The sequence below is a fragment of the Pelomonas parva genome (assembly GCF_043555835.1).
GTDB lineage: Bacteria > Pseudomonadota > Gammaproteobacteria > Burkholderiales > Burkholderiaceae_C > Pelomonas > Pelomonas parva.
On record NZ_JBIGHV010000010.1, the window covers coordinates 115343 to 230685 of the forward strand.

The following is a 115343-nucleotide window of genomic DNA, read 5'->3' on the forward strand; positions in this document are numbered from 1 at the left end:
GGTGGACGCCGCACTGTCAGGCCGCAGCCCCCAGGTCAACGACACCAAGACTTACCACAACGGCGTCAAGGTCGTGCCGTCCTACCTGCTCAAACCGGTAGCCGTGGACGCCAGCAACGTGAAGGCGGTGCTGGTGGACAGCGGCTACTACAAGGAAAGTCAGCTGAAGTGAAAACCGAACACCACCACAGAGACGCGGAGGCACAGAGGAAAGCACAGAGAAGCACTGTCTTCCTCTGTGACTCGGTGCCTCTGTGGTTGCCTTTCAGCATCGGCCGGCGGAGCAACTGAAGTGGAGCAAGTCCCCGTCCAACCAGGCGCGCTGCTGGAGATGCGCGCGATCTGCAAGAAGTTCCATGAGGTGGTGGCGCTGCGCCACGTCGACCTGCTGGTGCGGCGCAACGAGATCCATGCCGTCGTCGGCGAAAACGGCGCCGGCAAGTCGACGCTGATGAAAGTGCTCTCGGGTGTCTACCCGCACCCGGAGTACACGGGCGACATCTGGTTCGACGGCGAGGTCCGGCGCTTTGAAGGCATCCGCCAGAGCGAGCAGCTGGGCATCGTCATCATTCACCAGGAGCTGGCGCTCATCCCCCAGCTGTCGATTGCCGAGAACCTCTTCCTCGGCCACGAGCAGGCAAAGCGCGGCGTCATCGACTGGCGCCGCACGCACGAGCGGGCCGTCGAGCTGCTGCGCCAGGTGGGCCTGGACGAATCACCCAGCACGCTGATCGACGACATCGGTGTCGGCAAGCAGCAGCTCGTGGAGATCGCCAAGGCGCTGGCCAAGGACGTCAAGCTGCTCATCCTCGATGAGCCGACGGCCAGCCTCAACGAGGACGACAGCAAGGCGCTGCTGGAACTGCTCAAGCGCCTGCGCGCCAGCGGTGTGGCCTGCGTGCTGATCTCGCACAAGCTCAACGAGATCGCCGAGGTGGCCGACGCCGTCACGGTGCTGCGCGACGGCTCCAGCATCGAGACGATGGACTGCCGCGACGCACCGCCCTCGGAAGCGGCAATCGTCCGCGCCATGGTGGGCCGCGAGATGAAGGACCGCTATCCGCCGCGCTCATCCAAGCCGGGCGAGGTGCTGTTCGAGCTGAAGGACTGGTGGGTGGAGCATCCGCTGCATGTCGGGCGCGAGGCCGTCAAGGGCGTGAACCTGAACGTGCGGCGTGGCGAGATCGTCGGCATCGCCGGGCTGATGGGCGCCGGGCGCACGGAGCTGGCGATGAGCGTGTTCGGCCGCTCCTGGGGCCGGCGCATTCGCGGCTCGGCCTGGATGGCGGGTCGCGAGGTCGACGTCTCTACCGTGCGCCGGGCAGTGAAGGCCGGCCTGGCCTATGTGACTGAGGACCGCAAGGCCCTGGGCCTGGTGCTGCACGACAGCATCGCGCGCAACACCAGCCTGTGTCGCCTGGACGGCATCTCCAGCCGGGGCGTCATCGACGACGTGCGCGAGTCCGAGGTGGCCAACGACTTCCGCCAGCGCCTGGGCACGCGCTGCGCGAGCGTCGAGCAGAAGGTGGGCGAGCTGTCAGGCGGCAACCAGCAGAAGGTGGTGCTGTCCAAATGGCTTTTTACCGAGCCTGACCTGCTGATCCTTGACGAGCCCACCCGGGGCATCGACGTCGGCGCCAAGTTCGAGATCTACAGCCTGATCGCGAACCTGGCTGCCGAGGGCCGGGCGATCCTGATGATCTCGTCGGAGCTGCCCGAGCTGCTGGGCATGTGCGACCGCCTCTACCTCATGAACGAGGGCGCTTTCGTCGGCGAGATGCCGGCGGCCGGCGCCACTCAGGAAACAGTCATGCACGCCCTGCTGGGCACCCATTGAGACAAACCGCGATGCTCCCCTCTTCCCTGCGCACCTTCCTGTCCTCGCATCTGCGGGACTACGGCATGTTGCTGACTCTCGTGGCCATCATGGCCTTCTTCCAGGTGTGGACTGACGGCACCTTGCTGCAGCCACTCAACCTGACCAACCTGTTCCTGCAGAACAGCTACATCGTCGTCATGGCGCTGGGCATGCTGCTGGTCATCGTCGCCGGGCACATCGACTTGTCGGTCGGCTCCGTCTGCGGCTTCATCGGCGCGCTGGCGGCGGTGCTGATGGTCGAGATGGGGTGGCCGGTCCTGCCCTCGCTGCTGCTGTGCCTAGTGGCCGGCGCCATCATCGGCGGCGCGCAGGGCTGGTTCGTCGCCTATCTCAAGATCCCCTCCTTCATCGTCACGCTGGCCGGCATGCTGGTGTTCAAGGGCCTGGCCCTGGCGCTGCTCGGCGGCCAGTCCGTCGGCCCCTTTCCCGACAGCTTCCAGATCCTCAGCAGCGGCTTCCTGCCGGATCTGCCGGAAGGCGATGAACGCCATCTGACCTCGATGGTCCTCGGCTTCGGTCTGGTCGCTCTGCTGGCCGTGAAGGAAGTCGCCGGTCGCCGCAAGGCTGCCGAACTCGGTGCCGCCGCCGAACCGGTACTGCTCTTCGGCCTGAGGGTGCTGGCGCAGACGGCCGCGCTGGGCGCGCTGGTCTGGCTGCTGGCGTCCTACAAGGGCCTGCCCAATGTGCTGCTGCTGATGACGCTGCTGGTGGGCATCTATGCCTTCATCACCCAGCGCACGACGCTGGGCCGGCGCGTCTATGCGCTGGGTGGCAATGAGCGCGCGGCACGGCTGTCGGGCGTGCCCACCGAGCGGCTGACGCTGCTGTGCTTCATCAACATGGGCGTGCTGGCCGCGCTGGCGGGCCTGGTCTTCGCGGCACGCCTGAACACCGCCACACCCAAGGCGGGCCTGGGCTTCGAGCTGGACGTCATCGCCGCCTGCTTCATCGGTGGCGCGTCCGCCTCGGGCGGCATCGGCAAGGTGATGGGCGCGGTCATCGGCGCCTTCATCATGGGCGTGATGAACAACGGCATGTCCATCATGGGAATCGGCATCGAGTGGCAGCAGGTCATCAAGGGCCTGGTGCTGCTGGCGGCGGTCGTGTTCGACGTCTACAACCGCCGCAAGGGCTGACCCTTCGCCCCCGTGCTGATGCGCGACCGACACCTTGCCTGGCTTCGCCTGGCGCTGGCCATCGCGCTGCCGACTTGGGTGCACGCCAGCCCGGCCGAGCCGCCCACCCTGCGCATCGTGGCACCGACCAACCAGTCCATGCCCATGCTCAGGATGGCGCGGGACCTCCCCGTCGAGGGCCTGCTCAAGGATCTGGGCGAACTGCTGGCCCAGCGCCTTGGGCTCAGGCCGGTCTTCGTGGCGCTGCCCAGCAAGCGCGCGGGTCCTGCGGTGGCATCGGGGAGCGCCGATCTGCTGTGCTACGTCAAGCCGGAATGGCTTGACGGCAAGGTGCTCTGGACGCAGTTCTTTCTGCCTGGCGCGGGCGTGATCGCCGCAGGCCCTGCGGCCCAGGCGGTGTCGCGGCTCAGCGACTTGCGCGACCAGGCGCTCGGCACCGTGCTGGGCTACCGCTACCCAGTGTTGGACCAGGCTTTCGGCCAGCCGGTCCGCCGCCAGGATGCCGTCGATGCGCAGACCAACCTGCACCGCCTCTCCCTGGGCAGGGTGCAACATGCCGTCACGGACCGCGCCACGCTGGCCTATTACATGAAGGCCCATCCCCAGTCAGGGCTGCGCGAAGTGATGGAAGTCGAACGCCAACAACTGGGCTGCGCACTGTCACCGCAACGGGCCGACCTGTTGCGACCGCTTGACCAGACCATCGTCCGCATGCAGGCCGACGGCAGCCTCGACACTCTCTTGAACCGCTACCGCTGAACGGCTGCCGTTTCCCGCGCCTGCGCTGGATTGGATCGACCGCCATCCCCGGGTATTCCTCCGGCCTTACCAGCAACTCCGTATGGCAAAGTGGTATTACCAAAACTTTGACGGCATCAACGAGTTTCTTCCCCGTGATGAGCCCCTTCCCTGCCGAGTCCGTCATCGCACCCCTGCTGAGCATGGAAGGTGTCTGCAAGCGCTTCGACAACGTCGTGGCGCTGTCGGGCGTGGCGCTGGACGTCCAGCGCGGCGAGGTGCATGCCGTCTGCGGCGAGAACGGTGCCGGCAAGTCGACGCTGATGAAAATCCTCAGCGGTGTCTACGTCCCCGACGAGGGCGAGATCCGCTTCGACGGCCAGCCTGTGCGCATCACCGGGCTGCAGCAGGCCCAGGACCTGGGCATCGTCATGATCCACCAGGAGCTGAACCTGGTGCCGCACCTGACGGTGGCCGAGAACATCTGGCTGGGCCGCGAGCCCCGGCGCGGCTGGTTCGTCGACCGCACTCGGCAACGCGACGGCGCACGCGCCTGCCTGCAGCGGCTGGGCGTGGACATCGACCCCGACACGCAGGTCTCGGCCCTGTCCATCGCGCAGCAGCAGATGGTGGAGATCGCCAAGGCCTTGTCCATGGACGCGCGGCTGCTGATCATGGACGAGCCGACCTCCTCGCTCGGCGAGGCCGACGCGGCGCGGCTGCTCGCGGTCGTCAACGAGCTCAAGCGCGCCGGCGTCGGCATCGTCTACATCTCGCACCGGCTCGATGAGCTGGCCCACATCGTCGACCGCGTGACCATCCTGCGCGACGGCCAGTACATCGCCACCCGCCGCTGGGGCGAGACCTCCATCGACGAGATCGTCAGCCTGATGGTGGGCCGCGAGCTGACCCAGCAGTTCCCGCCGGCCTCGCGCCAGCCCGTCAGCGAAGTGCTGCTGCGCGTGCGCGGGCTGCGGCGCGAGGGCGTGTTCGGCCCGCTGGACTTCGAGCTTCGGCGCGGCGAGATCCTCGGCTTCGCCGGCCTGGTCGGCGCCGGCCGAACGGAGGTGGCGCGGGCCATCTTCGGTGCCGATGCGGTCGACGGCGGCGAGATGGAACTGGCCGGCCAGGCGCTCACCATCCACTCGCCGCGCGATGCCATTGCCGCCGGCATCGCCTATGTCTCCGAAGACCGCAAGGCCCACGGCCTGGCGGTGAAGATGAGCGTGGCCCACAACATCACGCTGCCCAACCTGGGCGCGCTGGCCAGCGGCCTCGGCTTCATCGACGCCGCGCGCGAACGTGAGACGGCGAATCACTTCATTGACCAGCTCGGCATCCGCACGCCGTCGCCCGAGCAGGTCGCCCGGCTGCTGTCCGGTGGCAACCAGCAGAAGGTCGTCATCGCCAAATGGCTGTTCCGCCAGGCGCGCGTCATCCTCTTCGACGAACCGACGCGCGGCATCGATGTCGGTGCCAAGTACGCCATCTACGCTCTGATGGACCAGCTCGCCGCCCAGGGCATTGGCGTCGTGCTGATCAGCTCCGACCTGCCCGAAGTGCTCGGCATGAGCGACCGCGTCGCCGTGTTCCGCCAGGGCCAGTTGGCCACGGTGCTGGATGCGCGCCACTGCACCCAGCAGCAAGTCATGCACCACGCCTCCGTCGGCCCAACCGAATCTCCCAGGCCGTCAACGGCGGCCCTTGAACCCGCGCTATGAACGACCGCCAGAAAGACCTGATCCAGAAGTTCGCTGCGCTCGCCGGCCTGCTCATCCTCGTGCTCGTGTTCTCGCTGACGAGCAACGCCTTCTTCACGGTCGGCAATGCGATGACGGTGTCGCTGCAGGTCACCACCATCGTCTACCTCGGCATCGGCGCCACGCTGGTCATCCTGACTGGCGGCATCGACCTGTCGGTGGGCTCGGTGCTGGCCTTGTCGGGCGTCGTTGCCGGCATGCTGGTCAAGGCCGGCATGCCGGTCGCGCCGGCCATGGCCCTGGGCGTGGTGGTGGGCGGCCTGTGCGGCGCCATCAACGGCTGGTGCGTGACGCGGCTGCGCCTGCCGCCCTTCATCGCCACGCTGGGCATGATGCTGGTGGCCCGCGGCGTGGCGCTGCAGCTGACCGATGCACGCGCCATCTCCGGCCTGGGCGAGGCCTTCGGCGTGCTGGGCAACGGCGCGCTGTGGCGCATCGAGGAAATCGACGAACAGGGCTTCCCCAACGTCATCTTCCCCGGCATTCCCTATCCCGTGCTGCTGATGATCGTGCTGGCCATCGCCGCCGCCATCCTGCTGCGCCGCACGACGCTGGGCCGGCACCTGCATGCGGTGGGCTCCAACGGCGAGGCGGCGCGGCTGTCGGGCGTCAACGTGAACGGCGTCGCCATGTTTGCCTACGTGGCCTCGGGCGCGCTGGCAGGCTTGGCGGGCTGCGTGCTGATGTCACGCCTCGTCACCGCCCAACCCAATGAGGGCGTCATGTATGAGCTGGACGCCATTGCCGCAGCCGTCATCGGCGGCACCTCGCTGTTGGGCGGCGTGGGCACCATCTCCGGCACCGTCATCGGCGCCTTCGTCATCGGCATCCTGCGCAACGGGCTGAACATGAACGGCGTCTCGTCCTTCACGCAGCAAATCATCATCGGCCTGGTCATCCTCGTCACCGTCTGGATCGACCAGCTCCGCAACCGGCGCTAGACCGGTTCCCTCACAACAGGAGACATTGAATGCCCCATCCCTTGCGCAATGCGCTGCTCAGCGCCTGCCTGGCCGTCATCGGCTCGGCCAGCCAGGCCGGCGAGATCGCCGTCATCGTCAAGACGACCAACTCGACCTTCTGGCAGAACGTCAACAAGGGCGCCACCGCCGGCATGAAGGAGGTCAACGGCCACACGATGACCTTCTCCGGCCCGGCCAGCGAATCGGCCATCGCCGACCAGGTCAACCTGGTCGAGAACGCCGTCAACCGCCGCGTCGCCGGCATCGTGCTCGCGCCTTCCGACCCTGATGCCCTCGTGCCCGCGATCAAGAAGGCCTGGGAGGCACGCATCCCCGTCGTGCTCATCGACTCCCAGGTGTCGGACGCCGGCAAGGCCTACTACCAGTCCTTTCTGACCACCGACAACCAGGCTGCGGGCGAACGCTGTGCCAAGGAGCTGATCGCCAAGGTCGGCACCACGGGCAAGGTGGCCGTCATGTCCTACGTGGCGGGCGCGGGCTCCGAGGTCGGCCGCGTGGGCGCTTTCACCAGCTATCTGAAGGCCCACTCCAAGCTGGAGATCGTCGGCCCCTTCTATTCGCAGTCGCAGATGGCCACGGCGATGAACCAGGCCACCGACGTGCTGGCCGCCCACCGCGACCTCAAGGCCATCTTCGGCGCCAACGAGCCCACCGCCGTCGGCATGGGCCGCGCGCTGGTGCAGAGCGGCCGCGCGGGCAAGGTGGTGGCCATCGGCTTCGACGGCAACCAGGACCTGCAGCAATTCGTCAAGGACGGCACGCTGGCCGGCATTGCCGTGCAGGGCTCCTTCCAGATGGGCCAACTGAGCGTGAAGACCATCCACGACGTGCTGCAGAAGAAGGCAGTCCCCAAGTTCCGCGACACCGGCGTCGTCTGGGTGGACAAGGCCAACCTGCAGTCGGCCGAGGCCAAGGCCGTTCTCTACTGATGCCGCGCAACAGCCGACCTGTCGCCACAACCGGGCTGCAGCTGACGACGCTGGGCCTGGGTGCGGCCGCGTTGGCCGGCCTCTACGACGCCGTCGACGAGGCCACGGCCGCCGCAACGCTGCAGGCGGCCTGGGATGCCGGCCTGCGCTACATCGACACCGCGCCCTTCTACGGCTACACCCTCAGCGAGCGCCGCGTCGGCGCCTTCCTGGCCGGCCGGCCGCGCGACGGCTTCGTGCTGTCCACCAAGGTCGGCCGCCTCATGCTGCCCGACGAGCAGGCCAGGCCCGGCAGCGACGGCTGGGCAGCCCCCCTGCCCTACCGGCCAGTCTACGACTACAGCTACGGTGGCGTGCGGCGCTCCTTCGACGACAGCCTCAAGCGCCTGGGCCTGTCCCGCATCGACATGCTGCTGGTGCACGACATCGGCCGCCTGACCCATGGCGCGCGCCACGAACTGCACTGGCGCGCGCTGACCGAGGATGGCGGCTTCCGGGCTCTGGAGGACTTGCGCAGCGAGGGCGTCGTGCGGGCCATCGGCCTGGGCGTCAACGAATGGGAAGTGGCGCAGCAAGCCCTGGCCGTGGCGCCGCTGGACTGCGTGCTGCTGGCCGGCCGCTACACGCTGCTGGAGCAAGGCAGCCTGGGCTTCCTGGACCAATGCGCGGCAGCCGGCGTCAGCGTCGTCATCGGCGGCCCGTTCAACTCCGGCCTGCTGGCCGGCCAAGCCAAGTACGACTACGGCAACGTGCCACCCGAGGTCGGGCAACGCGCCCAGACGCTGGAGGCCGCCTGCGCCGAGTTCGAAGTGCCGCTGCAGGCCGCCGCGCTGCAGTTCCCGCTTGCCCACCCCGCCGTCGCGAGCGTGCTGGCCGGCATGCGTTCGCCCGGGCAGGTGGCAGCCAACGCCGCCTGGATGGCCAGTGCCCTCCCGCGCGAACTCTGGCTGGCGCTGCGTGAGCGCGGCCTCATCCAGGCCGCCGCGCCGCTGCCCGGGGACGCCGCAAAGGAAGACTCATGATCGTCGACGCGCATCAGCATTTCTGGCGCCTGCAGGACCGGCTCGGCGAGTGGCCGCCCGCCGAGCTGGCCGCCATCCACCGCGACTTTGGCCCGCAAGACCTGGCACCTCATCTCGAAGCGGCCGGCGTCGACGCCACCGTGCTCGTGCAGTCCCTGCCCAGCCTGGCCGACACGCACTGGATGCTGTCGGTGGCCGACGCCACGCCCTGGGTGCGCGGTGTCGTCGGCTGGGTGGACTTCAAGGCGGCGGACGCGCCCGAGCAGATCGCCGAGCTGGCCCGCCATCCTTTGCTGAAGGGCCTGCGGCCCATGCTGCAGGGCATGCCCGACGACGACTGGATCGCCGACCCGGCTTGCGACCCCGCCGCCGAGGCGATGCAACGCCATGGCCTGGTTTTCGACGCGCTCGTGCTGCCGCGCCAACTGCCTGGGCTGCGCCGCTTCGCACAGCGGCATCCGGGCTTGAGCCTCGTCATCGACCATGCCGCCAAACCCTTCATTGCCCGCAGCGAGATCGAGCCCTGGCGCAGCGACATGGCCGCGCTGGCCGCCTTACCGCAAGTCCATTGCAAGCTGTCCGGCCTGCTGACCGAAGCCGGCCAGCAACGCGAAGCCGCCGACCTGCAGCCCTACACCCAGGCGCTCTGGGACCTCTTCGGCCCGCGTCGCCTGCTCTGGGGCAGCGACTGGCCCGTGCTGCGCCTGGCCGCCGACTACGCCGACTGGTGGGAGGTTGCCCACCGGCTGGCCCGCCGCCTCAAACCCGCACCCCACCTGGACGACCTGCGTGCGCTCTTCGGGGGCAACGCCATTCGTCTTTACCGCCTCGAATCATGCTGACCGTCACCTGCGAATCCCCGGGCCACCTCGTCGCCCAGCAACGCCCGCGCCCCGAGCGCGGCCACGGCGAGGTGCTGCTGCGCGTCAGGCGCGTGGGTGTCTGCGGCACCGACCTGCACATCTTCACCGGCCACCAGCCCTATCTCGCCTACCCGCGCGTCATGGGGCATGAGCTGTCGGGCGTCGTGGAGGAGGCCGAAACAGACAGCGGCCTGGTGCCCGGCGACCCGGTCTATGTGATGCCTTATCTGTCCTGCGGCCACTGCATCGCCTGCCGCCAGGGCAAGACCAACTGCTGCGTGCGCATTCAGGTGCTGGGCGTGCACCGCGACGGCGCCTTCGCCGAGTTCATCAGCGTGCCGCAGCGCTTTGTCGGCAAGGCCGACGGCATCACGCTGGACCAGGCCGCCATGCTGGAGTTCCTCGCCATCGGCGCCCACGCGGTGCGCCGCGCAGACGTGACGGCCGGGCAGCGTGTGCTGGTCGTGGGTGCCGGTCCCATCGGCATGGGCGCGATGATCTTCGCGCGCCTGCGCGGCGCCGTCGTCACGGCCATCGACGGCCGCCAGGACCGCCTCGGTTTCGCGCTCAAGCACCTGGGCGTGGCTGCCGCTGTGCCGGTGGGTGATGGTGACGAGGCGGAGTTGTCGCGCCTCACCGACGGCGAGTTCTTCGACGTGGTGTTCGACGCCACCGGCAATGCCAAGGCCATGGAGCGGGGCTTTCGCTTCATCGCCCACGGTGGCCGCTACGTGCTGGTGTCCATCGTGCAAGGCGACATCCGCTTCTCTGACCCCGAGTTCCACAAGCGCGAGGCCACGCTGCTGAGCAGCCGCAACGCGACAACCGAGGACTTCGAGACCGTCATGAAGGCGATACGCGAGGGCCTGGTGCCCAGCGCCGCACTCGCCACGCACCGTATGACTCTGGCCGAGGTTCCTGCGGGCTTTGCGCGCCTGCTGGACCCGACCGAAGGCGTCATCAAGGCGATCATCGAATGCTGACGGCAGCTGGCCACCCCATCCTCCAGTTCGGCACCAGCCGCTTCCTGCAGGCCCATGTCGATCTCTTCGTCAGCGAGGCCACCGAACGCGGCGAGGCGCTGGGCGGTATCACGGTGGTGCAGAGCACCGGCAACCCGGCCAGCACGCTGCGCACGCAGGCGCTGGCGCGCGCCGAGGGCTTCGACGTGATCGTGCGTGGGCTGGTGGACGGGTGGGCTGTTGAGACGCGCAAGACCTGCCACTCGGTGCGCGAGGCCTTGCACGCCGCCACCGACTGGCCCGCCGTGCGCGAGCGCGTGCGCGGGCCGGTGCAGGTCATCGTTTCCAACACCGGCGACAGCGGCTGGGTGATCTCGCCTGGCGACGGCCCGGCGCTGCTGGCCGAGACCGCCGTCGCGCCGGCCTCCTTCCCGGCCAAGCTGCTGGTGCTGCTGCACGACCGCTGGCAGGCGCAGCCCGAGGCCGAGCTGACGCTGCTTCCCTGCGAGCTGGTGTCGCGCAATGGCGAGACGCTGCGCAATCTCGTCGTAGCCCTGGCGCATGAGTGGCGCTGCGCCACGGTCTTCATTGACTGGCTGCAGGCCCGGCCGGTGTGGGCCAACTCGCTGGTCGACCGTATCGTCTCCGAAGCGCTGGAGCCGGTTGGCGCCGTGGCCGAGCCCTATGCGCTGTGGGCCATCGAGGCGCAGCCGCGCCTGCAACTGCCCTGCCGGCACCCGGCCATCGCGCTCACCGACGACCTCGCGCGCCACGAGCGGCTCAAGCTGTTGCTGCTCAACCTCGGCCACACGCTGCTGGCCGAATGGTGGATGGCAGGCGCGCGGCCCGCCGACATGACGGTGCTGCAAGCCATGCAAGACCCGGCCCTGCGCGGGCCGCTGGAGGCGGCCTGGCAGCAGGAGGTGCTGCCGGTGTTCGACGTGCTGGGCCAGGGCGATGAAGCGCGCGCCTACCTCGTCGGCCTGCGCGACCGGCTGCTCAACCCCTTCCTGGCCCACCGCCTGGCCGACATCGCCCAGAACCACGACATGAAGAAGGCGCGGCGCCTGATGCCGGTCGTCGACCTGGCACAGCAGCACGCGCCGGGCCTGCAGCAGCCCCACCTGAGCGCCGCGCTGGCGACCTGATGAACAAGGAACAAGCAATGCAACGCATGGGCATGGTGATCGGCATCGCGCCGGAGCACGTCGCCGAGTACAAGCGCCTGCACGCGGCCGTGTGGCCGGCGGTGCTGGCGCGCCTGGCGGCCTCCAACATCCGCAACTACAGCATCTTCCTGCGCGAGCCGGAGAACCTGCTTTTCGGGGTTTGGGACTACCACGGCAGCGACTACGACGCCGACATGGCCGCCATCGCCGCCGACCCGGAAACGCAGCGCTGGTGGACCTTCTGCAGCCCCTGCCAGCGCCCGCTGGACAGCCGCGCTGCGGGCGAGCACTGGGCCATGATGGAGTGCGTCTTCCATGTGGATTGAAGTGACATTCAAAGGCAACCACAGAGGCACAGAGCCACAGAGGAAATCCATCAGGGCAGCTTCTCTGTGTCTCTGTGCCTCTGTGGTTGCGTTTCTGCATTCGTTTCATCCGCCGCGGGTGGTGCCGCCCACCATGGACGACTGAAGATGCTGCAACCTCTGATTCAGCTCCACCCACGCGACAACGTCGCCGTGGCTCGCGTGGCGCTGGCCGCCGACGGCGATGTTCAACAGGCTGACGGCGCGCTGCTGCGGATGCGCGCCGCTATTGCCGCCGGTCACAAGGTCGCGCTGCGGTCGATCGCGGCCGGCGATGTCGTGCTGAAGTACGGCCAGCCCATCGGCGTCGCCAACCAAGCCATCGCAGCGGGCGAGCACGTGCATGTGCACAACCTCGAGATGAGCACCACCCTGCCGACGCAGGCCGTTGATGCTGCGACTTCGGCAGCGAGCGGGCCGCAGGAAGCCGCCCGCTTCGAGGGCTATGTCCGCGCCGACGGCCGTGTCGGCACGCGCAACTACATCGGCGTGCTGTCGTCGGTGAACTGCTCGGCCACTGTTTGCAAGGCCATCGCCCGCGCGTTCGAGGCGCCCGGCATGCTGCCGGGCGTGGACGGCGTGGTCGCCATCACCCACGGCAGTGGCTGCGGCATGAGCGACGGCGAGGGCCTGACGCTGCTGCGCCGCACGCTGCGCGGCTATGCGCTGCATCCCAACTTCGCCGCCGTGCTGGTCATCGGCCTGGGCTGCGAGGTCAACCAGGTCGGCGCGCTGCTGGACGGGCTGGACGGCGGCGCGCGCGTGCGCAGCCTCAGCATCCAGGGCGAAGGCGGCACGCGCGAGGCCATCGCGCAGGGCCAGGCGCTGGTGCGCGAGCTGGCCGCCGAGGCCGGCCAGGCGCGGCGCAGCGCGGTGCCGGCATCCAGGCTGGTCGTGGGCCTGCAATGCGGCGGCTCGGACGGCTATTCCGGCATCAGCGCCAACCCGGCGCTGGGCGCGGCGGTGGACCTGCTGGTGAGCCATGGCGGCACGGCCATCCTGTCGGAGACGCCGGAGATCTATGGCGCCGAGCACCTGCTGACCGCCCGCGCCGCCACGCCCGAAGTGGCCGAGCGGCTGCTGGCCCGGCTGCGCTGGTGGGAGACCTATGCCGCCCGCAACGGCGCCGAGCTGGACAACAACCCCTCGCCCGGCAACAAGGCGGGCGGCATCACCACCATCCTGGAAAAGTCGCTGGGCGCCGTCGCCAAGGGCGGCAGCAGCACGCTGACCGACGTTGTCGAGTACGCCCAGCCCGTGCGCGGCCCCGGCCTGGTCTTCATGGACACACCGGGCTACGACCCGGTCTCGGCCACCGGCCAGGTGGCGGGCGGCGCCAACCTGATCTGCTTTACGACGGGGCGCGGCTCGACCTATGGCTGCAAGCCCACGCCGTCGCTGAAGCTGGCCACCAACACGCGGCTGTTCGAGCGCATGGCGCTGGACATGGACTTCAACGCCGGCGGCATCGTCGACGGCACGCAGACCGTGGCCGAGGCCGGCGCGGCGCTGTTCCGGCTGATGCTGGAGACCGCCTCGGGCCGGCCCACGCTCAGCGAGCAGCATGGCCTGGGCGACAACGAGTTCGTGCCCTGGCAGCTGGGCGCCGTGATGTAGGGGCCGCCGGTGCCGGCGATCAAACGCTCACAGCGCCGCCGTCACCATGTCCGCCGGCTCGCCGAGCCAGCGGCCATGCGAGGCCAGCAGGTGGGTGCACATCGCTGCGGCCGCAGCCTGCGGGTTGCGTGCCGCCAGTGCCTGCAGGATGGCTTCGTGCTCACCCACCGCCGTCTCCCAGGTGCGCGTCGATTCGACGCGCCCACTCATGCGCGACGAGATCAAGCTGTGACGGTCGTCGAACAGCGTTCCCACCATGCCGGTGAGCACCGAATTGCCGCCCATATCGGCAATGCTCATATGAAAGCGCCGGTCCGCCTCGACCGGCTTGCGGCCATGGGCATGGTCGTCACGCATGGCTTCCAGGGCCTCCTCGATGCGCCGCAGCCCCTCCTTGGTGACGCGCGCCGCCGCCAGCGTGATGACCGCGCTTTCCAGCACGACACGCGCCTGCATCATCTCGGCCGGGCTTTCGCCGAGGGCACGTGTGGCCCCATCGCCCTGATCCGGTACGGCGCAGGCGTAGACGCCCGAGCCACCGCGGATCTCGACGCGGCCTTCGATCTCCAGCGCGATGAGCGCCTCGCGCAGCGAGGGCCTGGACACGCCAAGCTGCAACGCCAAATCGCGCTCCGCTGGAAGCCTTGCCCCAGGTGCGATGCCCTCCGCTGCGATCAATGCGCGCACCCGATCGGCAACCAGTTGATATTGACGGCGTGCGTCGCCGTTGCGGTGTGAAGTGGCCATGTCTCCCTGCGTGCCAAATTGGACTGACCAAATGCTAGCGCTCCCAGCGCCAAAGTTTTCATACGCTCGCGAAAACCCTGAGGAATCGTCGCGAACTTGAGCGCGAGCGGTTTGACCGACTGGCCGCATCCGGCACAGGGATCAGCAATGTCGCGGCGCTACACCAGTCCGCCTCGTGCACTCCCGGAAAGGGCACTGGGGTATTTACCGGTAAGACCAAAATGACTTTGTGGCAAATTGGCATGACCAACTAAAGTCATACTTTTCATCGGTCCGCCATCAGCACACGGACGCCAACGAGGCTCCTCAGAGAGCCCATGGAGACAACGTGAAACCACCCTGGACAAGCACGATTTCGCTGGCTGCGGCCGGCTGCCGCTGCCGGGCGCCAAGGCGCCGCAATTCCTGACTCCTGCCACTCTTGCATCGCGCCCCGCCGGGCGCCCATGAACTCCCATGTCGAAGAAAACCTCTGGCCGCCTCCTCCCCCGCCTCCCGCTCGGGCTGGCGGCGCTGTCCCTCCTGGTCTCCTCCCTCGCAGCTGCCACCGAGCTGCCCCGCCTCGTCGAGCGTGACGGCCGCCATGCGCTCATCGTCGATGGCGCGCCCTTCACCATGCTCGGCGCCCAGGTTCACAACTCCAGCAGCTACCCCGAGGCGCTGAAGAAGGTCTGGCCCGCCGTGGCCGACATCAACGCCAACACGGTCGAGGTGCCGGTGGCCTGGGAGCAGGTCGAGCCGGTCGAGGGCCGCTTCGACTTCTCCTTCGTCGACACCCTGCTCAAGCAGGCACGAGAGCGCAAGGTGCGCGTGGTGCTGCTGTGGTTCGGCACCTGGAAGAACACCAGCCCGCAGTACACGCCTGCCTGGGTCAAGTTCAACAACCAGCGCTTCCCGCGCATGGTCGAGCCGGACGGCAAGAACAGCTACTGCCTGTCGCCGCTGGGCGAGGAGACTCTCAAGGCCGACAAGCGTGCCTTCGTCGCGCTGATGACGCACCTGAAGAAGGTCGACGAGAAAGACCGCACTGTGCTGATGGTGCAGGTGGAGAACGAGGTCGGCACCTTCGGCCTGGTGCGCGACTTCGGCAAGCGGGCGCAGGCGCTGTTCGAGCAGGACGTGCCGCCCGCCGTGCTGGCGCGCAAGAAATCGCCGGTGCCGGGCGCGGCCACCGGCAACTGGCGCGCCGTCTATGGCGACTACGCCGACGAGTACTTCCACGCCTGGGCCAAGGCCCGCTACATCGGCGAGATCGCCAAGGCCGGCCGGGCCGTCTACGACCTGCCGATGTACGTCAACAACGCGCTGCGCGACCCGCTGGAGCAGCCGCCCAAGCCCTGGAACAAGAACTTCGCCAGTGGCGGGCCGACCTACGACGTCATCGACATCTACAAGGCCGCGGCGCCGGCCATCGACATCGTCGCGCCCGACATCTACAACGCCGAGTCGGCCAAGCTCGATGCCAACCTGGACAAGTTCAAGCGCACCGACAACGCCTTGTTCGTGCCCGAGATCGGCACGACCGAGCTGTATGCGCGCTACCTGTACCCCATCCTCGGCCGCGGGGCCATCGGCGTCGCGCCGTTCGGTGTCGACTACTTCGACTACGCCAACCATCCGCTGGGCGCCAAGACCAACGACAAGGCCACGCTGGAACCCTTCGCCAGGATCTATGCCGCCTTCAAGCCCATGCTGCGCCAGTGGGCGCAATGGGCCTTCGACGGCCGCACCTATGGCGTGGCCGAGCCCGACGACCATGCCGACCAGCATGTGACGATGAAAGGCTGGAAGGCCCACGTCACCTTCGGCCAATGGCAGTTCGGCGAGCGTGAATGGCCCAGCAACCAGAAGGAGAAGCCGGCGCATGCCGACAAGCTCGTCGGCGGCGTGTCCATCGCGCAGATCGGCGACGACGAGTTCCTGCTCGTGGGCCAGCAGGCGCGCGTGCGCATCGACGACATCGAGGGCAGCGGCCGCGCGCTCATCGACTACGTCGAGGAGGGCCGTTATGACGCCAACGGCAAATGGGTCATGGTGCGCCGCTGGAACGGCGACCAGGTCGACTGGGGCCTGAACTTCGTCGCCAACCCGCGCGTCATCAAGGTCAAGATGGGGCGCTACAAGTGAGCGCTGTCCGCAAGACCGTCCTTGCCGCGCTGCTGACGACGTCGGTCTTCAGCGCCCAGGCTCAAGCCGCGCCGGACATCACCATCCTGCCCGCACCGGCAAGCGCCTGGCGCACCGTCGTCGGCCACTGGGAGACGCAGGCCGAGCTGAGCGGCGACAGCGTCGTCCTGCCCGCGCCCACCGCCGAGTACGCCCGCGCCAGCACGCTGGGCGCCAGCACGCTCAGCAGCGGCGGCAAACGCGAGGCCGTGCGGCTGGACTGGAAGAACCTCTGGTCGGCCACGCTGCGCTTCGAGTCGCGCCAGCCGCTGGACCTGCGGCCCTACCTGGGCGGCACGCTGGAGTTCGACCTCGACGTGGCCGACCTGGGTCAGGGTGGCGTGCGGGCCAAGGTCGCCTGCGGCGATGGCTGCGAGCGCAGCGTCAACCTCATCGCGCCAGCACGCGCCGCCGCCGGCAAGGGCTGGCAGCGCGTCGCCCTGCCGCTGAGCTGCTTCGCGCGCGAGGGCGCGGACTTTTCCAAGGTCAGCCTGCCCTTTGCGCTGGACAGCACCGGCAGCGGCCGGGTCAGCGTGGCCAATGTGCGCATCACGCGAGAGGCCAGGCCAGGTCTTGCCTGCCCGGACTACCGCACGGAGTCGGTCACGCCGGCCATGCTGGACGAGTCCTGGGCGGTCGACTGGTGGCTACCCCGCCACAAGGAGAAGCTTGAGGAGAAGCGCAAGCTCATCGACGCCGGCACGCCGCCGCAGATCGTCTTCATCGGCGACTCCATCACCCAGGGCTGGGAGAAGGAAGGCCGCGAGGTCTGGCAGCGCCACTACGCCAAGCTCAACGGCCTGGCGCTGGGCTTCGGCGGCGACCGCACGGAGAACGTGCTGTGGCGGCTGCAGCAGGGCGAGATCGACGGCATTGCGCCCAATGTCGCCGTGCTGATGATAGGCACCAACAACAGCGGCCACCGCGGCGAGAACCCGGCCACCACGGCGGCCGGCATCAAGCGCCTGGTCGACGAGATCCGGCAACGGCTGCCGCAGACGAAGCTGCTGCTGCTGGCCATCTTCCCGCGCGGCGAGAAGCCCGACGACGGCCTGCGCGCCCTCAACGAGCGCGTCAACACGCTGATCGCCGGCTTTGCCGATGGCAAGCACGTGCACTTCCTGAACATCAACGCCGCGCTGCTGAACGCCGACGGCACGCTGGGCAAGGACGTCATGCCCGACCTGCTCCACCCCAACGACAAGGGCTACGGCCTCTGGCAGCGCGCGATGGCGCCGACGCTGGACAAGCTGCTGGCGGCACCCTGATGACTGATTTCAATCCCACCCGCCGCGGCTTCGTCGCCGGCACCACGCTGGCCAGCGCCCTCGCCGCGCTGCCGGCCTTCGCCCGCAGTGGCTCGGCCCAGCTGGCCGACGATTCGCTCACGCTCTGGTACGACAAGGCCGCCGGCCCGTGGATCGAGGCGCTGCCGCTGGGCAGCGGCCGCCTGGGCACCATGGTGTTCGGCCGCCCGGTCCAGGAACGGCTGCAGTTCAACATCGACACGCTCTACGGCGGCGGCCCCTACATCCAGGACAACCCGAGGTTTCGCGAGGCCCTGCCCAAGGTGCGCGCCCTGATCAACGAGGAGCGCTGGAAGGAGGCCAACGAGCTGGTTGCCGACTCACTGATGGGCAAGCCCATCAAGCAGATGCCCTTCAGCGGCGCCGGTGACCTGCTGCTGGACTTCCCCGGCGTGAAGGCCGCGGCGCGCTACCGGCGCAGCCTGGACCTGGACAGCGCCATCGCCACCACGAGCTTCATCGACGGCAGTGGCCGCCACCGGCGCGAGGCCTTCTGCAGCGTGCCGGACCAGGTGACGGTGATCCGCCTGGAGATCGAAGGCGACGGCACGATCGACCTCGACCTCGGCTACCGCCACCCCGACTACCAGCCCTATGGCGGCTTCGGCGACACCAAGTACGACCAGCACGGTGTCGTCTTCGTCGGCGCGCCCTGGCACCACCGCGAATCGCTGTTTGCCGAGAAGCGCCCGTCGACGCTAACGGTCCGCACGGACGGCAGCGACGCGCTGCTGATCGAGGGCCGCAACGTGCAGGCCTTCGGCATCCCCGGCCAGCTGCGCTATGCGCTGCGGGTGCAGGCCGTGGGCGACGGCAAGATCGAGGCCGTCGGCGACACGCTGCGCGTGCGCGGTGCGCGCCGGCTGACGCTGGTGGTGGCCGGCGAGACAAGCTATGTGAACTGGCAGGACACCCGCGGCGACCCCGTGGCCGCCGTGCGCCAGCGCACCGCCGCTGCCGCGCGCAAGCCTTTTGGCAAGCTGCGCGACGACCACCTGAAGGCCCACCGCGCCTTGTTCCGCCGCCTGCACATCGACCTCGGCGGCCACGCGGCCAACGCGCGCCCCACGCACGCCCGCATCGCCGGTGTGCCGCGCGAGCCCGACGCGGCACTGGCCGCGATGTACGTGCAGTACGCGCGCTACCTGCTGCTGTCGTCGTCGCGGCCGGGCAGCCAGCCGGCCAACCTGCAGGGGGTGTGGAACGAGGTGCTGCACCCGCCGTGGGAAGGCAAGTACACGATCAACATCAACACCGAGATGAACTACTGGCCCGCCGGGCCGGCCAACCTGGACGAGTGCGTCGAGCCGCTGCTGAAGATGGTGGAGGACCTCGCCGTCACCGGCGCCCGCACCGCGCGCAACAGCTACGGCGCGCGCGGCTGGGTGGCCCACCACAACACCGACCTGTGGCGCGCCACCGCGCCGCTGGACGGCCCGCTGTGGGGCATGTGGCCCACCGGCGGCGCGTGGCTGTGCACGACGCTGTGGCAGCACTACCAGTACAACCCCAACCCGGCCCGGCTGCGCCGGCTGCTGCCGCTGTTCAAGGGCGCGGCGCTCTTTTTCCTCGACACGCTGGTCGAAGACCCCAAGGGCCGTGGTCTCGTCACGTCGCCGTCGTCGTCACCGGAGAACAACCACCATACCGACATTTCGCTTTGCGCCGGGCCGGCCATGGACAGTCAGATCCTGCGCGACCTGTTCGACGCGGTCATCGCGGCGCAGGCCCAGCTTGGCGAGGACGACCCGGCATTCACCGCTGCCGTCCGCAAGGCGCGAGCCCGCCTGCCGGCCGACCGCATCGGCGAGCAGGGCCAGTTCCAGGAGTGGCTGGAGGACTGGGATGCGTCGGCAACCGACCAGACCCACCGCCACGTCTCCCATCTCTACGCCGTCTACCCGAGCGAGCAGGTCAACGTGCGCGACACCCCCGCGCTGGCCCAGGCCGCCCGTGTGACGCTGGACCGGCGCGGTGACGAGAGCACCGGCTGGGCCACCGCCTGGCGGCTGGCGCTGTGGACGCGGCTGGGCGACGGCGAGCGGGCTTACAAGATCCTGCAAGGCCTGCTGGGCCCGGCGCGCACCTACCCCAACATGTTCGACGCCCACCCGCCCTTCCAGATCGACGGCAACTTCGGCGGTGCCGCCGCCATCCTGGAGATGATCGTGCAGTCCTGGGGCGGCGAGGTACACCTGCTGGCCGCCCTGCCCAAGGCCTGGCCCGAGGGCCGGGTACACGGCGTGAAGGCCCACGGCGGTGTCGAGCTGGATGTCGACTGGAAGGCCGGCCGCCTGCGCCTCGTGCGCCTGCGCGGCCCGGCAAAGGCCAGCGTCGCGCTGCGCTACCTCGGCCAACGCGTCACGACGAAGCTGGACGAACTGGGCCACGCCCGGCTGGACGCCAGCGACTTTCCCGCGCGGCCATGAACACCTCCCTGGTCGGGCGCGCGGCGGATACCCGCGCCGAGCCAGCCCCACCGCCGCGCTTCGGCATCGGCGTGGAGGGCCAGCGGCGCGCCGACCTGGGCGATGGCAGCTTCCGCAACCCCGTCGTGGGCGGCGACCACCCCGACCCGACGGTCCTGAAGGACGGCGCCGACTACTACCTGACGTTCTCATCGCTGCAGTCCTGCCCCGGCGCGGTGATCTGGCATTCGCGCGACCTCGTGAACTGGGCGCCCATCGCCGCCGCGCTGACGCAGCCGCTCGGCACGGTGCGGGCACCGCACCTGGTCAAGCACCAGGGCCGCTACTTCATTTACCTCTGCGCGCAGCGGGGCGGTCGCCTGGCGATCCACGTCAGCCACGCCGACAACATGCGGGGCCCCTGGAGCGACCCCGTCGACCTGGGCCTGGACGGCTGCACGGACCCGGCCCATGCGGTCGACGAGGACGGCAGCCGCCACCTGTTCGTCAGCGGCGGGCGGCGCATCGCGTTGACTGACGACGGCCTGGCCACCCGGGGCGCACTCGTGCGGGCCCATGCCGAAGCGCCCAGGCTGCTGCGCCGGGGCGAGTTCTTCTACAGCCTTGGCGCCACGGCCAGCGGCGACGGCCCGCCCGGCAGCCACGTGGTGAAGGTGGCGCGCTCGCCGTCGCTGTCGGGCCCCTGGGAGGCCTGCCCCTTCAAGCTGATGGATCGCACGAACGGCGCCGCCGACGCCTGGTGGACCAGCGGCCATGCCAACCTGGTGGAAGGCCCGGCGGGCGACTGGTGGCTGGTCTGCCATGGCCACGAGAACGGCGGTCGCCTGGGCCGGCAGACGTTGCTGCAGCCCGTGGAATGGACGCGCGACGGCTGGTGCCGCGTCAAGGGCGACCAGCTCGACAGGCCGCAGCGCAAGCCGCGCCGGGGAGCGGCCAGCCCCGCCGGCCCGGCGCTCTCCGACGACTTCAGCAGCGGCCGCCTCGGCCTGCAATGGAGCTTCTTCGACGCCGCCCCGGGAGAGCTGCTGCGCGTCCGCCATGACGGTGCCGGCCTGCTGCTGGCGGCCAAGGGCAGGAGCCTGGCCGACTGCTCGCCGCTGACCTGCGTGCTGGGCGACCGCAGCTACGTGGCCGAACTGGAGTTCGAGCTGATCGGCGCGGCGCAGGGCGGGCTGGCGCTGTTCCACGACGCGCGCGGCTTCGTCGGCGTGGGCATAGGCGACGGCTGCATGCACACCTACAGCTACGGCCAGGAGCACCGCTGGATGCAGCAGCCGGTGCCCGGCCGGCACCACCGCCTGCGGGTGACCAACCACCGGCACCTCGTCAGCTTCGAACACGCCATCGGCGACGGCCCCTGGGTGCCCAGCCCCTGGCTGAAAGACGTCTCGGCCCTGCACCAGACCGTGCAGGACAGTTTTGCCAGCCTGCGCCTGGCCCTGTTTGCCGCCGGGGAGGGCGAGGTGCGCCTGCGCCGCTTCATCTACCTGGGCCCTGGACGCGACACCTGATTGCACGCCAACCCCGGAACGCGACGGAGACATTCGCGCCGGGCAATCCTTCAAGAGAAAGGTCAACCATGAAGCACCTGTTACCCACGGCCATGCGGTGCCTGCTGTCGGCGCTGCCGACACCAGCTGCGGCCCAGAGCTGCGGCAGCGCCAGCGTCTGCCTCAGCGCCAGCTCGTCTGCCCATTTCGCTGGAAGCAAGCCATGACGCAAAGAGTCTCCCGCCGCTCGCTGCTGCAAGCCACGGCAGCCACGATGGGCGCCGCCGGCCTGTCCACCGTCCAAGCCGCACCCGCCCCCTTCAAGCCGACCTGGGATTCCCTCGCCGACGGCTACAACACACCCGAGTGGTTCCGCGATGCCAAGTTCGGCATCTGGGCGCACTGGGGCGCGCAATGCGTGCCCGAGATGGGCGACTGGTATGGCCGGCGCATGTACATCCAGGGCAACTGGCAGTACGACCACCACGTCAAGCACTACGGCCATCCGACCAAGTTCGGCTTCATGGAGATCCAGAACCTCTGGAAGGCCGAGAACTGGAACCCGGACGCGCTGCTGGACCTGTACGTGAAGGCGGGCGCCAAGTACTTCGTCGCGATGGCCAACCACCACGACAACCTGGACGCCTACAACTCCAAGTACCACGCCTGGAACACGATGCGTGTCGGCCCCAAGCGCGACCTCATCGGCGGCTGGGAGAAGGCCACCCGCGCGCGCGGCCTGCGCTTCGGCGTCAGCAACCACGGCGCGCACGCCTGGCACTGGTTCCAGTCGGCCTACGGCTACGACCCCGAAGGCCCGCACGCCGGCCAGCGCTACGACGCCTACCGCCTCACCAAGGCCGACGGCAAGGGCAAGTGGTGGGAAGGCCTGGACCCGCAGGATCTCTACACGGGCCGCAACATCGTCATGCCCGACGGCTTCAAGACCATTCGCAGCGTCGAAGCCTGGCACGACCACAACACCTACTACTGGGACGAGAAGCCGCCGTTGCAGAACCCGGCCTTCACGCGCTCCTGGTTCCTGCGCTGCCGCGACCTCATCGACAGCTACAAGCCCGATCTGGTCTACATGGACAACCACGGCCTGCCGCTGGGCCAGGCGGGGCTGGACATCGCCGCCCACTACTACAACGCCAGCATGGCCTGGAACGGCGGCAAGCTGGAGGCGGTGCTCAACGCCAAGGTGCTGCCATCCGAATGGCGCAGCGGCGTCGTCGAGGACGTGGAGCGCGGCTTTCGCGATGGCATCGAGCCCCTGCCCTGGCAGACCGACACCTGCCTGGGCGACTGGCACTACGCCCGCTCGCTGTTCGACAACCACCGGTACAAGCCCGCCAGCACCGTCATCCACCGGCTGTGCGACATCGTCTCCAAGAACGGCAACCTGCTGCTGTCGGTGCCGATGCGCGGCGACGGCACCATCGATGCCGACGAGCAGAAGATCCTCGGCGAGATCGCCACGTGGATGGCGCGCAACGGCGAGGCCATCTACGGCACGCGCCCCTGGCGCATTTTTGGCGAGGGCCCGACGAAGGTGGGCACGGGCATGTTCAGCGAGAACAGCTCCAAGCCGCTGACGGCCGAGGACATCCGCTTCACGACCAAGGGCGGCGCCCTCTATGCCATCGCACTGGGCTGGCCCAAGGACGGCGTGCTGCGCATCCAGACGCTGGCGCAGGACTCGCACGTGGTGCCCGGCACTATCGACCGCATCGAGGCCGTGGGCTCCAGCGACAGCCTGCCCTTCAAGCGCACCCGCCGCGGCCTGGAGGTCAGGCTGCCCGAGGGCCTGGCCGGCTCGCCGGCCGTGGCGCTGAAAATCCGGGGAAGCGGACTGGTATGAACACCCGCCGTGACTTTCTCGCCAGCGCGGGCGTGGCGCCGCTGCTGGCCGCCATGGCACCCGGCGCGCAGGCCGGCGAATCGGCCGGCCGTTCCACCGGAGCGGGGGCCTTTCCACTGTCCAGCGTGCGCCTGCTGCCCGGGCCATTCGAGGCAGCTCGGGTGCTCGGCGCGACCTATCTGCTCTCGCTCAACGCCGACCGGCTGCTGCATGGCTTTCGTACCAATGCGGGGCTGGCACCGAAGGCACCGCGTTACGGCGGCTGGGAATCGCAAGAGCTTTGCCCGGGCCACACGCTGGGCCACTATTTGAGTGCCTGCTCGCTGATGTCGGCGTCCACCGGCCGAGAGGACTTCCGCCAGCGCGTGAACCACGTCGTCGACGAACTGCACAACTGCCAGCAGGCAGCCCGCAGCGGCCTCGTGTGCGCCTTCCCCGACGGCGACGCGCAGTTGCAAAACGCCCTGGCCGGTCGGCCGGTGACCGGTGTGCCCTGGTACACCATGCACAAGATCATGGCTGGCTTGCACGATGCGCATGTGCACGCCGCCCATCCCCAGGCACTGCCCGTGTTGGCGCGCCTGGCGGACTGGATGGTGGACGTGACAGAACGCCTTGACGAGCAGCAATTCCAGAAGATGCTGGACCTGGAGCACGGCGGCATGAACGAGGTGCTAGCCAACCTGCATGCACTGACGGCCGATGCGCGCTACCTTCGCCTGGCCCAGCGCTTCAACCATCGCGCCCTGCTCGACCCGTTGGCCGAGGGACGCGACACGCTGGACGGGCTGCATTCGAATACGCAGATTCCCAAGGTGATCGGCTTCGCCCGCCTGGCACAGACCACCGGCGACGAGCGTCTGGTCCGGGCCGCGCGCTACTTCTGGGGCTCGGTGGTCGAGAAGCGTTCGTTCGCTACCGGCGGCAACGGAGACGGCGAACACTTCTTTCCCGTCGAAGAAACGCGCAAGCACGTGTCGTCGGGCCGGACCATGGAGACCTGCTGCACCTACAACATGCTGCGGCTGACTCGCTCGCTGTTCGGCGCCGCGCCCTCTGCCGCCTACGCCGACTACCACGAGCTCGCCCTGTTCAACGGCATCCTCGCCTCGCAGGACCCTGACAGCGGGATGTCCACGTACTTCCAGCCCGCCGGCCCCAGCCGCCCGAAGCTTTACGGTTCGCCCGAGCGAGCGTTCTGGTGCTGCACCGGCACCGGCATGGAAAGCTTCGCCAAGCTGGGCGACTCGATCTATTTCCACGACGCGCAGGCGCTGTACGTCAACCTGTTCGTCTCCTCCTCGCTGGACTGGCGCGAGCAGCAGGTCCGCCTGCGCCAGACCACCGCGTTCCCCGACGAAGCCCGCACGCGACTGTCGGTGCACCCGGCGCGACCGACGCGTCTGGCCTTGCGCCTGCGCCATCCGGGCTGGTGCCCGCGGCTCACCGTGCGGCTCAACGGCCGCCCGCTGCTGGATAGCACCGACCCCGGCCGCTACGTCGAGATCGACCGCCTCTGGCGCGACGGCGATGTGCTCGACGTGGACCTGCCGATGCCGCTGCGCATGCAACCGCTGCCCAGGGCCCCGGACGTCGCGGCGGTCATCGTCGGCCCTATCGTGCTCGCGGCCCGGCTGGGTGCGCAAGGCATAGCGCCCGGCGACGACGTCGGCCCGGACAACGGGTTCTGGGGCCACCGGCTGGAGTCGAAGGCTCCCCTGCCTCGCCTCGCGCTGCATGGCCGTGCGCTGGAAGAGGTCGTGCGGCCTGTCGGTGCGCCACTGTCGTTCCGCGCTCGCAGCGCTGCCGGCCAGGAGATCTCACTCGCCCCGTTCCACCGCATCGCGCACGAGCGCTACAGCCTGTACTGGCAGGTGGCCTGAGCATGAAGACCCGGTACCGTCTCTCGATCTTCTCGGCATGCGCGCTGTGGGGGGCGCTGGCGGCCAGCACCGCGCATGGCGCCGACATCGTCATCGCTTCACCCGATGGCCGCAGCTCGCTGCGCATCGCCCAGGACGGTGCCAGCTTCTCCGTCACCCGCCGGGGCGAGACCGTCATCGCCGCCTCGCCACTGGGGCTGGACCTGGACGGCGCGCCCGCGCTGCGTGCACTGAAGCTGGCGTCGCGCCAGGACGAGGCGGTCGACCGCACCTTGCCCCTCATCGCCACCAAGGCCGCCAGCGCACGCGACCACTACCGCGGCGCGACGCTCGCCTTCGACGCACAGCACGGTGGCCGGCGCCTGTTCATCGACGTGCGCGCCTACGACGACGGCGTGGCCTTCCGCTACCGCCTGGACGGCAGCGCGCCCGTGCGGCTGAAGGGAGAACACACGGCCTTCGTGCCGGCCGGCGACCCGGCCTGCCTGGTCTCGCCCGTCAAGGGCTCGCACGAGGCGAGCTTCGAGCGCCTGCGCGTCTCGCAGCTGAGCGCCGATGCCGCCTACGACGTGCCGGTGGTCTGCGCCACGCCGTCGGGCCGCACGCACTACGCCATCACGCAGGCCCACCTGCAGGGCTACACCGGCGCGTCGCTGTGGCGCGAAGGTGCGGCGCTCAAGCTGCGCCTGTCCGGCGTGCCCGGCCGCGCTGGCCCGGCCTTCGTGTCGGCGGGCGGGCTGTCGACCGCCTGGCGCGTGGTCATGATGGCCGACCGTGCCGGTGAGCTGATCGAGTCCCACCTGGTGGGCAACCTGAACCCCGCACCGGCAGGCGATTTCAGCTGGGTCAAGCCGGGCAAGTCGGCCTGGGACTGGTGGACCGCGCCGCCCAACGCCGGCATGAAGCCGGACATGGCCGCCTACAAGCGCTTCATCGACTTCGCCGCCGAGGCCGGCCTGCCCTACTACCTCATCGACGCCGGCTGGGCCTGGGGCTCGGGCCCCGAGTGCTGGGTGGCGCTGCCGGGCACCGACATCACGCGCGCCGCCGACGGCATCGACATGCCCGAGCTGGTGCGCTACGCCGCCGCCAAGGGCGTGGGCCTGATGCTGTGGGCGCACTGGCAACTGCTGGCGCCGCGCATGGACGAGGTGCTGGACACCTATGCGCGCTGGGGCATCAAGGGCGTCAAGGTCGACTTCATGGACCGTGACGACCAGGACATCGTCGCCTTCTATCACCGCGTGGCGGCTGCCACGGCCCAGCGCAAGCTGCTGCTCAACCTGCACGGCGCCTACGTGCCCGCCGGCCTGCAGCGGACCTTCCCCAACTTCATCACCCAGGAAGGCGTGCTCGGCGCCGAGTGGAGCAAGATGAACCGCGAGGTCACACCGCGCCACAACCTGATGCTGCCCTACACGCGCATGCTGACCGGCCCGATGGACTACACGCCCGGCGGCTTTCGCAACGCCACGCCCGCGACCTTCGAGGTGCGGGCCGAGATGGCGCAGACCCAGCACACGCGCGGCCAGGCGCTGGCCCAGTACGTCGTCTACGACAGCCCGCTGCAGATGGTCTCCGACGACCCCGCCGCCTACCGTGGCGAACCGGGCTTCGACTTCATCCAGCGCGTGCCCACGGCCTGGGACGAGACGCGCTTCATCAGCGGCGAGCCGGGGCGCGACATCGTGCTGGCCCGCCGCCATGGCAAGGCCTGGTATGTCGGCGCGATGACCGCCGACGACGCCCGCACGGCGCGCGTGCCGCTGCGCTTCCTAGCCGCCAGCCGCTGGCGCGCCACGATCTGGCAGGACGGCGACACGCCGCGCGAGTTGCGCCGCCGCGCGCTCACCGTGAGCCGCAGCGACGTGTTGACGCTGCCGTTGGCGGCCGCAGGCGGCGCCGCCGTGATCCTGGAACCCTTGCATTGAAGACGCCTGCGTCATCACCACCGTTCATCGAAGAAACCATGAAGACCATCTTTTCAAGGCTTGTGCTACCCGTCGCGCTGGCCGCCGCGTTCGCTGCGGGCGCCACCGACATGCGCGAGCTGACCAGCCTGCAGCTGTCCCAACAGATGTCACCCGGCCTGAACCTCGGCAACACGCTGGAGGCCTTGCCCAGCGAGACCGCCTGGGGCAACCCGCCCACCCACCAGGCGGTGATGGACGCCTTCAAGGCGGCCGGCTTCAAGACCGTGCGCATCCCCGTGGCCTGGAACCAGTACGCCGACGCCGATGGCAACATCAGCCCGGCCTGGATGGCCCGGGTCACGCAAGTGGTGGACTACGCGCGCAAGGCCGGCCTGGTCGTCATCATCAACACCCACTGGGACGGCGGCTGGGCCGACCACCCGACCTACGCCAAGCAGGCCGAGGTGAACGCCAAGCTGGCCAAGTTCTGGACCCAGATCGCCAGGCACTTCCAGGGCCATGACGAGCACCTGCTGTTCGCCGGCACGAACGAGGTCCACATCAAGGGCGAATACGGCAAGGCCACGGCAGAGAACTGCGCGGTGCAGAACAGCTTCAACCAGACCTTCGTCAACGCCGTGCGCGCCACCGGCGGCAACAACGCGAAGCGCCACCTCGTCGTGCAGTCGTACAACACCAATCACGAGGAAGCGCTGACCTGCAACGCCAAGCTGCCGGCCGACACCGTGGCCGACCGGCTGATGGTGGAGGTGCACTACTACGACCCCTTCCCCTTCACGCTGGACCATGACAGCAAGTTCTGGCAGTGGGGCAAGAACGCGACCGACCCCGCCGCCACCGCGGGCTGGGGCAACGAGGACCATGTCGATGCCGCCTTCCGCAAGCTCAAGGCCGCCTTCGTCGACAAGGGCGTGCCGGTGTTGCTGGGCGAGTACGGCGCCGGCATGAAGCGCAAGTACCCGGGCATGGACCGCTACCGCAAGGACTGGAACGAGTACGTCACCGGCTCGGCCGTGCGCCACGGCATGGTGCCGGTCTACTGGGACACCGGCGGCCTGTTCGACCGCGTGACCGGTGCCCGCAAGGACGCCGCCATCGACCTCATCGTCAACGCCGCCAACAAGCCATGAACAAGCGCTCCTCCTTCTTCACCTGGCTGCTCGCGCTGATGCTGTGCGCCGGCTCTGCCGCCGCCAACGACGGCCCGCGCCAGCGCACCCGCATAGACGACGGCTGGCGCTTTGCGCTGGGCCATGCGCATGACCCGGCCCAGGACTTCAATCACAGCACGCGCGCCTTCTTCTTCGCCAAGGCCGGCTTTGGCGACGGCCCTGCGGGGGCCGACTTCGACGACCGCACCTGGCGCCGCCTGGACCTGCCGCATGACTGGGCGGTGGAGCTGCCGTTCTCCGCGCGCGGCAGTTCGGCGCATGGCTCCAAGGCCATCGGCCGGGCCTTCCCCGAGAACAGCGTCGGCTGGTACCGGCGCGAACTCAGCATCCCCGCAGCCGCGCAAGGCAAGCGCATCGCGCTGGAGTTCGACGGCGTCTTCCGCGACAGCGTGGTATGGGTCAACGGCCACTACCTGCACCGCGAGGCCAGCGGCTATTCGAGTTTTCGCGTCGACATCAGCGACTACCTGAATTACGGCGGCCGCAACGTCGTCGCCGTGCGCGTGGACGCCACCACCCAGGAGGGCTGGTGGTATGAGGGCGCCGGCATCTACCGCCATGTCTGGCTGACGCAGACCGAGCCGCTGCGCGTGGGCCACTGGGGCACGTTCGTGCGCGCCACGGTCAAGGGCAACGCCGCCGATGTGGCCGTCGACACGACGGTGCGCAACGACGGCAAGGCCGCCGCCTCCTTCACGTTGGAGCACGAACTGCGCGACCCCGCCGGCCGCGTCGTCGCGCGCGCCAGCGTGCCGGCCAGGCGCGTGGGCGTGGACGCCAGCACCGACGTGGCGGCCACGCTGCGCGTCACGGCGCCGCAGCTGTGGTCGCTGGAAACACCTCAGCTCTACAAGCTCACCACCCACGTGAAGAGCGCCGGCCGTGTCGTCGACAGCTACGACACGCCCTTCGGCATCCGCACCATCCGCTTTGACGCCAACGCCGGCTTCTTCCTCAACGGCCGCCACATCAAGCTGCACGGCGTCAACAACCACCAGGACCATGCCGGCATCGGCGTGGCCCTGCCCGACGCCATGCACGAGGCGCGGATGAAGATGCTCAAGGGCATGGGCGTGAACGCCATCCGCTCGGCCCATCACCCGGCCACGCCCGAGCTGCTGGACGCCTGCGACCGCCTGGGCATCCTCGTCATCGACGAGCACCGCATGATGGGCACCGCGCCGCAGATCCGCGACGAAATGGAGCGCCTGGTGCGCCGCGGCCGCAACCACCCGTCCATCATTCTGTGGTCGGTCGGCAACGAGGAATGGGCCATCGAGAACAGCGCCGTCGGCACGCGTCTGGCGCGTGAGATGCAGGCGATCGTCAAGCGCATGGACCCGACGCGGCCGGTCACGCTGGCCGCGTCCAGCTCTGGCGGCCCAGAAGGCACGGCGGTCGGCTCCGACGTGCTGGGCTTCAACTACAAGGCCCAGCACAACATCGACGCGATGCACAAGCGCTTCCCCGAGCGCGCCTCCGTCGTCACCGAGGAAGGCCTGACCTACGCCACGCGCGGCATCTACGCCGACGACCCGGCGCGCGTGCACATCGCCGCCTATGACAAGCGCTCCGGCGGCGCGTCGACCGCGTCCATCGAGGAGGCCTGGCGCTACAACGCCGAGCGGCCCTTCATCGCCGGCATGTTCGTCTGGACCGGCTTCGACTACCGCGGCGAGACCACGCCCTTCGGCTGGCCCGCCATTTCCTCGCAATTCGGCATGATGGACACGACCGGCCTGCTGAAAGACAGCGGCCACTACCTGCGGACGGCCTGGACCACCGAGCCCACCGTGCATGTGCTGCCACACTGGAACTGGCCCGGCCGCGAAGGCCAGCCCATCGACGTGCGCGTCTACGCCAACACCGACGAGGTGGAGTTGCTGCTGAACGGCACGTCGCTGGGCCGCAAGCCGCTGGCGCGCTACGCCCATCTGCAATGGAGCGTGCCCTATGCGCCGGGCAGCCTGGTGGCGCGCGGCTACCAAGGCGGCAAGCTGGTCGTCACCGAGACCGTGGCCACCACCGGCAATGGCAGCGCCGTGCGGCTGACGGCGGACCGCACACGCATCCACGCCGATGGCGACGATGTGGCGGTGGTGCGGGTCAGCGTGGTCGACCGCGAAGGCCGCGTCGTGCCCACGGCAGGCCAGCGCATCAGCTTCGAGGTCACGGGCCCGGCACGGCTGATCGGCATGGGCAATGGCGACCCAGGCTCGCACGAGGCCGACAAGCCAGCCGACTTCCATCGCTACGCCGCTGTCGGCGGCTGGCGCCAGAAGCCCGTGGCCAGGCAGGAAGACGCGGCGGCGCTGCTGGCCGACACGGGCAGCGCCGGCTGGCGCGACCCCTTCGCCTGGCTGCCCATCGAGAAACAGCCGGCCGACGGCGCCTGGAACGTCGTGCAGGCCAGCTTCGCCCGCCCGGCTGCGACGGCGGGCCGCGCGGCGCTGTTCGTCGGCGACATCACGCCCGGCCAGCAAGTCATCCTGAACGGCAAGGCCCTGACGCCGCGCCGCGAAGACGGCATGGGCGTCATCGACCTGGACCCCACCCAGCTGAACGACATCAACGCGGTCACCCTCGTCTTCGCCACCCCGGCCGACGGCACGCGCAAGCTGTTCCACGGCGCCCAGGGCGGCCGGCGCTGGCTGACGCTGCGCACGACCACGGCTGCCGGACCCTGGCAGCGCAGCGTGTTCAACGGCCATGCGCAAGTCATCCTGCAATCCACCGGCAGCCCGGGCCGCGTCACGCTGCGCGCCAGCAGCGATGGGCTGGACCTGGGCAGCCTGAGCCTGGACACCTTCTAAGAGCCCCATGAGCGGCTGACGACAAACACGATGAGACAAGCGATGAAGATACGAACCACAGCCGTCGCGCTGCTGAGCCTGGGCGCGGCCTTCCTGGCACATGCCGCCATCACCGGCGGCAGCGCGCTGACGCTGCTGGCCACGCTGGCCGCACTGGTCACGGCCGAGCCTAAACAAGGCCCCGGCCTGGGCAACCTGAGCTACACCGAGGCCGAGCTGTTCAACCCGGTCTCGGTGATCAAGACCGAGACCGCCGCTGGCGCGGGCGACGGCGACATCCCCTTCCGCTACCCCGGCCGCCAGGAGTACGGCACCAACGTCGCCCTGATGCTCAACGGCTACCTCGTCGTCATGTTCGCGCCAGACAGCGGCCAGTCCACCGGCGGCTTCCTTGTCTACGACGTCTCCAACCCGCGCAGCCTGCGGCTGGTCAAGAAGATCTACGAACCCCAGGGGCGCACCGCGCAGTTCCGCGAACCGCACGCCATCGGCGCGGCGACGATCAACGGTCGGCAGTATCTCGTCGTGCCCAGCACCAAGGGCATCGAGTTCTGGGACTTCAGCGACGTCAACGACATCCGCCAGGTAGCCAAGCTCGCGCTGCCGACGGTCGACGGCGGCGACTACTCCAGGGTCACCTGGCAGCTGTGGTGGCAGGCGCCCTATGTCTACGTCGCGTCGGCCGACGACGGCATGTACATCGTCGACGCGCGCGACCCGGCCAACCCGGTGCTGGCCAACCGTGGCGGCGGCCGGCCCAACCCCGTGCCCACCGGCGAGCTGGGCGGCTTTCGCGTCGGGCCCATCTTCACGATGGGCAACCACCTCGTGCTGAGTTCGATGGACACCTGGTCGGGGCTGGCCAGCCTGGACATCTCCGACCCACTGAACCCGCGCCTGCTGGACAGCGTCGGCAACCTGCCCTTCTATTACGCGACCTGCTTCGACGGCCGCTACGTCTACGGCTCGGCCCGTGGCCGTGGCCCTGACGGGCGCATGTTCTCCTTCGACCTGGACGACCCGGCCCGCTTCGTGCCCAAGGACAGCCGGCTGCTGATGGACGAGCAGCTCTATTGCAATTCGCAGGACCAGTTCGTCTTCCAGGGCGCGCAGGTGATGTTGCACAAGGTCGACGTCAGCGACCCTCTCAACCACCGGCACGTCGCCAAGGCCGGCCTCTTCCCCGAAGGTTCGGACGAAGCCCGCCACTCCGACCACGGCCAGGTCACCCCGATGGGCAACCTGGTCTACGTCGGCAACGACCACGGCAAGCGCAGCGGCTTCATCGTGCACGACCGCAACCCCGACACGACGCCACCGAAGGTGCGACAGGTCTCGCCACGGCCCGGGGCGGTCAAGCAGGCGACGACGTCGCGCATCGGCATCGCGCTGACCGACAACATCCTGCCGGAGAGCCTCCACGCCGCCAGCTTCATCGTCCGTCCGCGCGGCGGTGCCGCACTCGCCGGCACTTACAGCGCGCAGCTGGGCATCATCAACTTCTCGCCGGCGCAAGACCTGGCACCCAACACGACCTACGAAGTGCTGCTGCCGGCCGGCGGTCTGAAGGACTATGCAGGCAACGCCATCGCCACGGCCTTCAGCGCGCAGTTCACGACCGGCAATGGCAGCCAGCGCGCCGCCGCCGACACGGCGGCCACCACCGGCCTGGCCCACCACTGGCCGCTGGTGCGCGGCCTGCAGGACATCGTCGCCGGCAACGATGGCCAGACGACGCCCAGCGACAGCTTCCGAGACGGTGGCCTGAACTTCGCCGGCCGCAGCGCCGGTGTCATGCTGGCCAAGGCCGACATTGCCAACCTGGCCGGCGGCACCGCCACGCTCAGCTTCCACATGAAGTCCACCCAGCGCGGCCACGCCCGCGCCGCGCAGGCGCCCGGCATCTTCGGCCACGGCCCGACGGGCGTGCTGTGGGGCTGGATCGACGCGCAAGGCCGGCTGCGGCTGTCCGTCGGCGAGCCCTCTTCCACCAACCCGGGCCTGGCCTCGGCGCGCGCGGTCAACGACGGCCGCTGGCACGCCGTGGTGCTGACACGCGACGCGACCAGCGGCGCGCTGTCGCTGCGCGTGGACGGTGTGAAGCGCAGCGGCAAGGGCCTGGCCGGGCCGCTGAGCCCGCCCGCCCAGCCGACCATGCTGGGCCAGCTCCAGGGCAGCGCGGACTTCTTCCGCGGCCGGCTGGCGGACGTGCGCGTCTACAATCGCGTGCTGGGCGACGACGAGGCCGCCACGCTGGACCGCCAGGCCGCCGTGCGCGTTGCCGGCGCCGTCGGCAGCGAGACGCTCGTGGTCGGCAGCCGGGCGAACTTCAACCCCGGCGTGCTGGCGCGCAGCGGCGCCCAGTACCGCTGGAACTTCGGCGACGGCTCCCCGCGCACCGCGTTCTCGCGCAAGCTGGCGGCGTCGCACACCTTCACGGTCGCCGGCCACTACAACGTGGTGTTGACGGTACGCACGGCCGACGGCGCGGAGCAGACCCACGCGCTGCACCGCACCGCCATCAACCCGCGCACCGCCAAGGCGCCCGCGCAAACCAGCAACATCGTCGGCAACGCCACGCAGGTGTTCAGCGTCAACCCGGACAGCGGCACGGTCACGGCGATTGCTGCAGACACGCTGGCCAAGGCCTGGGAAGCGCGCGTCGGCGAGGAGCCGCGCACGCTGGCCATCGCCCCCGACGGGCGCGTGTGGGTCACCGTGCAGGGCGAGGACAAGCTCGTGGCGCTGAACGCACAGGACGGCAGCCTGTCCGCAAGCGTGCAGCTGCCCTACGGCAGCGCGCCGCATGGCATCGTCTTCACGCCGGACCAGCGCATGGGCCTGGTCACGCTGGAGGGCAGCACCACGCTGATGAGCTTCGACCCGGCCAACGGTGCAGCGCGTGCCTCCCTGAAGCTAACCGGCGACGTGCGCGGCATCGCCGTCAGCGCGAATTCATCCGAGGCTCTGGTGACGCGCTTCCGCTCGCGCATGGACGGTGGCGTGGTGTACCGCGTCGGCCTGGACAAGAAGCTGGCCCTGTACCAGACGGTCGGCTTGCGCGTCGACACTGCGACCATCGACGCCGAGAACCGCGCGCGCGGCGTGCCGAACTATCTGCACCAGGTCGTCATCTCGCCGGACGGCCTGCGTGCCGCGCTGCCGTCCAAGAAGGACAACATCGTCGGCGGCACCTTCCGCGACGGCCGGCCGCTGGCACACGAGACGACCGTGCGCTCCATCGTGTCGCAGCTCGCGCTGGTGCCCGGCGCCCACGAGGTGTTTGCCGAGCAGTTGGACTTCAACGACCGAGCACCCGCCCGCGCCGCAGCCTATTCGCCCAATGGCGACTACCTGTTCGTCGCGCAGATGGAGGGCAACCGCATCGCCGTCGTCGACGCCTACAACCGCTCGGTGCGCGGCGAGATCGAGACCGACCGCGCGCCGCACGGCCTGTACGTCGACGAGAAGCGCCAGCGCCTGTACGTCAACAACTTCCTGGGCCGCACGGTAGGCGTGTACGACATCGGCCCGGTGCTGTCGGCGGAGTCCTTCTCGGCCCGGCCGCTCGCCACCGTCGCGGCGGTGGCCGTCGAGCCGCTGGCACCGGCCGTGCTGAGCGGCAAGCGGCTGTTCTACAACGCCGCCGACCGGCGCATGAGCCGCGACAACTACATGTCCTGCGCCAGCTGCCACGCCGACGGCGGCGACGACGGCATGGTCTGGGACTTCACGCAGCGCGGCGAGGGCCTGCGCCGCACCATCAGCCTGCAAGGCCGCCAGGGCCTGGGCCTGGGCCGCGTGCACTGGACGGCCAACTTCGACGAGTTGCAAGACTTCGAGAACGACATCCGCGGCGCCTTCGGCGGCACGGGCTTCCTGAGCGACCGCGACTTCTCGGCCACGTCCGACCCGCTCGGCGCGCCCAAGGCCGGGCGCAGCCGCGACCTGGACGACCTCGCGGCCTACTTGTCCTCGCTGTCCAGGCAAGGCCGCAGCCCGGAGCGCCAGGCCGATGGCAGCCTGACCGTGGAGGCGCTGCGCGGCCAGCAGCTGTTCGGCGCCATGCAGTGCGCCACCTGCCATGCCGGCACGACGCGCAAGGACGGGCTGCGCCACGATGTCGGCACCGTGCAGGCGTCGTCGGGCAAGGGCTCCAAGCAGACGCTTGCCGGGGTCGGCTTCCACACGCCGCCGCTGCAGGGGCTGTGGGCCGCGCCGTCCTTCTTCCACAACGGCCAGGCCGCCACGCTGCAGGATGTGTTCGCCTCTGGACACGGCGGCACGCAGGCGCTGTCTGCGGCAGACCGCAGCGCGCTGGCCAGCTTCCTGCGCTCGCTGGATGCGAGCAGCGTGGCCGAAAGAATCCACCGATGAAAGTGAAGGCAGCAGCCAGCATGAGAACTCGCGGTAGATGCCGCCAGCCAAAACCAAGAAGAAGCCAATGAGCCCGACGGCACCCGAGCCTGGCGAACCCGCCGCCAAACCGCAACAGCAGCAGCCATGGCAGCCCCGCCGCAATGGCTACGCGCTGGCGATTGCGGTGGTCATCCACATCCTGCTGCTGGCGGCGGTGCTGTCGTGGCGCTCCAAGGCGCCGCCGCCGCCCAAGCCGCGCATCTCCGAGATCAGCATCGTGGAGGCCAAGCCGCCGCCCAAGCCCCCCAAGCCGCCACCGCTGCTGGCACCGAAGTTGACAGACCCGCCACCGCCGAACGTGCCGCTCGTCCCCGAACTGCCGCCCATCGAGGCACCCAAGGTCGAGCCCGTGCCAAAGGAGGTCCCGCCGCCGGTGCCCCCGCCCGTCGTCGCACCGCCTCCGCCTCCGGTCGCAGCAGCCCCGGCCGCCAGCAGCGCGGTGCCGCCCAAGCTGTTCGAGGAGTGCGCCGATTCGCCGGACCGCCCGATGGTGGCCGAGGTCTACCGCTTGCGCAACGGCACCACGTCAGTCAACGAAATGCGCCGGCGCAAACCCGTCAAGACCGTCTGCCTGGCCCAGCTCGACATCACGCCGCGCGACCACCGCGACGGCTTCCCCGGCCTGGATGTGAACGAATGGTTCGGGCTGGACATCCGCTTCACCGTCAACATGCCGCAGGACATCACGATGGACATCATGCTGCTGTCCGACGACGGCGCCGTCCTCACCATCGATGACGTGGAGGTGATCAACAACGACGGCATCCATGCGGCGAGTCCACTGATGGAAACGGTGAAGCTGGCCAAGGGCCCGCGCAACTTCCGCGTGCGCTACTTTCAGGGACCCGGCTATGGCCTGGCGCTGATGTTGGGTTGGAAGAAGCCGGACGGCAAGGACTACCAGTACATCCCGCGCCGGCTGCTCGGCCGACCGCCGGCCGCGCAATAGACGCGCCGACATCCGGCGATCCCAGGGAGCACAAGAAGATGAAACGAACTCACAGTGATCAGGCCAGCCACCGAACGCGATATGCGCTGACCGCAGCGGCGGTGCTGCTGCTGGCCGGCGGCGCCGCTGCCTGGCTGTATGGCGACAAGCCGGCCGGCAACGCGCCGGTGGCCGTGCCGGCTCCGGCGCCCGTCGAGCCCGCCGTGCCCGCAGCACCGGCCTACGTGGCCAGCGCGGCAGCCGTCGCGTTGCCATCAGCAGCGAGCATGCCCGCGCTGCCCGACCGCCCGAAAATCGCAGCGCTGCCCGAAGTCGAATCGCCGACCGAGTCCCTGCGCAAGGTCCAGTTGGGACTGCATGGCGGGACAGCGGAGGATGCGCTGATCGCGGCCCGGACGCTGCAGCATTGCGCCATGATGTCCAAGGCGCCGGAAGGCCTCTTCGCCGTCCGCGACCAGCCGGACATGGTGCCCGCCAATGTCAGGAAGGCGATCAAGGACATGGGCGGCGAGGAGCGCGTGAGCAACGAGACCATCGCCCGCGCCCAGAGCGACCAGCGGCGCTGCCAGGTCTTCGACGCCGCGACGCTGGCGCGCAGCGGTGAACTGCTGCAGAAGGCCTATGACGGCAAGGCCGCAGGGGCGGCGATGGCCTATCTGCAATCGCTGCAGGCTCATGATGCCAAGGGCGAGGCGGACCCGGCGCTGATCGCCAGGCTGCAGGCCGATGTGCGCCAGACTGCCCAGGCCGGCGATCCCGACACGCTGATGTCGCTTGCCATGGCATCCGGCAATCTGGCGCGCGATCTGGGCATCACGCCGATACAACGCAGCGGCTACCGGAATGCCTACGTGCAGATCCAGGACGAGCGCATTCCGGGCATGGGAACGGCGATGGCAAAGATCATCGATGCGGTTGCACAGATGAACTCGTCGGCGCCACTGACCACCACCCAGCAACGCGAGGCCGATGCGCTCGCGAAGCAGTTGGTCAACGCCTGGCGGAGCGCGCGCAAGAGCTGATCAAACCTGACACCATCACGCCCACGCAAGCTCGCCCCTCAGCCGCTACCAGTGCATCATCCTGCACACAGGCCCACGAACGCAGTGACGCTGGATGGCGGACGGATGCAACGGTTGACGAGACGATGAGCAAGCTCATGCCCTGGTTGCGAGCCCTGGTGTGCGGCGGCCTTCTGCTGCAGGTGTTGCTCGCGCAGGCGCAGCAGCGGGCGTTCAAGTACCTGCGCCATGAGCACGGGCTGGGCAACCTGGCCGTCACCGCCCTGGCGCAGGACCCGGCGGGCGAGCTGTGGATAGGGACCGAGAACGGCCTGTACCGCTTCGACGGCGGGCGCATGCGCCGCTACGGCCCTACGCAGGGGCTGGTCGACGTGCGCGTCACCGCGCTGCATGTGGATGCCTCGGGCCGGCTGTGGGTGGCCGGCGAGGCCATGCTCTTCCATCGTGAGGGCGAGCGCTTCGTGCAGATCCGGCAACGCGACGACGCGATCACGCTGAAGCCCGGGCAGAGCCTGGCCTCCACGGGCGACCGGCTGGTTGCCAACACGCGCGCAGGCCTGTACTGGGTCAGCCGAACCGCCTCGGGCTGGCAGGCCAGCGAGGTGTTCAGCGCCGCCGAACGCCAGCGCCGCCCTGAACTCGCCGATGTCTACAGCGTGCTGGGCGAGCACGGTGGCGCCATCTGGTTCGGATGTGCTCGCATGCTCTGCCGCTTGGGCGCCAGTGGCCTGCGCCAGTACCGGCCAGCCGGGCCAGCGCCGGCCGAGCGTTGGACGACGCTGCTGCGCATGGCCGACGGGCGGCTGTGGCTGCGCAGCCCGACGCAGCTCTGGCGGCTGGATGCCGGCAGCGACGCGCCGGTGCGCGTGCCGATGCCGCCGGGTGTCGGGCTGTCGGCCTCGTGGAACCCGGCGCTTGGTGCAGACAGCCAGGGGCGCATCCTGACCCAGCACGGCACCGGCATCGTGCGCTGGGACGGGCAGCGCATGGCATTCATCGGCACACCCCAGGGGCTGCAGGCCGGCGGTGGTGTCAGCACGCTGCTGCAGACGCGCGACGGCAGCCTGTGGCTGGGCACGGCGGGCGTCGGCCTGGCGCGATGGCTGGGCTACCGCCATGCGCAGAGCTGGGGGCAGGCCGAGGGCCTGCCCGCCGACGACGCCTGGAGCTTCTTGCGTGCCCGCAACGGGCAGATGTATGTCGGCACGACGGTGGGCCTGGGCACCGACCGCTCGGCGCAGTCCTTCAAGACCGCCGCGCCGACGCAGGCACCAGAGGTGGCCTCCAGCCTGGCCGAAGATGGCGAGGGGCAGGTGTGGGTCGGGTCGTTCAACGGCCTGCTCAGCCGCTTCGACCCCGCCAGCGGCCGCCTCAGGCCCGTGGCCCGGCTGCCCCGCATCACGCAACTGCTCGTCGACCGGCAGGGCCAGCTCTGGATCATCACGCACCACGGCATCTACCTGCTGCGCGACCCGACGCGCGATACACGGCCGCAGCGCATCGACGAGGTCCTCTTCGCGCCCAAGACGCTCCCACCCGAAGCGAACGATGCCTGCCTCATGCGCAGCGGCGAGATCTGGATCAGCACCGCCCAGGGCCTGCTGCGCAACGACGCCCACGGGCTGGCGCGGGTGCATGTGCTTGCCGCCGACGGGCAGAAGACGACCCCTGGCGACCTGACGACCATTGCCTGCCGGGACCAGCGCCTGTGGGTCGGCGGGAACTCGGGGCTGTGGCAGGCGCGCACCGAGCCCGGCGCGACAGCGCTGCGCTTCGAGCGGGTGCAGACGCCGCTGCTCCAGGACCGCGCCATCGTCGCCCTGCGCTTTGATCGCCGGGGCTGGCTGTGGGCCGGAACGGACTACGGTGTCGCGGTCACCGACCTGCACCGCTGGCGCGCCATCCGGCAGAACGCCGGCCTGCCCTGGGACGACTGCAACCAGGGCGCGCTCTACGCGGATGCCGACGGCTCCATCTGGGTGGGCACGCCCCGCGGCACGGCCCACTTGCGCGACCTGGACGCCCTCTTCGACAAGCCGGACTTGAACGTCAACGTGCAGGTGGCCGGCACCAGCATCGCGATTCACGAGGGGCACGCGCGCCTGACCCTGCCATGGCACAAGCGTTCCGTGGTGCTGAACCTGGGCAGCGTCGCCTTCGAGCAGCGCGACGCGCTGCGGTTCGAGTACCGCCTGGACGGGCAGGACGACGGCTGGCGCAGCGGCGCGTCAACGGAGGTGGTGTACCCCTCGCTGCAGCCCGGCCGCTACCGTTTCGAGGTGCGCGCCCGCAACCTGGACCAGCAGGCGGAGTCACCGCTGCAGACACTGGCCATCGAGGTGCTGCCGCCGTGGTGGCGAACCGCCTGGTTCTACGGGCTGATCACGACGCTGGGCGCGCTGTCGATGTGGGCGGGCCACCGCTGGCGGCTGCGCCGCCTGCTCGCCAACCAAGCGCGCCTGGAGCGCCTCATCGCGGAGCGCACGCGCGAGATCGAGGCCTCGCATGCGCAGATGCGCGAGCTGGCGCTGAAGGACGGCCTGACAGGCGTGCTCAATCGACGCGCGCTGGACGAGGCGCTGGCCACCGAGGTGGCGCGCGCCGGTCGCGGCCACATCCCGCTGGCGCTCGTCATCGTCGATGCCGACCGCTTCAAGCTCATCAACGACCAGCATGGCCACCCCGCCGGCGATGCGGTGCTGGTGACCATCGCGCAAAGGCTGAAGGCCCCGACGCGGCCCTACGACGCAGTCGGCCGCTACGGTGGCGAGGAGTTCGTGCTGGTGCTGCCCGATCTCGACGTGGCCAGCGAGGCCGGCCACGCGCGCATCGCGTCGTTCCACCAGGCCATCTGCGACAAGCCCGTCACCCTGCCCTCGGGTCAGGTCTTGCCGGTGACCTGCAGCTTCGGTGTCGCCAGCATGGCCGCAGGCCAAGCCGACACGCCAGCGGCACTGATCGACCGCGCCGACGCCGCGCTCTACCGCGCGAAGGAGAACGGCCGCAACAGAATCGAGTACGGCTAAGCCAGCCACTGCAGGCCGAGCTGCTCGCCGATGTGGGTCTGCAGCGCCTCCAGCGACACGGGCTTGGTCAGGAAGACGTTGACACCAGCCTGCAGGCAGGCGGCGCGGTGAGCGCCGGTGGCCGAGGCCGAGATGGCGATCACGGGCACGGCTTTCAGATTGGCATCCTGGCGCAGCCGGCGAGTAGCCTCCACGCCGTCCATCAAGGGCATCACGCTGTCCATCAGGATCAGGTCCGGCCGGCAGCTGCGCGCGGCCGAGAGCAGTTCGCCGCCATCGCCAGCCTGCGCCACGTCGAAGCCGGCGTTGCTGAGGAAATCGCACATCAGTGCGCGGTTTGCAGCCACGTCATCGACCACCAGCACCAGCCGCCGCGGCCCGGCATAGCGCGCCACGCCAGGCGCCTTCTGCGGCGCGGCCTGCGCCGGCTGCACCACCGGCAAGGGCAGCTCCACACGGAAAGAGCTGCCGCGGCCAAACTCGCTGCTCACGTGCACCTGCCCGCCCATGTCGATCACCAGCGCACGCGTGATCGCCAGGCCCAGCCCGGTGCCGCCGCTGCGGCGCTGCACGTCACCCACCTGCTCGAAGGGTTTGAAGATGCGCGCCAGGTCGTCGGGGCGCATGCCGACGCCGGTGTCCTCGACGTCCAGCCGCAGCAGCACTTGCGCCTGGCCTTGCGCCTCGGCGCTGGCGCGCAAGGTGACCGTGCCGGCGTCGGTGAACTTGAAGGCATTGCCCAGCAGGTTGAGCAGCACCTGTCGCAGCCGGCGTTCGTCGGCCAGCGCGGCCTCGGGCAGCCCCGCGCCGGCATCGAAGTCGAAGGCCAGGCGCTTCTCGTCGGCCTTCACCCGCATCAGGTTCACCACCGCCTGCAACAGGCAGGGCAGGTTCACCGGCGCCGGGTTGAGGTCCGTGCGGCCGGCCTCGATGCGCGCCAGGTCGAGGATGTCGTTGATCAGCGCCAGCAGGTGCTGGCCACTCTGCTGGATGGTGTCCAGGCCGCGCGCCTGGCGCGGGCTCAGGCCGCCTTCCAGCGTCAGCAGTTGCGCATAGCCGAGGACGGCGTTCAGCGGCGTGCGCAGCTCGTGGCTCATGCCGGCGATGAACTCGCTCTTCGCGCGGTTGGCCGCCTCGGCGGCATGCCGGGCGGCGCGCTCGGTCTGCAGCATGCCGCGCTCGAGTTCGGTCGTCTCGGCCTGCGTGCGGTGCTGGGCGTCCAGCTTGGCCAGGATGGCCTGCACCTGGCCCTTGAGCGTCTCCTCGCTGAGCGCGAGCGCCCGGGCGATCTCGGCGTAGGCGTCGCCCTGGGCGATGAAGCGCAACACGCCGATCTCCGCCGGCGTGAGGGCCTCGTCCACGACCTGGCCCGCCAGCTCGAACGAGTCTTCCGACGGCAGCGCCAGGCGGCCGCCCTGCACGGCGCGGATGGCGTCGAGCAGCTCCTTGTGCAGCGCGTTCTTCAGCAGGTAGCCACATGCGCCGGCCTGCAACGCGCGCTGCGCCTGGGCATCGCCGGCATAGGTGGTGAGCACGATGATGCGCGCGTCGGGGAACTCAGCGCGGATGGCGCCGATGGCGTCCAGCCCGCTCATGCCGGGCATCTGCAAGTCCATCAGCGTGACGTCCGGGCGGCGGGCGCGGAACTGCTGGATCGCCTCGCGCCCGTTCGCCGCTTCCGCGACCAGGGCCATGTCCGGCTCCACGGCGAGCAGCGTGGCGATGCCCTGCCGCACGATCGGATGGTCGTCGACGCAGAGAACATGGATGCGGGTCAGTTCATCGCTCATTCGCCGGTCTCGCTGGGGGTCAACCTTCGATGGAGGGACCACGGCTTGGTGGGTGACGGTTTACTGTACGCCCGCGACCCCGGAACGCTGAACGCCACTTGCGTGCCTTTGTCCAGACCGCTGATGGTGAGCGTGCCGCCCGCCAGCTCGGCGCGCTCGCGCATGCCGCTCAGGCCGAAGTGACCTTCCTTCTCACCGGCACGCAGCACCTCCGGGGCGATGCCCTTCCCGTCGTCGCGCACGCGCACGGCCAGCTGCCGCGCGTCGTAGCGGATCTCGACGTCGATGCGCGTCGCCTCGGCATGGTGGAAGGCGTTGCGCAGCGCCTCGCCGGCAATGCGGAAGGTCTCGTCGCGCACGATGGGATGCAGGGCCTGCGGCCGGCCCTGCACGTCGACATGGGCCGATGCCGCATGGCCGGTCTCGTTCGCCAGGTCCTCGGCCAGTGCCCGCAAGGCATCCGCGAGGTTGTTCGTCTCCAGGGCCGAGGCGCGCAGGCCTTCCACGGTGTCTCGGCCCTCCGTGATCGCCTCGGCCGCGCGGTCGATGGCGCCGGCAAGGATCTGCTTGGATTCACGCGGCCGGTCGGGCAGCAGGTTGAACGCCGCCTGGAACTGCAGCAGCAGGCCGTGAAAGTGCTGCAGCAGCGTGTCATGCAGGTCGCGGGCGATGCGCGTGCGCTCGGCCACGCGCGCCTCCAGCTTCGCCTCGAACTGGCGCTGCAGCCGCCGGATGCGCATGTGCAGCCAGAGCTGGAAGCCGCTCCAGGCCAGGGCGATCAGCAGCGCCGCGCTGGCCAGGCGGAACCAGGTCGTCTGATGGAAGGCCGGCGCAATGGCAAAGGCCAGCTGCGCGCCCGTCTCGTTCCACACGCCGCTGTTATTGGCCGCCTTGACGTGGAAGCGGTACTCGCCCGGCGGCAGGTTGGTGTAGCTGGCCTGGCGCCGGTTGGTGACCTCCTGCCAGTCGTTGTCGTGCCCGTGCAGCCGGTAGCGAAAGCGCGTGCTCTTGGGGTCGACCAGCGTCAGCGCGGCGAACTCGATGGTGATGTCGCGGGCCAGTGGCGGCAGGCGCAGGCCGTCGGCCACGGCATAGGGCTTCTGGTCGGCGACCAGGGTCTCGATGTGGACCGGTGGCGGCAGCGGGTTGCTTGGCAGGTGGCCAGGGTCGATCACCTGCAGTTCAACGCCCGACACGAACCAGAGCTTGCCGTCCGGCCCCTTGGCCACCGGCGGATTGAAATAGGCCGGCGAGAAGGCCTGGAGCGGCACGCCATCCTCCGCACCCCAGACCTTGGTGACGACCCTCGCGCTGGCGTCGGCGATCCAGGCCGCGAGGTCGTCACGCAGGACCCGCACCAGCCCGCAGGACGCGTATATCCACAGCGAGCCCTCGTCATCCAGCGTCGACCAGTGCACCGTGTTGCAGGGCAGGCCATTGCCGACGTTCATCGTGGCGACGCGGCCGTCCTTGATCCGGCTCAGCCCGCCTGCGTCGGTCGCTGCCCACACCGCCCCCTCGGCATCAAGCCGCAGCCCCCCGACATGGCCCGCGCCCAGCCCCTGCGCGGGCATGTAGGTCGCCTCGACCTTGCCGTCCTTCACGTACAGGACGCCGCCGTCCTGCCAGAAGGACAGCCACACCCCGCCACGGTCGGCGACGATGACCTTGGCCTGTTGCCGACGCCCGAACGCGGCCCACGGGATGCTCTCGACGAAGCGCCCCTTGTGCAGCCGTGCCAGGCCTTCCTTGACGGACAGCCAGAGGTTGCCCGCCTCGTCCCCCGTGATGGAGAACACGTCCTTGCCGGTGACGCCGCGTGGGTCGGGCACGCCGCCGACCGCGACAAAGCGGTCGTTCGCAAAGTAGACGAGGCCACCGCTCGTGCTCACCCAGAGCCGCCCGTCGGTGTCCTGGTACAGCGACTGAACCGCCGCATGCGGCAGGCCTTCGCGTTGTTTGTAGACGGTGACTTTCGCGTCCTTCCACCGGGCCAGCCCATCAGTGGTGGCCACCCAGACGCTGCCGTCCGTGGTCGCCAGCACCGATTTCGTGGCCCCGTTGGGTAGGCCCTGCAACGTTGAGATGGTCGTGACCGGCAGCTTGCGGAAACGGTCGAGGCCCTTCTCGCTGCCGTACCAGATGTTGCCCTCGCGATCCTCGAAAAGACTGCAAGCGATGTTGCCCGAGAGGCCGTCGGCACGGCTGAACGCGTCCGCCTTGCCATCCTTCAGCTGAATGAGCCCCAGCCCTTCGGTGCCTATCCACAGGCCGCCATCACGGGCGCGCAGCAGCTTGTTCGACTTGATGTCGCGGTCTGCGAGCCACTCGTTGGGCTTGGCGGCGCTTCGCATCGGAGAAGGCACCAGCTTGTCACCGGCGATCTGCTTGAGCCCGGCGCTGCGGATGCCCACCAGCAGTTGCCCATCGACGGTCGTGCTCAGGTCGCCCACGCGCCCTCCCTGGGTGTCGAACCGTTGGGGTGGCCCCGGCTTCCACCGCCAGAGGCCGGATTCCGCACCCGCCCACAGCGCCCCGTCGCCATCCTCGGCCAGGCTCCAGACGAAGGAGCCAAAGCCACCATCCTGCGTGGCGCACTCCACGTGCCCCGCCCGAACGGCGCACAGCCGTCCCGGGTTCGCCAGCACGCCAGCCCAGATCGTGCCGTCGCGATCCTCCAGCAGCGAGGTCACGAACCCGCCACCGAACTGCGGATAGCGGGTCAGCTCAACGCCATTCCAGCTGACCAGGCCATCGAAGGTGCCGATCCAGAGCGTGCCGTCGCGGGATACCAGCAGGGCATAGGGGTTGTCGGGCAGCGACTGGCCCGCAGGTGGCCGCCAGGCAACGAAGCGCAGGCCATCGAAGCGGAACATGCCAAATGACCCACCGACCCACAGATAGCCGTCGGGCGTCTGTGCCATGGAGAAGACGAACCCCAGCAAGGCACCGTCCCGGGCGGTCCACGAGGTATGCGCGTACTGGGAAACCTGCAGCGGCGGGTCGAGCGCAAAGGCCGGGCGCAGCGAGGTGAACAGCGCCGCTGCCAGGAGCAGGTCTGGCAACAGCCGTCGTTGGCACTGGCCTAAGAGTTGACGCACCGCAAATCCCTTTGCCGCTTGAGCACGGGGCAGCGTATCGCGAAAAGCCTCGCAACGTCCTGTCCGCTTGCGGCACGCGCTGCGCGGCTGACGTGCAGTGCGACGCTCAGACCGGGCACACCGCGCGGCTTGCAACGCCCGGTCCTCGGTCATTCGCCGATCCGGCCGGACGCGAACTTCCTGAACGGCCGCCACCATCGCGCCGCCGCAGGCCTGCTGTACGCCCGGGATGCAGGCGCGGTTCACATCCGGGCCTCCATGCTCGCCGCTGCCGATGGTCAATTTGCCACCAAGGAGTTCGGCGCGCTCACGCATGCCGCTCAAGCCGAAATGCCCCCGCTTTGCACCGGCGCGCAACACCTCGGGGTCGATGCCCTTGCCGTCGTCGCGAATGCGCACACGCAGTTCCACCGGGTCATAGCGGATCTCGACATGGCCCCGCGTCGCCTCGGCATGGTGGAAGGCGTTGCGCAGCGCCTCGCCGGCGATGCGGAAGGCCTCGTCGCACACGATGGGGTGCAGATGCTGCGGCCGTCCCTGCACTTCGACCTGGGCAGATGCCGCATGGCCGCTCTCATTTGGTAGGCGCGATTGGATTCGAACCAACGCCCCCACCATGTCAACGCGAGGAAATGGGACTTTCTGGGACATCTTAAGACGTTGATTTCATAGAAGAAATTGACTTTCAAGGTCCCGCTTGATCTCCTAAAATTCACCCCAGTTTTTCGTACTTTTTTCGTACTTTTTTCTGAGGCGGGGCGCAGGATGGTCACCCGAATCGATACGGTCGCAGCTCGCGGCAAGTTGAAGACGCGCCGCGAACCCTACTGGCACCGCGTACGCAAGGGATGCTTTGTCGGCTTCCGCAAGATGTCTGCAACCGGCGGCGGATGGATGGCGCGCGCACGCGATGACGGGCCTGCCGACGCCAAGCAGTTTTTCCACCCGCTCGGAGATTTCTCCGATATCGCCGATCACCTTCGCTTCGACGCTGCCACCAAGGCTGCCTTCATCTGGTTCGACCACATCGAGCGCGGTGGACAGGCTGGACCGACAACGGTGCGTGTCGCCTGCTCAAGATACGTCGACCACGTACGCACCCTCAAGGGCGAGAAAGCCGCGAAAGATGCTGAGCAGCGCTTCGACAACTATGTGCTGAACGACAAGAAACTTGCTGAGACCAACCTCGCAAAACTCACGCCTTCGCAAGTTGGCGTCTGGCGAGATTCGCTCATCTCGCGTCCGACAAAGAGTGGTCCCAACCGCGGCCAACGGCGCAGCGACAGCACACTCAATCGAGACCTGACACCGTTCCGCGCCGCGTTGAACCTCGCGTTTGAAGACGGACTGGTGACGACCGACTTTGCTTGGCGCACAAAGCTGAGACCGATCAAAGGCGCTGACAGAAGCCGCGACCTCTACCTTGACCGGGGTCAGCGCCAGTCTTTCCTCACAAAGGCGCCGGTTGATCTCGCAGCCTTCATCCGTGGCATGTGCCAGGTTCCTCTCCGGCCCGGCGCAGTTGCCGCGCTTGATGCAGGAGGTTGGGACCGTCGGTTAAAAGTTTTGAAGCTTGGCAAGGACAAGAGCGGCAGAGACCGTCGCATCAAGATGCCTGACGTCGTTGCAGACCACTTCGACGCCGCCACGAAGGACAAACTTCCGACGGCGCCGATGTTCACCCGTTTCGACGGCAAGCGCTGGGACAAGGATGCATGGAAGTGGCCGATCAAGGAAACAGTGAAGGCCGCTGGGCTACCACCGGGTACAACTGCCTACACGTTCCGCCACAGCGTGATAACTGATCTGGTCGTTGAGGGCCTGGACCTCCTCACCATTGCCCAAATTTCCGGCACCAGCGTTGTCATGATCGAGCGGCACTACGGACATCTCCGGGGAGACGTAGCTTCGGCTGCCCTTGCCCGTGTCGCGGTGTAGACCAGAAAAGTTGCTAACCCTGGCGGCCACCTTCCCCTTGCTGCTGCGCCCGCCATCTCCTCGCCCGGCGGCTGGCGTTGCTGCTCTACCCGTTCGCCGGCCTCGCGTTCAGGCGTTCGTAGGCGCAGTCCGAAGTGTTCGGCCAGCGCCCGACCCGACTGCGGCGTCCAATATCGGCGCGTTGTTGCTGGCGCCCCGCAAGCCATGCTGGTTGTGGCGCCTGGCCTGGATGGTGCCGCTGCTGTGGAGCGCCTTGAGCGGCATGACGCACTGAGTGATGCGGGCGCGTTGAAGTTCTGCGCGCAGGAGTCCGCTTACCCGGACCGCACCGCTACCCTGGCCTCGTTCCGTGCAACGTTTCGGCAACAGCCTGCAGTTCGACAACCTTGTCATCGACGATGCTGTGGCAACCAGGCACATGGCTACACCGCTTCGCTGCGCTCGAAAGTTCAGAGGCTGCTTCTCGGTCTGTCGCGGCCCGTCAGCTTCACAGCTTCGGCCAAGATCTCCAGCAGAGGCGTAGCGAGGATGTGCTGGTCCTGGGGCCGTCGGCGCGAAGCTGCCATCTGCTCAGAAAGCGTTGCTTTGGCACGGTTGAAGTGTCGGGCCACGAACGCAGCGGAACACATGTCCGACTGAACGGCGAGGCCGGCGACAAGCGCTCTCGCTCGTGCGCCCTGCGAGCCCGCAAGCTTCGCCAGGCACTGCCCGTCCCGGAGACCCAGCTTCGAGGCTACCCACCGCTCCAGAAGCTTGATTGCGCCATCGATACCTTCTGCGCCGCCGGCGGCAACGAAGGCCGCAGCAACGCCATCAACCTCTCGCACAAGCGGCGACGCCGCGTTCGCGGACCCGATCGCGAGGGCCAGGCCATGGGTCAGCTCCCACTCGCGAAGCTCAACTGCAGGCGGGCGCCCTCGGATCACCGCGCGCATCGCCATGCGGGCTCCATGCACCGTGTCGCCGAAGGTGCCGGCCAGCGCCTTCGCGTCGAAGTCCTTCGTCCGTTCCAGACCAAGGGACATCCGCAAGGAGGACCTGGTGTAGTAAGTCGGCCTGGCGCAAAGGCCGACTGCGACTGGTCGCCAAGCCAACATCCGCAGCTCGTGTCGCAGGATTTCAGCCGTTGGAACCTCATGGGCGTGATAGCGGCCAACAAACACCGGCCCACGCGTTCGATCGATGTCGCGCACCCATCTGGATACGAGGTTGGCGACCACGCGCGCGATGGTTCCGGGACCGGCGCTGGCAGGAAGGCGACTCAGCACGTGAATCTCAGTCGGCATCAGGAGATAGTGAAGCAGCGCCCGTTCCTGCGGCTCGTGCGCAGCGAACAGACGATCGCGAATCCGGTCCACCATGGACGGGTCCGCCAGCAGGTTCCGCCCTTTGGCGGCCTGCCAGCAGATGTGCCACGTCCTCGGTCCGTCTTCAGCTGAAACAGACGTCTCCATCCTTCTATGACGTTTCAGCTACTCCAAAGACACAGTAGAAACTTCGGACCACCGTCGTAATCGTTCGGTCTCGCGGCAGCGGAGCCACAGAAGCGGACCGTCCGACCGCCGCTCGCGTGCGAGGGCGAAGTAGAGGGTCACCCTGGCACAGGCGGAATGAGGGCCGTGAAGGATGCCGTGAAGCCTGGACACGGGCATGGCCTTTCGCCCTCCAGCGCATTCACAACCGAGTCGGCCAGAAGACACGCGATGCCGCCGAACGTGTCGACCGGCGCACCTCATAGGCCGGCATGCCTCGAGTCAGCACGGATGCAGGAGCGGCAAAGGCCCGTCGATCCCGAACGCTCCAACTCATCGGCAAAAGCCATTGCGCGGCCGACCTGACCCCTCCTATCTTCGGTTCGCCTGCGGCATCCCGCCAAAGGCAATCCTGACCCTCAACCACTGAAGGAGAACGTCATGAACGAAGCACCGCAACTGGAACTGGTCGACCTGGGCGACGCCAAGGAGGAAACCAAGGGCGATCCGCAGAACAACCGCCTGGAAGAGAACTCGGTCATCAAGTTCCGCGAGTGACGCCTGACCGGCGCTGCGGCGTGTAGCACCGGTTGCACGCCGCGCAGGATCACCATGTCCCAGACAGAAACACAGCAGCAGAACCTTCGGCTTGCCGATCATGTGCGCGCGTGTCATGTCGACGGGCAGGTGATCCTGCTTGATCTCAGGCGCGACCGATACATCGGCGTTGGTGGCGCGCTGCTGCCGGCGTTATCCGCCCGAATCGCCGACTGGCCGCTTGGCACGTCAGCGACGGAGAGCGGAACGAGCGGCAGAGAAGTCGACACGTGGATCGACCACATGTGGCAGCAAGGCATGCTCGCCAGCGCCTCGACGGCAACGCCAGCTCGGACCACCATCCTCGAACCGCAACGCAGCCTGGCGGCTATCGATGAGCCGGCGCGACACGGCATTCAATGGCGGCGAGCTGCCAGCATTGCCTATGCGACATTCGCAGTTGGACATTGGCTCAGGCGTCTCCACCTGGCGGAGATCGTCGTTCGGGTCGAACGCCTACGGTCAGCGGAACCATCAAAACCAGAGGACTTCTCGCGAGAGGAACTACAGGGCGCGGCACGCTGGTATCTGCGCACCCGTCCCCTCGTGATGTCGTCCCACGACGAGTGCCTGCGCGATTCGCTGATCATGCTTCGATTCCTGTCAGCAGAAGGCCTCTATCCACGCTGGGTCATCGGCGTTCGAACACGGCCCTTCATAGCCCATTCCTGGGTTCAGGCCGGCTCTCTCGTGCTCAACGACCTCCACGAGACCATTCGGGGCTACACCCCGATCCTCGTCGTTTGACCTCCATGTTCCGGTACATCGCATTCAGCTGGATATCGGCAAGCGAGGCCCAGGCGACCTCCGCCCGACGCGTCGAAGCATCCCTCCAACAGCGTGACGGATGGAGCCGCGTCTTCTCATCCCAGGGACTGCGCGTCTACGCCGCCGGCTGCACGTCCGGCGGGAACGAGGCCCACACGTTCCCATCGCAACGAGGCGTCCTCCTCGGGCGACTGTTCCGCCGAGCCGAGGTGTACGACGGCGGTGACCGCGAATTCAAGATCAGCGACGCCGAGGACGATTGCATCGTCAGGACGGATGGTCGCGCCCTGATCGAGCACTTCTGGGGGCGGTGGATTGCCTTCCTGCCCTCGTGGACAGGCGAGAGTCGCGTCCTTCGTGATCCCACCGGTGCGCTCCCCTGCTACCAGCTACAGCACGACGGCATCACGATTACCTGTTCTTGCCTGGAGGACGTGCTCACCCTGCTCGGAATGCCGGCACCGTCCGTGAACTGGGATGCCGTGATGGCTGCGCTGGTGTTCCGCCAACTCGGTGGCCGCGAGACCGCATTGGCCGGTGTGACGCAGGTGTTGGCAGGTGAGCTCACCCCGTGTGCACCTTCAAGCTCTGCGCCGACGTTGTTCTGGAGCGCTGCCGACATCGCGCGCAAGCCCATGGACCTTGCACCAGAAGTCGCCGCGGCCATGTTGCGCGACACCACGACGCAATGTGTGAGTGCGTGGACGTCGGGCCACGACACGATCTTGCTCAGGCTATCGGGCGGACTCGACTCGGCGATCCTGCTGGGCAGCATGCTCAAGGGGCCATCGACTGCTCGTATTGCCTGCCTCAACTACCACTCGCCAGGCTCGGACAGCGACGAGCGCGAGTACGCACGCATCGCTGCTGCCCACGCCGGCTGCCGGCTCATCGAGCGGCGTCGTGACGACGACTTCCATCTCAGCGAAGTTCTCTATCCCGCGCGCGAACCTGTGCCCAGCAACCATCTCGGGCGATTGGGATCGGACCGCATCGATGCGCAGACCGCAGAGGCTGTTGGAGCACGCGTCATGTTCACGGGTGCTGCCGGCGACCAGTTGTTCCAGGAAATACGCAGCACATGGCCGGCCGCTGACTACCTGCAGCTCCGTGGGGTAGATCGAGGCTTCCCTCAAGCCGTGTTGGACGCCGCGCGTCTAGGACGTGTGTCGTTCTGGCGGGCTCTTCATCTCGCCTTTCGAGATCGACTTGCGAAGCACGATCCGATCTCAGGGGTCGGGCAGTACATCAGCTTGGCATCGCGCGAGATCGTCATGGACACACTTCGTCAGGCGCCGCGCTTCGTTCATCCAGAGCTTCTTGCCGCATCCGACCTTCCGATCGGCAAGCTCTTCCAGCTTCGGAACCTGGTCTGCCCGGTCGAGTACTACAACCCCTATCGACGTGACCCCTCACCCGAGTCCGTACACCCTTTGATCTCCCAGCCGCTTCTGGAACTCTGCCTGAGGTTGCCGACCTATCTGCTGACTCGCGGCGGCCAGGGTCGCGCACTGGCGCGGGAGGCATTCGCTGACCGAATCCCGACGGAGATCGCAAGACGCCGTTCCAAGGGCGGGATTGATGAACATGCGACCGCCGTGCTGCAGCGAAGCCTGCCGTTGGCCAGGGAAGTCCTGCTGGACGGACAGCTGATCCGTCGAGGCCTGCTGGACCGTGAGCGGGTCGAGTCAACGTTGACGGGAAGACCGTCAACAACTGGCGCCTACGTCGCAGAAGTCCATTGCTGCTTTGCGGCCGAAGCGTGGTTGAGCCAGGTGCTCGGCAGCACCGCCGCCGCGAGCGCCTGAACAATCGGTTCGCCGTGCCCACTCGCCAGACGCTTCGCCCCCTGATGCAGCTCCTGGCGAAGGCAATGGACAAACGCCTGCGCCTGTACATCGCCGCTACCGCCGGGTTGGTCATCCTCGGAGGTGTCACGGCCGCCCTCGCGCCTCTCGCGCTGAAGCACCTTGTCGACGCCGCAGCCGGCGGCGCTGCCGTGGGCGCAATCTCCTTGGCGTCTGTCATGGTGCCGGGCGCCATCTACGTTGCTGTCTTGTGCGGGGGTCGGCTCGTTGGCGATGTACGGCCAGTCCTCGTCAACGAGGTCGAGCAGCGCCTGATGAAGGCGCTCCGGCGAAGGTTTGTCGAGCATGTCCTGCGCCTACCTTTGGCCGGCTTACTGCGTCAGCGCAGCGGCGAGCTGCAACACAGTCTCGATCTGGGCATCACCGGAGCCCAACTGCTGCTGACGCATCTCATCAGCACCTGCATACCGGTCGTGGTGGAACTCGCGGTCATGACAATGATCCTTGTCCAACTGGGTCAACCCGCCTTGATCGTCCTGTTTGGCTTCACTGCAGTCAGCTACCTCGCCGTGTTCGCGGTGGGCTCCAGGCGGATCACTCGACACGTCAGCGCAGTGACCGACGCGAGCATCGCCGTACACGGGAAACTCGCCGACAGCTTGACCAACGTAGAGACACTGCGCTGCTTTGGTGCTGAAAGTGCTGCCGAAGAGTCGCTCGCTCGGGCATCCTCCAGGTTGGTCGGCGCCTGGCGGGGCTACCACCGCGTGAGTGCGGGGACAGCGCTCGCCGCGACATTGATTTTCGGCGTTTCGCTCGCCGCCTGCATCACCGTTGCGGCTGAGGGCGTTGTCAGCGGATCGCTGAGCATCGGTGGCCTGGTCCTGAGCAGCGTCTACCTTCTGCAGATGATGCGCCCGCTGGAGATCATCGGCTCCGCCGCCAGAGATCTGGCGCGCGCTTACGGCTTCGTACAGCCCTTGCTGAGTGTGCTGCGTGAGCCGACTGAGCCTGGCCACAACGCTGCAACGACCTCTACCCCCGGATGGCCTCGCTCCGCCCCGTCTATCCGAATCGAAGGATTGACCTTCGGCTATGAGCCGGGGCGCCCCGTGATTCGTGAGCTGGATCTTGAGATCCCCGCCGGCAGTACTACGGCGATCGTGGGGCCCAGTGGCTCCGGCAAGTCGTCATTGATCCGATTGATGCTTCGGCTCTACGCGCCTCAGTCCGGCCGCATCCTGCTGGACGGCTGCCCGATCGAGTCCCTTGGGGTCGCCCACCTGCGGTCGCGAATCGCGCTGGTGCCCCAGGACACCACCCTGCTTCACGCCTCCATTGCGACCAACATCGCGCTTGGCAGGCAAGACACCGGGCACGCCGACATCGCTCGCGCCGCGACAGATGCTCAGCTCGATCAACTGGTGGAGTCGTTGCCGAGCCGGTACGAGACGGTCGTGGGCGAACGCGGGCTCAAGCTGTCAGGCGGTGAGCGCCAGCGTCTCGCGATCGCTCGGGCTCTGTTGCGCCAGTCCGCAATCTTTCTGCTGGATGAGCCCACCTCCATGCTGGACAGCAAGACCGAATCTGCTGTGCTGCAGGCCATTCGAAAAATCGCGGCGAACTCGACTACGCTGATCGTTGCTCACCGCCTGTCGACGGTCATGGATGCCGACGAGATCATCGTCCTGGACCAGGGTCGTATCCACGAGCGGGGGACACACGCTGACCTGCTTGCAACGGGCGGCCTGTACTCTCAGCTCTGGCGGCGCCAGGCTGAGGGGAACGAGGCGAGCCGAGATCAGTAGCCGCCTCCAGGTGGTGACCTCTACAGACTCCCCGCCCGCTGCAGCACTGCTTCAGCCGGCGCTCTTCAATGGGCATCTCGGGCGCTTGTCATCGGCCTGTTTCAGAACGGCCATCTGGTCCCACGCCTGATGCTGCGCCCGCAATGAGGCGTGAGTTTCGGCCGCCAGCAATGGCTCATCGCGCCTTCGCCCCTGCAACCAGAAGTTGAACCAGTCGACGTTGCCCTGCAGCGAGATCATGCGTTCGCTCGGCGTGGACAGCCCATGGGTTCCGGTCGGGATGAGGATCAGATCCGCGGGCTTGTACTGTCGTCTCATCAGCGCATAGATGTCCCAGTAGTTGGATATCGCCTTGCCGTAGGTCTCAATGCGCAGCGCCGTCCGTACACAGTCGGTGTTCAGTGCTGGGTCATTCGCCATCCAGCTCGCGAGCGTCGGACGAACAGGGATGCCGCCGTTGATCATCTCCTTGTGCCACCACGTGTAATCCGAGGACGCGTAGGTGATGGCGTATGAAAAGAGCGTGTCCGAATCGCCGTCCGCGATCGTTGCTGCGCGCATCGACAGGTCCGAGAAAGTGATCAGGTTCATCACCTTCGCGCCCGTCGCACTGAACCCGATGATGCCGACCCTGTCTGGGTCAACGCGCCCTTCCCTGACCAGCGCATTGACAGCCCCTCTCACGCCGTCGTTGAAGATGCGATTCTCTTCGGGCGAGTTCGCGTTGCTGCCGTTGAGCGGCCAGTACCTCATCGCCAGAACCAGAACGCCTTCGCGAACGAACGCGCGGCCCGGATACGCGCTGGTGAAGCCCTGCGACCGCGAGTTGGGCCCGTCCAGGTAGAACGCGTTGGGATGGTACACGTAGGCCTGGATGACCAAAGGCAGCCGCTTCCCCGGCGATGCGTCGCGCGGCGGCAGAAGACCACCCTCCCACGGCCGGCCCTTGGCATCGCGCCACCGGTAGGGGGACATGGTGCCCCACGTCCTCGCATCGAATTGAGGATTGAACTTCGTGAGACGGACGGCCTGCCCAACTGGACCGGTTGCCACCACGTCGGGCGGTTCGTTGAGGGCTTGCTGCACCTGAAGCGACCACTTCGACTTCGCAGCCAGCGGAACCGCAGCCACCTCGCGCCAACCACCGCTCCCTGTGCGCAGAAACTGTCGCGTCTTCCCGCCGTCGTCAACCTCGAGGCGGTCGCCGACGCTGACCGCGCTCTTCAGCCGCCCGTCCAGCTTGGCGATGCTGATCCAGCGCCTGCTATCCGGCCAGTACTCGATGACGTGCGAGGCGGTAGAAGTTTGACCGTCGACCAGCGGGAGATGGGTGCCGGCAAGCACGAGAGACGATCCCGCCGACAGCCACACCTTGTCGCGGCGCGATTGCCCCCCTCCGGTCAGCGCGTCATCTGGTGCATCCACGATGGTTTGCACCTCCCCATCGTCTAGCCGCCACGCCACCATGCGTCTTGCCGTGAATGCCGTGGACCCGGTGAAGTAGCCCAACGGATCCATCTTCATTGCCGGGCCGTGAACCTTGGTGACCTCGTCCAGCAACGGGTACTGGTGGCGCCAGGCCGGCCCACGGCTCGGCTCATATTTCGGCAGGATGGCCCAACGGCCGTCAGGGGATATGTTGGCCACGGGCAAGCCGGCATTGGTGAGCAGAAACGGCTCGCCGAGCGGCCGCGGCGGATCGCCAGCGCCTACGTCTTCCACGTAGAAGCGAAACTTGCTGATTTGGTTCTTCAGCGGCTCCTGGCCGTACAGCACACCGCGCGCCCACTGATTGCCAACCACGATGCTGCGCGCCCCGTCCTTTAGCGGGGGATTGGGGACCAGCGCGACGTACACCAGGCGCTTCAGGTCCCCTGAGGCGGCAAACGACCAGACCGGCATCAACGAATGGGTCAGCTGGACGACCTGGCGAGTGGACAAGTTCAGGCTGTAGACCTGGAAGATGTCGTTGTGCATCTTTGCGCGAAACACGAGCGTCCGATCGCCTGCCCACTGGACCTCCGCCAGTGCGGGATAGCCACTGTCCTCGTCGAATTTCGCATCGAAAGCGAACACGACCTCGGTAGGGGCTGGTCGCATCTCCGCGAGTCGTTGAGGGTCGAGATCCAGCATCACGATCTCGTAGCGATTGGCGTCTGACGCCACATCGGCCTTTCTCGTGACGATGAATGCCCGAGTGCCGTCGGGCGAGGTCTGCTTGCGCAGCGCCTCGGCATCATTTGCGAGTGGCTGGACGATCTTCTTGAACTCGACGATGTCGCGGACGGAAGGCCCAGGGGCTCCTCCGGCCGCGACGGGAGCGACAGCGGATGCCACCATGGCAAGCAAGGTCGCAATGAAATAGAAACGCATATCGGGCAACTGCTGAGGCAAGGCGCGGCCCGCCCCCGCGAACGGGGGCGGGGGGCACACGAGGAACAACTTGGGAAGAATTTGCCGCGCCAGATCGGGCGGCTCGGGCGGGCGGCGGACTACCAGTCCAGCGACAGCCGCACGGTGACGTATCGGCCGCGCCAGTCGGCCTGCGTCACGTCGTAGTACGGCGTGCGGTCTGCGTACTGCGGCAGGCGATTGGCCAGGTTGGCAACGCTGACACCGACCGATGCGGCCTTGGAGCCGGGGAGCAGGTCCGGCCACATCTTCTTCAGGTCCATCGTGCCAGCCAGATCGTGCAACCAGTAGTCACCCAACCGGCGGTCGCTGGTGCCGCGGTCCAGGTACCTGCCGAGGTAGCGGCTGGTCATGCCGACGCTCCAGGCTCCTTGATCGACACCGACACCGAGGCGGCCCTTCCAGCGTGGTGACCAGTAGTCGCTGAAACGGCGACCCAACCGATCCTCTTCCGACGCCCCTGGCGACAGCTGAACGTTGTACCTGCTGGTATGGCTCATGCCACCTGAAACCGTCAGCTTGGCGGCCGACGTTTTCCATGCATAGGCCACGTCCAGGTCCGTGCCCGCCGTGTCAAGTCGACCGAAATTGACCTCGGTGTATTTGACGCTGGTGACGGCGCCCGGCTGCCCGTTCACCGTGGGGCCACGTGTCACGAGTTGGGGAAACGTCGCCTCCGCGTCCAACACCGTCTGCGGCAGGATCACGCCGATCATGTCCCGGATGCGGGTCCGCCAGTGCGTGACGCTCAGTCGCGTGCCGAGACCACCCTCGGGCTCCCAGACAGCGCCAATGCTGCGGGCCTGGCCACGCTCTGGCATCAGGGCCGGGTTCCGCCCTTGGACAACCGTTCCAAAGGCAATCGCTTCGTCGCTACGCGCCGGATCGACGAGGCCGAAGATCGACGCGTCGTAGACGGTATCAGCGTAGTTGGTCTGAACAAGCGTCGGCGGCTTGAACGAGGTTGCAACGGATCCGCGAATCAGCAGGTTCCGCGACGGCCGCAGTTCGAGCCCTCCTTGGAACGTGTTCGCCGAGCCGAAGTCGCTGTAGTGGTCGCGCCGGGCGGCCAGTGTCAATGCCGCGAGATCCCACCGGCTGCCACCTTCGTTGCTGGATCGGAGCAGCGGCGCCCTCCCCTCGACATAGGCCGCTGAGCTGCTTCGCTTGACGTCGATCACCTCCGAGGTTGCGACGTTGTACTCATCGTGCGCCGCCTCCGCACCCACGACGACGTCGATCGGGCCGGCGGGCAAATCGATCAGCGGGCCTCGAGCCTGCACACTGACCTGGTCCTTGCGGCCCACGCTGCGCCTGATGGAGTCCGACCAGATCTGGCGCAGCACCGCGTCATTGGCCGCTCGGCCCGATGTGAACAGATTCAGCGCAATGGCCGGATCGGACGATGCGAGCGCAGCGGCCCGGGCAGTCGAGTTCACCCGATCGTTCCAGACCTGGGAACCACCCCTGTCACTGGCTGTCGACAGCACCACCTCCGCATCCCAGCCCTGGCCCAGTTCGCCCCTGGCGCCGGCCAAAGCACGCGTGAAGTTGGTCTGCCTGGCCAGGCCGTCAGTGCCGTTCTCAGCGCCGAGGGCTGCCGAGACCCTCACATCAACGCCGAAGGGATTGAAGGCGTTCGTGGCCGGCACCGTTAGCCCTGAGATCAGAATGCCGCGATCCGCACCTTCCATGCGGTCCCTGACATGCGTGACCTCGGTGAACGCGGACCAGCTGCCGAATAGCTTGCGCTCCCCCAGCGCGTGGATCGACAAAGTCTTGTAGCCATAGAGCAGCGCGGAGCCGTTGCCGGTGGCGTAAAGGTTGCACAAATTCTCCGTGCCAGCGGTCGCCAGGAAGTCGGACGCTGTCAACGACTGGCCGGCATTGGCTGGAATAGCAGCAATGCCTGAGTTCAGCCCTGGCAGATTCCCCGAAACGCTGCGCACGGTGCCCGGACTGCAGCGGCCCTGGCGCCCATCCACGCCGCCCATGCGGCGATAGTCCGCGTCCAGAAAAAACTCCCGTTGCCTCATCGACAGCGGCGACGAATGACTGTAGGAGCCCATCAACAGAAACTGGCTGTCGGCATCACGCCGGCCCGTGGCCACCGAAACGCTGTGGTCGTCGAAGCCGCGCCCCTTGCCCGCGCCGAAGGAGAAGGACTGGCCATTCATCGACTTCTTCAGGATGACGTTGACGACGCCGGCCAGCGCATCTCCGCCGTACACGGCGGACGATCCCTGCGGCACCACCTCGACACGCTCAATCGCCGCCACGGGGACGAGGTTCAGGTTGAACACGTTGCCGAACGATGAACCCACGGCCTGCACCTTCCGCCCGTTGATGAGCACCAGCGTCGAGCCCAAGGGCAGGCCGCGCAGTTGCACAGTGCCTTGTCCCAGCGTGTTGCTGAAGCCGCCCTCGCCCGAGGAGGCCGACACCTCGGTCAAGGACGCCAAGAATCGCTGCAGGTTTGGCTGACCGCTCTTGGCGATGTCTTGCCGCGTGTACACGTTCACCGGCGCCGGGCCTTCGGCCTCAACGCGGCGCAGGCGGGAGCCAGTGACCTCAACCCGCATGAGTTCGGTCGTGCCGCTGCTCGGCGCGTGGGAATCTTCGGCGACCCCGTTGCCCGAGACTGAAACGGGGCGCTGCTGTTCCTGCGCGCCTGCAGCTTCGCCACGCCCAGTCGTCGGGACCATGACCGGCCCGCTGCTCGCAGGAGCCCCGGGCAACGTGGCGCCAGGCGGGGCCGGCTTGACGACGATCCCACCGTCGGCCTTCAGCTCCGCGATGAGGCCAGTTCCCTTCAGGGCGGCGGCGACAGCCTCGATCGGTGAGAGCCTGCCGGACACGGGCCGCGCGACGCGTCCCACAACGGCATCTGGGTCGAACAGCACCGAGGTGCTGGTCTGGCGAGCAATTGAGAGCAGGGCCTCCGCCATCCGTTGGGACGGCTGCTCGAACACATAGCGAGCTGCCTTGGCGGGCTCAGCAGCGCAGGCAAAGCTGGCGCCGAAGGCGATGCAAAGCCAGGCGGCGTACGCGAGCGCTCCTCGCTGGCAGGGGAACCTGTGGTTGGTTAGCTTCCTCATCTGATGTCCTTGTTGTGCTGATGGCTAGCAACAAGATGACGATTCAGTCGAGTGCCCAACGGCCAGTGGATGCCCTACTCTGCTTTTCGGAGCTCCAATCGTCCACCGTCATTCTTCAGGGTCAGGCCGTGCAAGCTGGCGACAGCATTGGCGAATCCAACGTTGTCGCCGGTCCGGTAAAGGCCGCTCACGCGCAGGTTTGAGTCCCCCAATGTGTCGACCAACACGATTGGCGTTCGGCTGTAGCGGTTCATTTCCGCCACAGCCTCGGACAACCCGGTCGCGTCGAACACGGCTTCGCTGCGCTTCCAGGCCGTGACCTGCTCAACGTTGGGCCGATCCACCTTCGGCACGACGATCGACGCCGAATTCGGCGACAAGTCCAGGCGCAGTCGCTCTCCCGGCTTCATGAGGATGGGGCTGGCTGGTGCAATGCCTTCACTGCCAGCTCCCGAAATCGCCTGAACGCTAACCTGCCCTTCGATGAGGGTGACCGCGACTTCCTGGGGGACATCGGCGACGGCCGGGCCATAGCGGACCGAGAAGGCAGTCCCGACGGCGACCACCTCACTGCCCGCCACACGAACGACGAAAGGCCTCGTCGAGTCCCTGGCGACCTCGAAAATCGCCTCGCCGCTGTTCACGTTGACCGTGCGCTGCCGGGCTCCGAAGCTCACCCGCAAGCGGGTGTCGGTATTGAGGATCATGCGCGTGCCGTCCTCCAGCATCACCACGCGCTGCTCGCCGACATCGGTGCTGTAGGCGCCTTCGTTCCACCACTGCTGCCCGATGAAGAGGCCGACGGCCAGCACCGCAACGGACGCAGCCATGGCGGCCCACCGTTGCTTGCCCCTGTATCCCCCCCCCAGCTGCCAAGGATTGCGGCGACCTACGGTCTCATAGGCCGTTGAGAGCTTGATCTTTTCCACGTCAAGCCAGGCATCCGTGCATTTTTCGAAAGCCTCCTGATGTGCCGCCGACTGTGCCTGCCAGGCGCGGAGGTCGCGCTCCATCTGTTGCGACCGATCAGGCCCATGCAGGCGCGTCACCCAGACCGCTGCCTCAGCGGCGATGGCCGGTGTCACCTTGGGTCTGGTTTCCTTGCCACCGGGGGTCTCCGTGCGCGGAGGCGTCATGGATACCAGCCCTCCATATGGCTCGCCGTCAACATCACGGCCTTCGAGATGTGCCACTCAACGCCACTTCTCGTCATGCCGAACTGCTTCGCCAGTTCCGCATAGCTCACACCGTCTACCTTGTGCGCCAGGTAGATCTTGCGCGTCGTCTCGTTCATCCGGGCCAGACACTCACTCAGGCGGTCCAGGCGCTCCCGCGCCAGCACCACATCATCGACGCTGGGGCGGCCATCGATGATCACTACGTCGTCGGGCGACACCTGCTCGCCGCGAACCGTCTGGGCGCGGTGGGCATCGATCGAAAGGTTCAGCGCGGCTCTCATCAAGAACGCCTCGGGCTGTTCGACGGATTGCGTGAGCGAGAAGGACGCCAACTTGATCCAGGCGTCGTGCACCAGGTCATCGGCATCCTCCCGCGACTGACCGCGCCTCATCAGCGCGGACCTCACCCGGGAGAATACGCTTGGCAGATCCTTGATCATCTGAGAAACCGCAATCGCATCGACGGTATGGGTCAGACAGCCCTGGACTCAGCCAGGCGGCCCTGGGGAGCAGCCCGCAGAGTTCCGACGTGCGCTGCCATGGCGGCACGCTCCCGATCCATCCTGCGCTCGGCTCCCAACAGCGCTTCTGCCACGAACTCTATAGCTGCATCTTGGTTCAAGAAGTAACCGTTTCGTCGCACGGCACGTGCCAGTTCTTCGAGCAACACCGTGGCCGTTCGGTCCGCCGCCAGGACGAAGCGCCGATCTTGTTCGGATAGCGCGGCGAGCGACTGCTGCAGGTGCTGGGCCTCGGACATACGGTCGGCCTGATCCGTGGCCGGGATCGCCGACTGGATGACACGGGAAAGTGCCGCTTCGCTGCCTCCGCTGAAGGCGGCACGCAGATCAGCGGAAGCAGCGGCTCCTAGCCTGCGTTTCAACGGCTCTGTGGCGCTCCGAACGAAATGCTCGGTCGAGGGTGCTCGCCGGGCTCGAGGACAGGCGTTCAGCGCCGCGTCCGCAGCCGCTTGCCAGCCGGCATCCATCACGAAGGTGATGCGCTCAACACCGAGCTCGCGAAGGTCACGAAGCAGATCAGCGCTCGCATCCGGCTGACTCCACAGCCCGAGAACCTCCGCCTCAGTGTTGGGAAGAAGACCGAGCGCCCAACCAAACGGCTGGTCTCGGTGGGCGTCCGCCGTGCGCACCGCGACGTGTGCCATCACGAAGACCACAGCCCGATAGCCTCGGCAGAGTGGCCGTTGCAACCAAGCCGCGCCGATTCCAGTAGCTCCCATCTTTTCACCTCAGTAAGGTCAGCGAGTCAACCCGCCGTAGCGAGCAGCTCGGGAAGTCAGACGGCCGGCACCGGATCACGGCAACGCCCGAAATTCCAACCATAGTTGGCGGACATGATGATAGTCGCACGGCCAAATTTCTCCAACGATAGTTGGAGGCGCATTGAGCTTGGCGATCACATTCGGACGTGTCTTGCGCAGGCTGCGCAAACAGGCCGACCTGACCCAGGAAGAGCTCGGTTTCCAGGCGGATCTTGAGCGGAACTACATCAGCTTGCTTGAGCGCGGACAGCGGCAACCGACGTTGACCACATTGATCCGGCTTGCTGGACCTCTACGCTGCAGCGCCTCCCATCTGGTTGCTTTGGTCGAGGCTAGCGCCGACACCACCGAGCTTTCCGAGTCCTCTCCGAGCATTTGACTAGCCTCCACTTGCTAGAGGGAAAAGCGCCCCAGTAGATTCCAACGATAGTTGGCGGACAGACCTTTCACCTGTCGGCCAAATCCCTCCAACAATAGTTGGAGAAGAATTGACCCTTGCGATCACCTTCGGTCGTGTCCTGCGCGAACTGCGCAAGAAGGCCAAGCTGACGCAGGAACAGCTTGGATTCGAGGCAGAGCTAGAACGAAACTACATCAGCATGCTGGAGCGGGGCGAACGACAGCCCACACTGTCTACGCTGATGAAGCTGGCACCACCCTTGAAATGCACTGCCTCGCAGTTGGTTGCGCTGGTCGAGTTTGCGGTGGGCATCACTTCCACTCAGGGCAATTGAACCTCGGCAGCGCCCTGGCGGTTCGTCGGCTTCAGGAGAACGCCTTCCACAGCTCGGTCTCGAGGAACCAGGGACTGATGACGCTGGCTTCCAGCCGGATGGTCTCGAAATCAGTCACCTCGGCCAGTAGCTTGTGCTTGGAACCCGAGTTGTCAAAGATGTACGCACGGTGGGCGACCTCGCAGGCCTCGGTCATCAGCGCAATCGACTTGTGATACCGGTCGATAACCTTGTCGTCAGCGACCGGATGACCGCCCTGCAGCACCCGCCGGTGCACACGGTCGATGTTGATGGCAGGGTCGTCGGTCGCGACGAAGTACAGGTAGACGCGATACCCGCGCGCCCGCGCCTCCCGCATGAAGTCGATCTTCGAGCGATGGGACATCACGGTCTCGAAGGTGAAGGTCTGGCCTTCTTCGAGCAGTTCCTGGCGCACCGCCTCTGCAAGCGTCGCGGCGAGGTAGGAGTCGTAGGGACCTGGCACCCATAGGGTCAACGCATCGTCCAGCTTCATGCCTGCAAACAGCGTTGGCAGGTCCAATCGCTGCTCCAGACCGAAGGTCTTGAGGCTCTTCTGGATCCGCTTCAGCACGACTGCCGGCTTGCCGGTAACGCCGAGGCCGCCCAGCTTCAGGTAGCCGCCTGACGCCTTGATCTCCTTCTCCATCTCGTCGGCGTTCACGAAGACGCCGATCCACTGGGGTTTCAGATCAGGCTTGATGGTGCTCTTGCCCGAGCCGTTGGGGCCCGCAAGGACACGAAGGCGCGGCTGGGCGGGTTGAGCCAGCGCGGGCGGAGCAGATTTGGCGGCTTTGGCCGCCGGTTCGTCGTCGGCCGACTTACTTGACACGCTTCAGGATGGTCCCCGGCTTGACGCGCTTGCCAACTGGCAGATCCTTGATGACCGTGAAGCTGCCGTCGCGCTTGCGCTCAACGACCTGACCGCTGGCGGTCTTCACCGTGACCGCGCCCGTGTGCCTCAGCGTGGTCCAGTAGGCCTCGTGGCCTGCCTTGGCTGCAAGCCCAGGAATGCGTCGCTCCGCGATCTGCATCCCACGTTCGGTCAAGGTGGTCCGGCTGGTACGGGAGGACATGGCGGCTGCTCGTAGCGTTGTGCTGGCAGTCTAGCAGGCGCAGTTGCGCCATTACATGAGCGTTCGATTCAGCCCGTCCTGAACCCGAGTCTGTCAAGAGCTGATCAATCCTCCGGAGCATAGCCGCGCACCTACAAGCGGGGCGTGCAACGCCAACAGACACCTGACGGGCGGCGCGTCCTACTCCGACGGCAAGGGTTGGGTGGCCAGCCGGCCGGGCTTCTTCCTGCCCGTGAGGGTGCTCTCGCGGCTGTTCCGGCGGCGATTCCTCGAAGGGCTTGAGCAGTTGCATCGCGCAGGGAGGCTGCAGTTCTTCGGCGAACACGTGGCGCTGCAGGACGCCAAGGCCTTCGCCAACTGGCTGGCGCCGATGCGGCTGCAGGAGTGGGTGGTCTATGCCAAGCGGCCGTTTGCCGGGCCGCAGGCCGTGTTGGCCTATCTGGCGCGCTACACGCACCGGGTGGCCATCTCCAAGAGCCGCCTCGTCGCCGCCGATGCGAACGGCGTGACTTCCGCTGGAAGGACTACCGCGACAAGGGCCGCACGCGCCACAAGACCATGACGCTGGCGCTGCAGGAGTTCATGCGCCGCTTTCTGCTGCATGTGCTGCCCGGAGGCTTCCATCGCATCCGGCACTACGGCCTGCTGGCCAACGGCCATCGGTGCGACTGTCTGGCATTGGCGCCTACCACGTTGCAGGCCACGGTCGAATTGCTGGCGGCGTCGACTGACCAGATGCAATGCTAGAGTGTGGCGCCCCGTCTCTACCGCTCACTGGCAGTGTCCGCATCGACACCCAAGCCTTCCAAGCCACCAAAAAGTCGTCGTCACAAGTCGCCCACGCTTGCCGACGTCGCGCGAGAAGCAGGGGTATCTGATGCGGCGGCGTCCTCCGCACTCAGCGGTGCGAAGGGTTCGATACGCATGTCGGACGAGACGCGTGAGCGGGTCCTTGCTGCCGCGGCGCGCTTGAGCTACCGGCCGAATGCGACCGCGCGCGCGCTGGCGTTTCAACGAACCAATGTCATCGGCTTCGTCAGCAACATCGCCAATGCGGAGGAACCTAACCTCTACTTCCTGGAGGTGTTCAACGGCGTCGTGCGGGGTGCGACGGAGGCCCACCAGGCGACTTGCATCTTTCCGCTCGGCGGCTGGGAAGAAGCACCGAAGCGCATCCCAGCCTTGTGTGATGGCCGCGTCGACGGTCTGGTCGTGCTGGCGCCCTACCTGGAAGACGACAGCACGACCTGGCTACCGCCCCGTACTCCTTTGGTCACGATCCACGCCGGCGGGCCGTTGCGGGCGCAGGTGAACGTCGAGGCGGACGATGAAGTGGGCGGCTATGCCATCGCGCGCCACATGCTCGAGCTTGGATATCGCCGAATCCTCTGCATGGGCGGTCCGATGAATGTCAAGGGAGCAGACCGCCGTGTCGATGGCTTCCTGCGCGCCCATGCCGAAGCCGGGGTCGAAGTTGCTCCCGACCACGTGATCCGCACATGGTTCACTGCCGGAGGGGGTAGGCAGGCCATGCAGGAATGGCTGCAACGCCACCGCGGTCAGCCGTTGCCCGAGGCCGTCTGTTGCGGCAGCGACGACATCGCCTTCGGCTGCATCGACGCATTGGAGGGCTGCGGACTGAGCGTGCCTCATGACATCTCCATTGCAGGCTTCGACGACACCTTGATGGCCCGCACGTTGCGGATGACGACGGTGCGTCAACCCCTGTTTGAGATGGGTCGTCGTGCGGTTGACGTTCTGATGCAGCTGATCGAGGCGCAGCGCCGTGGGGAAGCCTATGTCGGCCCAAGCGAGATCGTTCTGCCCGTCAAAATTGTTCAAGGCCGAACCTTGCCGGGCCCTCGAAATACCCCCTTGAACATTCCGTCTCGCTAACGCGTCTCGGCCACTTGTCGAGCACGCTGGCGCGGCCGCTTCCGCGCCCAGCGCCTGCTGTCGGTGGTGCCCTGATCGCCCCGCTGGCGATGGCGCAGATCACCGTCCGGATCGACGTCGCCAAGCCTGGCCTGCCGGTCAGTCCGACCTTGTACGGTTTGATGACCGAGGAAATCAACTTTCCTACGATGGCGGCATGTATGCGGAACTGACGCAACCGCGCCTTCAAGAATCACGGCTACACGCCGGAACGCTGGTCGCTGGTGCAGCACGCCGGCGGCAACGCGCGATGGCGCTCGACGAGCGATACCCGGTCGCCGGCACCGCCTTGACGACCAGTCTGTGGATCGACGCCGAGAACGCTTCGCCGGGTCACCGGGTCGGCATCGACAATGCTGGCTACTGGGGCATACCGGTCACGCCGAGCGCCACCTTCTACGCCAAAACGTCCGGCGCTGCCGGCGTGCCGCTGACCATCAGCATTGAAGGCGTCGACGGCAAGTCCGTCTACGCCCAAGCCGAAGGCTGCCGGATCGACGGTCAATGGAAGCGCTACAGCGTCAGCCTCGCCACCGGTGCGAACGTCAAGCCGACAGCCGACGCGCGCCTGGTTCTTGCCACCGAAAGTCGGGCAAGGTGTGGTTCAACCTGGTGTCGCTGTTCCCGCCGACCCACAAGGATCGGCCGAACGGCAACCGGCCCAACCTGATGCAAAAGATGATCGACATGAAGCCGGGCTTCCTGCGCTTCCCCGGCGGGAACTACGTCGAAGGCCGCAGCGTGACGAACCGCCTCAAGTGGAAGGAAACGCTGCGCCCGATCGACCAGCGTCCAGGCAATCCCGGCAGCTGGGGCTACCGCTCTACCGACCGCGTGGGGCTGCTCGAATTTTCGCTGTGGTGCGAGGACGAAGGCCGAACCGGTGCTGGCGGTGTTCGCCGGCTACGCGCTCAGCGGCGAGGCCGTCCCGGTCGGCAAGGAACTGCAGCCCTTCGTTCAGGACGCGCTCGACGAGATCGAATAAGTGACCGGCGAGTGAGTACGAAGTGGGGCGCGAAGCGCGCCAAGGACGGCCATCCGGCGCCGTTCAAGCTGCGCTATGTCGAGATCGGCAACGAGGATGGGGACGTGGTCGCTGAAGGTCAGGTATTGCTTCGTTTGGATGCACGGTTGTCCCAGGCCGATACGAATGCGCTCGCTCGGGACGTCGCGATGCGAAGACTCAACCTGCGCCGAATTGATGCAGAAACCCAGGACAAGCCGTTCGTCCGTGACAAGGCCGAGCGGCCGACCTCTTCTTGCAAACCGAAGGCCAGTTCCGGGCACACCGGCAAGCGCACTTGGACAGTGTTGCCCAGGAGAACGAAACACTCAATAAGGCTCGTGCGGACCTCGCTGCAGCCCAGCAGGTACTTTCCAAGCTCAGCCAAACGCTGCCGAGCTACCGACAGTCAGCCGAAGCCTATCGAAAGCTTGTCCAGGAAGGTTTCGTAGGCGAATGGCAACTAACGAGAAGACACGCGAGGCCACCGAAAGGGAACAAGACCTAAACCTGAATCCGTGACCTCGACTGCCGCGCGTCGGCAGGCGATGCCGATCACCTGATTGCGGCCTGCGAATCGATGGTCGCAGCGCATGAACTGGCGGCTTGGTTTGGCCATTGCAATGCCGCAGTGCATCTGCCGCTCGAATTGAACGGTGAAGCCCGTAGCCCGAGCATGCAGCGGCCGTGCCGAGAGCCTGCCTTGGACGCAGTCGGCCGGCGCCTTGACGGGCTGCCTACCTGGAACTGGACCGCTCGGCTCGTTCGCGCCGCTACGCCGAGGCGGCGAACTGCGCGTGCAGCCGCAGGAACACCACTGCCGCCCGGTCGTTGGCCCCGAGTCCGAGCACCAGCTGTCGACCGTGCTCGATCAAGCGGCCCGCTCGGTAGATCAACTCCTGCATCACCGTCTTGATGCGCCGGCGCTTGGCCTCGTGGCGCACCGGCGCATCAGGCCCGAGCAGGCCGCGCTGGCCCATCAGCCGCAGCATGTTCATCGCCAGCGCCGCGAGCCGGCACACCAGCGCGTTGGTGTCGAACTTGCCCGAGGGCAGCCTCGTGAGGTCCAGGTCGGTCTTGAACTCGGCGTGGAACTGCTCGTGCGTTCCGTGGTCGGCATACAGCGCCATCACTTGGCTGGCGTCGATGCGCGCGGGCAACGTGGTTGTCCAGCCATCGAGTTCGTACTCGGGCAGGATCAGGTGCTGGCCACGCGAGCCGATGGTGCGCTCGGCCAGCCGCAGCACGCGGCGCACGGGGCGCTGCGCGCCAGGCACTTGCACGCTGTGCTCCCAGGTCGCCACGCGCTTGCCCGCGCGCGGATGCGCCCAGGCCGTGCCGGCGGCGTCGAGCTCGGCGGCCATCTGCGCGGCGTCAGAACTGCGCGGGTTCCACTTGATGAGCCAGTCGACTTGCGGCAAGCCCGCCACGTTCATCGACTCGATGCATGTCATCAAGGCCGCAGAATCGAAGCCCGAGTCCAGCCGCGCCAGCAGCGGCGCCTTCGGCCCGGCTGCGCTCAAGCGCTGGGCCAGCGGCACAACGGCGCGTAGATCGTCATCGGTGTGCTTGGCCGAGTGCTGGGTGCCGGGGCGCAGCGCCAGATCCAGGCAGAAGCCGTGCGAGCCCAGGTAGGCGGCCAGCGGGCAGTAGCCGTCGACGCCCGCGTAGGTGCGGCCGACCCCTTCCTTGGCGGTGCCGCTGTTGTCCATCGCAAAGGTGTCGATGTCCAGCGGCAGCCAGCCGCAGGGCAGCACGCCATAGTCTGGGGCGTGGCGCGCCAGAAGACGCTCGATCATTGGCTGCACTTGTGCGGCGAGGCTCGAGGCGTGCGCATCCATGCGCTGGCGCAGCGTCGGGCTCGACGGCAGCAGCCTGATGCCCAGCGTCTGCTTGAAGAACTTGTCGCCGCGCAGGTTCTCGATCGCATCGAAATCGCTCTTGCCTTGCACCAGCAAGCCCAGGTAGCTGCGCACGATGTCGCTGGTGGCCACGCCGGTGCGCACCGGCAAGGCCGCATCGACATCGGCGAGTACCGGTGCAAGCGTCTTCAGGAAATGTCCGACCAGGGCCAGGCCAGCAGTCGGGGTGAGGTCGTAGTCGAGTTGCTTGACTTGGATCGGACGCATCCCCGGATTCTTCCAAACTCCTGCAACTCACTGCCTCCGGGCGACACCCGCTGGGTGACCGTCTACATAGGCGAGGTCACGGATTCAGGCTAAAGGCACAAGCATCTACTGTGGTCAGCCTCAATGGACGTCGTCTGTCGTCAGAGCGCGAAGCTCTTCCAGGAGTTTGACCGCAGGCCCGGGCAGGATTCCTGCTCGACGCCGAAAGGCCGTCAGCATGCGCGTCCTCTTGACGCCGGGTAGCGGCAGGGCATCGATCAGCTCCGCCTTGCGGTCCGCCTCATACATCGGCTCCGCCATCCAGCTCAAGAAGCCGGACTGGCTGACTAGGCTCTTCAACACCGTGACCGATCGCGTCTCGACGACGATATTCGGCAGCCCCAATCCGTTGGCGGCAAAGACTTGCTGCATATGTTCGAAGGGCCCTGTCCCGCGTGGTGCGATTGCCCACGGCGCGTCGCTGACATCCGCGAGCCGCAGTCGGCGCTTCTGCCGCAACGGGTGGTTCGTTGCCGCCACGACGTGGCTGTAGTCTTCCCATCGACAGTCCTTGATCGCGGTGATCTCATCGGTGTCGGATACCGCGACGGCCAGCGCCAGGTCAATCTCGTGCTTGGTCAGCGCGTCGGCCAATCGGTCCCAGACGCCTTCGACCACCTGCACTTGCAGCTTGGGCCACTTGGCGAACACGCGACCGATGGCCAGAGGCAGGATATGACAGGCGATGCTGCCGACCGCGCCAACGCGAACTGTTCCCTTCGCCAGGCCGCGCATCGCATTGATTTCTTCGGTCGCATGCTCCGACTCCCGTTGCATCAGCGTCGCGTGTGGCAGCAGCACGCTGCCGATGTCAGTCAGCTGCATTCCCTTGCTGTGCCGTTCGAAGAGCGGTGCGCCGACCTGCTCCTCCAATCGCTTGATGGTGCGGCTGAGCGCGGGCTGGGTCACGTTCAGCGCGATCGCCGCGCGGCCGAGGCTGCCGGCCGAGACGATGGTCGTGAAGGCGTGCAGTTGATGAATGTCGAAAGCCATATCAGGACGGTAATGGCTTTTCCTGAAAATGGCAATTTTCAGACAGGCTTCGGCCTTTGATACTGAGTCCATCGAACAGCGCGGCGCACCCCACGCACCGCACCTCGCAAGGAGACCGATTTGCCCGCCGTCCATGCTTCCCTCGCCCCCTCGGCCCTCGCCACGATCACGGTGCGAGACGCCGTGTTCGATCTGATGCGCCGTTTTGGGATGACCTCGGTCTTCGCCAATCCCGGCTCGACCGAACTGCCCATGTTCCGCGACTTCCCCGCCGACTTCCGCTATGTGCTTGGGCTTCAGGAGGCCGTGGTGGTCGGCATGGCCGATGGCTACGCGCAGGCCACCCGCAACGCCTCCTTCGTCAATCTCCATTCGGCCGCCGGCGTCGGCAACGCGATGGGCAACATCTTCACCGCCCACAAGAACAGGACACCAATGGTGATCACCGCCGGCCAGCAAGCGCGGTCGATCCTGCCGTTCGATCCGTTCCTCTCGTCGGCCCACGCCACCGAGCTGCCCAAGCCTTACGTCAAATGGAGCATTGAACCGGCGCGTGCCGCCGACGTGCCGCTGGCGATTGCCCGGGCCTACTACATCGCGATGATGCAGCCGCGCGGACCTGTGCTCGTCTCGGTGCCGGTCGACGATTGGGATCAGCCCGGGGAACTGGTCGCCGAGCGTGTCGTCAGCACCCGCCTGCGACCCGAACCGCTGGTGCTCGACCGGATCGGCGCGGCGCTTGACGCCAGCCACCACCCGGCGTTCGTGGTCGGGGCGGCGGTGGACCGCGATGGCGCGTGGGACGACTTGCTGGCGCTTGCCGAGGCACACAACGCCCGCGTCTGGGCGGCGCCCATGTCGGGCCGCTGCAGCTTCCCCGAGGACCACCGTCTATTCGCCGGTTTCCTGCCGGCCATGCGCGAAAAAATCGTCGACCTTCTCGGCGGTCACGACGTCATCGTGGCCATCGGCGCGCCTGCGTTCGCCTACCACGTCGAGGGCGCCGGCCCGCATATTCCGGCAGGCGCCACGCTGTGCCAATTGACCGACGATCCTGACACGGCGGCCTGGACGCCGGTCGGCGTCTCGGCGGTGGGCAGCATCGGTCTCGCGATTCAAGACCTGCTATCCCGCCCGACGCCGGCCCCAAGGTCGGCGCCGGCTGCCAGGACTGCGCGTCCACGCGCCGAGCCGTCGGATCGGATGTCGGTCGCATATGTGCTGCAAACGCTCGCCGAGCTGCGGGACGCCGACGACATCGTGGTCGAGGAAGCGCCAAGTTCGCGCCCGGTAATGCAGGGCTACCTACCCATCACGCGCAGTGGAGGTTTCTACACGATGGACAGCGGTGGGCTCGGCTACGGCATGCCGGCCGCCGTGGGCGTGGCGCTCGGCAAGCCAGGAAAGCGCGTGATCGGCTTGATCGGTGATGGCTCCAGCATGTACTCGATCCAGGCGCTGTGGAGCGCGGCTCAACTGAAGCTGCCCATCACCTACGTGATCCTGAACAACCGGCGTTACGCAGCGCTTCAAGAGTTCGCGCCGGTCTTCGGCTTCGCGGCCAGCGACGTGGTTCAAGGCACCGAACTGCCGGACATCGACTTCGTCGCTTTGGCGCAAGGCATGGGCTGCGCGGGCCTGCAGGTCACCGACGCCAACAGGCTGCACGACGCCTTGAGCCGGGCGCTGAGGTCAAGCGGCCCCACCGTCGTCGAAGTCGAAGTCGCCTGAGCCCGGAACAACATCACGACGCCCCCCTTGCACGACAGCACTTTCCACCACGGAGACAACCCATGAAAAACATTTCGATGCTGATCAACGGAGAAGCGACACAAGCCGCCAACGGCGCGACCTTCGATCGCCGCAACCCACTCGACGGCAGCGTGGCAACACGCGCGCCGGCTGCGACCGTGGCGGATGCCATCGCCGCGATCGATGCCGCCGCAAAGGCCTTTCCGGCCTGGTCTGCGACCGGTCCCGGTCAACGCCGCGCCCTGCTGCTGAAGGCCGCCCATGCGCTCGAAGCCAAGGGCGAAGCATTCGCCGCCGCGATCGCCGCAGAGACCGGGGGGTCCGCGCTGTGGGCAGGCTTCAACGTGCACCTCGCGGCAGGCACCCTGATCGAAGCGGCCGCGATGACAACGCAGATCAGCGGCGAAGTCATCCCGTCGGATGTGCCCGGCAGCCTGGCGATGGGCATTCGCCAGGCTGCGGGCGTGGTGCTCGGCATGGCGCCCTGGAACGCGCCGGTCATCCTCGGCATAAGAGCCATCGCCATGCCCTTGGCGTGCGGCAACACCGTCGTCCTGAAAGGTTCGGAACTGTGCCCCGCGACGCACGGCCTGATCGTCGAAGCCCTGCAAGAGGCCGGCTTGCCGAAGGGCGTGATCAACTTCGTGACCAACGCGCCGGCGGACGCCGCCGCCGTTGTGGAAGCCATGATTGCGCACCCGGCGGTTCGGCGCGTCAACTTCACCGGCTCTACCCACGTCGGCAAGATCATTGCGACCAGTTGCGCGAAACATCTGAAGCCCGCCGTGCTCGAACTCGGTGGCAAGGCACCGCTGCTAGTCCTCGATGACGCCGACCTGGATGCGGCCGTGAGCGCGGCCGCTTTCGGCGCCTTTGCCAACTCGGGTCAGATCTGCATGTCGACCGAACGCATCATTGTCGACGTCAAGATCGCGGACGACTTCGTGGCGCGCCTCGCCGCCAAAGCCTCAAGCCTGCCGCTCGGCGACCCCCGCCGGGGCCCGGTGGTGCTCGGCTCGGTGGTCGACATGAGCACCGTCGAACGCTGCAATGCGCTGATCGACGACGCGCTGGCCAAGGGCGCAAAACTTTTGTGCGGCGGCAAGGCCGATAGCACCTTGATGCCCGCCACGCTGCTCGACCATGTGACGCCAGAGATGAAGATTTACAGCGAAGAGTCCTTCGGCCCGGTCAAGGGCATCGTGCGGGTGAACGGCGAAGACGAGGCGGTGGCCTGCGCGAACGACAACCCCTATGGACTGTCGTCGGCAGTCTTCAGCCGCGATACCGCGCGAGCGTTGAACGTGGCCGCGCGTATTCAGGCGGGCATTTGCCATGTCAACGGCCCGACCGTCCATGACGAGGCACAGATGCCTTTCGGCGGCGTCAAGGGCAGTGGCATCGGCCGGTTTGGCGGGAAAGCCGCCGTGGCCGAGTTCACCGATCTGCGCTGGGTGACGGTGCAGACGCAGTGTCGCCACTACCCCTTCTGAACCACGGAGCGCGCGCCATGAAGATCGCCATTCTTGGCGCCGGTGCGATGGGGTCGCTGTTCGGCGGCCTGCTCGCCGAAGCCGGCCAGTCGGTCACCCTGATCGACATCAATGCGGCGCATCTCGGCGCCATCCGCGACACGGGGCTGCGGCTGACCAACGACAGCGGCGACCGCCACATCCTGGCACTGAAGGTCTGTCGACCCGAGCAGGCGACGGAGCCGCCCGATCTGCTGGTCGTCTTCACGAAGACCCTTCACACCGTCAGCGCGTTGAAGGGGGTCCAGCATCTGCTGTCGTCCGATACGCAGGTGCTGTCGCTACAGAACGGCCTGGGCAACGTCGAGGCGATCAGCGAGTTCGTTCCTGCGGGACAGATCATGATCGGCGTGACCACCTGGCCCGCCGACATGGTCGGCCCCGGACACGTTCACTCCCATGGCCAGGGCGCCATTCACCTGATGACGGCAGACGGTTCGGAGCGACCGGCGCTGGCCGCCTGCGTGGACTCCCTGTCGACCGCGGGGCTTCGCTGCGAAGCCGACCCGGAGGTCTGGGTGTCGATTTGGGAGAAGGTCGCGTTCAATGCGGCGCTCAACAGCATCTGCGCCGTGACGCGCTGCACCGTGGATCAGCTCGACTTGCTGCCGGAAGGCCGCGCATTGGCGCTGCAGGTCGTCACCGAAGCGATCGCCGTGGCGCGGGCCAGCGGGGTGGCGGCCGACCTCGCCAGGACAAGCGCCAAAGTCGTGAACGCGATCAAAGGGCATCGCGGGCACATGCCGTCCATGCTGCAGGACGTACTGGCCGGGCGCCCGACAGAGGTTGCGTCGATCAATGGCGCGATCGTCGCCGCAGGTCGAAGGCTGGGCGTGGCAACAACATGCACGGCAACGCTGCTGGAACTGGTTCGCCTGATCCAGGCCCGCGCGGTAGTCGGGACCGCATGAACGATCGAGATCAAGGACCAACGAAGGCATCGCAATCGGGCCTGCGATGGAGATCCTCCGCTGACCCTCAACCCTCCCGTCGTCCGAGGTCTGCGAGCGGACCAGCGAGCAGTTCGCAGGCGACGACACGAGCTCGGTGCTGGCCAACGCATGCACGAGGAGGTCTACCCTTTCGCATGGCTCGGCATGCATGCCGACACGGCTCCGGTCGACGGCGAGCCAGGGCGGACAGTGGTGGAAAACGACGTGGGTTTGACATTCGACTTTGCCTAGGCAGCATCGACCGCCCCGGCACACTGTGGCCGCTGACCCCACCAAAGGCGTAGGCACCGTGACCGCCCGGGCATTAGGGGATCGCGTCCACAGCGGGCAGGTCGAACGATTGCTGACCTCGCCAGAGAATCCCGTTCACGCGTTTTTTCATTCCGTGCGGTCCGTGGACTTTCACATGCACGCCGCAATGGAACTGGTCCTCGTGCTGCAAGGCGAGGTAGTGCTGTTCAGCGTCGGTTCGCAGAGGCGCCTGCTGCCGGGTGACGTAGCGATGGTGCGGGCGCGCGAGCCCCATGCATGCCAGGGGCTCGTCGACGACAACGTCCTGCTTGGCCTGCAAATCGATCCCTGGCTAACGCGTCACGATTCACAGTTCGGGCGCCGCGCGTTCGATCTGACGGTGCAGCACCAAGACGCCGAGAGCATGAAACGCGTGGCAAAGGTGCGCAGCCTCATGGCACGCACCATGCTCGAGATTCGCATGAAGCGTGCAGGATGGCCGATGGAGGTCGAAGCGCTGGTGCTCCGCCTGCTGGCGATCTTGTTGCGGCAGGTCCCTTGCACGCTGTCGGAGAGCGACGGCTGCGTACCGTTTCCGCAGGAGCAGGTGGTGCTCGGCGCCCGCTTGCACGCAGTGGCCGACTACATTCGCCGACACGCCCATGAACCCCTGTCCATCGAGGACGTGGCTCGCAACCACAGCCTGTCGGCAGGCTACCTTTCCCGTCTGTTCAAGTCGGAAGCCGGCGAAGGCTTCCACAGCTTCGTCACCAATCTTCGTCTGCGGCGGGCACTGGAGATGATGTCCGTGCCCCGTGCGCGGACTCTGACCTGCATCGCGCTCGAATGCGGCTTTCCGAGCAGCCGGGCCTTCAACGTCTCATTCCGGCGCACGCTCGGATGCACGCCTTCGACGTGGCGCGCCAGGTACCTGGAAACGGCCGCGCAAAGCCGCTCGGGCCTGGCGTACGGGGTGCATCACGAAAGCCTGGCCATGCAGCTGTTGCACAGCCTGGTGATGGAGGATCACTGAACATTGACAGGAACAAGTGGATCTAAAGCCGAGCAGGTCTGCACGATCGTCGGCGCCGGCCTTAGATCGCGACGTTCATGCGCAGGCCGAAGACAGTTGCACTGGGAACTTGCTTGATTGCGCCGGGCGCCTTGATGAACTGGATGCTTGGCTGGACGGATATCCACTTGGCCAAGTTCATACGATAGAACAACTCGGCGGTAACCTCGCGGCTGCCCAACGGCAGGTAATCGTGGCTGCTGAAGTCTCCGACAAGGCCATTTGCCAGGTTGACAGCGGCACGGCTGGCAGTGAAACGGTCGTTGATCTTCACCGCCGCTACGGAGAAACCCAGCATGTCCTGCGGGCGCGAATCGAACAAGCCCATGTAGTAAAAGCCCGCGCCGTAAGCCTTCTGCAGCACCTCGGTACGAGAGTCGTTGACGACCGCGCTGGCGAACAACCGCAAACCCTGGGGGCTGTCGCCGCCAGGGCCGGTCACTTGCTGTTCGCCGTACGCCCACAGCGTCTTCTTGCTGTTGCGCTGCACGCTGCTGTCGCTCAGATCAGCCGACTTGACGTTGCTGTAGTAGACGCCAGCAAAGTAGTTTCCGGCCATCTTCTTCTCACCAACGCTCGGGCGCCATCCCACCAGCACCGGGACGATCTGCCCCTGGGCGCCACGGTTGCTGAGCGAGAAACCCCTGCTGGTCTTGGTTGTGTCCGGGTTCTGCTCATAGACGCCTGCACGCGCGTACCAATTGCTGTTGAACTTGACTTCGCCCATCGCGCTCCAGGTGCTGATAGGCCAGCCGTACCAGATGCTGCTAACGCCCGGAACAGCGCCGCAGTTGATGAGGCTCTGGAACTCGCAACCCAGGGTCGTGGGGTAGAACTCTTCCGTAGGCGTCATCTTGCCCACACGCACACGCAAAGTGCGGTCGGCAAAGTGTTGGTTGTATGTGAGACGGGTTAGACGGCTGACCGAACCATAGCCCCACACCTCCTGGCTGAGGTTCGGCAAGGTTCCCGTGCGAGGGTCATTCAGGCGCGTCAAGCTCAACAGATCGCCGTTGTTCCGATTGGTGATGACGATGCTGAATTCGCCATCGATGCCGTGCTTGGGCATCAGGCTGTAATTCAGCAACGCAGTGGTCTGGTCGCTGCGTTCGGTCACTCGGTCTTCGTTGTAGCCGCCCTTCGCGTTGGTGGCAAACTCAGTGACATAGAAGAGTCCGAAAAACAAGCCGCTCTTGCCCATCTCGGTTCGGGCTCCGGCAAGATCACCCAGCATGAAAGGCGAATCGGCCGAGAAAGCCTGCATTGGCTGTGCCATCGCGCTAGCCGTACCTAGCGTGATCGCCGCCGCGATCAGTGTTCTGAATGAATGAGGTGTTGGGTAAGTCATCAGGATTTGGAAATTGAGAATGGGTTGAGCAGGAGCAACGTTCTGATCTCGCGCCATCGAGAAGTCGAAGTCGCCCAGGGCCGCAGACCTATTGAGGAGCGATCCTGAAAGATACCGACGTCCCGGAAGCCGAATCGCCCGTCAGCCAAAGATGGAAGTCCCCCGGTTCGACGCTTAGGTGATAGGCTGCATCATGAAATGAGAGGTGATGAACAGGTACCTCGAACTCGACCGTCTCGCATTGGCCGCTGCTGAGCGTGATCCGTTTGAAGGCCTTCAATTCCGTCACCGGCCGCGTCACGCTGGCGCAAAGGTCGCGCACGTACAACTGGACGGTTTCCGTTCCCGAGAACGCGCCGACGTTGGTCACCCGAACGCTGGCGAGCAACACGCCGTTCAGCGGAACAACCTCGTTCTTGACCTGTGGAGCGTCGTACTCGAATCGCGTGTAGCTCAGGCCGAAGCCGAATGGGAAGAGAGGGCGATGGTCCTCGTCGAGGTAAGCGGCACAGAAATGAGTAGGGTCCAGCGGCGTTCCAGATGGAATGCTCGGCGCATTGGGAGACGGGGGACGACCGGTGTTCTTGTGGCCGTAGTAGACGGGAATCTGACCTTCGGATCGCGGCATGCTCACGGGAAGTCGGCCGCTGGGGGACTCGCCGAACAGCAGGTCGGTGATCGCCGGCCCGCCTTCACTGCCGGGGTGCCAGGCCAACAACAATGCGCCCGCCGATTGCAGTGTTGGAGCGAGGACCAGCGGACGGCCGGTGAACAGAACGACCACCACGGGCGTCCCGGTGGCCGCCAACTTTTCCAGCAGACGCGCCTGTGCGCCGGGCAGCCCAAGGTGGGCGCGGCAATGGGCCTCGCCGCTCAGACCGGCGTCCTCTCCGAGGCACACGATGGCGACGTCGGCGCCTCGAACGGCGGCCTCCGCTGCCGCGAAGTTGGCTTCTCCGACGTCGCGGCAACTTGCCAGCCCCGGCTCGAAAGCCACACCCGGCTCGCCCAGTCGCTGGCGGATGGCGGCCAACACGGTCGTGGTTCGCCCGTGATCGGCGTCGAAGACCCAGCAGCCGAGCTGATCGCCCGGGGCATCGGCCATCGGCCCGACCACCGCCACCCGCTGCAGGTCATCGCGCAGCGGCAGAACACCGTCGTTCTTCAAAAGCACGCAGCTGTCGCGGGCCAGGGATCGTGCCAGCTCCAAACGCTTTGCCAGGGCCGGCATCTGCCGTTCCCGGCCGTAGGGTTGCTCAAAAAGCCCCAGCTCGAACTTGATGCGCAGAACGCGGCTGACTGCCTCGTCGATCTGTTCGATGCCGATCTGTCCCGACTCCAGGAGCAGCGGCAGGTGCCGCAGGAAGCTGCCACTGGCCATCTCCATGTCGACACCCCCGTGCAGCGCCTTGGCAGCCGCTTCGGCCTCGTCCCGGGCAAAGCCGTGCGTGATCATCTCGATGATCGAGTTCCAGTCGCTGACGACCAAACCGTCGAAACCCCAGGCCTTTTTCAGGGTATCGACAATCAACGGGCGGTGGCCGCTCATCGGCACGCCGTCCAACTCGTTGAACGCCGTCATCACGCTCATCGCGCCAGCCATGACCGCCGCCTGAAATGGCGGCAGGTAGGTATCGCGCAACTGGCGCTCGGTGATGTTGGCCTGCGAGTAATCGCGCCCGCCTTCGGCCGCGCCATAGCCCACGAAGTGCTTGGCGCAAGCCGCGATGCCGGCTAATTGATAGCCTTCGACCATCGCGCAGCCCATGATGCTGCCGAGCAAGGTGTCTTCACCGAAGCTCTCGGCGATGCGCCCCCAGCGCGGATCGCGCGCAATGTCTAGCATCGGCGAGAAGGTCCAGTTCACCCCTGCGGTGGCCGACTCGAGGGCTGCCAGCTCGGCGGCCTTCCGCACGGCGCAAGGGTCGAAGCTGGCGGCCTGCCCCAAGGGGATGGGAAAGATGGTGTTGAACCCGTGAATCACGTCGCGGCCGATGAGCAGCGGAATCCGCAGCCGCGACTGCTCGACGGCCAGCCACTGAAAGTGATAAGCGTCGTCTCCGACCGCGTTGATGACCGATCCGACCTCTCCGGCGCGAATCCGCCCGTCGATGTCACGCCCGTGGGGCTGAACCTGGCACAACTGCCCGATCTTCTCGGACAGGCTCATCTCGCCGAGGATCTCCTTGATCTGTGCTTTGCTCACAGTGCGACAGCTCCCCGAAGACGGACGTCGCGTGAAGACGCACCCACCAGTACGCCTACCGTACCCGAGGCGCGTCGCCAGACGCCGTTGCGCCACGCTTCGAGGGGGCGCTCATGCGAATCGCATCTCACGAGCAGCCTGATGTCCGCGGCCTCCCCGGCCTCAAGCCTCACCTTCGACCAATCGACCAAGCGCTTCGGCGGCTCTCCCTCCACGGGCAGAGAGAGGTACAGCTGCGCCACTTCCTGCCCCGCGCGCTCGCCGATGTTCTTGACAGTGAACCGCACGGCAATGCCCTCTGCGACTCTCTCAGTCGACAGCTCGGAGTACTCGAATTTCGTGTACGACAGCCCGAAGCCGAATTCGAATCGGGGTTGCAACTGCCTCGCGTCGAAACCCCGGTAGCCCACCTCGACACCTTCGTCGTAGTGGACTCGTCCGTCGACACCCGGGTAGTGGCGGCGGATCTGCGGGTCGAAGAGGCCGTCGTGATCACCGAGCGGGAACGTGATCGGCAATCGACCGGACGGGCAGACATCGCCAAAGATGATTCGCGCGAGCGCTGCACCCTGCTCCTGGCCGGCGTACCACGCGTGAAGGAGGGCTGGAACGCCGTTCTCCCAACTGATGGTCTCCAGAGGACCACCCGACATCGTGACGACCACGGTGCACGCATTGGCCGCCGCGACAGCACGGATCAATGCGCGCTGGTTGTTGGGCAGCCGAGTCGATGGGCGATCAGTGTGCTCGCTCTCGTAGGCTCGCGCCGCGACGACCACCAGGTCGGCACGCGCCGCCAACTCGACGGCATGTCGGATGTGATGGGACAAGAGCTGTGTCGGTGGGCGCCAGCCCAGTCGCAACTGGGCTCCGGTGAGCCAGCCCTGTGCCGGCGAATCGGCGGCGTACTCGATACGCAGATCGTGGCCCTGCGCGCCACCGCACAGCGCCAGGGCGAGCGGGACCACGGCGGGATCGGGGCCGCTGACGCCGCCGGCGATGTCGATGTCCTCCGAAAGCCCGATTGGGGACGACGCCGCCGCTGCGCCGACTTTGCTGGGGGAGTCCGTGTCGGCCTCGAAAACAGCCGGCAGCCCAATGTCACCGAAGCCTCCGCTGCCGCCGCCGCTGGCAACCCCGTTGCCGTGATAGCGAAAGTCCAGCACCAGTTCACCGTCCAGCCAGATCCGAACGGTTCCGAGCACTGTGACGGTCAGGTGATAGTGGCCATCGACCGGCACGAGCAGGCGACCGGTGAAGCGAGACGATGTCTGTGGGGTCAGTTCATTGGCGAAGGTCGGGTACTTCGGCGAGGCGGCACTGCACCCCGGAAAGTTGAAGAATCCGAGGTTCAGCGCCACCTGGGGCATGGTGAGCGTGGTGTGAGGGTCGCCCAAGTGGTCGGGGTTGGCCCAGAACTCGGCTCGCAAGCCATAGCCACTGTCGTCGGGCTGTCGGAAGAAGGTCGAAGGGATGCTTTCTTCGCCGGCGAGCAGGTCCGCTGCCGACACCGGATCACACCCTTGCGCGTACTCCACTTCGACCTCTGGCCCGAGACGATGGCGCAGACCATCGAGCAGACTCACCCCATGCGCGGGCCGCACCTTGCCGCTGCCACCACCGGCCGCACCCACACCATCCGCGTCCACGCCGACCACGAGCACCCGGCGCAAGCGGCCCGCATCGATCGGCAGCATCGGGCCGTCGTTCTTGAGCAGGACGATGCCTTCCTCCGCCACCGCCTGCGCATGCTCACGGTGGGACTCGGTATCGGCCGGCGTCAGACGCGGGCTCTCGTCGCGGCCGATCAGATCGAGGCCGATGACGGTGCGTAGGATGCGCGCGCACATCGCGTCCAGCGTCTCCACCGGCACGTCGCCCTGGTTAACCGCCATTTTGAGCGAGGCTCCATAGTGCACGCTTGCGGGCTGCTCCTGGTCCAGGCCGGCGAGCGCCGAGGGCACGGTGCTGTGCGTCGCGCCGTAGTCGCTCATGACCCATCCCCGGAAACCCATCTCCTCTCGCAGGACGGTTCGCAGCAACCACTGGTGTTCGCACGAGTACGTGCCGTTGACACGGTTGAATGCGCCCATCACCGAAGCCACAGGGACGGCGCCCAGCACGATCTCGAACGGGCGCAGGTACAACTCTCGCTGTGTTCGCTCATCGGCCTGCACGTCGATGCTGGCGCGCAAGTACTCTTGGTTATTGCAGGCAAAGTGCTTCAGGCTGCACAGCACGCCGCGCTTCTGGATGGCATCGACCTGCGCGGCCGCCATGCGGCCATTCAGCAGCGGATCTTCTCCCGAGGACTCGAAGATGCGGCCCGAGAGCGGCGCGCGCGCGATGTCGACGGCGGGACCCAGAAAGACGTTGTGTCCCGTCAAGCGGCACTCCGCGCCCAGCACCTCGCCATAGCGAGTCGCAAGGTTCAGATTCCACGACGCGGCCAATGCGATGGGCGCCGGCATGGCCGTGGCCTTGCCATCGTTGATGCCCATGTTCAGGCGCAGCCCCGGTGGGCCGTCGGCCATTGCCAGCGCCGGAATTCCGGCACTGTCGACCGCTGCGCTGTAGAAGCCGTGGTTGTGGTTGAGATCGCCCGTGACGAGTTCGATCTTGTCGTCGAGCGTCATCTTGCCGAGGATCTCGCGCACCCGGTTGGCGACATCGGCCGAATGTGGCCAGTCGCTTGCATTGTCGGAGTTGGATTGCATGTCGAAGTCCATGTTGATGGTGGCGTGGGCGTCGTCAGGAAGGGGCCCAGCCCTACTTGACCTTGCGGATCGGGATGACCGCCAGTGCTCCGACGGCCGAGATCAACGCTGCGGCGACGAACAGGGCGATGTAGTTCCCCTTGCCACCCTCCGCGCCGATCATCAGGAACAAGGGCGCGATAGCGGGTGCGACTGTCTGCGGCAGTGCATTGGCCAGATTGAAGATGCCGAGGTCCTTGGCGGACTCCGCCGGATTGGGCAACACCTGAGTGACCAGGGCCAGATCGACGGCCACGTAGACACCTTGACCAAAGCCAACGATCGCGATGCCCCAGAGGAAGCCCTCGAAGTCGTTGGCCATGCCGACGACTGCCAGGCCGGCGGCAAAGATCAAAGTCGACGACCAGACGAAGAACTTGCGGCGCTGCATCTTGTCGGAGAGCCAGCCGCTGAGCAGGCTGCCGATGACCGTGGTCGCCGTGGTGACGAGCGTGGCCGTCAGCATGGCGCCGGGGATCTGATCCGGCGTGAAGTGCAGCTTGTCGATGAGAAAGAAAACCTGGTAGGTCAGCAGCGTCGCCAGGCCCATGATCAGCATGAATCGGCTCACGAACGCCCAGGCGAAATCCGGGGCCTTGCGGGGGTCGATCCAGAAGCTCTTGGCCAGAGCGATCAGCTCCAGCTTCGGCATCGTGTCGGTCTTCAGCCGACGGTCCTCGAAGGACGGTAGGAACACCGCCAGCAGGACCACAAAGATCAGGCCCGGGGCCATGAACATCTGGAAGGTCGATCCGACCGCCTGAGCAAGATAAACGCCCCCGACGATGCCGACCTGCAGGCAGATGCCCAGCACGCCGGACACGACACCACGCTGTTCCTCAGGCACCTGGTCGGGCATGACCGCCGTCATGGTGGCCAGAACCGCGTTGAAGGCCAACTGCATCAGCCACCATCCCACAGCCACGACCATCAGATCGCCTGTGCCCATGAGGTACAAGGCGACCAGGACCAGCGCGGCGCCGGCCACCATCCATGGCTTGCGCATGCCGAATCTGGACGTGGTGCGATCGCTGAGCTGACCCACAATCGGATTGACGAGCATGGCGACGATGGCGCCAACTCCCAGGATCCAGGAAAGATTGGATTCCTTGTTGGCGGGATCGATTTCGTTCACCCGCAGTGCGAGCGTCATGACCGCTGGCGTCATGATGGCCATCCAAAGCCCGAAGAAGGCCAGGGCATACAAAACGATGAATCCGGCGCTCACGCGTTTGGACGGCGCCGCATAGTCCTTGGATGTGGCAAAGGCAATGGTCACAGAGGATCTCCTTCTATTTTCGATTCGCACGGGGCCTGAGCGGCGCACATAGATTCGCAGTGCAAGCGCCATCGCGCTATGCACTTTCTGACCAGGGCATAGGCGTTTTTCTGACCACTGATGACGCGGGTGCTTTCGCAGGCGTAGTCGTTTGACAGCACCGACGGCTGCGTGCAAATATGGCCCGCTACATCAAACGCCGAGCGACCGTGAGCAAAGAGGTCGCCACGCCGATCAGCCCATCATCCAGGGCATCGATGCACGAGATTTGGCCCGGCAGTCGCCCGAGTTCCTCGGTGACGCTGGCTAATTGATCCAACGTACAAAGACTGAAGCGCGCTTCATCCAACCATGCTTTTGAACGCTGATGATTTCCGCGAGGAGGCCAGACGGCTCCTGCCAAGGTTCGTCTTCGACTACGTCGACGGCGCAGCAGATGACGGCGACTGTTTACGCCGCAACCGGTCCGATCTTGAATCGCTGACCCTCGCGCCTCGCGTGCTGCGCGACACGACTGTCATAGATACATCCATCGAGGTCTTTGGCAGGCAGTGGCGCGTTCCGTTTGGCATCGCTCCGACCGGCCTGAATGGTTTGGTGCAACCCGGCGGGGATGCGATCCTGTCGGCGGCAGCGGATAGAGCCGGCGCTCCGTTCGCGTTGTCGACCGCCTCAAACATGCGACTCGAAGACGTGCGAGCCGCAGCACCCGGCGGCGTGCAGTGGATGCAGCTCTACGTGATGCACCGCGAGATGGCGCAGCGCATCGTTCAACGCGCCCAGAAGGCCGGTTATCAGGCGCTGGTGCTGACCGTTGATGTGCCCGTCAGCGGCAATCGCGAACTCGATGCTCGCAATGGCTTCAAGATGCCGTTCAGGCCGACGCCGAAACTGGCATGGGACTTGATCACTCACCCGCGTTGGGCACTGCGCGCGGCGCGCGCCGGGGCACCGGACTTTGCCAACATCACCGCGGACGGCGCTGACGCAGGCTCCGCGAGCATGCAGGCTGCGCTATTGGCCCGAGCGATGGATCGAAGCCTCGTCTGGGAGACGCTGGCCCGGCTGCGCGACGACTGGAAGGGGCCGCTATTGTTGAAGGGCCTGCTGCATCCGCATGACGCGCGTCTCGCGGTCGAACATGGTGTCGACGGCCTCATCGTGTCGAATCATGGCGGCCGGCAACTCGACGCGTCACCCTCGGCGATTTCGGCGTTGCCTGGTGTCGTCGCGGCGGTGCAAGGGCGGATGCCGGTGTTCATGGACAGCGGCATTCGTCGAGGCACCCACATCGCGAAGGCGATTGCGTTGGGAGCCACGGGGGTATTCGTCGGACGGCCTGTGCTCTATGGGTTGGCGGCGCGCGGGGCGGTTGGCGTGGATCGGGTCCTCGGGTTGTTGGCCGAGGAACTTGTTCGGACGATGACGCTGCTGGGGACGCCGAGGATCGCCGACCTGAGATCATTGATCGATGCGCCATTGAACGTGCGTCAATGACGCGCCCATTGCTCGGTCAGTCGTCGCTCTCGTCGGTGCCGCCCACGTCGCTCATGCCATGCGAGAAGTTCATGCTCGTCTTGCGCGGTGCTCGATTGATCATCAGGCGCACGACGTCGCCGCGCGCGTAGTGCCCGGCGGGGTCGTAAGCAGCCTTGGCCATCGCGATCGTCGTGAGGTCGATGTCGGCATACAGAATGCCTTCCTGGCCCTCCGGCAGCGGCTTCACCAGCGGTTGGCCGTCGGGCCCGAAGATCATGGAGAAACCGCCGCCGGGCTTGGCGCCGTCCGAGTTCAGCAGCTGCACTTTCTCGGGCGTGTCGCACAGGAGATCGAACATGTCCTGGCCCGTCAGGGCAGTCGCATGCAATACGAAACAACCTCCCTCGAGCGCATAGACCTGGCTCGCGGCCAGGTTGACTTCATGCCCGAGCGCGTAGGCCATACCCTTGTACAAGGTGAACGATGGCCAAGAGGCGACGTGTACCTGCTCGTGCATCGAGTACATCGCGTACTTCGACAGGGGTTGGATGTGCTCCGCGCAACACAGCGCGCCCACTCGGCCAATGCTGGTCGGCACGACCTGAAAGTCGGAGCCGTCCCCTTCGCCGAACAGGGTTCTCTCGACGTGGGTTGGCTTCAGCTTTCGGCGCTTGAAAAGAATCTCGCCGTTGTCGCCGATCAGCACTTGACTCAGGTAAAGGCTGCCTCCGTCGACTTCTGAAAACCCCATCACGACATTGATGCGGCCTTTTGCGGCGGCGGCGCACAGTGCGGCAATCTCGGGGCCGTCTGCTCGCAGCGAGTTTGCGTGATAGCGCGGCACGAACTGCATGCCCCAGGCCGGAGTGCCGAGCCATAACCACCACGGGTATCCCGGAATCCAGACCTCGGGGAAAGCCAATAGCTTGGCGCCGGCTGCTGAGGCCTCTTCGATCAGGCCGATGGCCTTGTCGACCGAAGCCTTGGCATCGAGGAAGACGGGAGCCGCCTGGACGACGGCAACTTTGAACGCTGTGCTGGACATGATGGAACCTCTCAGGGGTTTATCGGGAACGGGAGCGAGGGCAAAAGGTGACTGGCGAACGCCCCGAGCATGCTGTCGGCTCGGACACCGGACTTCACTGGGATCCGGCGAGCCGCAACAGTCCGGTTTTTGGATGGCAGTTCAGGTACTCGAAACTCTGGCTCGCGGCGCGCAGCACCGAGACTTCGTGATACAGCCTCAAATCGAGCTTGAAGTTCATTTGCTGCACCGTGCGCATGAAGGCACCGAAGATCTCTAGGTGAGTCGAGTGGCTCTCCGACCAGCGCTCCATGCACTCGAGGTCACGCCACCACGACAGTCCGTAGCTCCGCTCGACCGGCGAGAAGTCATCGTCGACATGGACGAGGTAGCGATTGCCCAGGCAACCGACGTCCAAGCCGCTATCGCGCAGGAAGTCCATGCCCTCGCGCAGCTTCGGCTCGATCTGCTGCAAGTAGAGCCGACGCTCCCGCCCCTGCGTGTCGGACCAATCCTGGCCCGAGCGGATCAGTGCGAGGTTCTCGAGCCCGCTCATGCGCACGCGACGACCTGGTACGGGCGGGGCGATCACGCCAGCGCCGCGCAGCGCATCGGTTTGTGATGCCGGCAAGCGATCGCGCATGCTCCCCCAATAGGCGTGCTCCTGAATCTCGCCGCTCATCGAGGGAGCCAGAATCGATAGCCCTTCCGGGTGGTCCCCCGTGGAGAAAAGCGTCTCGAATCGCTCGACCTCCGGCTTGGCGACTTCGCAGAACCACCCGCAGGGCCCTTCCAGCCGGTCTTCCGAGTTCCACCAGCGGTCGAAGTCCTGGCCGCGCTGCCAACGCTCGAAAGACGCCATATCCGTCCAGTAGGCCGCCCACACGAGCGTGTCGTAGCCGGCATCGTCGATGGCGAATGCCAGGTCGTGGTGGCGCGGACCATCCGCCAACGTGGCGGCGTGGCGCAGGAATGCCAAGCCCTCGCGCGCGGCCATACGTCCCGGGCCGCTGCGGTACTGGACGCCGAAGTAGGCGATGACGACCTGTTTCACTGACGCATCCAGGCGCGCGGTATACGCGGGGTTGGGAGGCACGTAAGCGTCAAAAGCACGCGGCTCCCGCGTACGCGGGCAGCGGAGATGGGTAGGGATGGCTGAATCCAAGGGAGCCTCAGGTAGTTTCATGGCCTGACACTGGGCGCCACGATGCAATCCAGGCGCACATGCGCCTGCGGCGGGAGGATCGCTGGATATTCACGACTGTCTCCCGTCGGCATCGAGCTCGAAAGCTTCCATCAAGGCCACCAGCCGCTGTGCCTCGGTGTCCATGGATGTGGCCGCAGCGGCAAGTTGCTCGGACAGCGCCGAGTTCTGTTGCGTCCCGCCGTCGATGAGGGCGATGCGTTCGTTGAGCTGGCCGACGTTCCCGGTCTGCGTTTGAACCGCCGCCGCGATAGCTGTTACCGCGTTTGCGGCATCGTCACTGTTGCGCGCAAGCTCGCCCACCCCTGAAGCCGCTTGCTCGGCAAGCTGAGCACCCTGCTCGCTTCGGCCGATGCTGTCCGCAGCAATCTGCTTGATCTCGAGCGCCGCCTGCGCCGACTTGTGAGCGAGTGCCCGCACCTCGCTGGCGACGACGGCGAAACCTCGGCCATGCTCGCCCGCACGGGCTGCCTCCACTGCCGCATTCAGCGCGAGGATATTGGTCTGATGGGCGACGCCGTCGATCAGTGAGCTGATGTCCGCGATTCGTCGCGCGCTCTGGTGAATGGCCAGGATGGACTCGCGCAGTTCGCCCAGCATCTTCGCGCTGACCCGAGCGTGTTGAGCCGAATCGCGGGACCGTTGATCCGCCTGCGCTACGCCGCCTGCGCTATGTGTAGCCATGCTTTCCAGCGCGCGAGACAGACTGAGCGCCTCTTGCACATATGCCGCCTGCCGCTCGGTTCGCTGACTGAGATCACCGCTGCCCTGTGCGATCTCTCGGCTGGCCCCCGCAACGCCCAGGGCGCCGCGCCTGACTTCGGCCACCAGTTCATGCCAGCGGCGGGCCATGAGGTGCAGGTCCTTCATGAGCGCGGCCAGTTCGTCGTGACCCTGTACGTCGCCGTGAAGGGTCAGCTTGCCCTGCGCCAAGGCTTGCGCAGCCCGCTGCGCCTGCTCAAGCATGCGTGCGATTCGCCGGACGATGGGCCAGGCGAGGCCACCCGCCGCGACCAAGGTCACCGCGATGCCGAGGGCCGTAGCCCACTGCGACAGAGCGCGCAGCGTCGATGCGCTCTCGGCGAACGCGCTGGCGCGCGCCGAGTTGGCCTCAGCGAGATTCCGTAGCGCATCGCGAGCGGCGTCAAAGGACATACTCGCCTCGCCGCCGAGCAGTTCGGTCGCCTGCAGTGGCAGCCCATCGACCATGAACTGCCGGACACGCCGGTCCTGTTCGAGATAGGCCTGCCAGGCTTTCCGAAATTGCGTGAACGCCGCGCGCGTTGCCGGGTCGGGCTCAAGTTCCAGAAGGCGCTGTCCGTCAGCGTTGAGCTCCGTTAGTACGCGGGCCATCTCCGCTTCAAGACCGGGCCGTTCAGTCTCCGGGGCCAGGGTGTGCTGGAATTGCCCGATGCGATAGGCAGCCGCCCGCGAGGCCAGCGATCCAAGGGCCGCACGCGCTGGCAGCTGCTGGCGCACGGTCTGTTCGGTTGCAGCCGCGAGCCGGCTCGCGCTCCACAGGCCAACACCACCTTGAACGAGGGCGGCAAGCAGCACCGCTGCGAAGGCGAGCACCAAGCGGTGCCGTATCGTTTTTGGCCAGAAGAAGCGCATGGTTCCTTCCCGTCAGCCCATGGGGATTGCTCTTGGGGTGGGGGTCAGAAGGGAATCAGGGTCTTGAGCCAGAAGGCTGTGCCCTGCGTCGAGTTGCGCACGGCGGTTTCCTTCTGTAGCTTGGCGGTGATGAACCAGCCAGCACCGTTGTCGTATTTGATGGACGGGCCGATGGAGAACGCACGCACCTTGCTGTCGGCCAGAGTGGCGCCGGCGCTCTTGTCGTTGCCCAGCTGTTGCCACGCGTGACCGCCGACGCCGACCGTCCAGCCGTTGCCAAGTCCCCAGCCGGCCGCATAGTCGATGAAGAGCTCGTTGCCGCTGCGGTAGTCGGTGTCCTTGTTGCGCTGGTTCAGGTTGAACGTGAACTTCAGGTCCCCGTTGAATCCCTTGGCGTCGGTCCAACTCAACGCATACAGTGGCTGCCAGGTCGCGTAGTTGCGGCCGATGTTGGCCAGATCGTCCTTGCCGTAACCCCCGGTCGGCAGTACCAGATCAAGGCCGAGCGCTGTGTGGAACTGCGGCGAGTAGTGAGTCGCCAGACCGATGCCGACAGTGACGTCGCCGATCCCGGTCTTGTGCTGGCTGTTGCCGGCCGCATTCACCTTCAGGTCAACCAGCGGAATGACGCTGTGGAAGACGATGTTGCCGCCCAGCGCCTGGTACGTCGTGGACCACACCGGCCGCAGAACTAGGGCCCCGGCCTGCACCTTGAAACCCGGGATAGGGATTTCATTGCCGTCCTTGTCGTTGAGTCGGTCGGCCGAATAGACGTTGCCATAGCCCAGCCAGTACAGCCCCGGCGGTGGCACCGCACCGGCCAGGTAGTTCTCGACGCCACGCGGATAGGCCGAGCCGCCGCCCTCCGTGGCTTGGGCCAGGCCTGCCGCCCCGAGGGACAGGGCCAGTGAAAGCGTGCAGCAGCGAACTGAGGTCATGGAAAAGGGACTCCTATGGTTGGTTGACATTCAGGGGATCAGGCATCGCGCCACTAGGGCATCCATCGGCGCATGGCCAAGGGATCCAGATTCGGCCAGCGACGCTGGATGAGGCTCCAGGCGCCTCCTGGCGCAATCAGCATCGTGGCGATGGCCATCAGGCCGAGCGCGACGAAGTACCAGGCGCCGAACTGGCTGGACGTCTCGCGCAGCGCGAAGAACACGACCGTTCCGATCACCGGGCCTTCGATGCGGCCGATACCGCCAAGCACCGAGATGAAGATGGCCGTCGCCGTCCAGCCGAGCCCGAAGCTGGCGTCGGGTGAGACCTGCAGCGTGTTCATGTACGCCACCGCTCCAGCCAGGCCGGTCAGCGTGGCCGCAACGATCCACAGCGCCAGCTTGGCCCGCTTCACCGACACGCCGCTCGCGAGGGCAGCGGCCTCACTGTCACGCACGCTGGTGAGCGCAAGCCCGAGGCGACTCTTGATCAGCAGGCGAGCCACGAGCAGGGCGGTGACGGCGACGGCGAGCGCCGCCCAGTAGACGCCACTGTTGCGCTGCGCTCGACTGAACTCGCGCAGGGATTCCAGCGGCAGGCCGCCGCCGGCCCCCAGCGACTCGGAATTGAGAACCGCGATGCGTACGAGTTCGGCCAGCACCCAAGTACCGACGGCGAAGTGGGCACCGGAGAGTCGAAACATCGGCCATGCGGTCAGTAACGCGAACAGAGCCGACACGGCCGCTGCCATTGGCAGCGTCAACCAGGGGTTCAGGCCCAGCTCGTTGGAGACCACGAACAACGCGTAGGCGCCCAAACCGACGAAGACGTGCTGCCCAACCGCCACCAGCCCGCCGAAGCCCGCCAACAAATTCCACGCCGTGGCGATCGCGAAGACGGTGAAGACTTCGACGAACAGCCTCTGCGTGGCAAAGCCCGCATACGCTGGCAGCGCCACCAGGGCCAGCAGTGCGATGGCTGCGGCCAGAGAACTGCGTAGCCGCGAGGTGGGCCGACCGACACCCGCGAGCAAGGAGGAAGCGCCGTTGGAAAGGGACATGGGCATTGCCAATCAGTGGCGCGGCGCGCCGAACAAGCCCTGCGGGCGAACCAGCAGCGCAATGAGGAACACGAGATGTCCGAAGAAGGAGCCGAGCCCGGTACTGACCTGTGCGCCAAGCACTTGCGCGAGGCCGATGACCAGGCCGCCGGCAAAGCTCCCCCACAGGCTGCCCAAACCGCCCAGCACCACCGCCTCGAAAGCGAAGAGCAGGCGTTCGGGGCCGGCGGACGGGGCGAATGGCGTGCGGATGCCATACAGCACCGCAGCGAGCCCGGTAATGGCCATGATGAAGCCGGCCATCAGCGCGAAGAAGCGCTTGTCGTTCACGCCGACGAGTCGAGCGGTCGCCGGGTCATCCGAGACGGCGCGCGCCTGCCGCCCGAGGTGGGTGCGGGCCACGAGGACGTGCGTAAGGGCATACAGCCCGATGCTGACCGCGGTGATCAACAGCGGCAGCAGTCCGATCGAGACCTCGCCAATGTGCAGGCCCTGCAAGGAGAGATCCCCAGAGGGCAGGCTGCGCGTATTGGCACTGAAGACCTCCATCAGCAGGTTCTGCACCACCACCGAAAGGCCGAAGGTGACGAGCAGCGGCGACAACTCGTGCGCACCGACCACGCGGTTGAGCAAGCCAGCCTGCAGCAACCAGCCAATCGCGAACATGGCGGGAAGCACCAACGCCACGGCGGCCAACGCCGGCCATCCGGTGGCCGACATGGCCGCACCAGCGAGATAGGCCCCCAGCACAATGAAGTCGCCGTGCGCGAGGTTGATCATTTTCATCACGCCCAGGCTCAAGCTGAGTCCGAGAGCAAAGAGCGAATACAGGGCGCCGAGCATCAACCCATTGATCAGCAATTCGAGGATGTCAGCCATGGCTCAGACTCCAAAGTACGCCTGCGCGACGGCATGGCGATCAGCACTTGCAGAGATGCCTTCGAGCACGACACGCCCCTTCTGAATACACACATAGCGGTCGGACTCGACCAGTGCGCGACGCACGTTCTGCTCGACCAAGACGATGGCCATGCCATCGCGACGTGCGAGTGCGAGCAACTGATACACCTCGTCGATGACCAGGGGCGACAGCCCGAGCGAGACCTCGTCGCACAGCAGGAACGCCGGGTTGCAGACCAGCGCGCGGGCGATCGCGACGAGTTGCTGCTGGCCGCCGGACAGCGCGGTGGCCGGGCGCGACAACAGCGCGCGCAGCCCCGGGAAGGACTCGAGCACGCGTTCGATGGTCCAGGAGCCCCGGCGACCGTTGGTCGCCGCCAGCTGCAGGTTCTCGTGCACCGTAAGGCTCGGGAAGAGCCTTCGCCCCTCGGGCACCAATGCGATGCCGCGCGCCAGCTGTTCGCGTTCGGTGGCGCCGCCGATTGGCTCACCGTCCAACTGCAAACTTTCGGGGCGCACGCGGAGCGCGCCCGCGATGGCGCGCAGCAACGTCGTCTTGCCGGCACCGTTGGAACCGATCAGTGCAACGGTTTCTCCGGGCGCGACTGCCAGCGCCACGCCGAACAGCGCCTGGAACAGGCCGTAGTGGGCGTCGAGTGACTCAATGCGCAGCACCAGCCACCTCCGCTTCCATGTCGAGCTCCGACCCCAGGTAGCTTTCGCGCACCTCCCGGCTCGCAATCACGTCCTTCGGCAGCCCATCGGCGAGCACGCGGCCTTCAGTGAGCACGACAAGGCGGCGAACCACCGAGACGAGCGCATGCACCAGGTGTTCGATCCACAGCACCGTGATGCCGCGTGCATGCACCGCCTGAACGAGGTCGAGCAGCTCATGCACCTCCGCATCGGTGAGGCCTCCGCCTACCTCGTCAAGCAGCAACAGCTGCGGTCCGGTGGCCAGCGACCGGGCCACCTCGAGCCGCTTGCGCTGCAGCAGCCGCAGGCTGGCCGCCGGTACGTCGCCCAGGGACAGAAGACCGCAGAGCGCCAGCGCATCGCGCGCCGCCTCTTGTGCCCGCGTACCGCGCAGGCCAGCCCCGTAGGTGGCGGCCACCAACGCGTTCTCGTAGACCGTCATGCCGCCGAAGGGCTGCGGGATCTGGAACGTCCGGCCAATGCCCGCACGACAGCGCTGGTCCGCACTCAACCGCGTGATGTCGCGACCCGCAAGCCGCACCATGCCGCTGTCGCAGCGCAGATGGCCCGCAATGAGGCCGAAGGCCGTCGTCTTGCCGGCACCATTCGGGCCGATCACGCCGACGAACTCGCCCTCCGCCACCTGCAGGTCCAGCCCGCGGATCACGGCGGTGGATCCGTAAGCCTTGTGGACCCCATTGACTTCAAGCAGCATGACGATGGCCCTCAGGCGCCCAGCAACTCGAACTTGCGTTGCACCGGGATCTCCGGCGCGGTGCCGTTGTGGGTGACGACGATGTCGAGCTTGCCCTTGGCGTCGATGACCCACTGGCCGCCAACGCAGCGGATCTTGGAAACGTTCTTGATGCCACTGCCTGCGAAATCGAGCCGGCCGATCACGGTCTCCTGCTTCATCGAGCGGATGGCGTCGGCCACCTTCTGCGGATCCTTCGGATTGCCGCTTGCCTTGAGTGCGGCGATGCCCACCTCGACGAGGGCGTGCATCACGCCGATCGGCTGCGTCCACTCTTTCTTGGTGGACGCCATGTAGGCGTCGGCGAGCTGGCGCGCGGTCTGGCCGGTGAGGCTGCTCTTGAACGGGTAGGCAGGCGACCACCAGATCTCGGTGGACATGCCGTGCGCACTCTTGCCCAGCGCCTGCACCCCGCCGGGGAACAGCAGCGCCTTGGCGATCGTCATGACCTTGGGCTTGAAGCCCATCTGCGCGCTCTGCTTGACGAAGCTCGCCCATTGCGGCGGTGCGAACAACCCCGTGACGATTTCGACCCGCTCCTTCTTGAAGGCCTGGATCTGCGCCGAAAAGTCGTCGGTGTCAGCGGAAAACTTGCCGATGTCCACGACCTTGTAACCGGCCTTGGCGAAGGCCCCGGGCATGCCCATCTTCAGGTCGCCCATGGCGTTGCCAGGCAACGTGTTCTCGAAAGCCGAGCCCAGCACCTTGGGCAGCTTCAGGTCCTTCCAGATGTCGAGGTAGACGTTGGCAATGTCGTCGATGCCCCAGAAGAAGTGGAAGACGTTCTTGAAGCCCTTGGCCGGATCGCCCTTCATCGGAAACATCCAGGCCTGCCACGGACTCATCGTCGTGATGCACGGAACGCCGTTGACCTCGCACTGCTGCGCAATCCCGGGGCCGATGGTCGCCTGCCCGAGCATCAGGTCGATGCCTTCCTTGTTGATCAGCTCGGCCGCCAGGTTGGATTGCCGATCAGGATTGCTCTGGTCATCGCGCGGGACGAACTCGACCTTGTATTTCTTGCCGCCGATGCTCAGGCCGCCGGCGAGGGCCTTGTTCGCGTTGTCGAGGATGAAGGCATCCGCCTCGGCGAACGGCGCGAACGGACCGGTACGGTGAGTCAGGTACCCGATGCGGATCGTGTCGTCCGCGGCGAAAGCGCTGGGCACGCCCAGCGAACCAGCAGCCAATGCGGCTGCGCCTTTGAGAAAGCGCCTCCGCGGAGCGGTGGTGTCGAGGCAAGTTTCATCTTGGTGCATGGTGGTCTCTGGAGGTGAGATGCGATGGGAGCTAGCGTAGGAGCCGGGCGTGCTTACGGCTCGACTGCAAACGCCTCGCGGCTTGACCCGATCCGACCATTCGGCTGGTTCCGACCAGACAATCGACTGAATCCGACGCGTCGCGGCCGGGAAGGACCTGAGGCATGCGGATGTAGCGATCAGCTACCCTTGGTTTGTCCCGTCCGGCGCGGGAATTGCGTTCCGTCGGGATGTCATCGCAAATGGGGAGGCCCATGTACGCAGCCAGAATCCCACCGCACGCATCGCTCAAGTCCGAAACCATTTCGCCGCATCGCAAACGCCTCAGTACGGCAACGGTTGGCTCCGACGACCGTTTCGCTTATTGGCTGGACATGGTCTGCGCGATATACGCGCAGCTGGAATGTGATCGCCCGGGCAGCGACGTCTTCGGCGAGATCTCGTTCAGCCCGTTAGGCGTACTCGACCTGACCGAAGTGCACTCGAACGTTCAGTTCCTTCGTCGCACGCCAAGCATGATCTGCAACGACACTCGCGACTCAACCCTCGTTCAGATCCAGCGGGTCGGACGTGCGGTGGTCCGCCAGGACGGCCGCGAAGCGCGGCTCGTCCCCGGTGATTTCGTGATGTACGACACGACGCGACCGTACGAACTGCGTTTCGAGGATGAAACCCACGAGCTCATCGTCGTGCGCCTGCCCAGCAGCGAACTGCAGCCCCACGTCACGAATCTGCACGATCTGACGGCGACGACTGTTCCGGGCACCTGCGCCGCCGGAAACCTGCTTCTCACGATGATCGACACCCTGCAGCGCGACATTGATCGCCTGCATCCGTCGTCGGCCATCGGCGTTTCAGAGGGAATCACGAGCATCATCGCCGCCGGACTGCGCGGCTTGCCAGGCGCAAATACGCAGCGCTCTTCGCAACTGTGTGCGTATCACGTTGCGCGAGTGAAGGCGTATGCGATGGACAACCTGCGCAACCCGGAGTTGTCGATCTCCAAGATTGCCTGCGCCATGCGCGTGTCGCCGGACCACCTGTCGCGCCTATTCCGTGGCGAACCTGTCCCGCTCTCTCGTTGGATCTGGCAGCAACGGCTCGATGCGTGCCGGCGAGATCTTTGCGACGCCCGCATGGCGAATCGAAGCGTGAGCGAAATCGCGTTTGCATGGGGCTTCAACGACGCGACTCATTTCAGCCGCTCGTTCAGGGAGCAGTTTGGCCTTTCGCCACGCGAGTGGCGGCAAAAGTCCGGCTACCCGGCGCGAGGTCGCCCCACGCAGCCTGTTGTGCCAGAGGTTGACTGACAACCAAGGCTTGCCTGACACGAGGCTGGATGACCGCAGCTTTCCGGTTATCGAAGGCGGTGGTCGGGTGGACAACCCGATGACCGCTTTGTGCCCTTATGTGTAGATGTACATAAGGGCACTTATGCACAGGGCACCGTTATGAGTAGTTTGCTCCGTGACGAGGCGACGTTCATAGGCAAGCCTGCCCGATTCGTGGCTTGATTGCTCCGCATAGTCACAGCGTCTTGAGGAAGGCCAGCAGCGCGTCATCCGGGCGGAAGCGGGTCGTGGTGGCGTTGGGGTCCTGTAGCCTGGAGAGTGCCTTTTCCTTCATCGCCAGGTCAGCCTCCACATACTGATGCGTGGTGGTCGGACTTTCGTGGCCCAGCCACAGGGCGATGACGCTGATGTCCACGCCCGACTGCAACAGATGCATGGCGGTCGTGTGCCGCAAGGTGTGGGGCGAGATCGCCCGCCCGAGCAGGCTGGGCGTTGTCTGTGCGGCCACCTTGACTGCCAGCGCTAGGCGCTGCGTGACGTTGGAGCGCGTCATCGGCTCGCCGCCGCGGTTGGGCAGCAAGGCCGAGGTCGGCAACAGGCCTGGGTTGAGCCTGAGCCAAGCACGGACCAGCTTGACCGTGGACTTCCACAGCGGCACTGATCGCTGCTTGCGCCCCTTGCCGTGCAGATGAACACAGGCGGCGGCCTCGATCACTACGTCGGCCACTGTCACGCCGATGATCTCCGAGACGCGCGCGCCGGAGTTGTACAGCAGAGCCAGCAGCAGTTGATCGCGTTGGCCGGTCCAGCCCTGCGCGGGCGGCCCGATGACGGCCAGCATCTCGTCACGCGCGAGGAAGCCGAGCATCGGCCGCTCGAAGCGCTTCATCGGCACGCCCAGCGCCTGTTCGATGAGGTGCAAGGCCGCGATATCCCTGTGACCTGCAAACTTCAGGAACGTCCGCAGCGCTGCCAGGCGGGCATTGCGGCTGCGCACGGTGTTGCCGCGCTCGCTCTCCAAGTGGTCGAGGAAGGCCAGGATCAGCGCAGGCGTCATGTCGCTGAGTTGCATCGCCGTGGGGGCCTTGTGAAGGCGGCCTTGAGCAAACTGCAGGAACAGCATGAAGGCGTCTCGGTAGGCCGCCACGGTGCGTGCGCTCAGGGCGCGCTGCTGGGTCAGGTGATCGGCGAAGAATGCCTGTACCAAGGCGGCGAAGCTCGGTCTTGACGGGGTGCTGGCGTTAGACATCTTGCGGCTCCTGGACGCACTGGGAATCGGCGAAGCGCTCGAAGCGCGCGCCGGCCAAGGACATCAGTTCGGGGGTGCCGGTGAGGTACCAGTAGGTATAGGAGATCTTGACGTGGCCCATGTAGGTCGACAGAGCCAGCATGCGTTGGTCGAGGTCCCCGCCTTGCTCATGCCACAGCGTCAAACGCCTTACGGCAAAGCTGTGGCGCAGGTCGTGCACCCGAGGCCGACCATGGCCGCCGCGGTCAACCCAGCCGAGTTGGTCGCGTAACTGCGTGAATGTGTGCGCCACCTGTCGGTTGCCCAACGGCAACCCTCGGCGCTGCCCGCGCGAACCCACGAAGAAGGACCCAAGCACCGGTGCGCCCACCAATTGGCTGCGCAGTGCGCGGTAGGCCGCCAGAGGCGCAACAGCACTCGGGTGCACCGGCACCAGCCGGGACTTGCAGAACTTGGTCTGGCGAATCGTCAAGACGCCTGCCTCAAGATCCACGTCATGGTCACTCAGCCGCAGGGCTTCCGAGATGCGCAGCCCGGTCGACGCCATCAGCCCGAACAGGGTCTCGTAGGTGGCTGATCGCAGCGCGTCGATAGACCCCAACTGGTGTGCGGCCTGCAGCAGCGCCAAGATCTCGGCGAGTTGGTAAATATGCGGAGACACCCGTCCCGGGATCGGGCCGAAGCTGGCGTCGTCGGGCACCTCGGTGCGAGGTTCGAACTGTTGCAGCCAACCCAGGAAGGGACGCAGTGAGGCCAGCTTGCGCGCCACGGTGACCGCGCTGGGGTTGCCGCCCCGGGCTTGGCGAGCCCACTGCGTCATCAGCTCCACGCTCAAGGGGCCGCTGTGCTTCGATGCCTCGACGAAGCGGGCGAAGCTGGGCAGCGCCTGACTGGGGCAGCGCATGCCGAAGCCCAGGCTGCGCCGTTCGGCCAAGTACACCTGCACTCGGCCTGCAAGATCAAGCGGGGCACTCATGCTGCGCTCCCGGGCCAGGGCAAGGCCACCTCGTCAAGGTGGTGGCGGTCGAGCTTGGCGTAGATGAGTGAGGTGTTCAAGGAACGGTGACGCAGCACATCGGCCACCTCCTTGATCGAGCCCCCGCTGTTGACCAGCCGACACGCCAGGGTGTGGCGCAACACATGGGTGTACCCGCGTGCAATACCGGCCCGACGCATCGCTCTGCCGACGGCCGCGCGAACCGCGTCCACGCCGACCGGTTGGTCGTGCGGGGCGTGACGGCGCACGAAGACGGTGGCGAGGGTGGAGTTGGGGCGCTCGTGGCGCAGGTAGTTGGCCAATGCCGTGCCGGCGGCCATGGGCAGCGGCAATACGTCCTGTCGGTGGGACTTCGTGCGCCGGAGCGTCAGTGTGCCGCGTGACCAGTCGATGTCGTGAAGTTCGAGTGCGGCAATCTCGCCAACTCGCAATCCCAGATCCGATGCCAGATGGACCATGGCCAGCAAGCGCATAGGCGCCGAGTGGGTCTGTCCGCACTGCATCAGCAGCCGTTGCAATTCGTCCTCGGTGAGGGCGCGGGGCAGCGACGCCAATGCCCAGCGTGCGGGCGAAGAGATCACCCCGAGCAAGCCGGCGACGACATCGCCGCAAGTGCTGCGATAGCGCAGGTAGGCCCGCAGCGAGGCCGCTATTGCACTGGCATGGGACACGGTGCTGACGCGCTGCAGTTCTTGCGCGATGAAGTCACGCACGTCCTGGGGCTGCAACTCCTGGAAGGCGAACACACGGCCGGAGAATTTGCTCAGTAGCAATCGGTTCACCAAGCTCAGACGGCCCTCGCGTGTACCTGCGGCCAGGCCGCGAGCGTCACGCATGTGGGTGTCGTAGCGGCACAGCTCTTCGGCGATGGGTCCAGTCGGCAATAGCGGCTCCGGGATCACACGCAGCGCGCGCAACAGCCTCATCAGATGGCCCAGGCCGGCTCGCAGATCAGCAGCCGTGCGCAAGGCGGTGGCATCACAGTCGCAGCGCGGCAGGTGGTCGTTCAGGAACTCGGCGACCGAGGCCTCGTCAAGCTGCATCGCCTCCAGGCGGCTCAATGCCATCCAGTGTGCAAAGTGCGCCAAGGCTCGCGCATAGGTGGTGGTGGTGCCGGTCGCGTAGTGGCCTCGCTCCAGCAGGGCCAGGTAGGCAGTCAAGTGCGATGCCAAGGGGCCATCGAGCAACCAAGCTCGGGCCAGCGGATTCAGCGCGCAGATCGGATCCATGGTGATCTCCAGTTGTGAGACCACCACCCCTGCGCCGAAGCACGGCTTATGTCCAGTGCCGCGCGATCCACACGGTCAGATCACCAGCACTTCCGCCGCTGTCCGGCCGAGGCCAGTGCCGAACTGTTCATAACTGGGTGCTGTGCATAAGTGCCCTTATGTGTAGATGTACATAAGAGCACATTGCTGCCCCACGACTGACGAATCCGAGCGGCAGCAGCCAGCCTGAAACGGTCGTTGACCGTCGCCAGCAGCGCATCAGCGGCAAACGAGCCTGCTCCAGCATGTCGCCGGCTGCTCTGCGGACCCGGCCACATCGACGCCATGCTGACGCTGCCCCACCGGTCCTCACTGTGCCGCATCCATGCGAGTTTTCGACCCTGCAATGCGTCGGTAGTCGCCAGTGCGACGACCAACTGCGAGGCCACCCCGGCACGTTCACGTCCGCTGGACCGACACCGCCACCGCCAGGCCGAGTTGGCAGCAGGTCTTCTCAGCCGACGGCGGCCAGACGTGGAGACGAGCGGGGAATGGACTTCGAGTGGCTGGTGACCTAAGCCAGCTGGTCGCGCGCCGCAGGCGGCACCCATGCGAGCAGCGTGCGCACCAGTTGCCGCGGGTCGATGGGTTTGCCGACGTGGGCGTTCATGCCCGCGGCCAGGCAATCCTGCACGTCGGTCTCCATGGCGCTTGCCGTCATCGCGATGATGGGCAGGCACGCATGTTCCGGCATCGCGCGGATGAGCCGCGTGGCGGTCAGGCCGTCCATCTCGGGCATCTGCATGTCCATCAGCACCGCGTCGAAGGCCTCGTGCCGGATGCGTTCGATGGCCTGCAGTCCGTTCTCTGCCACCACAACCTCCAGCTTCGCCATCTCCAGGAAGGCGCAGGCGACCTGCTGGTTGACGGCGTTGTCCTCGACAAGCAGGACGCGTACGCCGTGGAGGGCGCGCATGCTGTCGGCCAGGTCGGCCATGCTGCCGCTGGTCGCCGCAGGGCTAGTCACCACCGGCGCGCGGCGCTGCAATTGGGCCAGAGCATCGAAGAGGCGCGACGGCGTGACCGGCTTGACCAGCACCTGCGCGTCGAGGCGGCTTTGCAGTTCCTCGGCGACGCTTCGGCTGGCGTGCAGGCTGCCAAGCGCGATGACGGCCGGTGCCGGCGCGCCGCGCTCGATGGCGATGCGGCAGGCGGCGTCGACAAACTCGGCGCCCGTGGTTTTCCAGTCGATCAGCAGCAGCTCATACGGGTGCTGCGGGTCCGCCTGGCGCAGGCGGTACAGGGCCTCGTCGCCAAATGACGCGACCCCGACCTGGAAGCGCCAGCTCTCCAGCATCTGTTGCAGGACCAGCCGCCCGGTGGGCTGGGCGTCCACCACCAGCGCCCGCATGCCGCGGATGCGGTGCAGGTCGATGCGCTCGGCGCCCGGCTTGGCCTTGCCGAAGCTGCAGCTGAAAACGAAGGTGCTGCCCTTGCCGGGCTCGCTGCGGACGTCGAAGCTGCCGTCCATCAGCTCGACCAGGCGCTTGGAGATCGCCAGGCCCAGGCCGGTACCTCCGTAGCGGCGTGCGATGGAGGCATCGGTTTGGCCGAAGACCTGGAAGAGCTGGCCGACCTGCGCGGGCGCCATGCCGATGCCGGTGTCGCGCACGCTCATCGCGAGGTGCACGCGGCCGTCCCGCTCGCCGCGCATTTCAGCGCCCACGACGATCTCGCCCTTGGGCGTGAACTTGATGGCATTGCCCAAGAGGTTGCTGAGCACCTGGGTCAGGCGCAGGCTGTCGCCCACGAGGCGGTCGGGCAGGCGCTTGTCGAACTCGAAGATCAGGTCCAGCCCGGCCTCCTCCAGCCGCGCCGAGAACAGGTGGCCGACGTTCTCGATCACCTCCTCGGGGCTGAACTCCTCGGCCTCCAGCGTGACCTTGCCGGCCTCGATCTTGGAGTAGTCGAGGATGTCGTTGAGCAGCGTCAGCAGGGCCTTGGAGGACGTCTGCACCTTGCCAAGGTAGTCGCGCTGGCGCGCGTCCAGGCGGGTCTCGAGCACGAGGTTTGTCAGGCCGATGACGGCGTTCATCGGCGTGCGGATCTCATGGCTCATGCTGGCCAGGAACAGGCTCTTGGCCGCGTTGGCGGCCTGGGCGTCGTCGCGTGCGACCGCCAAGGCCTCGCTTTGCTGCTGGCGCGCTTCGTAGGCCTTGAACAGGCGCGCATACAGCGTGCTGTTTTCCAGCAGCAGTTCCAGCAGCACGACCGAGCAGGCGATGAGGCCATAGATGCGGCCGGCGTAGAAGCCGAGGTCGAAGCGCGCCCCGTTCAGCATGGCCGCCAGCGCGATGTCGAGCAGCCACGCCAGGCAGACCACCATCAGCCACAGGTCGAGCACGGTGCGCGGCTTCTGGCGCCACAGCGCCGCCAGCGCGACCAGGCTGAGGGCCCAGACGCAGCCAACGGTGAGCTGGAAGGTCAGCGAATAGCGGCCGCCGACGAGCAGGTCGGGCAGCCAGGCGTGGCCGATCGTCGTCAACGCGATGCAGCCAGCGCCCGCCATCAGCGTGACAGCCGGCCAAAACTGCGCCGGCACGGCCAGCCGCGGCCGGCTCTTAAGTGCCAGATAGCCCAGTACGAAGACAGGAAAGCCGGCATGCCACAGCATGTAGAGCCAGACGGTGGTCTGCGTCGTGGCGCCGAGCAGGCCCGTGGCGCTGAACAGGCCCGGAAAACTCAGCGTGTGCGCCGTCGTCAGCAGCGCCGTGAATAGGTAGCCGCAGCCCAGCACCAGCAGGGCCTGCGAACGCAGGATGCGGTACTGGCCGAACAGCAGCACGGCGGTGATCAGGTCGGTCAACACCATGGCCGACTGGTAGATCGGGATGAAGGCCGGCACCGGCGCCAGCTTCACCTTTGCAAAGGGCGCCAGGGCAGCGAACACCACCACCGACAGCAGCACGACGATCAGCGCATGGCGGCGCTCGCGCTGGCCGGCGGGCTGGTCCAGCAGAAAGGCAGGCGCGTTGCAGGCTGCTTCCTCCTCGAAAGAAGCTCCACCCTCTTTGGGCTGGCCGCTTGGCTGCACATTGGCTCCGTGCCACGCCCTGGTTGGGGGCGCTCGCTAACAGCATAGTCCAAGTGTGTTGCAGCTTTCGGTGGCGCCTGCAAGCATTGCGCCGGCAGCGTGCCGCGCGTCGGTCAACGCGCCGCGTCGACCAGGGCCTCAGCAGCCGGGCGAAGCGGTTGAGCAGCAATGGTTGCTGCCGGCGGTCAGCGCCCAAGCCGCAACCAAAACGTAGAACGGCAAGGTGAAGTCGTCGCCCTCGCCGGCATGAATGAGGCCGCCCGCGCTGTTGTGCTGAATCAGTACGGCATGGAAACCGACATGGAGCTGCTGGCGCAGCGCGTGCGAAGGCCGTTCACGCGCCTGCTGGTGGGCATTGAGGACCCGAGCGACCTTGCTGCGCTTGAGCGGGTTCGCGCCGCACTGAGCTGGCCGAGCTACCCGCCGTTCTGAGCGGCGCCGCGCCCTATCAGTTCGAGGCGCAACCCAAGGCTTCGTGCTGCTGGTCGCGGCAAGACTCAACTTTGATGAGCGCCATGTCGGCCGGCGTAGGCTGATCGCTGGTCGGTCAATGAACACAACGGCAGGATTTCCCTCCGAATCCAGCGCTCAGTCGCTATCCGCCGATGCCTAGATTCCTATGACATGTCATTGGAGGTTCAAGCCATGCACAGCGACACACCGAATGCCAACGCAACTGCGACCACCCCGACTGAAGCGCAAACGTCCGTCTTCGTCCGCATGCCCAAGCTCAGGCAGATGACGGGTCTGGGCAGGACCACCATCTACCGCCTGATGGCTCAGAACCTGTTCCCCAATCCCGTGCGCCTCGGGCCACGGGCAGTCGGCTGGCGTGTGAGCGACATCGACGCATGGAGTGCGGCAAGGCCTGTGGCTGCGCACTGAACAGAACCTCCGCCGCCAACACCCGTCAAACGCTCAACTTCAGCACTGTTCCAATCAGGAGCAGTGCTGCCACCAAGCGGCCCCAGCGCCAGGTCGTGAACCAATAGCGTTCGTTGCCCCACAGCGCGCGATAGAGGCGACCCAGGCAGCAAAGCACGGCGACAGCTATGCCCACGGCCCCAACGACGCCGGATTCCGCTGGTAGCTGACGGATAAAGATGATCCACAGCAGCGGCCATATCACCGCATCGACTGCCGCAAGCCCCCTTCGGCCCGGCCAGTACGCAGCGTCAGGCCGTGGCTCTCGCGCGATCAACAGCAGCACGGTGGATCTCCTTCAATCGCCGAAAGTCGGCGCCTGGCAAATGACACCACCGAACACACTAACGTAGAGACTGTACGGAAACCATCCGTAAGAATGCTTTCAGGCGTTCGGCACTCGGGATGGACGCGCTTCCTGTAGGACGCTCGACCACAGGAACGGCGACGGTGTCTGGACCCGTAAATGGCCGAACGAACTGACCGTCGATCCGGACGTTCGGTGAAGCAGAGATTGCCGGGACGCCCTGGGACGAACCAGCCGCCTCAGTGGTCGTAACTGGTGTGCTGAATTTGCTACGAAGCATTCTGGACATGTCGCCCCGAGAGGTCTGCAATGGACCACGCGGCACGCACTGGCGAGCCGCGAAATAGCCGCCCGCAAGACCGTGACGTGGCCGGAGGTGGTCAGGAGCAGGGATGAGCTCAGACAAGAAGTATCGTTACAAACGAGGACATGCGCCCTTCGATGTTCAGGATGGATCAGCGCATCGCCGCATCGACGTCATCGAGGAGCCAGCGCGACCGCTAGGCGACAAGCGCGCCGCGCTGCTGGCACGCAGGCGACGACCTGCAACCATGAGCCGCGCGTCAGCGAGCCAGAGCGCGCGCGTTGTCTCATCTGCGGACGCGACCCTCACCTTCTCCCTGCGCCAGGCTGCCGGGGGCATGCTGGTTGAACGGACGCATTGCCGCTCGCTCGGTCCACGCATCGTGCTTCGGATGCTGTTCGACAGTCCCGAGCGGTTTGACCGCTGGTGCGCCAGCGAACCAGTCCGCTTCGACGATCCGATGCTGTTCGACCAGCTGTGTCGTCATGGCCATGAAGTCCTGTGCAGCAGTGGCTGATCTGTTCAGCTTGTCAGCCCTGACAGGCGCTCCAGACTACGGGGCGCGCATCCTGAAGGTCCTGACCCACCTAAGCGACGCACCCGATCCTGCTTCGGCCGTAAAGGAGCTTCAGCAGACCCTGCAGCTATTCGGCGCGGACGCCGGCGTTCTCCTCAGCTTCATCCGTGACGACGCCACGCGCAGCTCCTATCGATGGCTATTGGCCTGCGATGCGCTGTGGGCTGTCGAGTACACACGAAATGACTGGCACAACCACGACCCTTGGCTAAGGCATGCGCTCCAAGGCACGGAACCGATTCGCGGAACGGAGTTGAACGTCCGGCCAGATGAAGAAGAGTTCGCTGCAATGTCTGCCACCCTAGGCTTCGCGTCCGCAGTCATCGTGCCTGCTCCCACCAACGTCGGCGCCTCGCGCGTAGGGATGCTGTGCCTGGGCTCGCACAACCCCGGCTTCTTCGAAGACGACGAGGCGTTCGCTGTTGTACGCGTCCTGGCACGGGCACTTGCCATGGAACTGCATCGCTGGCAGCTGAACTTCATGCGTCACGAGTTGCTTGCGAGCACACGCATCTCGGCTGCTGAGCTCGATCTTCTTCGACACGAGGAGGCGGGCCATACCAGCAAGCACATCGGCGCAGCCCTCAACATCGAGGCGAAGACCGTTGACTGCCGATTCCAGAAGCTGTGCGCGAAGCTGAACTCTCCAGATCGAAGAACGGCTGCACGCATTGCCCGCCTGTACGGCCTGCTTTGAAGACAGCCGAGCCAGCCTTCGGTAAGGCTTGACATCAACTCCCCGGCCCCCCCCCGCAAAGGCACTTCGTTGGTAGCTGGAAATCGACGCGAATCCAGCGACTGACCAACTGCCTCCAGTTCCTAAATTGACCTCATGGCTCCCGACGAGCCGCTACAGAGCACCCGCGAGGCGCTCTCTAAAAGAGGTCGATCATCATGAAGCTGTTGCAGTGGATCTCACGGCCCGAAGGGCACGATGACAAGAAGACGCCACATCTGACCCAGCGCCCCAAGCTACGGCATCTCCACCGAAGCGCACTGGCGGCTTGCGTCGCTCTGGCTGGTTCCTCGCCCGCATACGCGGTAGACGGGTGCCAAGTCTTGCTGTGCCTCGCAGCATCCAGCTGGAAGTCCATTCCTCAGTGCGTGCCGCCGGTGCGCCAGGTGCTCCGCGATCTCGCTCGCGGCAAGCCGTTCCCCACATGCACCATGGCCGGCGCAGGCAACTCGGCATCCCATAGCTGGTCGAGTGCGCCGTCGTTCTGCCCCCCACAGTACACGCGGGTGTTCGCTGGTCCGAACGGCCCTACCTACATCTGCGACTACACCGGCGCGATCTCATTGACTGTCCAGGGAGCACCCTACGCACGCACCTGGTGGTCCCTCGATGGTGACTCCGTGACGGAGTTCAGCCCCGCCGCCAAGCTGCAGCTCCGCTCCTGGGATAAGCGCTTCGACGAAGAGCTCGCCGCGTGGCTGGCCATGCGGCCTGCCATCTCGCCGACCGCCCACTGAGCGTCAGCCATGGAAACCACAGCGTTCGTGGCGCTGGCGCTCGCCTGCGCGCCTGCCGTACATGTCGACACGGCTCATGCCCTCGTCAAGGTCGAAAGCAGCTTCAACCCCTGGGCCATCGGCGTCGTCAGCGGTGAGGTTCAGTGGCAGCCCAGGAGGCGAGCCGAGGCGTTGGCCACCGCGGCAGCGCTGCAGACCGCAGGTTGGAACTTCAGCGTCGGCCTGGGCCAAATCAACGTCCGCAACTTCGCGCGCCTGGGGCTGACGCTACAGAGCGCATTCGAGCCCTGCTCGAACTTGACCGCCATGCAGGTCGTCTTGACCGACTGCTTCGAACGAGCAGCGCTCGCAGGCCAACGCAACCAACAGACGCTCCGGCAGGCCTTGTCCTGCTACTACAGCGGCGACTTCTCCACGGGTTTCCAGCACGGCTACGTGCAACGGGTCGTCCGAGCGGCGACCGGCGCGCAGCTGCCCCTCCCCCCAGCCCTCCCGAAGGAGAAGACATGACTCGACTCGGACAACTCAAGAACCGCTGCGCCGCGGCCTCGATGGCAGCGCTCGTCATGGCATACCGCCCCGCCGAAGCTCAAGGCTTCGACAAGATCAACGACACGGTCGTGAACGTCAACGCGATCCTCGTGACGATCTCGATTGCCGTGGTGACCATCGCCATCATCTGGGCCGGCTTCAAGATGATTTTCCAAGGTGCCCGCCTGGCTGACGTTGCCAACGTGCTGATCGGCGCCACGCTGATCGGCGGCGCTGGCGCCATGGCGTCATACATCGTCACCTGATCGCCGAGGCAGCCATGCAAGCCGAAGCCATCTACAAGGGCGCCACGCGGCCGGCGATGAAGCTGGGGATTCCACTCGTGCCGCTGGTGGCGCTGTTTGGCACCAGCATGCTGCTCATCATGTGGGGCGGTGCCCTTCTCAGCTGGTGGCTCGCCGTCGCCGTGCTGCTGGCTGTCGCGCCCGCCCTCGCCTGGATGCGCTTCGTCACCGCAAAGGACGACCAGCGCTTTCGCCAGATGTTCCTGGCCATGAAGCTGCGCCTGTACGACCGGAACCACGCGCTCTGGCATGCCCGCAGCTATGCGCCCACGCTGTACCGAGGAGCACGCGATGCTTGGCATGCCTGAACGCAATAGCAGCCCACGCCGCCGCGAGCGTACCGCGGTCAGGCCTCGCCACTGGGCGCAGGCGCAGGTCGAGAACCCGCTCGCGCGCTTCGTTCCGTTCTCTTCGCTGGTCAGCGAGCACGACGTCATCACTCGCGGCGGCGACTACTTGCGGGTCTGGCGCTTGGACGGCATCGCGTTCGAGTGCGCCGACGAGAGCCAGATCGCCGAGCGCCACGAGGCGTTGTGCAGCCTGCTAAGAAACCTTGCCGGTGGTCAGTGGGCCGTCTGGACCCATCGCCTCCACCGTGTCGTGACCGACGCGCTGCAGGACCCGGAGCAGCCCGGCTTCGCTCGTGACCTGTCCCAGGCCTATCAGGCCCGCATCGGCCAGCACCGTTTGATGAGCAACGAGCTCTACCTGACGCTGGTCTACCGCCCCACGCTTTCCCGTGTGAATCGGGCCTTGCAGCCGACGCGCCGGACGCGCGAGGCGATCGCCGAAGCGCAGGCCGAAGCCCTTCGCGCCATGGAAGAGCGTTCAGCGCTGGTCGGCCGCGTGCTGCGCGGCTTCGGATCCGAGTTGCTTGGCGTCCGCGAGCAGCACGGTCGCAATTACTCCGAAGTGGCCGAGTTCCTCGGCTACCTGGTCAACGGCTGCTGGCGGGACGTTTCCTTCACGAAGGGCGCGTTGTACCGGACGCTGCCGACAGCACGACTGTCCTTTGGCGGCGACAAACTGGAGATCCGGCATGGTGACCAACGCCGGTTCGGCGCCCTGATCGACATCAAGGAGTACGCGGACGCAGTCCAGCCCGGCATCCTCGATGCCCTGCTCTACGAAGCCAGCGAGTTCATCGAAACCCAGAGCTTCTCCGCCCTGCCCCGCCGCGAAGCGATGCGGGCGCTGGAGCTGCAGCGCGACCAGTTGATCGCCAGCGACGATGTCGTGGCCAGCCAGATCGCTGACATGGATCTGGCGCTCAACGAACTGGGCGACGGGCAGTTCTGTATGGGCGAGTACCACTACTCCCTCGTCGTCTTTGGAGACAGCGTCGCAGATGCCGGTCGCCGTGCGGCGCAGGCCATCGGCGCCGTGGGTGAATACAGCAGCCTGCAGATGTCGCCGGTCGACCTTGTGGCCGACGCCGCATGGTTCTCCCAGATGCCGGGCAACTGGCAATGGCGTCCCAGGGACGCCAAGCTGTCCTCACGGGCATTTGCCGCACTCGCCAGCGCCCACAACTTCCCTCAGGGAAAGCGCAACGGCAACCCCTGGGGTGAAGCGCTCGCGCTACTTCGCACACCGTCCGGGCAGCCGTTTTATCTGAACCTGCACAGCAGCCCTGTCGACGAGGATTCAGAGGACAAGAAGCTGCCAGGCAACACGCTGATCATTGGCTCCACCGGCGTGGGCAAGACCACCTTGGAGATGTTCTTGCTGACGCTGACCCGCAAGTGGGAGCCGGCGCCGCGCCTGGTGCTTTTCGACCTGGACCGTGGCTGCGAGATCGCGATCCGCGCGCTGGGTGGCCGCTACCTCGCTCTGGAGGCAGGTCGGCCCACGGGCTGCAACCCGCTGCAGCGGGACCCCACGCCCGCACGCATCCAGTTCTGGGAGCAGCTTGTCAGGATTTGCCTCTCCTCGACAGCGCTACCGCTGATGCCAGCGGACGAGCGCGCCATCGCCGACGCGGTGAAGGCCGTCGCCATGATGCCTTCCCATCTGCGCCGCTTCTCGACGGTGCGCCAGAACCTGCCCAAGGCCGGCGAGAACAGCCTCTTCGAGCGGCTGGGACGCTGGTGCGATGGCGGCGCGTTGGGCTGGGTGTTCGATCAGGCGGACGACCGTCTACTCGACCTGCAGACCGCATCCGTGATCGGCTTCGACACCACGGAGTTTCTCGACCTACCCGAGGTTCGGACGCCGGTCATGATGTACCTGCTGCAGGTCATGGACGAGCTGGTCGACGGCAGCCGGCTGATCTACGTCATCTCCGAGTTCTGGAAGGCGCTCGACCACGAGATCTTCAGCGACTTCGCCAAGAAGAAGCAGAAGACCATCCGCAAGCAGAACGGCCTGGGCATCTTCGACACGCAGAGCCCGTCCGACGTACTGCGCCACCCCATCGGTCGGACCATGGTCGAGCAGAGCGTGACCAAGATTTTCCTGGCCAACCCGCAAGCCGTCCGCGACGAGTACGTCGAAGGCTTCGGGCTCAGCGAGGCCGAGTACGAGATCGTGCGCACGCTGGGCTCCCAGAGCGGGCGCCGCTTCCTGGTGAAGCAGCCGCACGGCAGCGCCATCTGCGAACTCGACCTGAGCGGCCTGGAGGACTTCATCACCGTCCTGTCCGCCAGCACAGACAACGTCGCCCTCCTCGATGCGATCCGCGCTCGCCATGGCAACGATCCGTTTCAGTGGCTTCCCGAGCTGCTTCGTGAGGTTCACGATCGCGGATCCAAAACCCACCGGAGAGCCGCATGAAGCCCATCGCCTACCTCATCAACTCAGTGGTGCTTTCGCTGGCCGTTGGCTCGGCCAGCGCCCAGTTCGTCAAGGGGAACGAGGCAGTTTCAACGATGCCGGACGGCACCAAGAAGGTAGAGACGCCACCGCTGCCGGGCATGACGTTGGGACCTCCTTGCTTGGCGGCTCAAGTCTCTTGCACCCCAAGCGGATGGCGGATGGTTGAAACGAAGGATGGCCTCCAGGAATGCACGGAGATCTACGCGCGCGCCGGTACATGCCGCGCGTCGACGTTCGGCACCGAGAGGCGCCCCCGCCTGTGGATAGTGAAGCTCAAGGGTGCCTGGATGCAGTGCCAACACCCGGACATCTCAAGCAAGTGCGTAAGCACGAAGACGCTGCCTCACGCCGTCATCCAGTAGATCGGAGCGAGACCATGTTCACCTGGATCGGATCCCAGTTCGACGGCGTCCTCAACACATACGTCGTAGGCGTCGTCGCAACGCTGATGACCGGGATCACTCCAATCGCGCTGTCCGCGATGACGCTCTGGGTGGGGCTCTATGGCTGGGCCGTTCTCCGCAACGAGGTCGCCGATACGGTGCCCAACTTCGTCTGGAAGGTCTTCAAGATCGGCCTCGTGCTCGCGATCGCACTTCAGTCAGGCTTCTACATCTCCACCATTGCTGGTACGGCCAACGCGCTGGCGACCGGTGTCGCCACTACATTCCTGCCGCCGTCAGCGAGTCCGGCCCTGCTTGCGTCGCCGTATGCGGTGCTCGACGCGTTCAATGACAAGGCGAGCCAGTTGGTGGTGGACCTCATGAAGGAGGCCGGGATCACGAGGCTCGACTTACTGCTCGCCGCCGTGGTGACTGCGTTCGGGAACGTCATCTTCTTGTGCGTCTCGTTGTTCGTCGTGACACTGTCCAAGGTCTTCCTGACATTCGTGATCGCCATTGGGCCGCTGTTCGTACTTGCGCTGGCCTGGAAGCCGACAGCCCGGTTCTTCGACAGCTGGCTCTCGATGATGCTGAACGCCGTGGTCATGACCTGGTTCGCACTCTTCGCCCTTGGACTCAGCGCGTACATGGGCGACTCGCTGGTTCATGTCATCCAGGGCCAAGGCGGTCTCGCAGGTCCCACGTTCAACGCGGTCGCCGAATCCTTGAAGTACTGCGTCGTCATGATCCTGATGGCCATCATCTGCTTCCAGGCGCCGAGCCTTGCCTCGTCACTGACGGGCGGCGCCGCGATGCAGCAGGGCATCCAAATGGTCCAGAACGCCATGATGGTCGCCGGCTTGCGCTCCTCGTCCCGCGCCGGCAACGGCACTGCCGGTGGAAGCGGCGGAGGCACGGTCCGCGCTGGCGTCGGCATTCCACATATCGCAGGCCAAGCAACGGGCGCAGCGGCGTCCGCAGCCAGCCGCATGGCTCGCCAAGGTGCTGGCGCCGTTCGCACCGCCGCCTACAAGCTCGCCGCCTTGCGCGGCAGGACCTGACCCCAAGCCCAGGAGTCCGCTATGCACACACGTCTCAAGGTCGCCGCGGCTGCGGCCATCCTCGCAATCACAGGCACCGCACGCGCAACCGGCATCCCGGTCATCGATGTCGCCAATCTGGTCCAGACGGTACAGCAGGTGATGAACGACATCACCGAGATCACCAATCAGGTTCAGCAGATCAACAACCAGGTCCAGCAAATCAACCAGTTGCGGTCGCAGCTGACCAGCATCAATGGCGTCCGCAATCTGGGCAAGGTCTTCCACGACCTGGCCCTGACCAACTACGTCCCGGCCGAGGTCTACACGTTATTCAACGATGTCAATTCGTCCGGGTACTCTGGGCTCAACGCAACCGCCAAGGCGCTGCGGGACGCCAACATGATCTACAACTGCGCCGACCGCAGCAGCTCAGACCGCACAGCCTGCCAGGCCGCATTGGCGCAACCCTTCCAGCACAAAGGCCTGCTGCAGGACGCCATGAAAGCCGCAGCCGGCCGTCTCTCGCAGATCCAGTCGTTGATGGGCCAGATCAACGCGACGAACGATCAGAAATCGGTCCAGGAGATCCAGGCGCGCATCGGGGCGGAGAACGCGCTACTGGCCCACGAGGTCTCGCAGGTGCAGATGCTCCAGGGCATGGCAGACAGCGAGGAGCGCATCGCCCGAGCCCAGGACCGCGAACGCCAGTACCAGATGCTGGCACGTACCGGCAAGGTTTCCGACTACCTGCCCTGAAGCGCAGACCCACACCCAGTCACCCGAGGTACCCCATGAGCGCTGTCCTGACACCAGGCGAGGCTGCCGCATTGCCGAAGCACAACAGCAAACCCGCAAGCACGGCCATCATCGCCGACGCCATCGAAGCCAACCAGGCTTGGGAGCTTGACCGACAGCTGCTGATGGAACGGTCGGAACGGCGTGCCTGGCGGGTAGCCGCCGGCGGTGCGGCGCTGGGCCTGATCGGTATCGCAGCGGTGTTCGTACAAGGGCCGTTGCGCAGCGTCGTCGAGGTGCCCATCGTCGTCGACCGCGTGACCGGCGAGACGACGGTCCAGCAGCGCCTGGCCGCCGAAACCATCCCGCCTCTGGAGGCGCTGGACAAGCACAACGCGGCGGCGTTCGTTCGCGCCCGCGAAGGCTACAACTGGATGTTCCTGCAGCGCGACTTCGACCAAGTCGCACGCATGGCGGTCCCTACGGTGTTCGCTGAATACAACCGGCAGTTCGAAGGCGATGCAGCCCTACACAAGAAGCTGAGCGGAACCCAGGACTGGCGCATTAACGTGGTCGGCGTGCGTCTGGCCGCAACTGGCCGGAGCGGCAACCAAGGCGAAGCGACCGTCACCTACGACAAGGTCGTTCACCTCACCGATCGGAACCTGCCGCCCGTGACAACGCGCCACGTCGCCAGCCTCGTCTTCAAGTACCAGCCCAAGGTGCTCGCCAAGGAGCGGGACCGGCTTGAGAACCCGTTCGGCTTTGTCGTCACCGCCTACCGCTCCGATCCGGAGATCAACGCCAGCGCGCCAGGAGCCAAGCCATGAAGACCTTGGTCTCGATGCTCATCGCCGTCGCCATCCCCGCCGCAGCCGCAGTTCGCAAAGACGGCGACCCGCGCCTGAGGGAGGTCATCTACGACCCGCGTGCCGTCGTCACCGTCCCGGTCAAGCGCGGTGTCGTGTCTCTCATGGTCCTCGATGCCGATGAGGCCATCGCGGAAGTCGCCGCAGGCCTTGGCGGTGACTGCGCCAAACCCGAGGCGGCCTGGTGTGTTGTGGCACAGCCCGGCGGCCGCACGTTGTTCGTCAAGCCCAAGAGCAATGCCAGCGCAGCGAACAACCTCATGGTCGTCACCGACCGTCGCACCCATGCGTTCAGGTTCGACGTGCTGGCAGACAGTGATCCGAAACCACCGATCTACCGGCTTGACGTCAAGGCCCCCGCCCGGCCCGCGCCGGCTGCATCAAGCGCGTCCACTCCTGCCCTTCCGCGCCTGCCGCCGCTCGTATTGCAGCCGCTGATCCTCCCGGAGGAACTGATAGCCGAGCGCATGCAGGCCAAGCCGCAAGTCTTGAACACCCACTACTCGTTGGCGGAAGGTCGCGGCTCTGACGAGATCGTGCCCTCGCTGGTCTTCGATGACGGACGCTTCACCTACCTATGCTTCCCCGGCAACCGTGAAGTGCCTGCGGTGTTCCATGTGCGCAGCGATGGCAGCGAGACGCTGGTCAACGCTCGCATGGAGGACGACCTCCTGGTGGTGGATCGCGTCAGCCGCAGGCTGATGCTGCGCGCCGGATCGTCAGTGGTCGGTCTCTGGAACGAGGCGTTCGATCTGGAGGGACTTCCGCCAGGCGACGGAACGACGGTGCCAGGTGTGCAACGCGTCCTCAAGACAGCGGCGCCGGCAGCTGAGACGCACCGGGTAGCGAAGCCATGACCACCGACCGCCAAACCTCGCCCAGCGATCCAGAGTCCGGGATGCAGCTCGATGGGAACACCCTGTCTCCACTGCCTGGTGAGCCTGGGATTCCGAACATCGCTGCCGCACAGAGCAGCGCCATTTCCAAGAAGGGGCTCGTCGCGCTGGTGCTGCTCCTGGGCACCGTGGTTGCGATCAGCGCCGTTGGGATCCAGCGAATCGCCACCAGCGGCAAGAAGACCGAGCCGGAATCCACGCGCGCTGGCGACAAGCCCACTGCGGCAACAACCGAGCCTCGCAAGCTGGACGTCACCCAGATCGTGCCAGCCAACTCCGCAAGCGCCGCCCCACGCATCCCAGCGCTAGAGCCCGATGATGATGAAGTGGCGCAAGCCATCGGCGTCCGGCGCACGGGCACGGGCGCGCCTCCGAAGAGCGGCTCGAAGCAGACAGCCCCCGAAGACGCGCCGATCCTGCTTGTCTCAACTCGTCCATCCGGCCACGCATCCGCACAGCAGGCCAATCGTGAGCCGTCGAGCGGCAGCACGGCTGGCCCGGACTCACACCCCAGTGAGACCGACACGACCGATCCCCTGGCTGCCACAACCCGCAACCTGGAGGCTTACCAGCGGCAGTTGCAGGGCCTGCTCAGCGACCTGACCCGAACTGCAGACCTCGCAAGCGGCGCGGGCAGCGCCCAGAGCCCTGCCAGCCCCCTGTTGAGCGCGCCCTCGCCCGTCGGTCCTGGCGGGAACGCCGGCCACGCGCCTGCCGGCGCGTTGTTCGGTGGTCAGCTGCAGGGATCGGCGACACCCAAGGCAAGCGCCGGCATGCTGAGCAATCGGAGCCTCACCCTGCCCAAGGGCACCGCGTTCACCTGCGCCCTCAAGACAAGGCTCATCAGCGCCGCCTCGGGTCTGGTGGGTTGCCAGGTCCAGCGCAATGTCTTCAGCGACGACGGACGGGTCCTGCTCATCGAGCGCGGTTCACACCTGGACGGCGAGTACCGCACCGCATCCGCACGGCCGGGCATGGTCCGAATACCAGTGCTCTGGACGCGGATCCGCACGCCGCTGGGCGTGACCGTGGACATCGAGTCTCCCGCGACGGGACCTCTCGGAGAGTCAGGCGTAGAGGGCCATGTCGACAACCGCTGGACCGAGCGCATCGGCGCCGCCATGTTGTTGTCGCTGATCGACGACTCCGTCAAGCTGGTCATCCAGAACCAGGCCAACGACCGCCAGGGCGACACCCTCGTGATGCCCGCCACCACCGCGAACACCAGCAAGCTGGCCGAGAAGGTGCTGGACAGCACGATCAACATCCCGCCGCTGGTTTACCAGAACCAGGGCGGCATCGTCGGCATCTACGTCGCCCGAGACGTGGACTTCTCGTCCGTCTACGAACTTCGGCCCACCGCGCGGTGAGACGCCATGAGCAACTGCGACTGCGACCATGACGCGGCGCCCGATGGCTGGTGCGGCGACGCCACATCGGTCATCGAGTTCCTGCGCCCGCTGCGCCCGCACCTCGACGCGCCGGATGTCCTTGAGGTCTGCGTCAATCGCCCAGGCGAGCTCCTCATAGAAGACACGACGGGCTGGAGAACGGTTGCTGCGCCGGAGATGGTGCTGGAGCGCTGCCTGTCGCTGGCCACCGCCGTCGCCACCTACTGCGACCAGCAAATCAACCAGGAGCGACCGCTGCTGTCCGCAACGCTGCCCAGCGGCGAGCGCGTCCAGTTCGTCATCCCACCCGCAGTGCCGCGCGGCACGGTGTCCATCACGATTCGCAAGCCGTCCAGCGTCATCAAGGGCCTGGCGGACTTCGAGCGAGAAGGCTTGTTTGAACGGACAGACGACCTGTCCCGAAGATCCCCGGGAGGGCTTCCCCCGCACGAGGCCGAGCTGGTCGCGCTAAAGAACGCCGGTCGATATGCCGAGTTCCTGCGTCTGGCTGTCCGCAGCTGTCAGACGGTCGTCGTCAGCGGCAAGACCGGGTCCGGCAAGACCACGTTCATGAAGGGCCTGGTCGAAGAGGTGCCTCGCAACGAGCGGCTCATCACTATCCAGGACACCGCCGAACTGACGCTGCCCAACCATGCCAACGCCGTCCACCTGTTCTACAGCAAGGACGGCCAGGGCACGGCCCGCGTGACCGCGAAGTCTCTCCTCGAAGCCTGCCTGCGCATGAAGCCGGACCGGATCTTCCTTGCGGAGGTCCGGGGCGATGAGTGCTTCCACTTTGTCCGCCTGGCCGCGTCGGGCCACCCGGGCAGCATCACCAGCGTCCACGCCGGCAGCTGCGCGCTGGCCTTCGAACAGATGGCACTGATGATCCGGGAGACAGGCGCCGGGGGCGGGCTGACCATGGACGAGATCAAGAGGTTGCTGAGCCTCGTGGTCGACGTGGTCGTCCAGTTCGACCGCGACCAGCGTGGGCGCTTCATCTCGGAGATCCACTACCGGCCGCGCGCACAGCGGCTGGCTCACTCACGCGAGGCGGCATCGGCATG

At 66.5% G+C, this 115343-nt stretch carries 90 protein-coding genes and 2 pseudogenes (3 of these 92 only partly in view); 60 read left to right on the forward strand and 32 right to left on the reverse strand.

Annotated features, from left to right (window positions below; genetic code table 11):
* The 13 genes from chvE to ACG00Y_RS23700 form a co-directional block, all read left to right on the forward strand.
* Positions 1 to 172: the 3' end of a multiple monosaccharide ABC transporter substrate-binding protein gene (gene chvE, locus ACG00Y_RS23640; protein WP_394483192.1), read on the forward strand. Its footprint begins 890 nt before the window's first position; 172 of the gene's 1062 nt are visible here — the last part of the coding sequence; the start codon falls outside the window, past its left edge; its stop codon occupies positions 170 to 172.
* 159 nt (positions 173 to 331) lie between these two features.
* A complete protein-coding gene (mmsA, locus tag ACG00Y_RS23645; protein WP_394483430.1) occupies positions 332 to 1837 on the forward strand; it encodes a multiple monosaccharide ABC transporter ATP-binding protein in 1506 nt (501 codons plus the stop codon).
* Positions 1838 to 1848: 11 nt separating this feature from the next.
* Entirely contained in the window at positions 1849 to 3015 is a 1167-nt protein-coding gene (gene mmsB / locus ACG00Y_RS23650) for a multiple monosaccharide ABC transporter permease (RefSeq protein ID WP_394483194.1), read from the forward strand.
* An 18-nt stretch (positions 3016 to 3033) separates the two neighbouring features.
* The gene (locus ACG00Y_RS23655) at positions 3034 to 3774 is read left to right on the forward strand and encodes a substrate-binding periplasmic protein (RefSeq protein ID WP_394483432.1); all 741 of its coding nucleotides are present in this window, start codon (positions 3034 to 3036) and stop codon (positions 3772 to 3774) included.
* A gap of 137 nt (positions 3775 to 3911) precedes the next feature.
* A complete protein-coding gene (locus ACG00Y_RS23660) occupies positions 3912 to 5474 on the forward strand; it encodes a sugar ABC transporter ATP-binding protein (RefSeq protein WP_394483196.1) in 1563 nt (520 codons plus the stop codon).
* Complete coding sequence (locus tag ACG00Y_RS23665; RefSeq protein ID WP_394483198.1) at positions 5471 to 6454, forward strand: ABC transporter permease; 984 nt, start codon at positions 5471 to 5473, stop codon at positions 6452 to 6454. The genes ACG00Y_RS23660 and ACG00Y_RS23665 overlap by 4 nt, the downstream gene beginning before the upstream one ends.
* Before the next feature lie 29 nt (positions 6455 to 6483).
* Positions 6484 to 7425: an ABC transporter substrate-binding protein gene (locus ACG00Y_RS23670; RefSeq protein ID WP_394483200.1), complete on the forward strand. Its 942-nt coding sequence runs from the start codon at positions 6484 to 6486 to the stop codon at positions 7423 to 7425.
* Complete coding sequence (locus ACG00Y_RS23675) at positions 7422 to 8447, forward strand: aldo/keto reductase (RefSeq protein WP_394483434.1); 1026 nt, start codon at positions 7422 to 7424, stop codon at positions 8445 to 8447. The genes ACG00Y_RS23670 and ACG00Y_RS23675 overlap by 4 nt, the downstream gene beginning before the upstream one ends.
* Positions 8444 to 9289 (forward strand): amidohydrolase family protein, encoded by an 846-nt coding sequence (locus ACG00Y_RS23680; RefSeq protein WP_394483202.1) that lies wholly within the window; start codon positions 8444 to 8446, stop codon positions 9287 to 9289. Before ACG00Y_RS23675 ends, ACG00Y_RS23680 begins: the two co-directional genes overlap by 4 nt.
* Positions 9283 to 10293, forward strand: coding sequence for a zinc-binding alcohol dehydrogenase family protein (locus ACG00Y_RS23685; RefSeq protein ID WP_394483204.1), 1011 nt, complete (start codon positions 9283 to 9285; stop codon positions 10291 to 10293). Before ACG00Y_RS23680 ends, ACG00Y_RS23685 begins: the two co-directional genes overlap by 7 nt.
* Positions 10287 to 11420 (forward strand): mannitol dehydrogenase family protein, encoded by a 1134-nt coding sequence (locus ACG00Y_RS23690; RefSeq protein WP_394483206.1) that lies wholly within the window; start codon positions 10287 to 10289, stop codon positions 11418 to 11420. The genes ACG00Y_RS23685 and ACG00Y_RS23690 overlap by 7 nt, the downstream gene beginning before the upstream one ends.
* Positions 11421 to 11437: 17 nt before the next feature.
* A complete protein-coding gene (locus tag ACG00Y_RS23695; protein ID WP_394483436.1) occupies positions 11438 to 11767 on the forward strand; it encodes an L-rhamnose mutarotase in 330 nt (109 codons plus the stop codon).
* A 147-nt stretch (positions 11768 to 11914) separates the two neighbouring features.
* Positions 11915 to 13423, forward strand: coding sequence for a UxaA family hydrolase (locus ACG00Y_RS23700; RefSeq protein WP_394483208.1), 1509 nt, complete (start codon positions 11915 to 11917; stop codon positions 13421 to 13423).
* A 27-nt stretch (positions 13424 to 13450) separates the two neighbouring features.
* Here the strand turns inward: ACG00Y_RS23700 and ACG00Y_RS23705 are convergent, their stop codons facing one another.
* Positions 13451 to 14170 (reverse strand): FadR/GntR family transcriptional regulator, encoded by a 720-nt coding sequence (locus ACG00Y_RS23705; RefSeq protein ID WP_394483209.1) that lies wholly within the window; start codon positions 14168 to 14170, stop codon positions 13451 to 13453.
* A gap of 456 nt (positions 14171 to 14626) precedes the next feature.
* Here ACG00Y_RS23705 and ACG00Y_RS23710 point away from each other — a divergent pair, with 456 nt between their 5' ends.
* The 13 genes from ACG00Y_RS23710 to ACG00Y_RS23770 all read left to right on the forward strand — a co-directional run bounded on the left by ACG00Y_RS23710 (position 14627) and on the right by ACG00Y_RS23770 (position 40644).
* The gene (locus ACG00Y_RS23710; protein ID WP_394483211.1) at positions 14627 to 16297 is read left to right on the forward strand and encodes a DUF5597 domain-containing protein; all 1671 of its coding nucleotides are present in this window, start codon (positions 14627 to 14629) and stop codon (positions 16295 to 16297) included.
* Positions 16294 to 17604, forward strand: coding sequence for a GDSL-type esterase/lipase family protein (locus tag ACG00Y_RS23715; RefSeq protein ID WP_394483213.1), 1311 nt, complete (start codon positions 16294 to 16296; stop codon positions 17602 to 17604). The genes ACG00Y_RS23710 and ACG00Y_RS23715 overlap by 4 nt, the downstream gene beginning before the upstream one ends.
* Positions 17604 to 20072, forward strand: coding sequence for a glycoside hydrolase family 95 protein (locus ACG00Y_RS23720; protein WP_394483215.1), 2469 nt, complete (start codon positions 17604 to 17606; stop codon positions 20070 to 20072). Before ACG00Y_RS23715 ends, ACG00Y_RS23720 begins: the two co-directional genes overlap by 1 nt.
* Complete coding sequence (locus tag ACG00Y_RS23725; protein WP_394483218.1) at positions 20069 to 21583, forward strand: family 43 glycosylhydrolase; 1515 nt, start codon at positions 20069 to 20071, stop codon at positions 21581 to 21583. The genes ACG00Y_RS23720 and ACG00Y_RS23725 overlap by 4 nt, the downstream gene beginning before the upstream one ends.
* A gap of 202 nt (positions 21584 to 21785) precedes the next feature.
* Positions 21786 to 23426 (forward strand): alpha-L-fucosidase, encoded by a 1641-nt coding sequence (locus ACG00Y_RS23730; protein WP_394483220.1) that lies wholly within the window; start codon positions 21786 to 21788, stop codon positions 23424 to 23426.
* Positions 23423 to 25309, forward strand: coding sequence for a glycoside hydrolase family 127 protein (locus ACG00Y_RS23735; RefSeq protein WP_394483221.1), 1887 nt, complete (start codon positions 23423 to 23425; stop codon positions 25307 to 25309). Before ACG00Y_RS23730 ends, ACG00Y_RS23735 begins: the two co-directional genes overlap by 4 nt.
* 2 nt (positions 25310 to 25311) lie before the next feature.
* The gene (locus tag ACG00Y_RS23740; protein ID WP_394483223.1) at positions 25312 to 27240 is read left to right on the forward strand and encodes a glycoside hydrolase family 97 protein; all 1929 of its coding nucleotides are present in this window, start codon (positions 25312 to 25314) and stop codon (positions 27238 to 27240) included.
* 38 nt (positions 27241 to 27278) lie between these two features.
* A complete protein-coding gene (locus tag ACG00Y_RS23745; protein WP_394483225.1) occupies positions 27279 to 28373 on the forward strand; it encodes a glycoside hydrolase family 5 protein in 1095 nt (364 codons plus the stop codon).
* Complete coding sequence (galA, locus tag ACG00Y_RS23750) at positions 28370 to 31228, forward strand: beta-galactosidase GalA (protein ID WP_394483227.1); 2859 nt, start codon at positions 28370 to 28372, stop codon at positions 31226 to 31228. The genes ACG00Y_RS23745 and galA overlap by 4 nt, the downstream gene beginning before the upstream one ends.
* Before the next feature lie 42 nt (positions 31229 to 31270).
* Positions 31271 to 35605 (forward strand): Ig-like domain-containing protein, encoded by a 4335-nt coding sequence (locus tag ACG00Y_RS23755; RefSeq protein WP_394483229.1) that lies wholly within the window; start codon positions 31271 to 31273, stop codon positions 35603 to 35605.
* 67 nt (positions 35606 to 35672) lie between these two features.
* Positions 35673 to 36596, forward strand: a complete 924-nt coding sequence (locus ACG00Y_RS23760) for a PA14 domain-containing protein (RefSeq protein ID WP_394483231.1) — start codon at positions 35673 to 35675, stop codon at positions 36594 to 36596.
* A 101-nt stretch (positions 36597 to 36697) separates the two neighbouring features.
* Entirely contained in the window at positions 36698 to 37618 is a 921-nt protein-coding gene (locus ACG00Y_RS23765; protein WP_394483233.1) for a hypothetical protein, read from the forward strand.
* Positions 37619 to 37755: 137 nt separating this feature from the next.
* Complete coding sequence (locus ACG00Y_RS23770; RefSeq protein WP_394483235.1) at positions 37756 to 40644, forward strand: ligand-binding sensor domain-containing diguanylate cyclase; 2889 nt, start codon at positions 37756 to 37758, stop codon at positions 40642 to 40644.
* On the opposite strand, the gene ACG00Y_RS23775 is transcribed toward ACG00Y_RS23770, so the two are convergent.
* The 3 genes and pseudogenes from ACG00Y_RS23775 to ACG00Y_RS23785 all read right to left on the reverse strand — a co-directional run.
* Positions 40641 to 42434, reverse strand: coding sequence for a response regulator (locus tag ACG00Y_RS23775; RefSeq protein ID WP_394483237.1), 1794 nt, complete (start codon positions 42432 to 42434; stop codon positions 40641 to 40643). The genes ACG00Y_RS23770 and ACG00Y_RS23775 overlap by 4 nt on opposite strands.
* Positions 42431 to 45499: a ligand-binding sensor domain-containing protein gene (locus ACG00Y_RS23780; protein WP_394483437.1), complete on the reverse strand. Its 3069-nt coding sequence runs from the start codon at positions 45497 to 45499 to the stop codon at positions 42431 to 42433. Before ACG00Y_RS23780 ends, ACG00Y_RS23775 begins: the two co-directional genes overlap by 4 nt.
* A 345-nt stretch (positions 45500 to 45844) precedes the next feature.
* Positions 45845 to 46186: pseudogene (locus ACG00Y_RS23785) on the reverse strand (sensor histidine kinase); the annotation flags it as partial.
* 114 nt (positions 46187 to 46300) lie between these two features.
* Between ACG00Y_RS23785 and ACG00Y_RS23790 the strand changes: the two are divergent.
* The gene (locus ACG00Y_RS23790) at positions 46301 to 47473 is read left to right on the forward strand and encodes a tyrosine-type recombinase/integrase (RefSeq protein WP_394483239.1); all 1173 of its coding nucleotides are present in this window, start codon (positions 46301 to 46303) and stop codon (positions 47471 to 47473) included.
* 449 nt (positions 47474 to 47922) lie between these two features.
* Here the strand turns inward: ACG00Y_RS23790 and ACG00Y_RS23795 are convergent, their stop codons facing one another.
* Positions 47923 to 48927: a hypothetical protein gene (locus tag ACG00Y_RS23795; RefSeq protein ID WP_394483241.1), complete on the reverse strand. Its 1005-nt coding sequence runs from the start codon at positions 48925 to 48927 to the stop codon at positions 47923 to 47925.
* Positions 48928 to 49557: 630 nt separating this feature from the next.
* Here ACG00Y_RS23795 and ACG00Y_RS23800 point away from each other — a divergent pair.
* The 3 genes from ACG00Y_RS23800 to ACG00Y_RS23810 all read left to right on the forward strand — a co-directional run bounded on the left by ACG00Y_RS23800 (position 49558) and on the right by ACG00Y_RS23810 (position 53926).
* Positions 49558 to 50289, forward strand: coding sequence for a lasso peptide biosynthesis B2 protein (locus ACG00Y_RS23800; RefSeq protein ID WP_394483242.1), 732 nt, complete (start codon positions 49558 to 49560; stop codon positions 50287 to 50289).
* A gap of 5 nt (positions 50290 to 50294) precedes the next feature.
* The gene (locus tag ACG00Y_RS23805) at positions 50295 to 52118 is read left to right on the forward strand and encodes an asparagine synthase-related protein (protein ID WP_394483244.1); all 1824 of its coding nucleotides are present in this window, start codon (positions 50295 to 50297) and stop codon (positions 52116 to 52118) included.
* A 65-nt stretch (positions 52119 to 52183) separates the two neighbouring features.
* Positions 52184 to 53926, forward strand: a complete 1743-nt coding sequence (locus ACG00Y_RS23810) for an ABC transporter ATP-binding protein (RefSeq protein ID WP_394483246.1) — start codon at positions 52184 to 52186, stop codon at positions 53924 to 53926.
* 51 nt (positions 53927 to 53977) lie between these two features.
* Here the strand turns inward: ACG00Y_RS23810 and ACG00Y_RS23815 are convergent, their stop codons facing one another.
* From ACG00Y_RS23815 to ACG00Y_RS23835, 5 genes are all read right to left on the reverse strand, one after another.
* Positions 53978 to 56299 (reverse strand): hypothetical protein, encoded by a 2322-nt coding sequence (locus ACG00Y_RS23815; protein WP_394483247.1) that lies wholly within the window; start codon positions 56297 to 56299, stop codon positions 53978 to 53980.
* A 119-nt stretch (positions 56300 to 56418) separates the two neighbouring features.
* Positions 56419 to 59436, reverse strand: a complete 3018-nt coding sequence (locus ACG00Y_RS23820; protein WP_394483249.1) for a TonB-dependent receptor domain-containing protein — start codon at positions 59434 to 59436, stop codon at positions 56419 to 56421.
* Positions 59437 to 59510: 74 nt separating this feature from the next.
* The gene (locus ACG00Y_RS23825) at positions 59511 to 60572 is read right to left on the reverse strand and encodes a FecR family protein (RefSeq protein WP_394483251.1); all 1062 of its coding nucleotides are present in this window, start codon (positions 60570 to 60572) and stop codon (positions 59511 to 59513) included.
* On the reverse strand, positions 60569 to 61054 hold the full coding sequence (locus ACG00Y_RS23830; protein WP_394483253.1) for an RNA polymerase sigma factor: 486 nt from the start codon (positions 61052 to 61054) through the stop codon (positions 60569 to 60571). Before ACG00Y_RS23830 ends, ACG00Y_RS23825 begins: the two co-directional genes overlap by 4 nt.
* A 32-nt stretch (positions 61055 to 61086) precedes the next feature.
* The gene (locus tag ACG00Y_RS23835) at positions 61087 to 61854 is read right to left on the reverse strand and encodes a transposase (protein WP_394483255.1); all 768 of its coding nucleotides are present in this window, start codon (positions 61852 to 61854) and stop codon (positions 61087 to 61089) included.
* A 163-nt stretch (positions 61855 to 62017) separates the two neighbouring features.
* On the opposite strand from ACG00Y_RS23835, the gene ACG00Y_RS23840 reads away from it, so the two are divergent.
* Both ACG00Y_RS23840 and ACG00Y_RS23845 read left to right on the forward strand, forming a co-directional pair.
* Positions 62018 to 62275: a helix-turn-helix domain-containing protein gene (locus ACG00Y_RS23840; RefSeq protein ID WP_394483257.1), complete on the forward strand. Its 258-nt coding sequence runs from the start codon at positions 62018 to 62020 to the stop codon at positions 62273 to 62275.
* A gap of 109 nt (positions 62276 to 62384) precedes the next feature.
* Positions 62385 to 62630: a helix-turn-helix domain-containing protein gene (locus tag ACG00Y_RS23845; RefSeq protein ID WP_394483259.1), complete on the forward strand. Its 246-nt coding sequence runs from the start codon at positions 62385 to 62387 to the stop codon at positions 62628 to 62630.
* A 31-nt stretch (positions 62631 to 62661) separates the two neighbouring features.
* Here ACG00Y_RS23845 and ACG00Y_RS23850 read toward each other — a convergent pair whose 3' ends face one another.
* The gene (locus ACG00Y_RS23850; RefSeq protein ID WP_394483260.1) at positions 62662 to 63312 is read right to left on the reverse strand and encodes an ATPase; all 651 of its coding nucleotides are present in this window, start codon (positions 63310 to 63312) and stop codon (positions 62662 to 62664) included.
* Positions 63313 to 63469: 157 nt separating this feature from the next.
* Positions 63470 to 63724: a hypothetical protein gene (locus tag ACG00Y_RS23855; RefSeq protein ID WP_394483262.1), complete on the reverse strand. Its 255-nt coding sequence runs from the start codon at positions 63722 to 63724 to the stop codon at positions 63470 to 63472.
* A 169-nt stretch (positions 63725 to 63893) separates the two neighbouring features.
* On the opposite strand from ACG00Y_RS23855, the pseudogene ACG00Y_RS23860 reads away from it, so the two are divergent.
* The 5 genes and pseudogenes from ACG00Y_RS23860 to ACG00Y_RS23880 all read left to right on the forward strand — a co-directional run.
* Positions 63894 to 64426, forward strand: a pseudogene (locus tag ACG00Y_RS23860) (IS91 family transposase); the annotation flags it as partial.
* A gap of 78 nt (positions 64427 to 64504) precedes the next feature.
* On the forward strand, positions 64505 to 65620 hold the full coding sequence (locus ACG00Y_RS23865; RefSeq protein WP_394483264.1) for a LacI family DNA-binding transcriptional regulator: 1116 nt from the start codon (positions 64505 to 64507) through the stop codon (positions 65618 to 65620).
* Between the two features lie 14 nt (positions 65621 to 65634).
* Positions 65635 to 65832, forward strand: coding sequence for a hypothetical protein (locus ACG00Y_RS23870; RefSeq protein ID WP_394483266.1), 198 nt, complete (start codon positions 65635 to 65637; stop codon positions 65830 to 65832).
* Entirely contained in the window at positions 65817 to 66329 is a 513-nt protein-coding gene (locus tag ACG00Y_RS23875) for a hypothetical protein (RefSeq protein WP_394483268.1), read from the forward strand. Before ACG00Y_RS23870 ends, ACG00Y_RS23875 begins: the two co-directional genes overlap by 16 nt.
* On the forward strand, positions 66257 to 67114 hold the full coding sequence (locus tag ACG00Y_RS23880) for a hypothetical protein (RefSeq protein WP_394483270.1): 858 nt from the start codon (positions 66257 to 66259) through the stop codon (positions 67112 to 67114). The genes ACG00Y_RS23875 and ACG00Y_RS23880 overlap by 73 nt, the downstream gene beginning before the upstream one ends.
* A gap of 321 nt (positions 67115 to 67435) precedes the next feature.
* Here ACG00Y_RS23880 and ACG00Y_RS23885 read toward each other — a convergent pair whose 3' ends face one another.
* Both ACG00Y_RS23885 and ACG00Y_RS23890 read right to left on the reverse strand, forming a co-directional pair.
* Positions 67436 to 68791: an IS1380 family transposase gene (locus ACG00Y_RS23885; RefSeq protein ID WP_394483272.1), complete on the reverse strand. Its 1356-nt coding sequence runs from the start codon at positions 68789 to 68791 to the stop codon at positions 67436 to 67438.
* A 120-nt stretch (positions 68792 to 68911) separates the two neighbouring features.
* The gene (locus ACG00Y_RS23890) at positions 68912 to 69823 is read right to left on the reverse strand and encodes a LysR family transcriptional regulator (RefSeq protein ID WP_394483274.1); all 912 of its coding nucleotides are present in this window, start codon (positions 69821 to 69823) and stop codon (positions 68912 to 68914) included.
* A gap of 120 nt (positions 69824 to 69943) precedes the next feature.
* Here ACG00Y_RS23890 and mdlC point away from each other — a divergent pair, with 120 nt between their 5' ends.
* The 4 genes from mdlC (at position 69944) to ACG00Y_RS23910 (ending at position 75324) form a co-directional block, all read left to right on the forward strand.
* Positions 69944 to 71554 carry a benzoylformate decarboxylase gene (mdlC, locus tag ACG00Y_RS23895; protein WP_394483276.1) on the forward strand — a complete coding sequence of 537 codons (1611 nt, stop codon included), beginning with the start codon at positions 69944 to 69946 and terminating at the stop codon, positions 71552 to 71554.
* A 62-nt stretch (positions 71555 to 71616) separates the two neighbouring features.
* Positions 71617 to 73068 (forward strand): aldehyde dehydrogenase, encoded by a 1452-nt coding sequence (locus ACG00Y_RS23900; RefSeq protein WP_394483278.1) that lies wholly within the window; start codon positions 71617 to 71619, stop codon positions 73066 to 73068.
* Between the two features lie 17 nt (positions 73069 to 73085).
* Complete coding sequence (locus ACG00Y_RS23905) at positions 73086 to 74018, forward strand: ketopantoate reductase family protein (protein WP_394483280.1); 933 nt, start codon at positions 73086 to 73088, stop codon at positions 74016 to 74018.
* 460 nt (positions 74019 to 74478) lie between these two features.
* A complete protein-coding gene (locus ACG00Y_RS23910) occupies positions 74479 to 75324 on the forward strand; it encodes an AraC family transcriptional regulator (protein ID WP_394483282.1) in 846 nt (281 codons plus the stop codon).
* Between the two features lie 61 nt (positions 75325 to 75385).
* On the opposite strand, the gene ACG00Y_RS23915 is transcribed toward ACG00Y_RS23910, so the two are convergent.
* The 4 genes from ACG00Y_RS23915 to ACG00Y_RS23930 are packed head-to-tail and all read right to left on the reverse strand — an operon-like array spanning position 75386 to position 82952.
* Positions 75386 to 76768, reverse strand: a complete 1383-nt coding sequence (locus tag ACG00Y_RS23915) for a carbohydrate porin (RefSeq protein ID WP_394483283.1) — start codon at positions 76766 to 76768, stop codon at positions 75386 to 75388.
* 31 nt (positions 76769 to 76799) lie between these two features.
* Positions 76800 to 78917: a glycoside hydrolase family 3 N-terminal domain-containing protein gene (locus tag ACG00Y_RS23920; protein ID WP_394483285.1), complete on the reverse strand. Its 2118-nt coding sequence runs from the start codon at positions 78915 to 78917 to the stop codon at positions 76800 to 76802.
* The gene (locus ACG00Y_RS23925) at positions 78914 to 81634 is read right to left on the reverse strand and encodes a beta-glucosidase (protein WP_394483287.1); all 2721 of its coding nucleotides are present in this window, start codon (positions 81632 to 81634) and stop codon (positions 78914 to 78916) included. The genes ACG00Y_RS23920 and ACG00Y_RS23925 overlap by 4 nt, the downstream gene beginning before the upstream one ends.
* A 52-nt stretch (positions 81635 to 81686) precedes the next feature.
* The gene (locus tag ACG00Y_RS23930) at positions 81687 to 82952 is read right to left on the reverse strand and encodes an MFS transporter (RefSeq protein ID WP_394483289.1); all 1266 of its coding nucleotides are present in this window, start codon (positions 82950 to 82952) and stop codon (positions 81687 to 81689) included.
* Between the two features lie 351 nt (positions 82953 to 83303).
* On the opposite strand from ACG00Y_RS23930, the gene ACG00Y_RS23935 reads away from it, so the two are divergent.
* On the forward strand, positions 83304 to 84449 hold the full coding sequence (locus tag ACG00Y_RS23935) for an alpha-hydroxy acid oxidase (RefSeq protein ID WP_394483291.1): 1146 nt from the start codon (positions 83304 to 83306) through the stop codon (positions 84447 to 84449).
* Between the two features lie 16 nt (positions 84450 to 84465).
* On the opposite strand, the gene ACG00Y_RS23940 is transcribed toward ACG00Y_RS23935, so the two are convergent.
* The 9 genes from ACG00Y_RS23940 to ACG00Y_RS23980 form a co-directional block, all read right to left on the reverse strand.
* A complete protein-coding gene (locus ACG00Y_RS23940; protein WP_394483293.1) occupies positions 84466 to 85476 on the reverse strand; it encodes a nitrilase in 1011 nt (336 codons plus the stop codon).
* 94 nt (positions 85477 to 85570) lie between these two features.
* Positions 85571 to 86509 (reverse strand): phenylacetaldoxime dehydratase family protein, encoded by a 939-nt coding sequence (locus ACG00Y_RS23945; RefSeq protein ID WP_394483294.1) that lies wholly within the window; start codon positions 86507 to 86509, stop codon positions 85571 to 85573.
* 201 nt (positions 86510 to 86710) lie between these two features.
* The gene (locus ACG00Y_RS23950) at positions 86711 to 88273 is read right to left on the reverse strand and encodes a methyl-accepting chemotaxis protein (protein ID WP_394483296.1); all 1563 of its coding nucleotides are present in this window, start codon (positions 88271 to 88273) and stop codon (positions 86711 to 86713) included.
* 44 nt (positions 88274 to 88317) lie between these two features.
* The gene (locus ACG00Y_RS23955; RefSeq protein WP_394483298.1) at positions 88318 to 89241 is read right to left on the reverse strand and encodes a SphA family protein; all 924 of its coding nucleotides are present in this window, start codon (positions 89239 to 89241) and stop codon (positions 88318 to 88320) included.
* Positions 89242 to 89264: 23 nt separating this feature from the next.
* The gene (locus tag ACG00Y_RS23960; RefSeq protein WP_394483300.1) at positions 89265 to 90272 is read right to left on the reverse strand and encodes a branched-chain amino acid ABC transporter permease; all 1008 of its coding nucleotides are present in this window, start codon (positions 90270 to 90272) and stop codon (positions 89265 to 89267) included.
* Positions 90273 to 90284: 12 nt separating this feature from the next.
* The gene (locus ACG00Y_RS23965) at positions 90285 to 91151 is read right to left on the reverse strand and encodes a branched-chain amino acid ABC transporter permease (protein ID WP_394483302.1); all 867 of its coding nucleotides are present in this window, start codon (positions 91149 to 91151) and stop codon (positions 90285 to 90287) included.
* 3 nt (positions 91152 to 91154) lie between these two features.
* Positions 91155 to 91847: an ABC transporter ATP-binding protein gene (locus tag ACG00Y_RS23970; RefSeq protein ID WP_394483304.1), complete on the reverse strand. Its 693-nt coding sequence runs from the start codon at positions 91845 to 91847 to the stop codon at positions 91155 to 91157.
* Positions 91834 to 92583 (reverse strand): ABC transporter ATP-binding protein, encoded by a 750-nt coding sequence (locus tag ACG00Y_RS23975; protein ID WP_394483306.1) that lies wholly within the window; start codon positions 92581 to 92583, stop codon positions 91834 to 91836. The genes ACG00Y_RS23970 and ACG00Y_RS23975 overlap by 14 nt, the downstream gene beginning before the upstream one ends.
* Positions 92584 to 92594: 11 nt before the next feature.
* Positions 92595 to 93791 carry an ABC transporter substrate-binding protein gene (locus ACG00Y_RS23980; protein WP_394483308.1) on the reverse strand — a complete coding sequence of 399 codons (1197 nt, stop codon included), beginning with the start codon at positions 93789 to 93791 and terminating at the stop codon, positions 92595 to 92597.
* A gap of 344 nt (positions 93792 to 94135) precedes the next feature.
* Between ACG00Y_RS23980 and ACG00Y_RS23985 the strand changes: the two genes are divergently transcribed.
* Positions 94136 to 95191 carry an AraC-like ligand-binding domain-containing protein gene (locus tag ACG00Y_RS23985; protein WP_394483310.1) on the forward strand — a complete coding sequence of 352 codons (1056 nt, stop codon included), beginning with the start codon at positions 94136 to 94138 and terminating at the stop codon, positions 95189 to 95191.
* 217 nt (positions 95192 to 95408) lie between these two features.
* On the opposite strand, the gene ACG00Y_RS23990 is transcribed toward ACG00Y_RS23985, so the two are convergent.
* The 4 genes from ACG00Y_RS23990 to ACG00Y_RS24005 all read right to left on the reverse strand — a co-directional run bounded on the left by ACG00Y_RS23990 (position 95409) and on the right by ACG00Y_RS24005 (position 101721).
* Complete coding sequence (locus tag ACG00Y_RS23990) at positions 95409 to 96422, reverse strand: tyrosine-type recombinase/integrase (protein WP_394483312.1); 1014 nt, start codon at positions 96420 to 96422, stop codon at positions 95409 to 95411.
* A complete protein-coding gene (locus tag ACG00Y_RS23995; RefSeq protein ID WP_394483314.1) occupies positions 96415 to 97398 on the reverse strand; it encodes a tyrosine-type recombinase/integrase in 984 nt (327 codons plus the stop codon). The genes ACG00Y_RS23990 and ACG00Y_RS23995 overlap by 8 nt, the downstream gene beginning before the upstream one ends.
* Positions 97395 to 98648: a tyrosine-type recombinase/integrase gene (locus tag ACG00Y_RS24000; RefSeq protein ID WP_394483316.1), complete on the reverse strand. Its 1254-nt coding sequence runs from the start codon at positions 98646 to 98648 to the stop codon at positions 97395 to 97397. Before ACG00Y_RS24000 ends, ACG00Y_RS23995 begins: the two co-directional genes overlap by 4 nt.
* Positions 98649 to 99201: 553 nt before the next feature.
* Complete coding sequence (locus ACG00Y_RS24005) at positions 99202 to 101721, reverse strand: response regulator (protein WP_394483318.1); 2520 nt, start codon at positions 101719 to 101721, stop codon at positions 99202 to 99204.
* 168 nt (positions 101722 to 101889) lie between these two features.
* Between ACG00Y_RS24005 and ACG00Y_RS24010 the strand changes: the two genes are divergently transcribed.
* Both ACG00Y_RS24010 and ACG00Y_RS24015 read left to right on the forward strand, forming a co-directional pair.
* A complete protein-coding gene (locus ACG00Y_RS24010) occupies positions 101890 to 102153 on the forward strand; it encodes a hypothetical protein (protein WP_394483320.1) in 264 nt (87 codons plus the stop codon).
* 213 nt (positions 102154 to 102366) lie between these two features.
* Positions 102367 to 102606, forward strand: coding sequence for a helix-turn-helix transcriptional regulator (locus ACG00Y_RS24015; RefSeq protein ID WP_394483322.1), 240 nt, complete (start codon positions 102367 to 102369; stop codon positions 102604 to 102606).
* Positions 102607 to 102631: 25 nt separating this feature from the next.
* On the opposite strand, the gene ACG00Y_RS24020 is transcribed toward ACG00Y_RS24015, so the two are convergent.
* Positions 102632 to 102931 carry a hypothetical protein gene (locus tag ACG00Y_RS24020; RefSeq protein ID WP_394483324.1) on the reverse strand — a complete coding sequence of 100 codons (300 nt, stop codon included), beginning with the start codon at positions 102929 to 102931 and terminating at the stop codon, positions 102632 to 102634.
* Positions 102932 to 103344: 413 nt separating this feature from the next.
* Here ACG00Y_RS24020 and ACG00Y_RS24025 point away from each other — a divergent pair, with 413 nt between their 5' ends.
* Positions 103345 to 103773, forward strand: a complete 429-nt coding sequence (locus ACG00Y_RS24025) for a hypothetical protein (protein ID WP_394483326.1) — start codon at positions 103345 to 103347, stop codon at positions 103771 to 103773.
* The gene (locus ACG00Y_RS24030; RefSeq protein ID WP_394483328.1) at positions 103742 to 104530 is read left to right on the forward strand and encodes a helix-turn-helix transcriptional regulator; all 789 of its coding nucleotides are present in this window, start codon (positions 103742 to 103744) and stop codon (positions 104528 to 104530) included. The genes ACG00Y_RS24025 and ACG00Y_RS24030 overlap by 32 nt, the downstream gene beginning before the upstream one ends.
* A 197-nt stretch (positions 104531 to 104727) precedes the next feature.
* On the forward strand, positions 104728 to 105306 hold the full coding sequence (locus ACG00Y_RS24035; RefSeq protein ID WP_394483330.1) for a hypothetical protein: 579 nt from the start codon (positions 104728 to 104730) through the stop codon (positions 105304 to 105306).
* Positions 105307 to 105315: 9 nt separating this feature from the next.
* Positions 105316 to 105816: a lytic transglycosylase domain-containing protein gene (locus ACG00Y_RS24040; protein WP_394483332.1), complete on the forward strand. Its 501-nt coding sequence runs from the start codon at positions 105316 to 105318 to the stop codon at positions 105814 to 105816.
* A complete protein-coding gene (locus tag ACG00Y_RS24045; protein WP_394483334.1) occupies positions 105813 to 106103 on the forward strand; it encodes a TrbC/VirB2 family protein in 291 nt (96 codons plus the stop codon). The genes ACG00Y_RS24040 and ACG00Y_RS24045 overlap by 4 nt, the downstream gene beginning before the upstream one ends.
* A 14-nt stretch (positions 106104 to 106117) precedes the next feature.
* Complete coding sequence (locus ACG00Y_RS24050) at positions 106118 to 106450, forward strand: VirB3 family type IV secretion system protein (protein ID WP_394483336.1); 333 nt, start codon at positions 106118 to 106120, stop codon at positions 106448 to 106450.
* Complete coding sequence (locus tag ACG00Y_RS24055; RefSeq protein WP_394483338.1) at positions 106434 to 108917, forward strand: VirB4 family type IV secretion/conjugal transfer ATPase; 2484 nt, start codon at positions 106434 to 106436, stop codon at positions 108915 to 108917. Before ACG00Y_RS24050 ends, ACG00Y_RS24055 begins: the two co-directional genes overlap by 17 nt.
* Positions 108914 to 109321, forward strand: a complete 408-nt coding sequence (locus ACG00Y_RS24060) for a hypothetical protein (protein ID WP_394483340.1) — start codon at positions 108914 to 108916, stop codon at positions 109319 to 109321. Before ACG00Y_RS24055 ends, ACG00Y_RS24060 begins: the two co-directional genes overlap by 4 nt.
* A gap of 14 nt (positions 109322 to 109335) precedes the next feature.
* Positions 109336 to 110403 (forward strand): TrbL/VirB6 family protein, encoded by a 1068-nt coding sequence (locus ACG00Y_RS24065; RefSeq protein WP_394483342.1) that lies wholly within the window; start codon positions 109336 to 109338, stop codon positions 110401 to 110403.
* Between the two features lie 21 nt (positions 110404 to 110424).
* Positions 110425 to 111141: a TrbJ/VirB5 family protein gene (locus ACG00Y_RS24070; protein WP_394483344.1), complete on the forward strand. Its 717-nt coding sequence runs from the start codon at positions 110425 to 110427 to the stop codon at positions 111139 to 111141.
* 35 nt (positions 111142 to 111176) lie between these two features.
* Positions 111177 to 111950, forward strand: a complete 774-nt coding sequence (locus ACG00Y_RS24075; RefSeq protein WP_394483346.1) for a VirB8 family type IV secretion system protein — start codon at positions 111177 to 111179, stop codon at positions 111948 to 111950.
* A complete protein-coding gene (locus ACG00Y_RS24080; protein WP_394483348.1) occupies positions 111947 to 112846 on the forward strand; it encodes a TrbG/VirB9 family P-type conjugative transfer protein in 900 nt (299 codons plus the stop codon). The genes ACG00Y_RS24075 and ACG00Y_RS24080 overlap by 4 nt, the downstream gene beginning before the upstream one ends.
* Positions 112843 to 114255, forward strand: a complete 1413-nt coding sequence (virB10, locus tag ACG00Y_RS24085; RefSeq protein WP_394483350.1) for a type IV secretion system protein VirB10 — start codon at positions 112843 to 112845, stop codon at positions 114253 to 114255. Before ACG00Y_RS24080 ends, virB10 begins: the two co-directional genes overlap by 4 nt.
* A gap of 6 nt (positions 114256 to 114261) precedes the next feature.
* Positions 114262 to 115343 carry the 5' portion of a P-type DNA transfer ATPase VirB11 gene (gene virB11, locus ACG00Y_RS24090; RefSeq protein ID WP_394483352.1) on the forward strand. 1 nt of this gene lie beyond the right edge of the window, so the window shows 1082 of its 1083 coding nt (coding positions 1-1082); its start codon is at positions 114262 to 114264; only part of the stop codon is in view: it crosses the right edge, with 2 bases visible at positions 115342 to 115343.
* Positions 115341 to 115343: the beginning of a type IV secretory system conjugative DNA transfer family protein gene (locus ACG00Y_RS24095; RefSeq protein ID WP_394483354.1), read on the forward strand. 2016 nt of this gene lie beyond the right edge of the window; only the first 3 of its 2019 coding nucleotides appear in the window; the start codon lies at positions 115341 to 115343; the stop codon falls past the right edge of the window. Before virB11 ends, ACG00Y_RS24095 begins: the two co-directional genes overlap by 4 nt.

Excerpts from the sequence above, each read along its gene's own strand:
- ACG00Y_RS23890 (WP_394483274.1), bottom strand. The coding sequence starts at position 69,823 with ATGGCTTTCGACATTCATCAACTGCACGCCTTCACGACCATCGTCTCG.
- ACG00Y_RS24015 (WP_394483322.1), top strand. The coding sequence starts at position 102,367 with ATGCACAGCGACACACCGAATGCCAACGCAACTGCGACCACCCCGACT.
- ACG00Y_RS23950 (WP_394483296.1), bottom strand. The coding sequence starts at position 88,273 with ATGCGCTTCTTCTGGCCAAAAACGATACGGCACCGCTTGGTGCTCGCC.
- ACG00Y_RS23670 (WP_394483200.1), top strand. The coding sequence starts at position 6,484 with ATGCCCCATCCCTTGCGCAATGCGCTGCTCAGCGCCTGCCTGGCCGTC.
- ACG00Y_RS23875 (WP_394483268.1), top strand. The coding sequence starts at position 65,817 with ATGTATGCGGAACTGACGCAACCGCGCCTTCAAGAATCACGGCTACAC.
- ACG00Y_RS24040 (WP_394483332.1), top strand. The coding sequence starts at position 105,316 with ATGGAAACCACAGCGTTCGTGGCGCTGGCGCTCGCCTGCGCGCCTGCC.
- ACG00Y_RS24080 (WP_394483348.1), top strand. The coding sequence starts at position 111,947 with ATGAAGACCTTGGTCTCGATGCTCATCGCCGTCGCCATCCCCGCCGCA.
- ACG00Y_RS23700 (WP_394483208.1), top strand. The coding sequence starts at position 11,915 with ATGCTGCAACCTCTGATTCAGCTCCACCCACGCGACAACGTCGCCGTG.
- ACG00Y_RS23905 (WP_394483280.1), top strand. The coding sequence starts at position 73,086 with ATGAAGATCGCCATTCTTGGCGCCGGTGCGATGGGGTCGCTGTTCGGC.
- ACG00Y_RS23760 (WP_394483231.1), top strand. The coding sequence starts at position 35,673 with ATGAGCCCGACGGCACCCGAGCCTGGCGAACCCGCCGCCAAACCGCAA.
- ACG00Y_RS24045 (WP_394483334.1), top strand. The coding sequence starts at position 105,813 with ATGACTCGACTCGGACAACTCAAGAACCGCTGCGCCGCGGCCTCGATG.
- ACG00Y_RS23740 (WP_394483223.1), top strand. The coding sequence starts at position 25,312 with ATGAAGACCCGGTACCGTCTCTCGATCTTCTCGGCATGCGCGCTGTGG.
- ACG00Y_RS23885 (WP_394483272.1), bottom strand. The coding sequence starts at position 68,791 with ATGCGTCCGATCCAAGTCAAGCAACTCGACTACGACCTCACCCCGACT.
- ACG00Y_RS23855 (WP_394483262.1), bottom strand. The coding sequence starts at position 63,724 with ATGTCCTCCCGTACCAGCCGGACCACCTTGACCGAACGTGGGATGCAG.
- ACG00Y_RS23735 (WP_394483221.1), top strand. The coding sequence starts at position 23,423 with ATGAACACCCGCCGTGACTTTCTCGCCAGCGCGGGCGTGGCGCCGCTG.
- ACG00Y_RS23910 (WP_394483282.1), top strand. The coding sequence starts at position 74,479 with ATGGAACTGGTCCTCGTGCTGCAAGGCGAGGTAGTGCTGTTCAGCGTC.
- ACG00Y_RS23705 (WP_394483209.1), bottom strand. The coding sequence starts at position 14,170 with ATGGCCACTTCACACCGCAACGGCGACGCACGCCGTCAATATCAACTG.
- ACG00Y_RS24025 (WP_394483326.1), top strand. The coding sequence starts at position 103,345 with ATGAGCTCAGACAAGAAGTATCGTTACAAACGAGGACATGCGCCCTTC.
- ACG00Y_RS23925 (WP_394483287.1), bottom strand. The coding sequence starts at position 81,634 with ATGCAATCCAACTCCGACAATGCAAGCGACTGGCCACATTCGGCCGAT.
- ACG00Y_RS23720 (WP_394483215.1), top strand. The coding sequence starts at position 17,604 with ATGACTGATTTCAATCCCACCCGCCGCGGCTTCGTCGCCGGCACCACG.
- ACG00Y_RS24065 (WP_394483342.1), top strand. The coding sequence starts at position 109,336 with ATGTTCACCTGGATCGGATCCCAGTTCGACGGCGTCCTCAACACATAC.
- ACG00Y_RS23680 (WP_394483202.1), top strand. The coding sequence starts at position 8,444 with ATGATCGTCGACGCGCATCAGCATTTCTGGCGCCTGCAGGACCGGCTC.
- ACG00Y_RS24010 (WP_394483320.1), top strand. The coding sequence starts at position 101,890 with ATGGTTGCTGCCGGCGGTCAGCGCCCAAGCCGCAACCAAAACGTAGAA.
- ACG00Y_RS23730 (WP_394483220.1), top strand. The coding sequence starts at position 21,786 with ATGACGCAAAGAGTCTCCCGCCGCTCGCTGCTGCAAGCCACGGCAGCC.
- ACG00Y_RS23830 (WP_394483253.1), bottom strand. The coding sequence starts at position 61,054 with ATGATCAAGGATCTGCCAAGCGTATTCTCCCGGGTGAGGTCCGCGCTG.
- mmsB (WP_394483194.1), top strand. The coding sequence starts at position 1,849 with ATGCTCCCCTCTTCCCTGCGCACCTTCCTGTCCTCGCATCTGCGGGAC.
- ACG00Y_RS23805 (WP_394483244.1), top strand. The coding sequence starts at position 50,295 with ATGTTCCGGTACATCGCATTCAGCTGGATATCGGCAAGCGAGGCCCAG.
- ACG00Y_RS23835 (WP_394483255.1), bottom strand. The coding sequence starts at position 61,854 with ATGGGAGCTACTGGAATCGGCGCGGCTTGGTTGCAACGGCCACTCTGC.
- ACG00Y_RS23770 (WP_394483235.1), top strand. The coding sequence starts at position 37,756 with ATGCCCTGGTTGCGAGCCCTGGTGTGCGGCGGCCTTCTGCTGCAGGTG.
- ACG00Y_RS23795 (WP_394483241.1), bottom strand. The coding sequence starts at position 48,927 with ATGGAGACGTCTGTTTCAGCTGAAGACGGACCGAGGACGTGGCACATC.
- ACG00Y_RS23820 (WP_394483249.1), bottom strand. The coding sequence starts at position 59,436 with ATGAGGAAGCTAACCAACCACAGGTTCCCCTGCCAGCGAGGAGCGCTC.
- ACG00Y_RS24060 (WP_394483340.1), top strand. The coding sequence starts at position 108,914 with ATGAAGCCCATCGCCTACCTCATCAACTCAGTGGTGCTTTCGCTGGCC.
- ACG00Y_RS24035 (WP_394483330.1), top strand. The coding sequence starts at position 104,728 with ATGAAGCTGTTGCAGTGGATCTCACGGCCCGAAGGGCACGATGACAAG.
- ACG00Y_RS23745 (WP_394483225.1), top strand. The coding sequence starts at position 27,279 with ATGAAGACCATCTTTTCAAGGCTTGTGCTACCCGTCGCGCTGGCCGCC.
- ACG00Y_RS24030 (WP_394483328.1), top strand. The coding sequence starts at position 103,742 with ATGGCCATGAAGTCCTGTGCAGCAGTGGCTGATCTGTTCAGCTTGTCA.
- ACG00Y_RS24055 (WP_394483338.1), top strand. The coding sequence starts at position 106,434 with ATGCTTGGCATGCCTGAACGCAATAGCAGCCCACGCCGCCGCGAGCGT.
- ACG00Y_RS23985 (WP_394483310.1), top strand. The coding sequence starts at position 94,136 with ATGTACGCAGCCAGAATCCCACCGCACGCATCGCTCAAGTCCGAAACC.
- ACG00Y_RS23955 (WP_394483298.1), bottom strand. The coding sequence starts at position 89,241 with ATGTCAACCAACCATAGGAGTCCCTTTTCCATGACCTCAGTTCGCTGC.
- ACG00Y_RS23990 (WP_394483312.1), bottom strand. The coding sequence starts at position 96,422 with ATGTCTAACGCCAGCACCCCGTCAAGACCGAGCTTCGCCGCCTTGGTA.
- ACG00Y_RS23790 (WP_394483239.1), top strand. The coding sequence starts at position 46,301 with ATGGTCACCCGAATCGATACGGTCGCAGCTCGCGGCAAGTTGAAGACG.
- ACG00Y_RS23915 (WP_394483283.1), bottom strand. The coding sequence starts at position 76,768 with ATGGCGCGAGATCAGAACGTTGCTCCTGCTCAACCCATTCTCAATTTC.
- ACG00Y_RS23685 (WP_394483204.1), top strand. The coding sequence starts at position 9,283 with ATGCTGACCGTCACCTGCGAATCCCCGGGCCACCTCGTCGCCCAGCAA.
- ACG00Y_RS23815 (WP_394483247.1), bottom strand. The coding sequence starts at position 56,299 with ATGCGTTTCTATTTCATTGCGACCTTGCTTGCCATGGTGGCATCCGCT.
- ACG00Y_RS23690 (WP_394483206.1), top strand. The coding sequence starts at position 10,287 with ATGCTGACGGCAGCTGGCCACCCCATCCTCCAGTTCGGCACCAGCCGC.
- ACG00Y_RS23975 (WP_394483306.1), bottom strand. The coding sequence starts at position 92,583 with ATGCTGCTTGAAGTCAATGGGGTCCACAAGGCTTACGGATCCACCGCC.
- ACG00Y_RS23775 (WP_394483237.1), bottom strand. The coding sequence starts at position 42,434 with ATGAGCGATGAACTGACCCGCATCCATGTTCTCTGCGTCGACGACCAT.
- ACG00Y_RS23800 (WP_394483242.1), top strand. The coding sequence starts at position 49,558 with ATGTCCCAGACAGAAACACAGCAGCAGAACCTTCGGCTTGCCGATCAT.
- ACG00Y_RS23665 (WP_394483198.1), top strand. The coding sequence starts at position 5,471 with ATGAACGACCGCCAGAAAGACCTGATCCAGAAGTTCGCTGCGCTCGCC.
- mmsA (WP_394483430.1), top strand. The coding sequence starts at position 332 with ATGCGCGCGATCTGCAAGAAGTTCCATGAGGTGGTGGCGCTGCGCCAC.
- ACG00Y_RS23935 (WP_394483291.1), top strand. The coding sequence starts at position 83,304 with ATGCTTTTGAACGCTGATGATTTCCGCGAGGAGGCCAGACGGCTCCTG.
- ACG00Y_RS23900 (WP_394483278.1), top strand. The coding sequence starts at position 71,617 with ATGAAAAACATTTCGATGCTGATCAACGGAGAAGCGACACAAGCCGCC.
- galA (WP_394483227.1), top strand. The coding sequence starts at position 28,370 with ATGAACAAGCGCTCCTCCTTCTTCACCTGGCTGCTCGCGCTGATGCTG.
- ACG00Y_RS23695 (WP_394483436.1), top strand. The coding sequence starts at position 11,438 with ATGCAACGCATGGGCATGGTGATCGGCATCGCGCCGGAGCACGTCGCC.
- ACG00Y_RS24000 (WP_394483316.1), bottom strand. The coding sequence starts at position 98,648 with ATGGATCCGATCTGCGCGCTGAATCCGCTGGCCCGAGCTTGGTTGCTC.
- ACG00Y_RS23965 (WP_394483302.1), bottom strand. The coding sequence starts at position 91,151 with ATGGCTGACATCCTCGAATTGCTGATCAATGGGTTGATGCTCGGCGCC.
- ACG00Y_RS23940 (WP_394483293.1), bottom strand. The coding sequence starts at position 85,476 with ATGTCCAGCACAGCGTTCAAAGTTGCCGTCGTCCAGGCGGCTCCCGTC.
- ACG00Y_RS23660 (WP_394483196.1), top strand. The coding sequence starts at position 3,912 with ATGAGCCCCTTCCCTGCCGAGTCCGTCATCGCACCCCTGCTGAGCATG.
- ACG00Y_RS24050 (WP_394483336.1), top strand. The coding sequence starts at position 106,118 with ATGCAAGCCGAAGCCATCTACAAGGGCGCCACGCGGCCGGCGATGAAG.
- ACG00Y_RS23710 (WP_394483211.1), top strand. The coding sequence starts at position 14,627 with ATGTCGAAGAAAACCTCTGGCCGCCTCCTCCCCCGCCTCCCGCTCGGG.
- ACG00Y_RS23825 (WP_394483251.1), bottom strand. The coding sequence starts at position 60,572 with ATGACGCCTCCGCGCACGGAGACCCCCGGTGGCAAGGAAACCAGACCC.
- ACG00Y_RS23810 (WP_394483246.1), top strand. The coding sequence starts at position 52,184 with ATGGACAAACGCCTGCGCCTGTACATCGCCGCTACCGCCGGGTTGGTC.
- ACG00Y_RS23755 (WP_394483229.1), top strand. The coding sequence starts at position 31,271 with ATGAAGATACGAACCACAGCCGTCGCGCTGCTGAGCCTGGGCGCGGCC.
- ACG00Y_RS24075 (WP_394483346.1), top strand. The coding sequence starts at position 111,177 with ATGAGCGCTGTCCTGACACCAGGCGAGGCTGCCGCATTGCCGAAGCAC.
- virB10 (WP_394483350.1), top strand. The coding sequence starts at position 112,843 with ATGACCACCGACCGCCAAACCTCGCCCAGCGATCCAGAGTCCGGGATG.
- ACG00Y_RS24070 (WP_394483344.1), top strand. The coding sequence starts at position 110,425 with ATGCACACACGTCTCAAGGTCGCCGCGGCTGCGGCCATCCTCGCAATC.
- ACG00Y_RS23995 (WP_394483314.1), bottom strand. The coding sequence starts at position 97,398 with ATGAGTGCCCCGCTTGATCTTGCAGGCCGAGTGCAGGTGTACTTGGCC.
- ACG00Y_RS23655 (WP_394483432.1), top strand. The coding sequence starts at position 3,034 with ATGCGCGACCGACACCTTGCCTGGCTTCGCCTGGCGCTGGCCATCGCG.
- ACG00Y_RS23725 (WP_394483218.1), top strand. The coding sequence starts at position 20,069 with ATGAACACCTCCCTGGTCGGGCGCGCGGCGGATACCCGCGCCGAGCCA.
- ACG00Y_RS23960 (WP_394483300.1), bottom strand. The coding sequence starts at position 90,272 with ATGTCCCTTTCCAACGGCGCTTCCTCCTTGCTCGCGGGTGTCGGTCGG.